The sequence below is a fragment of the Streptomonospora halophila genome, from assembly GCF_039542725.1.
Lineage (GTDB): Bacteria > Actinomycetota > Actinomycetes > Streptosporangiales > Streptosporangiaceae > Streptomonospora > Streptomonospora halophila.
In genome coordinates, this window is sequence record NZ_BAABIK010000006.1 from 1 (window position 1) to 114,130 (window position 114,130).

General features: G+C 71.3%; 102 protein-coding genes (1 of these 102 cut by a window edge). 60 read left to right on the top strand and 42 right to left on the bottom strand.

The genetic code is table 11. The features are described from left to right. Positions 1–572: 572 nt before the first annotated feature. Positions 573–1,202, top strand: a complete 630-nt coding sequence (locus tag ABEA15_RS06800) for a hypothetical protein (RefSeq protein WP_345555905.1) — start codon at positions 573–575, stop codon at positions 1,200–1,202. Between the two features lie 225 nt (positions 1,203–1,427). On the opposite strand, the gene ABEA15_RS06805 is transcribed toward ABEA15_RS06800, so the two are convergent. The 3 genes from ABEA15_RS06805 to ABEA15_RS06815 all read right to left on the bottom strand — a co-directional run bounded on the left by ABEA15_RS06805 (position 1,428) and on the right by ABEA15_RS06815 (position 6,982). After that, complete coding sequence (locus ABEA15_RS06805) at positions 1,428–5,414, bottom strand: trypsin-like peptidase domain-containing protein (protein WP_345555906.1); 3,987 nt, start codon at positions 5,412–5,414, stop codon at positions 1,428–1,430. A gap of 13 nt (positions 5,415–5,427) precedes the next feature. After that, complete coding sequence (locus ABEA15_RS06810) at positions 5,428–5,742, bottom strand: CU044_2847 family protein (RefSeq protein ID WP_345555907.1); 315 nt, start codon at positions 5,740–5,742, stop codon at positions 5,428–5,430. Positions 5,743–6,586: 844 nt separating this feature from the next. Further along, positions 6,587–6,982 (bottom strand): restriction system modified-DNA reader domain-containing protein, encoded by a 396-nt coding sequence (locus ABEA15_RS06815; RefSeq protein ID WP_345555908.1) that lies wholly within the window; start codon positions 6,980–6,982, stop codon positions 6,587–6,589. Positions 6,983–7,560: 578 nt separating this feature from the next. Between ABEA15_RS06815 and ABEA15_RS06820 the strand changes: the two genes are divergently transcribed. Next, positions 7,561–7,842 carry an NIPSNAP family protein gene (locus ABEA15_RS06820; RefSeq protein ID WP_345555909.1) on the top strand — a complete coding sequence of 94 codons (282 nt, stop codon included), beginning with the start codon at positions 7,561–7,563 and terminating at the stop codon, positions 7,840–7,842. Here ABEA15_RS06820 and ABEA15_RS06825 read toward each other — a convergent pair. Beyond that, positions 7,836–11,381: an nSTAND1 domain-containing NTPase gene (locus tag ABEA15_RS06825; protein ID WP_345555910.1), complete on the bottom strand. Its 3,546-nt coding sequence runs from the start codon at positions 11,379–11,381 to the stop codon at positions 7,836–7,838. The genes ABEA15_RS06820 and ABEA15_RS06825 overlap by 7 nt on opposite strands. 376 nt (positions 11,382–11,757) lie before the next feature. Between ABEA15_RS06825 and ABEA15_RS06830 the strand changes: the two genes are divergently transcribed. From ABEA15_RS06830 to ABEA15_RS06840, 3 genes are all read left to right on the top strand, one after another. Beyond that, on the top strand, positions 11,758–12,387 hold the full coding sequence (locus tag ABEA15_RS06830) for a hypothetical protein (RefSeq protein WP_345555911.1): 630 nt from the start codon (positions 11,758–11,760) through the stop codon (positions 12,385–12,387). Between the two features lie 191 nt (positions 12,388–12,578). Then, positions 12,579–12,962 (top strand): hypothetical protein, encoded by a 384-nt coding sequence (locus ABEA15_RS06835; RefSeq protein WP_345555912.1) that lies wholly within the window; start codon positions 12,579–12,581, stop codon positions 12,960–12,962. After that, the gene (locus ABEA15_RS06840) at positions 12,959–13,399 is read left to right on the top strand and encodes a hypothetical protein (RefSeq protein WP_345555913.1); all 441 of its coding nucleotides are present in this window, start codon (positions 12,959–12,961) and stop codon (positions 13,397–13,399) included. The genes ABEA15_RS06835 and ABEA15_RS06840 overlap by 4 nt, the downstream gene beginning before the upstream one ends. Before the next feature lie 1,249 nt (positions 13,400–14,648). Here ABEA15_RS06840 and ABEA15_RS06845 read toward each other — a convergent pair. Further along, positions 14,649–14,960, bottom strand: coding sequence for a hypothetical protein (locus ABEA15_RS06845; protein ID WP_345555914.1), 312 nt, complete (start codon positions 14,958–14,960; stop codon positions 14,649–14,651). A 366-nt stretch (positions 14,961–15,326) separates the two neighbouring features. On the opposite strand from ABEA15_RS06845, the gene ABEA15_RS06850 reads away from it, so the two are divergent. From ABEA15_RS06850 to ABEA15_RS06875, 5 genes are all read left to right on the top strand, one after another. Beyond that, positions 15,327–17,051, top strand: a complete 1,725-nt coding sequence (locus tag ABEA15_RS06850; RefSeq protein WP_345555915.1) for a serine/threonine-protein kinase — start codon at positions 15,327–15,329, stop codon at positions 17,049–17,051. A gap of 145 nt (positions 17,052–17,196) precedes the next feature. Further along, positions 17,197–17,511: a transposase gene (locus tag ABEA15_RS06855; protein WP_345555916.1), complete on the top strand. Its 315-nt coding sequence runs from the start codon at positions 17,197–17,199 to the stop codon at positions 17,509–17,511. 250 nt (positions 17,512–17,761) lie between these two features. After that, positions 17,762–18,148 (top strand): hypothetical protein, encoded by a 387-nt coding sequence (locus ABEA15_RS06860; protein ID WP_345555917.1) that lies wholly within the window; start codon positions 17,762–17,764, stop codon positions 18,146–18,148. Positions 18,149–18,648: 500 nt separating this feature from the next. Then, the gene (locus tag ABEA15_RS06865) at positions 18,649–20,439 is read left to right on the top strand and encodes a P-loop NTPase fold protein (protein WP_345555918.1); all 1,791 of its coding nucleotides are present in this window, start codon (positions 18,649–18,651) and stop codon (positions 20,437–20,439) included. Positions 20,440–20,908: 469 nt separating this feature from the next. Further along, a complete protein-coding gene (locus ABEA15_RS06875) occupies positions 20,909–21,751 on the top strand; it encodes a DUF1963 domain-containing protein (protein ID WP_345555919.1) in 843 nt (280 codons plus the stop codon). Positions 21,752–22,264: 513 nt separating this feature from the next. On the opposite strand, the gene ABEA15_RS06880 is transcribed toward ABEA15_RS06875, so the two are convergent. Further along, positions 22,265–23,137, bottom strand: a complete 873-nt coding sequence (locus tag ABEA15_RS06880) for a S1 family peptidase (protein WP_345555920.1) — start codon at positions 23,135–23,137, stop codon at positions 22,265–22,267. Positions 23,138–23,545: 408 nt separating this feature from the next. Here ABEA15_RS06880 and ABEA15_RS06885 point away from each other — a divergent pair, with 408 nt between their 5' ends. Beyond that, entirely contained in the window at positions 23,546–23,911 is a 366-nt protein-coding gene (locus ABEA15_RS06885; RefSeq protein ID WP_344141134.1) for a hypothetical protein, read from the top strand. Between the two features lie 486 nt (positions 23,912–24,397). On the opposite strand, the gene ABEA15_RS06890 is transcribed toward ABEA15_RS06885, so the two are convergent. Then, positions 24,398–25,054, bottom strand: a complete 657-nt coding sequence (locus tag ABEA15_RS06890; protein WP_345555921.1) for a DUF998 domain-containing protein — start codon at positions 25,052–25,054, stop codon at positions 24,398–24,400. A gap of 66 nt (positions 25,055–25,120) precedes the next feature. Here ABEA15_RS06890 and ABEA15_RS06895 point away from each other — a divergent pair, with 66 nt between their 5' ends. Beyond that, positions 25,121–25,330, top strand: coding sequence for a hypothetical protein (locus tag ABEA15_RS06895; RefSeq protein WP_345555923.1), 210 nt, complete (start codon positions 25,121–25,123; stop codon positions 25,328–25,330). A gap of 6 nt (positions 25,331–25,336) precedes the next feature. Further along, positions 25,337–25,807 carry a Clp protease N-terminal domain-containing protein gene (locus tag ABEA15_RS06900; RefSeq protein ID WP_345555924.1) on the top strand — a complete coding sequence of 157 codons (471 nt, stop codon included), beginning with the start codon at positions 25,337–25,339 and terminating at the stop codon, positions 25,805–25,807. A gap of 537 nt (positions 25,808–26,344) precedes the next feature. Here ABEA15_RS06900 and ABEA15_RS06905 read toward each other — a convergent pair. After that, entirely contained in the window at positions 26,345–26,641 is a 297-nt protein-coding gene (locus ABEA15_RS06905; protein ID WP_345555925.1) for a hypothetical protein, read from the bottom strand. Between the two features lie 266 nt (positions 26,642–26,907). Between ABEA15_RS06905 and ABEA15_RS06910 the strand changes: the two genes are divergently transcribed. From ABEA15_RS06910 to ABEA15_RS06945, 8 genes are all read left to right on the top strand, one after another. After that, positions 26,908–27,573, top strand: coding sequence for a response regulator transcription factor (locus ABEA15_RS06910; protein WP_345555926.1), 666 nt, complete (start codon positions 26,908–26,910; stop codon positions 27,571–27,573). After that, a complete protein-coding gene (locus ABEA15_RS06915; protein ID WP_345555927.1) occupies positions 27,570–28,751 on the top strand; it encodes a sensor histidine kinase in 1,182 nt (393 codons plus the stop codon). Before ABEA15_RS06910 ends, ABEA15_RS06915 begins: the two co-directional genes overlap by 4 nt. 283 nt (positions 28,752–29,034) lie before the next feature. Then, positions 29,035–29,757, top strand: coding sequence for an AMIN-like domain-containing (lipo)protein (locus tag ABEA15_RS06920; RefSeq protein ID WP_345555928.1), 723 nt, complete (start codon positions 29,035–29,037; stop codon positions 29,755–29,757). A 359-nt stretch (positions 29,758–30,116) separates the two neighbouring features. Next, positions 30,117–30,353, top strand: coding sequence for a hypothetical protein (locus ABEA15_RS06925; RefSeq protein WP_345555929.1), 237 nt, complete (start codon positions 30,117–30,119; stop codon positions 30,351–30,353). Positions 30,354–30,513: 160 nt separating this feature from the next. After that, a complete protein-coding gene (locus ABEA15_RS06930; protein ID WP_345555930.1) occupies positions 30,514–30,753 on the top strand; it encodes a DUF6879 family protein in 240 nt (79 codons plus the stop codon). 258 nt (positions 30,754–31,011) lie between these two features. Next, entirely contained in the window at positions 31,012–31,248 is a 237-nt protein-coding gene (locus ABEA15_RS06935; protein ID WP_345556090.1) for a DUF6082 family protein, read from the top strand. A 32-nt stretch (positions 31,249–31,280) separates the two neighbouring features. Beyond that, on the top strand, positions 31,281–31,826 hold the full coding sequence (locus tag ABEA15_RS06940; protein WP_345555931.1) for a DUF5753 domain-containing protein: 546 nt from the start codon (positions 31,281–31,283) through the stop codon (positions 31,824–31,826). Next, positions 31,819–32,007, top strand: coding sequence for a DUF397 domain-containing protein (locus ABEA15_RS06945; protein WP_345555932.1), 189 nt, complete (start codon positions 31,819–31,821; stop codon positions 32,005–32,007). The genes ABEA15_RS06940 and ABEA15_RS06945 overlap by 8 nt, the downstream gene beginning before the upstream one ends. Positions 32,008–32,360: 353 nt before the next feature. On the opposite strand, the gene ABEA15_RS06950 is transcribed toward ABEA15_RS06945, so the two are convergent. The 4 genes from ABEA15_RS06950 to ABEA15_RS06965 all read right to left on the bottom strand — a co-directional run bounded on the left by ABEA15_RS06950 (position 32,361) and on the right by ABEA15_RS06965 (position 34,485). After that, a complete protein-coding gene (locus ABEA15_RS06950; protein ID WP_345555933.1) occupies positions 32,361–32,981 on the bottom strand; it encodes a dihydrofolate reductase family protein in 621 nt (206 codons plus the stop codon). Next, positions 32,981–33,487 carry an SRPBCC family protein gene (locus ABEA15_RS06955; RefSeq protein WP_345555934.1) on the bottom strand — a complete coding sequence of 169 codons (507 nt, stop codon included), beginning with the start codon at positions 33,485–33,487 and terminating at the stop codon, positions 32,981–32,983. Before ABEA15_RS06955 ends, ABEA15_RS06950 begins: the two co-directional genes overlap by 1 nt. Positions 33,488–33,490: 3 nt before the next feature. After that, positions 33,491–33,832, bottom strand: coding sequence for an ArsR/SmtB family transcription factor (locus ABEA15_RS06960; protein WP_344141169.1), 342 nt, complete (start codon positions 33,830–33,832; stop codon positions 33,491–33,493). Between the two features lie 116 nt (positions 33,833–33,948). Further along, complete coding sequence (locus ABEA15_RS06965; RefSeq protein ID WP_345555935.1) at positions 33,949–34,485, bottom strand: hypothetical protein; 537 nt, start codon at positions 34,483–34,485, stop codon at positions 33,949–33,951. 113 nt (positions 34,486–34,598) lie between these two features. Between ABEA15_RS06965 and ABEA15_RS06970 the strand changes: the two genes are divergently transcribed. The 5 genes from ABEA15_RS06970 (at position 34,599) to ABEA15_RS06990 (ending at position 39,446) form a co-directional block, all read left to right on the top strand. Continuing rightward, entirely contained in the window at positions 34,599–35,156 is a 558-nt protein-coding gene (locus ABEA15_RS06970) for a PadR family transcriptional regulator (protein ID WP_344141171.1), read from the top strand. Positions 35,157–35,773: 617 nt separating this feature from the next. Further along, positions 35,774–36,682 carry a CPBP family glutamic-type intramembrane protease gene (locus ABEA15_RS06975; RefSeq protein WP_345555936.1) on the top strand — a complete coding sequence of 303 codons (909 nt, stop codon included), beginning with the start codon at positions 35,774–35,776 and terminating at the stop codon, positions 36,680–36,682. A 5-nt stretch (positions 36,683–36,687) separates the two neighbouring features. Next, entirely contained in the window at positions 36,688–37,869 is a 1,182-nt protein-coding gene (locus ABEA15_RS06980) for a sensor histidine kinase (RefSeq protein ID WP_345555937.1), read from the top strand. Continuing rightward, the gene (locus tag ABEA15_RS06985; protein ID WP_344141175.1) at positions 37,866–38,471 is read left to right on the top strand and encodes a response regulator transcription factor; all 606 of its coding nucleotides are present in this window, start codon (positions 37,866–37,868) and stop codon (positions 38,469–38,471) included. The genes ABEA15_RS06980 and ABEA15_RS06985 overlap by 4 nt, the downstream gene beginning before the upstream one ends. A gap of 312 nt (positions 38,472–38,783) precedes the next feature. Further along, the gene (locus tag ABEA15_RS06990; protein WP_345556091.1) at positions 38,784–39,446 is read left to right on the top strand and encodes a hypothetical protein; all 663 of its coding nucleotides are present in this window, start codon (positions 38,784–38,786) and stop codon (positions 39,444–39,446) included. A 122-nt stretch (positions 39,447–39,568) separates the two neighbouring features. Here ABEA15_RS06990 and ABEA15_RS06995 read toward each other — a convergent pair whose 3' ends face one another. Continuing rightward, positions 39,569–40,180 carry a TetR/AcrR family transcriptional regulator gene (locus tag ABEA15_RS06995; protein WP_345555938.1) on the bottom strand — a complete coding sequence of 204 codons (612 nt, stop codon included), beginning with the start codon at positions 40,178–40,180 and terminating at the stop codon, positions 39,569–39,571. A 174-nt stretch (positions 40,181–40,354) separates the two neighbouring features. Here ABEA15_RS06995 and ABEA15_RS07000 point away from each other — a divergent pair, with 174 nt between their 5' ends. After that, on the top strand, positions 40,355–41,002 hold the full coding sequence (locus ABEA15_RS07000) for a CatB-related O-acetyltransferase (protein WP_345555939.1): 648 nt from the start codon (positions 40,355–40,357) through the stop codon (positions 41,000–41,002). 87 nt (positions 41,003–41,089) lie between these two features. Here ABEA15_RS07000 and ABEA15_RS07005 read toward each other — a convergent pair whose 3' ends face one another. After that, positions 41,090–42,376 (bottom strand): pyroglutamyl peptidase, encoded by a 1,287-nt coding sequence (locus ABEA15_RS07005; protein ID WP_425579365.1) that lies wholly within the window; start codon positions 42,374–42,376, stop codon positions 41,090–41,092. A gap of 494 nt (positions 42,377–42,870) precedes the next feature. Here ABEA15_RS07005 and ABEA15_RS07010 point away from each other — a divergent pair, with 494 nt between their 5' ends. Continuing rightward, positions 42,871–44,262, top strand: coding sequence for an FAD-binding oxidoreductase (locus tag ABEA15_RS07010; RefSeq protein WP_345555941.1), 1,392 nt, complete (start codon positions 42,871–42,873; stop codon positions 44,260–44,262). 211 nt (positions 44,263–44,473) lie between these two features. Here the strand turns inward: ABEA15_RS07010 and ABEA15_RS07015 are convergent, their stop codons facing one another. Continuing rightward, positions 44,474–45,163 (bottom strand): hypothetical protein, encoded by a 690-nt coding sequence (locus ABEA15_RS07015; protein WP_345555942.1) that lies wholly within the window; start codon positions 45,161–45,163, stop codon positions 44,474–44,476. 173 nt (positions 45,164–45,336) lie between these two features. On the opposite strand from ABEA15_RS07015, the gene ABEA15_RS07020 reads away from it, so the two are divergent. Beyond that, on the top strand, positions 45,337–45,717 hold the full coding sequence (locus ABEA15_RS07020; RefSeq protein ID WP_344141183.1) for a MerR family transcriptional regulator: 381 nt from the start codon (positions 45,337–45,339) through the stop codon (positions 45,715–45,717). Between the two features lie 230 nt (positions 45,718–45,947). Here the strand turns inward: ABEA15_RS07020 and ABEA15_RS07025 are convergent, their stop codons facing one another. The 3 genes from ABEA15_RS07025 to ABEA15_RS07035 all read right to left on the bottom strand — a co-directional run bounded on the left by ABEA15_RS07025 (position 45,948) and on the right by ABEA15_RS07035 (position 49,930). Continuing rightward, a complete protein-coding gene (locus ABEA15_RS07025; protein WP_345555943.1) occupies positions 45,948–47,015 on the bottom strand; it encodes a hypothetical protein in 1,068 nt (355 codons plus the stop codon). Positions 47,016–47,857: 842 nt separating this feature from the next. Further along, positions 47,858–48,859, bottom strand: coding sequence for a DUF389 domain-containing protein (locus ABEA15_RS07030; protein ID WP_345555944.1), 1,002 nt, complete (start codon positions 48,857–48,859; stop codon positions 47,858–47,860). Positions 48,860–49,036: 177 nt separating this feature from the next. Further along, positions 49,037–49,930 (bottom strand): CPBP family intramembrane glutamic endopeptidase, encoded by an 894-nt coding sequence (locus tag ABEA15_RS07035; RefSeq protein WP_425579366.1) that lies wholly within the window; start codon positions 49,928–49,930, stop codon positions 49,037–49,039. 39 nt (positions 49,931–49,969) lie between these two features. Here ABEA15_RS07035 and ABEA15_RS07040 point away from each other — a divergent pair, with 39 nt between their 5' ends. Both ABEA15_RS07040 and ABEA15_RS07045 read left to right on the top strand, forming a co-directional pair. After that, positions 49,970–50,650, top strand: coding sequence for a TetR/AcrR family transcriptional regulator (locus ABEA15_RS07040; RefSeq protein WP_425579370.1), 681 nt, complete (start codon positions 49,970–49,972; stop codon positions 50,648–50,650). Positions 50,651–51,788: 1,138 nt separating this feature from the next. Then, on the top strand, positions 51,789–53,252 hold the full coding sequence (locus ABEA15_RS07045) for a PepSY-associated TM helix domain-containing protein (protein ID WP_345555947.1): 1,464 nt from the start codon (positions 51,789–51,791) through the stop codon (positions 53,250–53,252). Positions 53,253–53,528: 276 nt separating this feature from the next. On the opposite strand, the gene ABEA15_RS07050 is transcribed toward ABEA15_RS07045, so the two are convergent. Both ABEA15_RS07050 and ABEA15_RS07055 read right to left on the bottom strand, forming a co-directional pair. Next, entirely contained in the window at positions 53,529–54,053 is a 525-nt protein-coding gene (locus ABEA15_RS07050; RefSeq protein ID WP_345555948.1) for a hypothetical protein, read from the bottom strand. A 123-nt stretch (positions 54,054–54,176) separates the two neighbouring features. Then, entirely contained in the window at positions 54,177–54,812 is a 636-nt protein-coding gene (locus ABEA15_RS07055) for a TetR/AcrR family transcriptional regulator (protein WP_345555949.1), read from the bottom strand. Positions 54,813–55,070: 258 nt separating this feature from the next. Between ABEA15_RS07055 and ABEA15_RS07060 the strand changes: the two genes are divergently transcribed. The 3 genes from ABEA15_RS07060 (at position 55,071) to ABEA15_RS07070 (ending at position 57,838) form a co-directional block, all read left to right on the top strand. Beyond that, positions 55,071–56,330, top strand: a complete 1,260-nt coding sequence (locus tag ABEA15_RS07060) for an FAD-dependent oxidoreductase (protein ID WP_345555950.1) — start codon at positions 55,071–55,073, stop codon at positions 56,328–56,330. Positions 56,331–56,675: 345 nt separating this feature from the next. Beyond that, a complete protein-coding gene (locus ABEA15_RS07065) occupies positions 56,676–57,218 on the top strand; it encodes a GrpB family protein (protein ID WP_345555951.1) in 543 nt (180 codons plus the stop codon). A gap of 200 nt (positions 57,219–57,418) precedes the next feature. Next, positions 57,419–57,838 (top strand): RidA family protein, encoded by a 420-nt coding sequence (locus ABEA15_RS07070; protein WP_345556092.1) that lies wholly within the window; start codon positions 57,419–57,421, stop codon positions 57,836–57,838. 173 nt (positions 57,839–58,011) lie between these two features. On the opposite strand, the gene ABEA15_RS07075 is transcribed toward ABEA15_RS07070, so the two are convergent. Then, on the bottom strand, positions 58,012–58,629 hold the full coding sequence (locus tag ABEA15_RS07075; RefSeq protein ID WP_345555952.1) for a stage II sporulation protein M: 618 nt from the start codon (positions 58,627–58,629) through the stop codon (positions 58,012–58,014). A 407-nt stretch (positions 58,630–59,036) separates the two neighbouring features. Between ABEA15_RS07075 and ABEA15_RS07080 the strand changes: the two genes are divergently transcribed. Further along, entirely contained in the window at positions 59,037–59,777 is a 741-nt protein-coding gene (locus tag ABEA15_RS07080) for a helix-turn-helix domain-containing protein (RefSeq protein WP_345555953.1), read from the top strand. Positions 59,778–59,893: 116 nt separating this feature from the next. On the opposite strand, the gene ABEA15_RS07085 is transcribed toward ABEA15_RS07080, so the two are convergent. From ABEA15_RS07085 to ABEA15_RS07100, 4 genes are all read right to left on the bottom strand, one after another. Next, on the bottom strand, positions 59,894–60,283 hold the full coding sequence (locus ABEA15_RS07085) for a VOC family protein (RefSeq protein WP_344141197.1): 390 nt from the start codon (positions 60,281–60,283) through the stop codon (positions 59,894–59,896). Next, the gene (locus ABEA15_RS07090) at positions 60,280–60,618 is read right to left on the bottom strand and encodes an ArsR/SmtB family transcription factor (RefSeq protein WP_344141198.1); all 339 of its coding nucleotides are present in this window, start codon (positions 60,616–60,618) and stop codon (positions 60,280–60,282) included. The genes ABEA15_RS07085 and ABEA15_RS07090 overlap by 4 nt, the downstream gene beginning before the upstream one ends. 260 nt (positions 60,619–60,878) lie before the next feature. Further along, positions 60,879–61,520, bottom strand: coding sequence for a hypothetical protein (locus ABEA15_RS07095; RefSeq protein ID WP_345555954.1), 642 nt, complete (start codon positions 61,518–61,520; stop codon positions 60,879–60,881). Between the two features lie 109 nt (positions 61,521–61,629). Then, complete coding sequence (locus tag ABEA15_RS07100) at positions 61,630–62,064, bottom strand: nuclear transport factor 2 family protein (RefSeq protein WP_344141201.1); 435 nt, start codon at positions 62,062–62,064, stop codon at positions 61,630–61,632. A gap of 140 nt (positions 62,065–62,204) precedes the next feature. Between ABEA15_RS07100 and ABEA15_RS07105 the strand changes: the two genes are divergently transcribed. Then, positions 62,205–62,999 (top strand): helix-turn-helix domain-containing protein, encoded by a 795-nt coding sequence (locus tag ABEA15_RS07105; RefSeq protein ID WP_345555955.1) that lies wholly within the window; start codon positions 62,205–62,207, stop codon positions 62,997–62,999. Between the two features lie 108 nt (positions 63,000–63,107). On the opposite strand, the gene ABEA15_RS07110 is transcribed toward ABEA15_RS07105, so the two are convergent. Further along, entirely contained in the window at positions 63,108–63,884 is a 777-nt protein-coding gene (locus ABEA15_RS07110) for a hypothetical protein (protein ID WP_345555956.1), read from the bottom strand. Between the two features lie 2,564 nt (positions 63,885–66,448). Here ABEA15_RS07110 and ABEA15_RS07115 point away from each other — a divergent pair. The 7 genes from ABEA15_RS07115 (at position 66,449) to ABEA15_RS07145 (ending at position 76,056) form a co-directional block, all read left to right on the top strand. Beyond that, positions 66,449–66,697 carry a DUF397 domain-containing protein gene (locus tag ABEA15_RS07115; protein ID WP_345555957.1) on the top strand — a complete coding sequence of 83 codons (249 nt, stop codon included), beginning with the start codon at positions 66,449–66,451 and terminating at the stop codon, positions 66,695–66,697. Between the two features lie 573 nt (positions 66,698–67,270). Further along, positions 67,271–67,522 (top strand): hypothetical protein, encoded by a 252-nt coding sequence (locus ABEA15_RS07120; protein WP_344141206.1) that lies wholly within the window; start codon positions 67,271–67,273, stop codon positions 67,520–67,522. 429 nt (positions 67,523–67,951) lie between these two features. Beyond that, positions 67,952–68,899 carry a sulfotransferase family protein gene (locus tag ABEA15_RS07125; RefSeq protein ID WP_345555958.1) on the top strand — a complete coding sequence of 316 codons (948 nt, stop codon included), beginning with the start codon at positions 67,952–67,954 and terminating at the stop codon, positions 68,897–68,899. Between the two features lie 100 nt (positions 68,900–68,999). Beyond that, positions 69,000–69,785: a maleylpyruvate isomerase family mycothiol-dependent enzyme gene (locus ABEA15_RS07130; protein ID WP_345555959.1), complete on the top strand. Its 786-nt coding sequence runs from the start codon at positions 69,000–69,002 to the stop codon at positions 69,783–69,785. 129 nt (positions 69,786–69,914) lie between these two features. Next, a complete protein-coding gene (locus tag ABEA15_RS07135) occupies positions 69,915–70,244 on the top strand; it encodes a YrhK family protein (protein ID WP_344141208.1) in 330 nt (109 codons plus the stop codon). 844 nt (positions 70,245–71,088) lie between these two features. Beyond that, positions 71,089–74,019 (top strand): glycoside hydrolase family 48 protein, encoded by a 2,931-nt coding sequence (locus ABEA15_RS07140; protein WP_425579367.1) that lies wholly within the window; start codon positions 71,089–71,091, stop codon positions 74,017–74,019. A 264-nt stretch (positions 74,020–74,283) separates the two neighbouring features. After that, positions 74,284–76,056 carry a glycoside hydrolase family 6 protein gene (locus ABEA15_RS07145; protein WP_345555962.1) on the top strand — a complete coding sequence of 591 codons (1,773 nt, stop codon included), beginning with the start codon at positions 74,284–74,286 and terminating at the stop codon, positions 76,054–76,056. A gap of 159 nt (positions 76,057–76,215) precedes the next feature. On the opposite strand, the gene ABEA15_RS07150 is transcribed toward ABEA15_RS07145, so the two are convergent. The 5 genes from ABEA15_RS07150 to ABEA15_RS07170 all read right to left on the bottom strand — a co-directional run bounded on the left by ABEA15_RS07150 (position 76,216) and on the right by ABEA15_RS07170 (position 81,256). After that, positions 76,216–77,007, bottom strand: a complete 792-nt coding sequence (locus ABEA15_RS07150) for a DivIVA domain-containing protein (RefSeq protein ID WP_344141211.1) — start codon at positions 77,005–77,007, stop codon at positions 76,216–76,218. Continuing rightward, complete coding sequence (locus ABEA15_RS07155; protein ID WP_345555963.1) at positions 77,004–78,146, bottom strand: globin domain-containing protein; 1,143 nt, start codon at positions 78,144–78,146, stop codon at positions 77,004–77,006. Before ABEA15_RS07155 ends, ABEA15_RS07150 begins: the two co-directional genes overlap by 4 nt. 246 nt (positions 78,147–78,392) lie before the next feature. Further along, the gene (locus tag ABEA15_RS07160; protein WP_345555964.1) at positions 78,393–78,791 is read right to left on the bottom strand and encodes a group I truncated hemoglobin; all 399 of its coding nucleotides are present in this window, start codon (positions 78,789–78,791) and stop codon (positions 78,393–78,395) included. Between the two features lie 754 nt (positions 78,792–79,545). Then, positions 79,546–80,418, bottom strand: a complete 873-nt coding sequence (locus tag ABEA15_RS07165; protein WP_345555965.1) for an LLM class flavin-dependent oxidoreductase — start codon at positions 80,416–80,418, stop codon at positions 79,546–79,548. 73 nt (positions 80,419–80,491) lie between these two features. Beyond that, positions 80,492–81,256, bottom strand: coding sequence for a DUF2625 family protein (locus ABEA15_RS07170; protein WP_345555966.1), 765 nt, complete (start codon positions 81,254–81,256; stop codon positions 80,492–80,494). 426 nt (positions 81,257–81,682) lie between these two features. Between ABEA15_RS07170 and ABEA15_RS07175 the strand changes: the two genes are divergently transcribed. Beyond that, positions 81,683–83,365 carry a serine/threonine-protein kinase gene (locus ABEA15_RS07175; protein ID WP_345555967.1) on the top strand — a complete coding sequence of 561 codons (1,683 nt, stop codon included), beginning with the start codon at positions 81,683–81,685 and terminating at the stop codon, positions 83,363–83,365. A gap of 146 nt (positions 83,366–83,511) precedes the next feature. Here ABEA15_RS07175 and ABEA15_RS07180 read toward each other — a convergent pair whose 3' ends face one another. Continuing rightward, the gene (locus ABEA15_RS07180) at positions 83,512–83,940 is read right to left on the bottom strand and encodes a pyridoxamine 5'-phosphate oxidase family protein (protein WP_344141220.1); all 429 of its coding nucleotides are present in this window, start codon (positions 83,938–83,940) and stop codon (positions 83,512–83,514) included. Between the two features lie 228 nt (positions 83,941–84,168). On the opposite strand from ABEA15_RS07180, the gene ABEA15_RS07185 reads away from it, so the two are divergent. Beyond that, positions 84,169–85,179, top strand: a complete 1,011-nt coding sequence (locus tag ABEA15_RS07185; protein ID WP_345555968.1) for an AraC family transcriptional regulator — start codon at positions 84,169–84,171, stop codon at positions 85,177–85,179. A gap of 359 nt (positions 85,180–85,538) precedes the next feature. Next, a complete protein-coding gene (locus ABEA15_RS07190; RefSeq protein ID WP_344141223.1) occupies positions 85,539–87,092 on the top strand; it encodes a BCCT family transporter in 1,554 nt (517 codons plus the stop codon). 42 nt (positions 87,093–87,134) lie between these two features. Here ABEA15_RS07190 and ABEA15_RS07195 read toward each other — a convergent pair whose 3' ends face one another. Continuing rightward, on the bottom strand, positions 87,135–87,701 hold the full coding sequence (locus ABEA15_RS07195; protein ID WP_345555969.1) for an ATP-binding protein: 567 nt from the start codon (positions 87,699–87,701) through the stop codon (positions 87,135–87,137). Between the two features lie 454 nt (positions 87,702–88,155). On the opposite strand from ABEA15_RS07195, the gene ABEA15_RS07200 reads away from it, so the two are divergent. Then, on the top strand, positions 88,156–89,124 hold the full coding sequence (locus ABEA15_RS07200) for a nucleoside hydrolase (RefSeq protein WP_345555970.1): 969 nt from the start codon (positions 88,156–88,158) through the stop codon (positions 89,122–89,124). Between the two features lie 35 nt (positions 89,125–89,159). On the opposite strand, the gene ABEA15_RS07205 is transcribed toward ABEA15_RS07200, so the two are convergent. Then, a complete protein-coding gene (locus ABEA15_RS07205; protein WP_344141226.1) occupies positions 89,160–89,732 on the bottom strand; it encodes a putative glycolipid-binding domain-containing protein in 573 nt (190 codons plus the stop codon). 174 nt (positions 89,733–89,906) lie between these two features. Beyond that, the gene (gene putP / locus ABEA15_RS07210) at positions 89,907–91,463 is read right to left on the bottom strand and encodes a sodium/proline symporter PutP (protein ID WP_345555971.1); all 1,557 of its coding nucleotides are present in this window, start codon (positions 91,461–91,463) and stop codon (positions 89,907–89,909) included. Between the two features lie 412 nt (positions 91,464–91,875). Here putP and ABEA15_RS07215 point away from each other — a divergent pair, with 412 nt between their 5' ends. Then, a complete protein-coding gene (locus ABEA15_RS07215) occupies positions 91,876–92,517 on the top strand; it encodes an HAD family hydrolase (protein ID WP_344141229.1) in 642 nt (213 codons plus the stop codon). Positions 92,518–92,809: 292 nt separating this feature from the next. Beyond that, complete coding sequence (locus ABEA15_RS07220; protein ID WP_345555972.1) at positions 92,810–93,121, top strand: TetR family transcriptional regulator C-terminal domain-containing protein; 312 nt, start codon at positions 92,810–92,812, stop codon at positions 93,119–93,121. A gap of 106 nt (positions 93,122–93,227) precedes the next feature. Here the strand turns inward: ABEA15_RS07220 and ABEA15_RS07225 are convergent, their stop codons facing one another. Genes ABEA15_RS07225 through ABEA15_RS07235 form a run of 3 tightly spaced genes read right to left on the bottom strand, consistent with a single transcriptional unit; the run spans position 93,228 to position 97,370 of the window. Beyond that, positions 93,228–93,812 (bottom strand): tetratricopeptide repeat protein, encoded by a 585-nt coding sequence (locus ABEA15_RS07225; protein WP_344141230.1) that lies wholly within the window; start codon positions 93,810–93,812, stop codon positions 93,228–93,230. A 55-nt stretch (positions 93,813–93,867) separates the two neighbouring features. Beyond that, on the bottom strand, positions 93,868–95,553 hold the full coding sequence (locus ABEA15_RS07230) for an NYN domain-containing protein (RefSeq protein WP_345555973.1): 1,686 nt from the start codon (positions 95,551–95,553) through the stop codon (positions 93,868–93,870). After that, entirely contained in the window at positions 95,529–97,370 is a 1,842-nt protein-coding gene (locus ABEA15_RS07235) for a sigma-70 family RNA polymerase sigma factor (protein WP_345555974.1), read from the bottom strand. Before ABEA15_RS07235 ends, ABEA15_RS07230 begins: the two co-directional genes overlap by 25 nt. A gap of 241 nt (positions 97,371–97,611) precedes the next feature. Here ABEA15_RS07235 and ABEA15_RS07240 point away from each other — a divergent pair, with 241 nt between their 5' ends. Then, the gene (locus tag ABEA15_RS07240; protein WP_344141233.1) at positions 97,612–98,376 is read left to right on the top strand and encodes a hypothetical protein; all 765 of its coding nucleotides are present in this window, start codon (positions 97,612–97,614) and stop codon (positions 98,374–98,376) included. Between the two features lie 640 nt (positions 98,377–99,016). On the opposite strand, the gene ABEA15_RS07245 is transcribed toward ABEA15_RS07240, so the two are convergent. Together ABEA15_RS07245 and cutA are read right to left on the bottom strand one after the other, a co-directional pair. Then, positions 99,017–99,577: a hypothetical protein gene (locus ABEA15_RS07245; RefSeq protein ID WP_345555975.1), complete on the bottom strand. Its 561-nt coding sequence runs from the start codon at positions 99,575–99,577 to the stop codon at positions 99,017–99,019. Between the two features lie 65 nt (positions 99,578–99,642). After that, the gene (gene cutA, locus ABEA15_RS07250; protein ID WP_344141235.1) at positions 99,643–99,984 is read right to left on the bottom strand and encodes a divalent-cation tolerance protein CutA; all 342 of its coding nucleotides are present in this window, start codon (positions 99,982–99,984) and stop codon (positions 99,643–99,645) included. Between the two features lie 98 nt (positions 99,985–100,082). Here cutA and pyrE point away from each other — a divergent pair, with 98 nt between their 5' ends. Beyond that, on the top strand, positions 100,083–100,616 hold the full coding sequence (gene pyrE, locus ABEA15_RS07255) for an orotate phosphoribosyltransferase (protein WP_344141236.1): 534 nt from the start codon (positions 100,083–100,085) through the stop codon (positions 100,614–100,616). A 55-nt stretch (positions 100,617–100,671) separates the two neighbouring features. Here pyrE and ABEA15_RS07260 read toward each other — a convergent pair whose 3' ends face one another. Then, a complete protein-coding gene (locus ABEA15_RS07260) occupies positions 100,672–101,103 on the bottom strand; it encodes a RodZ domain-containing protein (RefSeq protein WP_344141237.1) in 432 nt (143 codons plus the stop codon). A gap of 330 nt (positions 101,104–101,433) precedes the next feature. On the opposite strand from ABEA15_RS07260, the gene fbaA reads away from it, so the two are divergent. From fbaA to ABEA15_RS07295, 7 genes are all read left to right on the top strand, one after another. Next, a complete protein-coding gene (gene fbaA, locus ABEA15_RS07265; RefSeq protein ID WP_344141238.1) occupies positions 101,434–102,456 on the top strand; it encodes a class II fructose-bisphosphate aldolase in 1,023 nt (340 codons plus the stop codon). Between the two features lie 131 nt (positions 102,457–102,587). Beyond that, entirely contained in the window at positions 102,588–103,004 is a 417-nt protein-coding gene (locus ABEA15_RS07270) for a DUF3151 domain-containing protein (protein WP_345555976.1), read from the top strand. A gap of 236 nt (positions 103,005–103,240) precedes the next feature. Next, the gene (locus ABEA15_RS07275; RefSeq protein WP_344141240.1) at positions 103,241–104,524 is read left to right on the top strand and encodes an adenylosuccinate synthase; all 1,284 of its coding nucleotides are present in this window, start codon (positions 103,241–103,243) and stop codon (positions 104,522–104,524) included. A 50-nt stretch (positions 104,525–104,574) separates the two neighbouring features. Beyond that, positions 104,575–105,828 carry a phosphoribosylamine--glycine ligase gene (purD, locus tag ABEA15_RS07280; RefSeq protein WP_345555977.1) on the top strand — a complete coding sequence of 418 codons (1,254 nt, stop codon included), beginning with the start codon at positions 104,575–104,577 and terminating at the stop codon, positions 105,826–105,828. Between the two features lie 42 nt (positions 105,829–105,870). Beyond that, entirely contained in the window at positions 105,871–107,178 is a 1,308-nt protein-coding gene (purB, locus tag ABEA15_RS07285; protein ID WP_345555978.1) for an adenylosuccinate lyase, read from the top strand. A 713-nt stretch (positions 107,179–107,891) separates the two neighbouring features. After that, positions 107,892–109,193 carry a UDP-N-acetylglucosamine 1-carboxyvinyltransferase gene (murA, locus tag ABEA15_RS07290; RefSeq protein WP_344141243.1) on the top strand — a complete coding sequence of 434 codons (1,302 nt, stop codon included), beginning with the start codon at positions 107,892–107,894 and terminating at the stop codon, positions 109,191–109,193. 253 nt (positions 109,194–109,446) lie between these two features. After that, positions 109,447–110,712 (top strand): transcriptional regulator, encoded by a 1,266-nt coding sequence (locus tag ABEA15_RS07295; protein WP_386699745.1) that lies wholly within the window; start codon positions 109,447–109,449, stop codon positions 110,710–110,712. A gap of 201 nt (positions 110,713–110,913) precedes the next feature. On the opposite strand, the gene hisC is transcribed toward ABEA15_RS07295, so the two are convergent. Continuing rightward, on the bottom strand, positions 110,914–111,999 hold the full coding sequence (gene hisC, locus ABEA15_RS07300; protein ID WP_345555979.1) for a histidinol-phosphate transaminase: 1,086 nt from the start codon (positions 111,997–111,999) through the stop codon (positions 110,914–110,916). Positions 112,000–112,113: 114 nt separating this feature from the next. Here hisC and ABEA15_RS07305 point away from each other — a divergent pair, with 114 nt between their 5' ends. Both ABEA15_RS07305 and ABEA15_RS07310 read left to right on the top strand, forming a co-directional pair. Then, positions 112,114–112,827 (top strand): hypothetical protein, encoded by a 714-nt coding sequence (locus ABEA15_RS07305; RefSeq protein ID WP_345555980.1) that lies wholly within the window; start codon positions 112,114–112,116, stop codon positions 112,825–112,827. A 407-nt stretch (positions 112,828–113,234) separates the two neighbouring features. Next, positions 113,235–114,130: the 5' portion of an AAA family ATPase gene (locus ABEA15_RS07310; RefSeq protein WP_344141247.1), read on the top strand. The gene runs 316 nt beyond the window's last position; 896 of the gene's 1,212 nt are visible here — the first part of the coding sequence; the start codon lies at positions 113,235–113,237; the stop codon falls past the right edge of the window.

Genomic DNA, 114,130 nt, shown 5'->3' on the forward strand with positions numbered 1-114,130 from the left:
GGCGCCCTTCGTCATGTCCTCGCTACGGTCACCGATTTCCCATCAACGATCTAGACAAGCCAATGTAGAGGCCATCGCCGACACTTCACGGCGGAATCGTGACACCGAGAGACGAACGGCCTCACCTGAACGCGCGGCTGCAGTAGCGGCGCCCAGCCCGTCCGGCTGCGAGCGCGACCAAGGGCAACCCTGCAGCCAAGCTCGACATGCTCAAGGAGCGGTCGAGGTCAGCATGGTCGACGGCCTGCGCGAGGCTCGGATGCCGGGGAACTGGACCCTGCACGACGGCCTTATCCGCCGAGGAAGTGGTCGACGTCGCCAACCTCATCCAGGAGACGCTGTTCGAGGTTTACGTCGAGGCTGCCCAGCACGCCCCGATGCGCGAGCCACTGGGCGCCGATATGTGCGGTATTCGGATGCGGCACGAACCGGCCTGGTCATGGGAAGTTTCGTCTCGAGGGAACTGGCTTTCTTCGCGCAGGGGACCTCGGTCACGGATCGTGCGATCCTCCGCCTGAGGTACCTACTTTCCGGGATACTGCCGTGACGAGCCTGGGTTACTGGGAGGTGGAATGAACGAGATTGCGGGGAGCCCGCATACTGCGATCCAGGTGGGGAGCGTGTACGGCAACATCAACGTCGGCGGGAGTGATCCGCCAGAAATTCCTGTGGCAGTGCGCGCCGAGGCGGTGGAGTGGAGTGAACTCATCGCCGTCGAGGACGGGGGCGAAGAACTCCTCACCTGCGCTGATACGATCGAGGTCGTGGCGCAACGCTGTCGCGGGGCCGAGGTGGTGATCGGAGCCCCGCAGCCGAGGGTGGTGTCGCGGCGGCGGGCCCGACCCTGCTTCTCCCCACCAGCACCGCCCCTGTACGATGCGCTGCCACCGCCACACGAATACTGGATCGCGGATTTGACGACCGATCCGCCGGAGATCACCCCAGAGAACGGTAAGCGTCGCTACGAGTTCGACCTCTCGTCAGGGGTGGCTGAGTCCTTCCTGGTGCACGTCGACGGGTGGATCGATATCGAAGAAGACCTGCGCATCGACAAAGAGGTCCGATTCAAGTTCTTTGTCGACTGGATGTGTGAAGGCCGCCGGGGCGGCGTGGATGTGTTGAATGAGTCCGGCGAGGCGTTCCTGTGGCATCCGCTCACGCCGAAACTCGGGGTCCGCTCCAACCTTCGCCAGGAACGGTGAATCCGCGTGACCCGTCCGGAGCCACTATGCCCGCATCCCCCACCGCCCGCCAGGTTGGCCAGCCAGCTTGAAGCCGGCCCCGGGCCAAATGCCACAAGATCTTCTTCGAGCCGATCAGAATGCGCATCAAGGCTCGCCCACAGCTTGGGGATACTCGTATTCTTCAAAGGCCAACGAGTTGCCCCTGCAGCCTGAAATCCCGCGATACAGGTCACTACAAGGGGGTCAATAAGCGAGCGGCCCCACATCGATAGCGAGCAGGCCAGACGCTAGACCGACGACCAGGCGGCCGTCCGCCCAAGCAAGAGACAGCACCTGATGGTGGACAGGAATGGCCGAGAGTTGTCGAGCCGTCGCCGGATCCCAGATCCGCACCGTACAGTCGTCGCCAGCGGTGACCAGGCGCGCCTCCCCCTCCGGAGTGGAGAACGCGCACATCGACCGCAGCGAGCGCGCCCCGCCGTGGAACAGGTACGCGCTTTGTCGCGAGGCCCAGACACGCACGGCCGCCCGCGGGTGGGCTGTGGCCAGTCGGACCTCTCCGCTGGGATCGGTGAAGGCGCAGACCGACCTGATCCGGTAGGTGTCGTCTCCGGTGATCGTGCGCTCACAGGTCCGCTCGGCAATATCCCAGATGCGCATCTTCTCATAGTGCCCGGTGGTCGCGAGCCGAGGGCGACCGTCATTATCGACGAAGTAGCACACCGCGGCCACCCCTCCGGCGCCGTGGGCGACCACGGACCATTCCGGACGGTCATGTTCCAGGTCCTGGACCCGCAGCGTTCCGTCGGTGGCCCCGATGACGATTCTGGGCCGACCGTCGGCGGGGGTGAAGGCGCACAAGGCCGAAACGCGGCGGGTGTCTCTGGGACGACCGTCGGCGGGGGTGAGGGCCCCCACAACCGAAACGCGGCCGGTGCCGAGGGTCAGCGTACGCTCAACCTCACCGGTACCCGCACTCCTGGTCAGCACCGTGCGGTCGCCATCGCCGGAGGCGATCCGGGGCGGGCGCCCCGTCGCCGTGATGGTGCACAGCGTAGGGGCTTGTGCAGGGGCGCTGCTGTCAGCCGGCGCATCGGCCCCACCGGAATCCCAGATGCGAATCGTCTCGTCTCGGCCCGAGGAAGAAATCCAGTGCCGACCGTCCCTATCGGAATAGGAGCACAAGGCGGTGACCTTGCGGCTATGACTACCGAGTGTGCGCTCGGCACCGGTGGCAAGGTCACGGATCCAAACGTCACCCTCGGCGCTGCCCAAGACGAGGTGAGAGCGGTCCCCGGGAAGTACCTGGCCGAGCAGTGTCAGGACCTGGCCGACGGGCCTCCCACCTGCTGCGGGAACACATTCCCCGGTCTCCAGATCGGCTACCGTGATGTTCCCGTCATCGGCGATTAAGGCGACACGCGCAGTCCCACCCATCCCCGGAAGCGGGCACGCCACTGGCCGCACGCTCGGTTTTCCGCCGCCCCTCTGGAGGGTGCAGCGGACGGTACCCGCGGTGGTGTCCCAGAGGAGTACCGAACCATCGTCGCCGCCGGTCACCAGATCCGTACGACCGGCCGAGCGGGCTATCCCAAATATTGTCCTGACAGCCTTGGTGTGGCCGCGCAGTAGCCGTTCCGGCAGGCCACTCGTGGCATCCCAGATGGCAACAGTCCCGTCGAAGCTGCCCGTGGCCAGTCGGGGGCGGCCATCGGGTCCGGTGAACGTGCAGGTGGAAAGCACCCAGCCGCTGTAACCGTCCAAGGAGCGTGTGAACGTCCCATCGACGGGATTCCATATCCGCACCCTAGACAAATCCGCCGTCACAATCCGGGGGTAGTCGTCGGGACCGGTGCATGCGGATACGGACAACACCCCACCGGTGTGGCCTGCGATCTGCTGCTCGGCGGCACCAGTGGCCGGATTCCAGACCATGACGGTTTCCGACTTCGTACCTGCGGTGACCAGGCGGATTTCACCGTCGGTGCCTGTGAAGGTACACATGGCCGTGGTGCCGCCGGAGTGTTCCAGGATAGTGTCCTCCCCGCGGGGAGGGGCCGCCGCCCACGCTGCTCGGTAAGGGGCCATCGGATGGTCGCTGAAGCCGTCGGTGTCCCGTTCAAGTGCGGCGTTCACGCTGAGCATCGCGGCCCGCGCACCCGGTGGTGCCTCCGCGGCCTGCGGGGTGAGCCGGAGCAATCGGGTGCGGCGCCGTGCCAGCCCGGTCGACGCAGTGTCTGCCACGGCCAGCAGCCGCGACAGTTCGGCGTGCAGCGGGTAGGAATCGTCTGCGAAAAGTTCGCCGACCATGCCCGCACGCGCTGCATGGCCGGGCAGCGCGGTGCGCAGGTACTCCGGAGCCTGATCCCACCCCTGTTGTTGTCCGGCGCGGATGAAGGCCGTGGTGATGGCCGCCTCCTCATCGGACCGCGGGGCCAGTTCGTCGCGCTTTCCGAGTAGGGCATCGTTGAGCGCCTGGTGGAAGAGACGGAATGTCCGCTCACCGCTGAGGCGGTTCGTCGCCACGAGGAAGTTGGCAGCCGCTGAGCGAGTGAACCGGGTCAGCGTGCGGGCGTCAACACTCCCCTCACCTAGCGCCGTGATCGCCCGACTCCACAGCCCGGCCGTCCACCCTGGGGGGTCGGCGAACGCCAATGCGGAGAACACAGTCTCGGCGCTGGCGCGTTCCACGGGCGGAAGCCGGGCCAAGTAGCGAGTGAGGGTCGTGCCGACATCGGTGGTGAATGACAGCTTCCGGGGATCGATGGGATCGGTGTCGTGCAGGCCGTGGGTGTGGGCGACCAGGCCGGCGATCAGAAAGTTGCCTTCGGACAGGGCGGCGATGCGAGCCGCGATCGGTCGGGCGGTCGCCGGGTGCGCGTAGGGGCTGTCCGGGCGTTCCGCGCCGACCAAGCACAGAGTGGCCAGGGCGTAGTCGGCGAGATCCTCAACAGCCGAGAACTCCGCGGAATCGAGGTCGATGTTCCGGTACGACTCTGCGAAGGCGCTCAGCAGATCACCCGAATCGTCCCTGCGCCGGGTTCCCATGACCACGCGTGCGCCGACGTCCGCGCAGGTCTCGACAAGCGGGCGCACGATCGCGGTGATGATCAGCCGCGCTTCCTCCGGTGAGGAGGCCTCGTCAAGCGCATCGATGACCACATTGAAGCAGGCGTCCCGGCGGGCCAGGGCCTGACGCATCGGTCGCGGGAAATCGTCTGTGCACTGCGGAGCAGCGACATGAGCCGCCTGGGCGATCTCGGCGGCGACCTCCAAGGCGGTCTTGCCTTTGGCGTGAACCGAGCACGCAACCGACCCCAGCTCGGCGCGCACTGCGTCGTCGTCCGTGGGAAGTGTCGCTCGTGCGGCGGCGTCGGCGGTGATGACGATGCGGCTCAGGACAGCGGACTTGCCGGCGCCGGGCGAGCCCGTCACCACCAGGGCGCGCCGTGCGGGCGGATCGCGGGTCAGCCAGTCGGTGATGGCAGTGAGGGCCGCGGTTCTGCCGCGGAACCGCCAGCCTCGTTCACTGTCGACCGTGACTCCGCGTGCACGAGGGTTCCAATGGCGACTGGCCTCAGGGTCGCCGTCGAGGCTCCAGCCCCACCCGCCGTGTGTTGCGGCATTCAGCGGCTGGTTATCGAGTTCTCGGAGCTCTGCCTCTTCGAGGATCGCGTCGATCTGGTGCAGAGTGATGGCCTGGCCGTCGCCCCGGCGATTGGCGCTGTTCACCAGGCCGACCACGGCCTGACGTTCAGGCGACCATAGTCCGGCGCCGCTGAATCCCGGCTCTACCTGGTACCGCGTCTGCGTATCGAGGCGGACCCAGCCGTAGCCCTGGGCGGCGCCGATCGTGCCACCGGTGGAATTCCCCCAAGGGGTGCGGTTAGCAAAACCGAACGCCCACCAGGCGTTTCCCACGAGATCCTTATTGCGTGGATAGCCCAGCGGCGCCGGTTCGGCGCCCGTCGGCAACTCGTCGGCCAGGTGGAGAAGGGCCACATCTTCGACTGGGGAAGGGCAGACGTCGGAGGCTGAGGCCTGGCGGCGCGAGGCCCCCGGCACGTCCGGGAAAGCGATCCATACAGTCGTGCGTCCGCCGAGGACATGCGCGCTGGTGAGGATCCGGCGGGCGTCGATAACCAGTGCCGCGCCCAGCGGTTCGTGGTCGTCCTCGTGTGCGTGGACGGCGGCTGCCCACGGGAACGCCGACGGCGCCTGGTCGAGCATGCGGGGTCGCCGATCAGCGGGCGTCAGTGGTCTTGGCGGGGTGCCAGTGCAGGGTCACTTCGAAGTTCGCCTCGCTTTTCGCGCGGGCGACGAGCCAGTTGGCATCGCCGCTGACCTTGATGCCGAACGTGACTTGCACTTCGTCGGGTCCGATCGTGCGAATCCCGGTCAGGACCTCCTTGGCCGCACGGACTGCGGGCTCAACGGCCTCGCGCACGCTCCCGGCGATCTGGCCCGGACCGGCGGGGGCGAACCCTTCGACGGCAGCCGCCTCAAAACGGACGGTCGTCCCGTCCTCCAAGTGATAGCTGGTGACGTGGGATTCCACGCAGTATCCCTCCGATCGTGTCCGCCTTGTGCCGCCGCGTGCCTGTGTGTAGGTCCGCCGGTCACTGTGCAACGCGGACTCATTTGCCCTGAACCGGAGGGATCTTGGCGGTAAGACCTTGTTCACGATAATCGCCAGTGCCACGAACACCGTAGCGATAACGGGATCTCCGGCTGGCCGATAACTGCCAGGTTTGCATGACGTTCAGGACGCTGGCATGAGGAAGGTGACGCGCTTCGGCACGTCTCACCGGAATCGTGATCCTCGACCGCCGCTCACGACGTGTCGGCGACGCGCAATACTGGCTCCGGACAAAGCGGCTGTGGACCCGGCGTGAGAGACCGGACATCATCACCCACTCAGGCCGGAACCTACTTCGGAACCTCCCCGGAAATCTGTGAGAGCTTCCGGTTCCGAAGGCCGTCGCCGAGCCAGCGGCGCCGACGCTTCAGACTACTGGCGGCCGGCGACTAATCGCTGGCTACGCCATCGGACATCGGCCGCGGGCCGGAAGACAATCGGGGCACTGGTGCACCCCCGAGGGTGCACGAGGTCGGTGAAGGTGGTGCACCACCAGGGTGCACGCCTTGTCACGCATCCCGGTGCAACCGCGCAGAACCCGGCCCGCACCTCGCCCACAGCCTGGGGATACTCGCATTCTTGCAGGTAAGCGCACTCCCCCTGCAGCCTTCGATTCCCGTCATCCGCTCCAAAACGGACAAAAGCCAGGTCAGACGGGGTTTCCCGGAGACCTGGCCTTCGTCGTTTCCGGACTTGCCAGAGCGCGGCGTGCCCGCTACGTGGCTGATTGGGGTGGAAGGATGGCGGCGCGTCCAGCATCCCCCTACCGCAGTTTGTCCAGCAATACCCCGTCGGCAGCGCGCGCCCACTGCGTCCATCCGTTGACCTGGTAACCACAAAGCGCGTTTGCGGCCCCCGAGGGCGACTTGAACGGCTTTCCTTCGACGCCACCAATCGTGATACAGCCGTCGGGGGTCACCTCTGCCGTGTGCACCACCCCTTTCCGCGGGCGCTTCCACACGAGCTGGGATCCCGCTCTGAGGGCGCCACTGCGGATGAGCGGCATCAAATCCCCACGCCGGTGTTTCCCAGAGTTCGAGGGACCGTCCTGCAGTCCGAGCCAGCGGCGCATCACGTCGTTCGGCGTGTCCTCGAATGCTTTCGCTTTGTCCTGGAGGGCTGCGTACACCTCGTCGTCGATGCGAATCACCGGGGCCATGCGAGTCTCCTCAACCGTCTGTTCCAGTCCTTGCCACTTCAGTCCAGAGCGCCGCGCATCACTGCCAGCAGTGCCACGAAAGCGCCCACCGCAGAAGCACACGCGTCCCGCGACCCAATCTGCGGGCGGCGCCGAGACCCCAGACTCTAGCATGTTACAGACGTCAGTAGTTCAGTTTGAGTGGAGCATCGTGAACCGGCCGTGTGCGTACGACGAGACTCGGCCGGAGTTCTCGGTCGTGCCGCCCGCGGTCGGTCTCGGCCGAGCGGCGAGCCGACGCCGAACAGCAAGCCCTGTGAAGCCCATTGGCTGAAGGTGGGGTGTGGCGCGGCGGGGGTGGAGCGTACGTGCGGCTCGTCCAGTGGCGTTGCCGGTTAATTGGTGGTCCTGCCTGTCGGCGATGGCTCAAGGGCGGTCACCTGTGCAGTTGCGATTGCCTTCGTCCCGAGTGCCCGCGCTACCGAGGCAAGCCCGTGTGAACCGATCGCCACCCATTGAGACCGACGAACGGTCTCGACGAGAATGCGTCTCGACACAACGACCTTCAGCCGGGAGGCAGCGTGGCAGCCACGGTCCAGTTGAGGACGTACACCGTTCGGGAAGGCCTGCTCGACGAGTGGGTGCAGCGCTGGCGCGAGGAAATCGTGCCGCTTCGCCTCCGCTTCGGATTCACATTGGGCCATGCCTGGATCGACCGCGAACGCAACCAGTTCATCTGGACCATCTCCTACGAGGGCGAGCAGTCCTTCGAAGAGCGCAACCGCGAGTACTGGAACTGTCCCGAACGAGCGGCGATGTCCTTGGACCCCAAGGACTACCTGGAAGCCACCGACAAACAAGAGGTCGCCCGGGTCTACTGACCCCGATCGGGCAGGGCCAGCATGTGCGCCCGGCGCTCCTCCTCGGTCAACGCACGGAACACACGGGTGCGGGCGAACGCCTGCAGCTCGTCGGTCGCCGTCTCCGCCCGCCACCCGCGAATCGTCGTATCACGCGAACCCGATACCACAAGACGCGAGTCAGCAGTCCAGACCACGCTGGTCACACGGTCGCGGTGCATGCCGACAACCTCTCGTTCCTCACCGGTGCCCCCATCCCACACACGCACCGACCGGTCGTAGGACCCGGTCGCGATGCGGCGGCCGTCCGGCGACCATGCCACGGCGGGCACCCGCCCCTCGTGGCCGCGCAGCACCGCCGCGGTCTTGCCGGATGCCACGTCCCAGATGCGCACCGTCCAGTCCGCGGAGGAGGTGGCGACGCGGGTCTCATCGGGTGCCCACGCCACACAGTCCACCCAGTTGTCATGGCCGTGCAGCACCGCGCGCTCCCGTCCGGTGCCGATGTCCCAGATCCGCGCTGTGCGGTCGTCGGAAGCGGAGGCGATCATCCTCCCGCTGGGCGAGAAGGCCAGGCCCACGACCCAGTCCTGGTGGCCGGAAAGCACCGTCAGCAGCGACCCGTCCTGGGCATCCCAGATCCGCAACAGGCGGTCCTGAGCCCCTGTCGCGACGCGCCGGCTGTCGGGGGACCACGCGACCGCTTCGACGATGGCGCCCTCGTGCTCCAGCACATGGCGCGGCTCCCCGCTCCCGAAGCTCCACAGACGCGCGCGGCGGTCGGTCCCTCCGGAGGCCACCCGGGAACCGACAGGGGACAGCGCGACCGCCCGCACCTTGCCCTCGTGCGCGGCAGCGACCACACCGGTCTCGGCCTCGGTGTCCGCCCCGCCCATCCACAGCTCTCCGGTCTCACAACCGCCCACCACGGCCGGCGAGCCGTCTCGGTCGGCGGTGTCCACCGAGGTCAATGCGGCACCGTGACGGGTGAGTGACCACTCTTCCACCGAGCGGGGCAGCAGATCCCAGATCCGCAGCGTCTGGTCCTCCGATCCGGTCGCCAGCCGCGTGCCGTCCGGTGACCAGGCCACACACCACACGTTGTCCTCATGGCCGCGCAGCACCGCCTGCTGCTGCGCGTCGTCGGCGGAGAACACCCGGGCCGTGCGATCGGCCGACGCGGTAGCCAGCATCGCGCCGTCCGGGGACCAGGCGACGTTCCACACCCGGTCCTCATGCGCGCGGACCAGCAGACTCCGGCGTCCGCTCGCGGCGTCCCACACCCGCACCGTGCCATCGCCCGAGGCCGTCGCGATCCGGCCGCCTTCGGGGGCCCAGTGCACGCCTTCGACGAAATCCTGATGGCCCCGCAGTGTCAGCTCGCGCTCGGCCGTGGCGACGCGCCAGACGATGACGGTCTGATCGTGGGAGGCCGAGGCCAACCGCTGGCCGTCCGGCGACCACGCCAGGCCGAGGACGTTGTCCTCGTGGCCGGCCAACCGGGCCACGACGCTGCCTGTGTCGGCGTCCCAGACCCGGACGGTCCGGTCGCGTGATGCGCCGGCCACCACGGCACCGGTGGGGCTCCACGCCACCCCGCGCACCACGTCGGTGGCATCGGCCAAACGCAGGACAGTGGTGCCGGATTCGACGTCCCAGAGGCGCACCGTGCCGTCGCGTGAGGCCGTCGCCACCCGGGCGGAGTCCGGCGACCACGAGACGCTTTCGACCATGCCCAGATGCCCGGTCAGCTCCGTTCGCAGTGCGCCCGACTCGGCGTCCCAGATGCGCGCAGTGCCATCGCGCGAGGCGGTGGCCAGCAGGCGCCCGTCGGGCGACCACGCGAGATTGCGCACCGTATCGGTGTGCCCCTTGTAGACGCCGCGCGCATGGCTGTGGGCCAACGACGCCAGCAGCGCTCTGCGGGCCGTCGGAGTCGGAGCGCACTCCCCCAACGCCGCGAGGCAGAGCAGAACCGCCAGCTCCGGGTAGCGCTCCACGTTCGCCAGGACGAACTCCGCGATCTGCTGCGAGACGCGCAAAAGGAACCCGCGGTCCCGGCGCCGGGATGCGTCGACGAACACGGCCACCGCGGGGGTGTCCTGGCCCACCTCCCTCAGCCCGGCGAGCCACTGCTCGGCCAGCTCCAGCCGATCCCCGGTCAGCAGGTAGTCCGGGCTGCGCCCGCTGCGCTGCCAGTCCGCGGTCCACCGCTCGAGTTCGGCACGCTGGCGCAGCCGTTCCATGTGCGCCTCGACCTCTTGGCGCAGCGGCGCCCACTGGCGAAACAGCGCCTCGTGGGCCACGTGAGCCGTCGGTTCGCCGCCGTTGACGTCGGAGACGAGCAGGCGGGCTTCGATGAAGGCGTCGACGATCCGCCGCTGCTCCTCGGAGAGGGAGCCCAGCGGGACGCGCCGCCTGGAGGCGTCGCTGCTGCTGACCGTGACGAACAGCAGCAGTGTGCGCAGCACGTCGGGCATGTCGCTGCTGCTGCGCAGTTCCGCGGAGACCTGGTCGGCGTGGCGGGACAGGGCGCCGTCGACCCCGCCCAGGGCGCGATAGTGCTCGATGGTCGCCGTCTTTCCTGTGCCTACGCGCAGGTACAGCTCTTGAAGGAGATAGGCCAGCAGCGGTAGCGCGTCGCCGCTTCCGGTGTCGGCGACGATGCGCTCGACCAGTCCGGGTTCGAGCTTCAGTCGGGCCGCCTCGGCGGGGCGTTCGATCACTTCGGCCAGTCCGGCCCGGTCCAGAGCGCCCAGGGCGATCGGGCTGGTGAACAGGCCGGCGCGGTCCTCGGCCAGCATGTCGCCGAGGAACTCCACGCGAAGGGTGGCCACGACATGCAGGTGCCGGTCGCTGCCCAAGGCATCCGTTAAGCCATCGAGGAACAGTCGGCGGTCGCCCTCTCCGGTGAGGGTGGCCAGTTCCTCGAGCTGGTCGATTACCACGAGGGTGTGCGCGAACCGGCGTCCCGACGCGTGGCGGTATCTGGCGAACAGGTCGGCGAACTCCGCGGGGGCGCGACGCACCCGGCGGGCAACGGCCTCAGGCGACTCGCCGAGTTCGGCTGCGAGCGCCCGCGCAAGAGCCCCCAGCGGGTCGGTGCCCGGCACGATGACGGGAAGGACACTCCAGCGCTGCCCGCGGATGCGCGGCAGCACGCCGGCGTGCAGCAGGGAGGACTTGCCGATGCCCGAAGCGCCGATGATGGCGGTGAAGCGGTCTTCGGCCGACGCTCTGGATTGGTGGAGGCGGCGAACGATCTGGGTGGTCTGGGCCTCGCGGCCGAAGTAGACGGCCGCCTCGTCCTCCCGGAAAGCCTCCAAACCAGGATAGGGCGGGCGCGTGGGATCCCAGGCGAGCTTGGGCGGGGGCGGGTTCTCCAACCCGTAGGCCACAACATGGCCGGCCACCAGGACGATGAGGAGGACGACCAGACCGGGAACGGCGATCTGCTCCAGCAGACTCAACGGAAGCGGCGCGTCGTCGCCGTCGGTGGCGTAGTTGGTGACAACACCGAGGAGACTGGCCGCGAGTACGAGGAACAGTTGAAGCAGCATCGCGATCCGCTGCCGACGCTGCACCCGGCGCCTCCGCTCATTCAGTTTGCGTGCAGGGTCGGAATGGGCGCTGACGTCGTCTTCCATCGACAGGGCCAGTCCCGACCACAGCGCGCATCCGACGTGTCAGCTTAATCCTCGGGCAGGGGCGGGTAAAGGCCGGTTCCGGTCGCGGCCCACAGGCATAAATTGGACGCCGATATATGCAGGATTTCGGATGCGGCACGAAACGGCCTGGCCATAGCAGAGTGTTTCGTCTTGAGTGAACTGGCCGTCTTCGCGCAGGGACCTTGGTCGCGGATCGTGCGATCCTCCACCTGACGCAACTACTCTCCGGGATACTGCCGTGACGGAGACTGGGCTACTGGGAGGTGGAATGAACGAGATCGCGGGGAGCCCACATACTGCGATCCAGGTGGGGAGCGTGCACGGCAACATCAACGTCGGCAGGAGCGGTCCGCCAGAGGTTCCTGTGGCAGTGTGCGCCGAGGCGGTGGAGTGGAGTGAGTTCATCGCTGTCGAGGACGAGGTCGAAGAACTCCTCACCTGTGCCGATACGATCGAGATCGTGGCGCAGCCCCGCGAAGGGGCCGAGGTGGTGATCGGGGCCCCGCACCCCAGAGTGGTGTCGCGGAGGCGGGCCCGGAAGTGCTTCACTCCACCTCCGCCACCCGCGTATAGCGCTCTTCCACCACCGCACGAATACTGGATAGCGGACTTGACCATCGACCCGCCGGAGATCACCCCGGAGAATGGTCCGCGCCGCTACGAGTTCGACCTCTCGGCAGGGGTGGCCGAGTCCTTCCTTGTCCACGTCGACGGGTGGATCGACATCGAAGAAGACCTGTGCATCGACGAAGAGGTCCGATTCAAGTTCGTTGTCGACTGGATGTGTGAAGGCCGCCGGGGCCGTGTGGATGTGTTGGGTAAGTTCGGCGAGGCGTTCGTGTGGCATCCGCTCACGCCGGAACTAGGAGTTCGCTACGATCTTCGCCAGGTTCAGTGAGTCCACGCGGTGGACGCGACTACCGTTGCATGTGATCGCCCATGCTTCCGGTGGCCGCGCTTACTCGTCTTTCAGATCCGACTGCTGTTCCCCCTCCGCGTACAATTGGTTACCGGCCGACGACTCGCAGGGAGGAGCGAATACGGCGTCGCGAACGCGCGGCCCTGAGCTTTCGGCCTCATACTTGTCACATGACCCAAATTGAAGATCTACTGCACCGGCGTACGGACCTATCGACGTTCCTGGTCCACCTCACGCGCGACGACCGCGGGGCGGCGCGCGACAACTTGTTGGACATCCTCGCGAACCGGACGATCGAGGCCAGGCGTGTCTACGGCATGGCCACCGACCTCGCGCGGGAGATGCCAGAGATCGAACGCACACAGCAAGTAGCCTGCTTTACCGAGACACCTTTGGAGTATGTCTGGATGATGTGCCAAGACATCTCAACCCGAGGAGTCCAGCTACGTGGGTATGGCCTTGCCTTCACCAAGGCCTACGCCCGCAAGAAGGGCGTCAACCCTGTCTGTACATCGACATCACACCTGGCCATGGCTGGCTCACACAGGCCGTGAACGCCTTGAGGGACGAAGCTCACGAGGCAGCCACGACGAGTTCGCTGCGGCAGGAGCATCGAGCAGACCGGCTTCTGCAGTCGCAGATTCTGCGGCTCACGCCGTTCATCGAGCAGATCGGACCGATGAACAATGGTGGACGCAAAGAGTTCTGGTGGGAGCGCGAGTGGCGCCACGTGGGGGACTTTCGCTTCGAAGAACCGCGCGACATCGTCGTCGCCTTCCCGCAAGGGGACCACAACGCCTTCAGGGACGACCTCACGTCCGTGCTTCAGCAAAGGCAGGAAGGCAGCGACCCCTTCGTTCCCGCTGGAGACCTTCCCCCTGTCGAGGTAGACGGCTACAAGAGCCTCCGCCTAGTGGACCCGAACTGGGGACTTGAGCGGATGATCGCCGCGCTCGCGGGCGTTGGCGATCCTGGCCCGTTCCCGAGCTGAGCCCACGTCTCCGGCCCCGCCCACGGATACAAGCGCCACACTCGCTCATAGCGCGAGACCGACCTGTCTGAACGCTCGATCAAGAACGCGCCCCTGGGGCGTCTGCGCCGGCGGGGCGAGGGTGGCTGATAGACCGGTTAGGAACTCCCCCGGCATCGGTTGCGATCCTCGGTCGCCGCTGACGGCGACCGCCACCGCGCCTGAACAGGCGAAACGATCATGCAAGCTGCGTTGCGCTGCGCAACGAGACCGGACATCATCCCACTCAGGCGCGAACCTACTTCGGAACCTCCCCGGGAATCCATGAGAGCTTCCGATTCCGAAGACAGGCATCGGCCGCCGAGCCAAAGGCGCCGACGCTTCAGGCTACTGGCGGCCGGCGACTCATGGCTGGCTATCCGACGGACATCCGCCGCGGGCCGGAGGACAATCCGGCCGCTGGTGCACCACGAGGGTGCACGAGGTCGGGAAAGGTCGTGCACCACCAGGGTGCACGCCTTGTCACCCATCCAGGCGCAACCGCACGCAACCCGGACCGCACCTCGCCCACAGCCTGGGGACACTCGAATAATCGCACGTCAGCGAATTGCCGCTGGGCCCTCCGATTCCCGTCATCCGCTCTGTACGAAAAATAGCCCTGACCTGCGATATCAAATCGAACAGACAGGGCTGTTTTTGCGCCCAGGGTACACGCGAGGGTGCACCACCTCCCCGCGGCCCCCGCTGTGCAGACTCCACCCCGTCATCCGTCCCCACCGGGGGTGCAACAGGGTGCACGGGAAGACCACGCCGGCCCCGAGAACCCTCGGATTGCTGAGGGGGGCTACTGGCGATGGCACCCATATTGCTCTGGGCATAGTCGTCGTGCTGGTTGTTGCGATCCTCGGTAGCCGCTGACGGCGACCGCCACAGCGCCCGAGCAGGCGAAACGCCCAAACGATCCCCGCCGCGCAGTGCAATGAGAACAGACATAATCACCCACTCAGGAAGGAACCTACTTCGGAACCTCCCCCGGGAATCCATGAGAGCTTCCGGTTCCGAAACCCGCCACACAACGGGCCGCGCCGACACCCCAGCTACCGGCCGACCCACCCACCTCCCCGCCACGCACGGATCCCCGCCGACGCCCCCGAACGCCATCGGACGGCCCTACACACACCCCCGGGCACCGGCAACACCGCCAGCCCGGAGAACCTTCGAGAACCTCGGCGATTCTTCGCCCGATTCCCTCCGCAACCGCGCCGCCCGCTCACGAAGCTAATCGCTGTACTTCCTCGGTGCTGCCATACTCTGTATTTTTCCTGGGATCAAAGCCTGCACAGAACCCGGGGCGCAACACCATCAGCCCTTGCAGGTTGGCGCCGTGCACGTGGGCTTTTCCGGAGTACCGGAGGTCGATCCGCTCGCCTTTGACGCTGGTCGTCTTCTCGGCGCAGCGGTCAGTGGGGACGACGGTGCCGTGCAGCACGAGGTGAGAGGTGTCCTCCCGGTGCGCCTGCTCCAGCATCCGGTCCAGTTCGGGCGCCTGCTCGGCGAGCACGTCGGTGCCCTTGCCGGACACTCCTGCCCGTCTGTCGCTTCTGCCTACTTCGTCGGTTCCTGGAACCGAATTCGCTGGGCTCACCTCAATGGCCCGCACCCCGCGGCGAGAGATGCCGCCGGGCCCATTCGGTGAAGGTGGTGATCGGTAGGCCGAACGCACGCCGGTCTTCAGGGCAAGACCTTCATCGGCCGAATTCGGTTCGGTTTTGGGAAGTGCTCGGGGTCGGCGGTCGTCGGCTGCCGACCCACCTGCCACCCGGCCGTCACGGAATTTTCCACCTGTCGCACGAACCGCTAGGCACGGGGTAGCGTCAGATCCCTGTAGCGACCGAAATGGTCGATCTTTGGGCAATTCCCAGCGATGGACCCTCTGGAGAGCACTCACATGCCTAGCCCCCTCTCCCTGAAGGACGACGACCCGACCGAGATTGGAGGACTCCGCCTGATCGGTCGCCTCGGCGCGGGAGGTCAGGGGACGGTGTATCTCGCGGAACAGGCGCAGGGCGGGTCTCTCGTCGCCATCAAGTGCCTCAGTGCCGCGGGGCTGGAGGACCCCCGGATTCGGCAGCGGTTCGTCCGCGAGGCCGAGGCGGCGCGGCAGGTCGCCTCCTTCTGTACAGCGACCGTGCTGGCGGCCGACTTCGAGGCGGAATCGCCCTACATTGTCAGTGAATACGTCGAAGGCCGGTCGCTGTCTCAGCGCATTCGCCAGGACGGGCCCATGTCAGGCGGAGACCTCGGCCGCCTCGCCGTCGCCACCGGCACGGCGCTCGTCGCGATCCACGAGGCCGGCATCGTGCACCGCGACTTCAAACCCGGCAATGTCCTCTTCGGAGACGGTGGCGCACGGGTGATCGACTTCGGGATCGCCCAGAACACGGAAGCCTCTGCCACCCTCACCAACTCCCCGATCGGAACACCGGCGTTCATGGCGCCCGAGCAGATCGCGAGCGGGCAGGCGACTGCCGCTTCGGACGTGTTCGCCTGGGGCGGCGTTCTGGTGTTCGCGGCGACGGGCGCTTCGCCGTTCAACGCGGACACGGTGGCCAACGTGCTGCACAACGTGCTGCACGTGGAGCCGGACCTGAGCGCGGTACCGGACGAGGTGCGCCCGTTGGTGCGGAGGGCGCTGAGCAAGGACCCCGAAGCGCGGCCCAGTGCGGTGGATGTCCTGATGACACTGCTGGGCCGCCAGGGAACCCCCGCCAACCCGGACAGCCTCAGCCAGGCGATGCGTGACGCGCAGACCGCCGTTTCCGGTACCGGCGCGCCCACGGGCGTGACGGCGACGACGGCGATGTTCCCGAACACGGGCATGTACCCGCATACGACCATGTCACCGCCCACGGACATGCCCCCGAACACATGGGACACGCCCTACGGGCAGCCCCCTGCCCGCAAGCCGGGCAGCCGGCTGAGGCCCTGGCTGATCGGTATCGGCGCCTTGCTGGTCGCCGGCGCCCTCATGGTGGCGGCGGTGATGGGCGCGCTGCTCGACAACATCCTGGTACCCCTCGAAGGCGGTGGGGGTACCAGCGAGGGTGGAAGCGACCCGCAGGCCGACAGCGGCGCCGCATCCGGGGCGGAGTCCGAGAGCGCCGGAGAGAGCACGGCGCCCGAGAACGCCGGAGACGCCGCGTCCGAAGGCGGTAATGGAAATCCAAAGTCCGAGACCGTAGAGCCGCCTGTGGAGCCCGAGGCCGGGGAACCGGACGGCACGACCGTTGCCACCGCGCCTCCCGGGGTAGCCACGGACGTCGACAACGTCCAGGTGGGCGACTGCTTCAACGACCCCAGTGAGGAAAGCACGGCGGTGGTCTTCATCGTCGACTGCGCGGAGCCGCATGATGCCGAGGTATTCGGGTTCCTCGAAGTCGACGGGAACCGTGCATGGCCGGGCGCGGAGACCTTGGGCGCGGAGGCGCAGGCGGGATGCAAGGATGACATGTTCTCGTCCTACGTCGGCGTCGGCTATGACTCGTCCATGTATTACCTGATGTGGTACACGCCCTCGGAGAGCAGCTGGGACGCGGGCGACTACGTGCTGACCTGCTCCGTTCACAACCCGGACGGCAAGATCACGGGGTCCGTAGCGGGCGTTGCTCGATAGTCCTCCTCAGTTCTCCGCGTTGTCAGCCTTCGACTTTTGAGGGGCAGTCGCCGCGGCGCGCGCCGTCCACGGCCAGGTGAGCTTCCCTGCGTAGCGCGGACACTTGAGGTGAGGGCAGGCGTGATCATCAGGAAGGATGTCGCCCATGCCCTCTCCACACTCGCCCGAGCTCCGCCGCCGCGCTGTCGAGCCGGCGCGCCAGGGCAGCAAGTCCACCGCCGAGCTCGCCAAGGACCTCGGCATCAGCTGCTCGTGTTTGCAGAACTGGGTGGCCCGGGCCGCCGCCGAGGAGAAAGCGGCCGGCGAGGCCGCCCGGCCCACAAGTGCGGAAAAGAAGGAACTCGCCGAGCTGCGCCGCCGCAACAAGCAACTTGAAGCCGAAAACCAGATCCTGAAGCGGGCCGCAGCCTGTTTCGCCGGTGAGAACGTACTCCAAAGTAATGTACTCGCTGGTCCGTGAATGTGCCGCCGACTCGATCCCGGTCGCGGTGGCACGAGCGAGTACACAACGCATCCGAAGCGCACCGGGTGCATCGGTTCCGCTTCGGGTAGGTTCCCGCAGAATGATTCCCCCCGACCTGCTTGGAGCGCCCATGGCGGCGAAGAAGGACCGGCCGGGACAGCGGAGGCCGACAACCGGTGAAGCCGCCACTCCTCGATCCGGTGCCCGTTCCCGCGCCCCGTGGCACCTGTGGCCGATCGCCGGGGTGATGCTGCTGCTCGCAGGCGGCGGCCTCTGGGACTATCTCAATCTCATCGAGCCCAACACCGCCTACATCGAGGACCAGGGGTGGGGTGCCTCCGGGATCGCCTACTTCACCGATTACCCGATCGTCCTGCGCCTGCTCTGGACGACCGCGCTGCTCGCCGCAGCCGCCGCGCCGGTCCTGGTGCTGTTCCGCTCCCGATTCGCGGTTCCACTCGCCCTCGTCGCCGCAGTGGCCCAGGCCCTGTTGCTGGTCAGCACGCTCGCTTTCATGGACCGGTTGGCGGCGCTGGGCACGTTCACGGCGCTCTTCGACGCCGGAGTGGCCATCGTATTCGCCGCCTTCTGGGGATACTGCCGCTACCTGCGCGCGCGTTCCGCGCTGAGGTGAACGCCCCAGTACGGGCGCCTCTCCGCCACTGGCACAGCCGGAACCTGGTAGCCGGCGGACCATGCTCGTACGCCCTCAGGGCTTTTCCTATGCCCAGGGTGCATGCGAGGGTGCACCACCTCGCGCCAGCCGCCCGCTGTGCAGACTCCCTCCCGTCATCCGCCCCGCAGCGAGGGTGCACCAGGGTGCACGGGAGACCGCCGACAGCCCCGCCGGCTGCGAGAACCTCGCCCGACGTCGGAGGTTCTTCGCCCGGTTCCCTCCGCGTTCGCGCAGGCCCGAGCGATGGTCGCCCCATGGCAATCGTCTACGACGCGGTTACGCGCCTGCTCGACCTCATCGGGCTTCCCTGACCGGCACGAACCTCAGGCCAAACCGACTTTGCGCTGCCCGTAAAGTGCCGGTCCGGTCCCCATCCCTCAGCTTCGCGAAACAGAAGGAACGGCGGGCCTCGACGTGCCACAGTTGTAGGTGTCCAATGTCGGCATGGTGGGGCACCTATGGAGAATTCACGTCGCCTGTTCTCGCTGCTGGATGATGAACCGATTGCGTGTCCCGAGGACGACACCCTTGGCACCGGGAAAGCCGCCCTCAGGCTCGCTGGTTTACTGGTCGCCTCCCGGGAAGCGACCCCGCTGACCCTGGCGGTGGACGCCGACTGGGGGTCGGGCAAGAGCAGTCTGATGAGGATGCTCGAGTCCGAGTTGGCAATGCGTGAGGACGTGCACACAGTCTGGTTCAACGCTTGGTCCGCCACCCAAGCGGATGCTCTTGAGGGCATCATCAAGTCTGTCCTCATGCGCTTCGACCGGAGACTTCTTCGTAGGGCACTGCAGCAGATGGCCGACCGTCGAGCGGTGCTGGGCGTCGCCCGGGTCGCCGCCACGTTCGCAGCCTCAGCATTTGGGGTAACTGGACTCGTCGACCAGTTGTGGAATCGTCTGTCGGCGAGCCCGCAGAGCCGAAACGAGATGGCGACGAGCCTGCGTAGCCTCACCAGAGAATGGTCCGAGAGCGGCCCCTACACTCCCAGGCGGTTGCTCGTGGTTTTCATTGACGACCTCGATCGCTGTCCTCCCGAAACCGTGCTCGCCGTATGCGAAGCGGTTAAGGTCTATCTGGACGTCCCCGGCCTGGCATTCGTCATCGGATGCGACCGGTCGGCGTTAACCGAAGGCGGAATCCTGGAAAGCCTCTCCCCGGGCGGGGTCGCCTTCATGGAGAAGATTTTTCAGACCAACTACCGCCTCCCCCTGCCCACTGACGAAGAGGCTGCCGGGTTCGTCCGGGAATGCGCAAGAAGATCGGGAATCGCTGCGCTCCTCACGACGGATCTCGTGCACCTGCTCGTAGGCCACGCCAACCGGAACCCGAGAAGGATTAAGCGGATAATCAACGGCTTGGCGCTGGAAAGTACGTTGAATCCTGTCTGGCGTGATGTCGATGACTCTTCGATCCAGTCGATGGTGCGGGTCATACTGCTCCAATATCTTTATCCCGGTTTCTATCGAGATCTCGCCGGAAATGCCCCTCAGCGAAACCTGATTCGCGACTTCTTGCTGTATCGCAAGGCGATGAGGAGCGCGCTCGGGCCGGAGGACGGATCGGTCGAGGACGAGGAGGTCGATTCGTTCTATGTAGACCACGATGTCTCCCCTCCATACCGAAACGAAGGCGAGGATCCAGGGGACCTGTTCGGAAAATTGGAGCTGCGGCTGCCGTCGTCGTTTGCGACGCTCGCCTACGATCGGGCGTTCGTTGCGCTGACCGAACAACTATGGGAGAGCGGTGCGGGGTCGCTCCTGCTTCGCCAGGTCCTCAGCAGGCCGCCGGAGAGGGTGACCGCACCCGCAGAAGATATGAGCGACGCCGCGGATGAAACCCTTGGCATCTCACCCTTCGAGTCCAGTTCTTCAGTTCCGTACAGCAGAAAATCAGTCCTATGGATCGACGACGCCCCGACGAATAACAGCTCGCTCACTGCGTCCCTGCGACAGTCGGGGGCTCGGGTCGTAATCGCGATGAATGGAGACGAGGCAATGCAGTGTCTCGCTGACAGAAAATGGGACCTCATTATATCTGACGTTACCCGGAACGGCGACCAGGAAGCAGGATTCAAGGACTTGGAACGATTTCATCGGGCCGGGTTAACGGACACTCCGGTGATCTTCTACACAAGCGGAGTTACGTCCAATCGACAAAAGAAGGCTACTGCGATGGGCGCCCTTCTTATTACGTCAAGTCCGTATGAATTTCGCCGAATTTCTGATAAGGTTTTGAGTGGCACATAATGTGCGCAAACGGGGTACGTGTCCAAAGCCTGCACAGAATCGGGGCGCAACAGCATGCTGCCGTCGGGCAGGCGATCGGCCATCGGCTGGTGGACCTGCGGCGGCCGTCGAGTACGAGTCCGCGCAGGTAGCAGTCGCCCCAGGCGTGGGTACCGTGGTGGGGAATCGAGGCGAAGGCCTCGGCGCAGAACGCGTCGAGCTCCTCGCAGCGCGCGTCGACGGCGGCCGGATCCATGCCTGTGATCGTCCTGGATCAACACACGGAATGCAGGAACTCAACGAAGTACTACTGGGCAACGAGGCCCGCCCCGGCCCCGTCGGCACCCCGAGCATCCATTGCGCGGTTTCTTTCCGGATTTCGGCCTGGATCCGTCAGATGCCGCGCGATAGGCGTCGGCCGGTGGCGGTGATCACGGCCGGAACCTGCGCCAGCGCGGATTGACGTTGTGGCGGTGTAGCTTGACCGGCCATGGACGATCTCCAGTCACTCAAGCCTCACCTACTCGAATCCGGAGTTCCCGAGACCGTCGCCGACCGGTGGCTCGGGTTGGCTCTTCCCCAACTGGTGTTCACCCCGATGGACGACGCCGACCTGCAGGCGGGAGAGCGCCCGGCGGGGTGGTACGGCGGGCATCCGCGCGTTCCGCTCGATGTCGACCTGGGCGACTATCCGCACTACATCGCCTCGGTCGACTGCAGTGCCCTCCCGCCCAGCCCACCGGGGTTGGCGCTGCCCGGTGAAGGCTCGCTGCTCCTCTTCGCCACCAGGGATGCGGATTCCGCCATGGAACGCGACCTGTCGACCTCCCCGCGCGCGATGCTGCACGTCGGCGCGGACACACCGGTGCGGGAGTGGACGCTCGACGAGTCGCCAGAGGAGCCGGATCACTTCCGTGCCCCGTTCCCCCTCCGGTGCAGCGCCTACTGGAGCCTGCCCGACGCCGACCACGCCGTGCTCCTCCTCGACGATGAGCTGAACGGCTTGTTCTCTCCCTACGAACGGCAGTTGGCCAGTGCCAATCGGGCCAACAGGCGGAACACCAGAAGGTCGGTGCAAGGCCCGAAGGTGCTGAAGATGGGCGGATACCCGGCCAACGTCCAGGACGACCCCTGCCTTATCTACGACAAGGCAGAGGTGCTCGGGCGACGCGATTGGTGCCTGATCGCCGAATGGGGGGCGAGCCTGTCGCCCGAAGGCGAGGACATCCGCACGTACTGGGTGATGTCTCGCCAGGACATGGCGGAGTTCCGCTACGACCGGGTGGGACAGCTGAGCGACCACAACGAGTCTTCCGACCAGATCGGCCTCTGAGCGTCGGGCGCCGCCGGGTTCTTCCCGCCGTCACCGCTCGATGCCCTGTTGAGGAGGTGGCGGTGGTGAGGTGGAGGCGCCCTCCGCCGAGCCGCCGGCGCCACCGCCGGTGGCTCGCCCGCCGCAGGCGCGCCGCGGCCTCCTCGGCCACCTGCGGCGATCGAGCAGCAGCCCAGCGAGGCCCGGTGGCGAAGGCCCCCACGGCCGGCCACGCCTCGCGGAACCGTCGCCCGCACCCGCCTGCGGGTCGCCGCCCACCGCCCTCCGCGTCGGGCGGCGGCTCCGCACTACACCGGAACTCCTCGTCCAGGATCCGGTGGAACCGCCGCGACGGCCGCAACCGCCGCGCTTCGGCGGTGCGCAGACCCAGCGCCACGCGCCCGGTTCCAGAACTCCCCAGCCCATCCGACCCGCGAACAGGCCCGGGCCAGCGTCTCGGCGGGGTGGAGCGAGTGGGGCGGGTGCGGGTGCGCGGGTGAACAGTCCGGCCGCGCGCCCGCACCCGGGCTCAGGTCAGCGGACGACCCGGGTGATCCACCGGTCGTGGGCGCCGATGCTGGTGTAGACGTCGGGCAGCGCACCGCACTCGGCGCCGACACCGCGGCTGTTCACCCCGACGACCCGCCACTCGCCGTAGACCCGGCGCAGCAGAGGCGAGCCGGAGTCTCCGTAGCAGGGGCCGCGGACGCCGTCCGGGTTGTCGGTGCAGACGTCGCCCTTGCGGACGCCCCAGGAGCCGTCGCCGTTCTCGTCCACCTGGCACCGGCGGTCCGAGGGCGAGAGCAGGGTGGTGTCGAGCTGCTGCAATTCCTCGGGCAGGTTCGCCGGGTCGTCGGTGTCGTCGTTGGACGTGTAGCCCCACCCGACCTGGCGCACTTCGGTACCGGGACGGGGGATGCGGCGCTCCAGCCTGACGGGCTCGACATCCACCGGAGAGTCGAGCTTGAGCAGCGCGATGTCTCGGCCTTCTTCATGGTCGGTGTAGTAGACGTAGTCCGGGTGGACCACGATGTCGTCGAGCTTGACGACGGTCCCGCCGGCGGTCCGGTCGTTGGAGCCCAGCCGGACGTGGAAGATGTCCGGGTCGCGCAGCTTGTAGGGGTCGGAGCCCTCTCCTTCGGTCACCACGCAGTGGGCGGCGGTGACCATCCACCGCTCGTCGACGAGCGCCGCGCCGCAGCCGTGGTGGTCGGGGTTGCCGTCCCGCTCGTACTGCAGGGAGCCGACGAAGGGGTAAGGCTGGTCGGCGGGCTGCCCTCCGATGATCTTGGGGGTGGGGGGCTCAGCCGTTTCGTCGGCTTGCGCCGCCCCGGCCTGGGTCAGCGCGCCGAGGGAGACGGCCGCGGCCAGCGCCGCACCAGTCAGCGCGCGCGTCCATCCGCGCACACCCGTTCCGTTCGATTGAGTTGTCGCCGTTCGCACTGCCGCTCCGTTTCCTACCGCGCCTCCGGCGTTGATATCCGCCGGAATACCTCGGGACACGTTAGGGAACCGTCAGCGGGGAGCGCGAGTTTCTTCTTGCACTGTCATTCGGCGCATCCGGTGCAGAAATTCTGCATCACAACCCCTGTGCCACCTACCTGCGCAAACGCGGCGCTCGCCATACCCTCCACACTTTCCCCACCCAAGGACGTGAATAATCATTCGCGAATCTCACTTCTCAGATGGCGCCGTTTTACGCACTTGACGCCCCGGGGGCCGCCTTGGTTGTATTTCGATCCCCGATCGGGAAAGGCTCGCCGCGGAGTCGACGTCAAAGCGCGGTGGTCACGACTACTCTCTTGGGAGCGCCTTGTGAAAAGTGGATTTCTGAAGTCGTCCGTGCTCATCGCTTCGTTCGCTGCTGCACTGTCACTTTCGGCGGCTTCGGCGTCAGCCTCGGTATCCCCTTCGGAGGAAGAACAGTCGAGTCCGGCCGCAGTCGGCGCGGAGGAAGCGCAGGCGGCGAGCATCAAGATCGTGGCGGCGTACGATGCTCCCTATCGCACCCGGCCCTATGGAAGCAGCCACAAGATCGGCACTGTACAGGCCGGCACCCACATCTACATTCAGTGCCGACTCCAAAACAGCTACGGCAACTACTGGTACCGCACCGCGGGGGGTGACGCTTACACTTACAGCGGACACTACCTCTCCTATCCGGGGATTCCCGCCTGCTGATGCTCCCGGTTGCAGGTCCGGGGCGCCAGAGCCCTGAGCCCTGAACGCCGTGGCGGGGCCACCCGATCGGCAGGCCCCTGATTTGCGGGATTCTCCGGACACACCGACGGCCACCGCCTGATTCCGGTCTTTGCGAAGACAACGATTCCCTCGGCGGTGGCCGTTGAAATCACCAGAGCGACCCGAGGGCTCTGTTATCGCCGCGGGGGGTGACGCTTACACTTACAGCGGACACTACGCCTCCTACGCGAATATTCCCGCCTGCTGATGCTCCCGGTTCCAGGTCCGGATTTCCTGGGCGCTGACCGTCTTGTCGTAGTCATTCGATCGGCAAGCCCTTGACCTGAGGGAGCCTCCGGACACACCGACGGCCACCGCCTGGTTCGGTCTCTGCGAAGACAACGAAGCCCTCGGCGGTGGCCGTTGAACTCCGCAAAACCATCCGGCATCCGCGCCGATCTCAGTTTCCCCGCGCTGCTTGCCCCATCAGCCGCCCGCGTCGTCGTGCGTGCGTCGCAGCAGGTGGACGGCCAGCGCGGTGGTCCACGCCCAACCGATCACGACCGCGGTTCGTTGCAACAGTCCGCCGACGGCGGCGAGCGGTTCGGTCTGGGCGAGTCCACCGGTGGCCAGGAGGACGAAGATGACGAAGGCGGCGCCGGTCGCGGCCGAGTAGGCGGCCCACGCCCGCCGGTGCCGGCGTAGGAACCACCGGGCGAACGCGGCGCACGCCGCCACCAGGGCTGCGAATCCGATCAGTGAGAGAAGATCGTGCAGGGTGCCATGCGTGCTGGCGTGCACGGGGACGGTCGGAGTGCCCGGTGGATAGCCGCCGACCGGGTCGGTGAGGAAGGCACCGGCCCCGAGCAGACCCGCCCCCCAGATCGCGATCAGCGACGGGCCCCAGGTCTTCGTTTCGTGTCGGCGAAGCGCGCGATGGGCTCCAAGCGCGAATGCCACCGTCAGCGATCCGGCGAGGAGGAAGTCCGCGGTCTGGACCCAGCCCGCCTCGCCCAGCGCAAGCGAGCTGACGGGATGGCGCAGCGGGTCGTAGTCGGGGCGCCGGAAGCCTTCGACCAGGAAGACGGCCACGAACAGGGGACCCGCGAAGATCCCTGACCGCAGCAGAACAGTCGTCGTCATGCCTCTACGATTCATGTCTGTAAGTTTCTTTTGACACCGCTTGCTTGTCAAACTAATCTGACAGACATGGAACACGACAGTGAGGACCTGACCCAGCGCGTCGAAGCACACGACCCGGCCCTTGGCCTGCGGGCGGCGGGCGCGCTGCACAGATTGGCCGAGCAGGTGGAAGCCGCGGCCACCGGCCACGCCCGCCGGCAGGGGTGGTCGTGGGAACAGATCGGCGATGCGCTGGGCATGTCGCGCCAGTCCGCCCACACCAAGCACGGGAAGTGAGGAACGGTGTTCGACCAGTTCACCAGCAGCCCTTTTGTCGTGGTCGTCACCGCGGCCCGCGAGGAGGCGCGCCAACGCGGCGCCAAACGTATGGGCACCGAGCACCTGCTGCTCGGCCTGCTCCACGAGACCGGATCCGCCTCGGTCCGGGCGCTGGGCGTGGACCTGGAGGCCGCTTACGCGGCCCTGGAGGAACTCGACCGGGAAGCGCTGCACGCCATCGGCGTGGATGTCGGCGACCTCGCCCCGGCCCTGTCGGCGCCCGCGCGCACGGCGCCGCCCTTGACCTCGACCGCCCAGGCCGTGCTTTCCCAGGCTGTCAAGAACGCCAAAGCGAGGACCCGCGATATCGACACCGTCCATCTGCTGCACGTCCTCCTGGATCGGAAACGGCCCGACCCCGCGGCGGAACTGCTGGCGCGACTCGGCGTCGATCGCGGGGTGGTACGCGGGCGCCTGCAGGAGCGCGGGTCCTGATCAAGAAGGAGCTCCGGGGCGGAAGCTCGCACTTGCGGGGACGTTCCGGCTCGGTGGCCCGGGACAGCGGCGTACACGCCGCCGTGAACGGTGTCGCGCCTGTTGTGTTGAATCCACTTCCCAGGCCTTGGCCGCGGACGCGGGGCCCGGGCGCGGGGTCTTCGCCGTCGCGGCCGCCGACCCGCGCAGTGACTGCACCGGGTTCGCCTCGGGGTGGAGGTGTCGGAGTACGGGGCATAGAGGGCGCCGGGGCGACCAAGGTGGTCGTGGGCTTGGTGCGGGGCCCAAGTCGGCGTGCAGCGCGGTCGAGCGCGACGTCGCCGACCATGGGGCGTGCCCCGCCTCCGCACGTGGGTCGACGAACCGCCGCCGGGCGAGTCCCGGGCGGGCCAGGCGGCGGGTGGCGGCGCGCCGGAGCGAGAGCCGCAGTCAGTCATGCGGGGAGGCGGTTCGCGGTGCGCCCGCCCCGCGAACCGCCCCGACGGGCCCCGGACGCCTCAACCGGGATCCGCGACCGCGCGCTGGACCGCGCTACCTCTACTCGGCGGGCTTGGCCGGCTCGGCCGGCTCGGCGTTGACGGGAACCTCGCCGCCCTCGCCCCTGATGATCCGGACGCCGTCTCCGTCCTTGATGATGCGGATCGCCTCGCCCTTAGCGGGCTTCGCGCCTTTTTCGGCCTCCCCGCTCGGCTTGGCGGGCTTGGCGTCGACGCCCGCCGGCACCTCCACGGTCTGCTCCGGCGCGGTGCCGGAGGCAAACGCGGCGGCACCGCCGCCCCCGACAGCGAGGGCCACACCGGCGACGACGGTTGCGATCTTGCGGAAGGAAGACATGGGACATCCCGTTCTGTACGGCTGGACTGCTCCGCGGAGCATCCCGGGGATCGTTCCACCGGGAGCGGCCGCCGTGGCTGGCTGCGACCGCCACGAGCAGTAAGCCAGTCGGGACTTATCGTCCGTGTTTGGCCGATTCCATAACTCGTCCATATGCCGGTTCGTCGATCATGGGCTTGCCGTGGCATTCCGCTTCAGCCTGCACCGGCAACGCTGAGTGGACGCATTCGGAGGAAGTCCGGAGACGACGATAGGAGGACAGCCGCGTGCGGGTGCTGGTGGCGGAGGACGAGGAGTTCCTCGCCGACGCGTTGCGGTCCGGTCTGCGCCGCGAGGGCATGGCGGTCGACATCGCGCTGGACGGTGACACGGCTCTGGAGCACATCGCGGTCAACGACTACGACGTGGTGGTCCTGGACCGCGACCTCCCCGGGGTGCACGGGGACGACGTGTGCCGCCACGTGGTGGCCGACCACCCCGAGTGCCGCATTCTGATGCTGACCGCGGCCGATCGGCTGGCCGACAAGGTCGCCGGGCTGCGGCTCGGGTCGGACGACTACCTGGTCAAACCGTTCGACTTCCCCGAGCTCGTGGCGCGGCTGCACGCGCTGCAGCGGCGCTCCGCACCCGCGCAGCCGCCCGTGCTGACCCGCGGCGACATCCGGTTGGACCCGGCCCGCCGCAGCGCCCAGCGCGGTGGCCTCCCCCTGTCCCTGACCCCCAAGGAGTTCACCGTCCTGGAGCTGCTCATGCGGGCGGACGGGGCGGTCCTCAGCGCCGAGCAGCTGCTGGAGAAGGCCTGGGACGCCAACGCCGACCCGTTCACCAACGCCGTCCGCATCACCGTCTCGACACTGCGGCGCAAGCTCGGCGACCCGCCCGTGCTGCATACGGCCACGGGCGTCGGCTACTACCTGGACACCGCGGCATGAGCGCCTCCGAGGGCCTCCGGCGGGGCCGGCTGACCATCCGGACCCGACTCACCCTGCTCTACGGCGCCATGCTGCTCGCGTTCGGCACCGTGCTCATCGCCATCCTGTACGCACTGATGTGGTTCGTCCCGAGCTACAACCTGGCCGCGGCGACCAGTGTGCAGGTGACCGCCGTCGAGGCGGAACGGGCCAGACCCGTCCAGCCAAGCGGACCCTCCGGGGCGAGCGAGGCCGTCGCGATCACCAGCAAGCAGGACGTCCTCTCGGTCCTGCTGCAGCTCTCCGTCGCCGCCCTGGTGGCGATGACCCTGATCGCGTTCCTGCTCGGCTGGCTCATCGCGGGCCGCATCCTCGCCCCTGTCCACCGGATGACGCGGTCCGCCGACGTCATCGCCGGTCCCACCCTGCACAAGCGGATCCGCCTCAGGGGACCCCGGGACGAGTTCACCGACCTCGCCGACACCATCGACACCATGCTCGACCGCCTGCACGCCAGCTTCCAGGCCCAGGAGCGCTTCGCCGCCAACGCCGCGCACGAACTGCGCACCCCGCTGGCGACCACCCGCACCATGCTCCAGGTCGCCCGCGCCCACCCCGAGGACCACGACGTCGGCGCCCTCACGTCCAAGCTCCTGAAGACCAACGAACGCAGCATCACGACCGTGGAGTCCCTGCTGACGCTGTCCCGTGCTGATCACGGCATCGACGCCGCGCAGCCCGTCGACCTCGCGAAGGCGGCCGCGGACGCCGTGGAGCAGGTCCAGCAGGAAGCGGCGGACCGGCGGATCGACGTGCGCAGCGATCTGCGTCCGGTCGTGGTCGACGGCGATGGGGACCTGCTGCATCACCTGCTGATGAACCTGCTGCACAACGCGGTCCGCCACAACGAGGCGGAGGGCACGGCGCGGCTGGAGGTCTCCGCGCAGGAGGATTCGGCCGTGATCACGATGACCAACAGCGGCGAGATCATCAGCCCCGAACTCGCCGAGCGGCTGTTCGAACCGTTCCACCGAAAGCGATCACGTACGCAGGCCACGGGCCACGGCCTCGGCCTCACCCTCGTCCGCGCCATCGCCCACAGCCACCACGGCACCGTTGGCGGCACCCCCAACCCCGAGGGCGGGCTCACCGTCACCGTCGTGCTGCCCGCCGCCGGGAGCGCGCCGCCGCAGCCTTGAAGCCGGCGCCGGGGCGGAGCAGTGCTCAAGCTGCAGGCCGGTTTTCAGGCGGCGGTGATCCCAAAGTTCGGTTCCAGGAACCGACGAAGCGCGCCGCCTCGCAGTCCTGCTCCTCGAACTCCCGGACGGTCGCTCACCTACCCGAGTGCATGTCCGACAAGGATGGCATTCCCTCCCGCGCCGCAACGTCATCGTGCCCCGCTTGTCGGGAATGCACCCCGCGGGCGCCGGGTAGCCCGACCGCTGGGATCCACGACGCCGTAGGCGAAAGGGTGAGCACCCCGTGCGCAAGTCCATGCTCGCCGGCCTGCCCGCGTTCGCGCTACTCATGACGTCGTGCGGCGCGGCCGCCGACCCCGGATCGCCCGAGGGCGCGGGAACAGCCGAAAGCCCGAGCGGCTCGCCGTCGGTGACCGCCACGCGGACCTCCACCGCGCCCGCCGACGACGCGCCGGACGGCGACGGAAACGGAAACGGGGACTCCGGCGGCGGCGACGGAGGCGGCGGCACCTCCGACGACTGCGACGTGACGGAAAGCTGGACGCTGCGCGCCGACACCGACCCGGGCGGCTCCGGCGCCCCCGTGCGCGACGTGCGCGCGGGCCGCCACGACTGCTTCGACCGCGTCGTCGTCGACGTCCACGGCACCTCCGAGACCGGCTTCGACGCGGAATACGTTCCGGAGGTGCGGGCTCAGGGCTCCGGCAAGGCGATGCCGGTCGCCGGGGAGGCCGCGCTGCGGGTGACCGTCCGCTCTCCCGCGCAAGGCACACCCGGCGGCGGCAGTGGCGAGCCACTCGCCGACGTCGGTGAGCAGCTCGTGCCCGAGAGCGGGCTCGCCGACTGGGGTTCGCTGCGCTCCGTCCGCTACGCCGGCTCCTTCGAGGGGCAGACCACCGTGGCGCTGGGCGCGCGCGAGAAGCTGCCGTTCCGCGTCTTCTCCCGGCTCGACGAGGACCGCGACGTGCGCACGGTGGTCGTCGACATCGCCCACAACGCGGACTGACGACGTCGCCGAGCCCGACGTCGCCGCTGCATCGACGGCTCTCGGACTCGGGGCTTTCGGTCGACTCGTACGAAGGCTGCGGAGACCGAGTCCGCGGTGCGGCGGCACAGGTCGCGGGTGCTGGTCGCCAAGATCGTGGACGACGACCCCCACGGTGCCGGTGGAGGCCGACCTGCTCCGCTCCGCGGCGGCACTGGGCGCCGCCGACGGACTGGTGCGCTTCGAGGCCACCGCGCCGCTGCCCACCGCCGAGGTGCGGGCGGCGCCGCGACGGCGGCCCGGCGGCGTTCGCCAATCTGGCCGCGGACGCGTGCGCGAGGCTCGGGGAGCGCATCCGCGCCGGCGGGACCGACCGTACGATGTTCCTGCATGGTGCGACCCCGCTGGCGCGCTACCCGGCCGAACGCAGGCTGCTGACCGAGCAGGTCGGTCAGGCGCGGGAGAGCGGCGCCTCGCCGCACGGTCTGTGGCTGATCTGCCCGATGCGCAGCCCGCAGGCGCCGGCCGCGCTGGACACGGTGCCCGCGGGGATCGTCACTGACGCGGAGCAGGTGCTGCTGCCGCGGGGGTTCGCCGTCGAGCCGTCGGCGGCGTAGCGGGGCGACGTTCGCCGAGCCTGTCCGTGCGGCCGATTTCGGCAACGGATCCGGCCGCCCAGACGGGTTCGGCGCGCCGTCGGGTCCGCCAGTGGGAGATGCAGTTCCTGCGCCTGCTGGCCGAGGCGGGGCAGTCGCTGCGGGTCGTGTCGGCGGCGATGTGGCGCACCTGGAGGAGCGGGCGCCGCTGCCCGAGGTGGTGGTGCTCGGCGGCCGGGTGCTGTTCCTGGTGCGCTACGAGTCCCAGGGGCGGGCGTGCGGCGCCTGGCGGATCGAGGACCGCGACGCTATCGCCGCGACCGTCGCCGACCTGGCCGCGTTGTTCGACGGGGGGACGCCGCTGCTGGACTACTTCGAGCGCGAGATCGCGCCGCTGCCCGCGCCTGCGGTCGGTTCGTGACGGGCGGGACCGGCGGGGCGGGCAGGGGCAGGCGAGCGGCGGGCCGCGAGCGCGGGCACTCAGGACGCGCGGCGACCGTGCCGCCGTGCGCGTGCTCGCGCCCGTCGTCGTCGCGCTGTTGGCGGTCGTGGTCGTCGGACTGGTGGCCCTCTCTCCGCTGGGGCTGGGGGCCGTGGAGGGGGTCAGCGAGGACGGGAGGGTCTGAGCTTCATCGGGCAGACCTACGGTGCCGCCTCCGCGCTGCTCGCCGGGCTGGCCCTGCTCGGAGTCGTCGCGACGCTGGTGCTGCAGGCGCGCGAGACCCGGATGTCCCGGGAGCCGGCGCTGCGCGACTCCAACAGCGAGTTGCTGCGCATGGCCATGGATGACACGGAGTTCGCGCGGTGCTGGGGCGCGAACCTGCCCATGTCCGGCCGGGTGGAGCAGCGGCGGAGCATGTACACGAACATGATCGTGTCGCAGATGGGCATCTTGTCCGACTATGGGAAGAACTAACGGGAAGCGGTCGATCGGTCTGGCTTGACGAGTTGGCAGACCTCGAACGGGACGCCACAGCGATCATGGAGTCCCAGACGATGATGTTTCCGGCCTTGCTCCAAACTGAGGCCTACGCGAAGGCTGCAGTCTGCACTCTTTCGCCGTGGATGACGCAGCACGAGATCGCTGTGAGCGTCCGAAACCGAATGGAACGTGCCGAACGGTTCGCTGCATCCGAGTCACCGATCCATTGGGCCGTGATCGATCACTCCGTGATCACTCGGAAGATGGGATCGGACGACCTGCATAGAGAGCAACTGACACACGTTGCCGACCTGATCAGCGACGAACGTGTCTCGGTGCAAGTGGTCTGCGGTCGGCACCCGGGGATGGCCGGACCCTTCAAGATCATCTCTCCCCCCGGGGCCTCCGATGTGGTCTATGCCGAATCCGCGCACTCTGGTCAGATCATCGACACCCCCGAGGATGTTCGGAGGTTCCGTCTCGTCTACGGTGCGATCCAAGCAGCAGCGCTCTCGCCGGACGAGTCCGCGCGGTTGATCCTGAAGACGCTGGAAGGATTGGAACATGGGTGAGTTCGGAGCCTGGCACAAGTCCAGCTACAGCGGAGGGGGGCACCAGGACTGTGTGGAGGTCGCGGAGTCATCGGAGCAGGTGAAGGTCCGCGACACGCAGAACCGAGGCGCGGGGTACCTAACCCTCCCGGCCTCTGAATGGTCCGCGTTCCTCGCCGACGTGAAGGGCGGCCTGCTGTAGCGCCGCTGGCACAGGCAAGGGGTCCGGGAGTCGCCGGGCCCCTCGGCGGCAGGCGGCCGCGGAACGGATCCGCCCCCCGCAATGTGGCGTCGTTCCTGCAGCGCATCGGGCGCGCCGACACCAACCGCGACCGCCTGTTCCCGGCGCTGAACGAGACGGGCCGCTGAAGGCGGCCGGGCTGCTACACCTGTGGGGCGGAATCGGGTGGAGCCGGTGGCCCCGGCCCGGAACCGCGGCATATTCGTCGCCCCAGCAACTGCTCGCCCTCTGCCTGCAGCGGGTTGTCCCTCCAGTACTGGATTCCGTCATCCGCTCCGTGCGAGCGCGGGTGTCTTTTCGCGGCCGCTGTGGGGTTACCGCTTCCGGACGGCGTAGGTCAGGTGGGTCACCCTTGGCGAGGGCTCGGTGCGGACGGGCTCCAGGGCCAGGCGGTCCGCGTCCACGCCCTCGAACAGGCGTATTCCGGAGCCGAACAGCACGGGCGCCAGCGCGATCGAGAACTCGTCGACCAGGCCCGCGTTCAGGTACTCCAGGATCGTCGCGCCGCCGCCCGCGATGCGGACGTCGCGGTCGCCGGCGGCCTCGCGGGCCTGATCGAGCGCGGGCCGGATGCCGTCGTTGACGAAGTGGAAGGTGGTGCCGCCCGGCCGCTCCAAGGGGGCACGCTTCTCGTGCGTCACGACGAAGACCGGCGTGTGGAACGGCGCGTCCTCCGGCCACGCCCGCTCGCCGGCGTCGAACATGCGCTTGCCCATGACGCTTGCGCCGGTGCGCTCGAACGTCTCCCGCACGATGTCGTTGTCGCGCCCCTCCTCGCCGCCCTCGCCGAGCTTCAGGTTCTCCCGGAAGAACCGCTGCGGGAAGACCCACTGCTGCAGTTCCATCCACTGCGGCCCCATCAGGTCGTCAAGGGACTCGGGCGCGATAAAACCGTCCACGGACATCGACACGCTGAAGAACACCTTCCCGGCCATCAGCCCTCCTCTCCCTTCTGAGCGATCTCGGTGACGTAGGCGGCCAGATTGCCCAGGGTCTGCCGACCGCCCTCGATGGCGTGGTACTTCTCGACCGCCTCGTCGCGCAGTTCCTTGGTGGGGAACACCGTGCGCATCTCGATCCGGGTCGCCGAACCGTCGGCGTCGAACGTCAGGAGCGACTCGAAGGCGTTCGGATCATCGCGGGACTCACCGTGGAGCAGCGCGATCCGCTCCGGCGGGGCGATCTCGGTCCAGGTGATGAACTCGGTGTAGTCCGTCCCGTCCGGTCCGTGCATCACGAACTCCCACTCCCCGCCGACGCGGAACTCGAACGACTGCGTGGTGGTGGTGAACCCCTCCGGTCCCCACCACCGCGACAGGTGCCGGACCTCGGTGAACGCCTCGAACACCAGCTCCCGTGGGGCGTCGATGACCCGGGCGATGACGATCTCGCGGTCGGCCGACGCGGACCGCGCCGACGCTCCCCTTCCCGTCGCGCTCATCAGCTACTCCTCCTGCCTCGCCTGCTTCAGGTCCTGCACGTATGCGTCCAGCCGGTCGAAGCTCTCGTTCCAGAACCGCTCGAACCCGCCGGTCCACTCGTGGACCGGCCGCAGCCCGCGGGCGTCGAGGCCGTACAGGCGTTGCTTGCCCGCCCTGCGGTCCCGCACCAGCCCGACCTCCCGGAGCACCCGCAGGTGCTTGGACGCGCGCGGCTGGTCCATCCCCAGTTCCTGCGCCAGCTCGGTCACCGGCCGCTCACCCGCCCGCAGCAGCACCAGGATCTCCCGGCGCTGCGGCTCGGCGATCGCGTTGAAGACGTCCGACGTCGTCGCTGCTCGTGCCATGACCGCCATCATATTCCCATATCGGCATGCGTCAACGACTGGCGGCCGGCGGCTCGGACGACCGGCGGCGGCGTGCTACTCGGCGAAGGTCGACGCCCTGACCGCGGCCGGCACGCTCACCGCTCAGCGGTGCGAGCACGTTCGGTCCGGGCCTCGGCGTTCGGAGGCGGTACCGCGCGCGAAGCCTTTCTGCGCCAGGGCATCAGCACGAGGTAGGAGGGCGGGAGCACCCGGGCGGCGACGAGAGCGCGGTAGGCGATCAGCGGGGAGCCGACGAGGGTGGGCAGCAGCCATGCGAGCGCGTGCCCGTCGGAGAACTGCACCGCCACCGGGGTCACATAGGCGATCACGGTCGACATCATCAGCACGAGGTGGATCCGGTACCACTGCGGCACCGGCTTGCGCCAGGCCAGGTACACGCCGATCGCCGCAGCGGCCAGCGTCGCCGTGGCGATGATTCCGAGCCACCACTGCTCGGGCGCGGAAGGCAGGAGCGCGTAGGTGGACAGGGCCACCACGACGACGGTCGCACCGAAGACCCGACCGGCGATCGTGTGCGCACCGCGGCGCTTGCGGACGAGTAGCGCGGTCAAGGACGCGCCCAGGCCGATGATTCCGGCGGAGATGTGCAAGGCGAGCAGGAACGTGTGCATGGAGCCCCCGTGAGGCCGATGACGAGTGGCATGAACATCCCCGCGGACAGTCCACAGTGGAATGTTGCTGCCTCAGATTGGACCTGACACAGTGGACTGTCAAGGGGGTGGGAATGAACGGACGCCGTGCGAGCCAGGACGCCCAGCACGGGCTGAACAACACGGCCGCCTCATTGCTCGGGTTCCTGCATGAGCGCCCGATGACCGGTTGGGACCTGGTGGCCGCGGCCCAGCAGCTCATGGGCGACTTCTGGTCCATCACGCGCAGCCAGGTCTACCGGGAGCTGTCGGCGATGGCGGCGTCCGGGCTCGTCGAGGAGCTGGAGCGGGGCAAGCGCGACCGCCGCCCCTACGCCATCACCGACGCGGGCCGCCAGGCCTTCGCGGCCTGGAGCGCGGTCGTTCCCGCCGAGGAAGCGGTGCGCTTCCCCCTCCTGCTCATGCTGACCCTCGGCCGCCACGTCGCCCGCGAGCACCTGGTTGCGGCGGTCGAGCACCACCGTGCGCTGCACGAGGAGCGCCTCGCCGAATACGAGGACCACGTCCAGGGCACCGGCGACCCCTACGCCGTCGCGACGCTCAACTTCGGGATCCACTACGAACGCGCGGTCCTGGCCTGGTTCGACGACCTGCCGGACGAGATCACGACCGGGGGGACCCCGCGGGAGTGAGGCGACGCGGACCCGTCCCGCGCCCGCGAGAGCCGCGCCGACACGGGGGCAGCGGGCGCGGCCGGCCGAAGCCCTCGTGGGGGCAGGCGATGTCAGAGCCGCATCCGGGGGGCGTTCCGGATGCCCGACGGGACCCGATCGAGCCGCTGACCTCCGTGAAAGCAGGCGAACAGGGCGGAGCGGCCGCCGGGGCCGGGTGACCCTGCGGGAGACGCAGGACCTGGCACCGCGTCGTTGCGAACGGTGCCGCGGGCGTGGACGACGGCGACGGCGGGCGGGCCGCGAACCCGGTGGGGCATGACATCTGTCATGGCCGACCCGTGCACCGCACGGAAAGAACCCGTGATCCGTGACACGCTGTCACGGCGCCGCTCCGCCCTAGGTTCGGGAGTATGGACCACAACGACGGCCGCCGACCCTCGCCTCCGCCCCATCCTCCGCCCCAACCTCCGCTCTCACGGTCGGACGGCGCGGTCGATACGTTCCGCGCGGCCCCGGGTACGGGAGCGGAGCGGACGCCTCCGCCCGCGCCGGCCGATCCTGCCGGTGCGGCCGATCCGACCGGTCCGGCCGATCCGAACCCGCGCGGCCGCGGTCGGCGCCCGGTCCCGCCGGGCGTGGAGTACCACCGCGTGCTCGCCGGCGACAGGCGCCGCACCGGGCGCGGCATCCTCGCGATCGTGCTCCTGGTCGCCGGGATGGCCGTCTTCAGCTACGCCGCCTCCCAGGCCGCCGGCGTCGTCGACGCGCGGATGGGCAGGATCAATCCCGCCCTGGGCGGCACCGACTACACGCCGATCTACCACGGCGCGACCATGTTCTCCCTCGCGCTTCTCATCCCCTGGAGCATGCTCATCCAGCGGTGGCTCTACGGGGTGAAGGGCGCCTCGCTGCACTCCGTGCTATCGCGCTTCCGGTTCGACGTGTTCGGCCGGGCGCTGCTGACCATCGGCCCCGTCTGGCTGATCGCCACGATCACCCTGAACGTCGCGACGCCCTCCGAGCAGACTTACTGGCCCGTCGCCGACCTGGTCGGTGTCTTCGCCACCACCCTCCTGCTGACGCCCCTGCAGGCGGCCGGCGAGGAGTACGGCCTGCGCGGACTCGTCCTCCGGGTCGCCGGGAGCTGGAACCGCGGACCGCGCACGGCCCTGGTCGTCGCCGTCCTCGTCTCAAGCCTGGTTTTCACGGCCATCCACGGCGCGGGCGATCCGTGGATCAACCTCTGGTACTTCACGCTCGCCGTCAGCCTGGCCGTCATCACCTGGCGCAGCGGCGGCATCGAGACCGCGGTCGTCATCCACGCGCTGCTCAACACGCTCACCTTCCTCCTCGTCACCGCCCTGCACATCGACATCGGCACCTCCATCGCCGACCGGTCGGCGGGCGCCGGGTCGGCCGCCCTGCTCGTGCCCAGCGTCACCGTTGCCGCGATCGCGGCGGCGGTGTGGTTGCGCACGCGCACGGCGGGACCGGCCCTGACCCCCGCGGCACCACGGCCCGCCCCGGCCCCGACGGCACAATGAGGGGCATGAGCGATTGGCCGCTGGTCGGCGCACGCAGGTTCGAGACCTACGTGCGCTGGTCGAGCTACGTCGCCGTCTCGATCCCGGCCGGCACCCTCCTGCGGAGCGCGCTCGCGGCCGACCGGCTCACCGGGGCGCCCCGAAGCGTGTGGGTCACGGCGGTCGTGCTGTCCCTCGCCCTGGTCGCCGGCAACGTGCTCGTGACCCGCTGGAGCATCGACACCGTCGTCGGGCGCGCACGGCGGCTCCCCGTCGGCGGGGTCATCGCATGGGCGCTGGTCCTCGCGACCTTCGTCGCCGTGACCTTCGTGCTCCCCCTTCCCGCGATGGGCCTGACGGTCGCGGCGGCGATCGGGGCGGCCCCCGCGAGCCTGGTACCCGTCCTCGATGCACGCCGGACGCTGCTGATCAACGCGGCGGCCGTCGTCCTCGCCGTCCCGCTCGTGGGAGTCGCGAACATCGCGCTCCTGCTGGTCGGGGCGGCCGTGATCAGCGGTGTCCTGTGGATCTGCTGGTCGAGCGCGTGGATGCTCCGGGTGCTGCTGGAGCTGCAGGAGGCGCACGAGACCCGCGCCGCGCTCGCCCTCGCGAACGAACGCCTGCGCATCGCGCGCGACCTGCACGACGTGTTCGGCCGGACCCTGGCGACGATCGCGGTCAAAAGCTCGCTGGCCTCCGAACTCGTCGACCGCGGACGCGCCGAGCGGGCCGGCGAGGAGATCACCGAGGTCCGGCGGCTCGCCGAGGAGGCGGGCACCGAGGTCCGCCGCGTCGTGCGTGGCGAGCTCCGCACCACCTGGGACGACGAGGTCTCGGGTGCGCGGTCGCTGCTGGAGTCCGCCGGCATCCGCTGCACGGTGACCGGCGGCACCGTGCCCGAGCAGTGCGCCGAGGCCCTCGGGTGGGTCGTCCGCGAGGGCGTCACGAACCTGCTGCGCCACGCCGCGGCCACACAGGTCACGCTCGTGACCGCGAACGAGGACGGTGCGGTGCTCCTGACGATCGCGAACGACGGCGCCGGGCCCGCGCGGACCGCCGCGGACGGGCGCGCCGCCGACGCCGGGACGGGACTGCACTCGATGTCCGAGCGGCTCGGCGCACTCGGCGGGCGCCTCACCGCGCGCCGCGACGGCACCTGGTTCCTGCTTGAGGCCGCGATCCCGCTTCCGAAGGAAGACCTCGTATGACCCGCATCCTCGTCGCCGACGACGAACACCTCATCCGCGACGCCATCGCCGGACTGCTCGACCTCGAAGACGGCTTCGAGGTCGTCGGCCGGGCGGCCTCCGGCGACGAGGCGCTGGCGGCCGCCCTGCACACCCGCCCCGACGTCGCCCTGCTCGACCTGCAGCTGCCCGGGCCCGACGGCATCGAGGTGGCCCGCCGGCTCGCGGCAGAGCTGCCGGACTGCCGCTGCGTCATCGTGACCTCGCACGGCCGACCCGGTTACCTGAAGTCGGCACTGGCCGCGGGCGTGCGCGGCTTCCTGCCCAAGACCGTCTCCTCCCGCACGTTCGCCGAGGTCGTGCGCAGCGTCGCGGGCGGCGGCCGCTACGTCGACCCCGCGCTCGCGGCGGAGGCGATCAGCGCGGGCGACTCCCCGCTCAGCCCGCGCGAGTCCGACGTCCTCGCCCTGGCGCGCGACGGCGCGCCGGTCGAAGAGATCGCCCGGCGCGTCTCGCTTTCCCGGGGGACGGTGCGCAACCACCTCGCGGCCGCCATCGCCAAGCTCGACGCCGCCAACCGGCACGAGGCCGCGCGCATCGCCGCCGGGCACGGCTGGATCTGAGCGAAGACGCCCCCGCGTCCGGGGACGCCCGCGGGGCCCGGTCGAAGGGCGCCCGGTACCCGGGTTCCGCGGCGGGGGTCGCGCTGGACGGCACCGGCCCGTGCGGAGCGGCCGGCGGTGCGGCCTACGAGCCGACAACCGCCGAAGACCCGTCCGGGACAGGCAGCCCTGTGTCCCACCGGGCCCGCAACCGGTCGCCCCGGCCGTGCACGCGAACAGGCCTCGCGCAGAGCACGTGACCGCAGAAGGACCCAACCGCCAAGTCGGCCCCGATGCCGGCGAAGCGATTCCCGTAACGATATGGAGCCCGACATGTTCAAGGAGTGGCGGCGACGACGGGCCGCGCAGCGGGTCAAGCCCGGGAACGGACGCCCCCTGAAGCCGTTCCGCTGGTGGCAGCCGATGTCCCGTGCGTTGTTCTACCTTCCGCTGCGAAGCGGCGACGGAGGCCGGGTGGTCTATGCCGTCGACGTCAATCACGTGCAGCGGCTGTTCACCGAGGACGGCAAGGGCAAGGCCCATCTGTATCTCGACGGCAGGCATCACGCCGAGTCCAGGCTCCCCGCCGCCTTCCCCGTGCAGGGCGGCACGATCGAAGTGGCGCCGACGGCCTTCGGCCTCAAGCGCTGCCACTACATCACCGCCGCGGGGGCCGAGCACCAGCTCGTCCCGGACCAGCGCTCCGGCGAGGGGCGCCGCGCGCGCCTGGAGCGCGAGCGCCCCGTGCTGAGCCGCTGGATCGGGTTCTGCTCGCTGGTCCTGCTCGCCATCCCGCTGGCTCTCCTCATCCCGCAGCTCGCCGAGGTGGTCTTCCGGCTGCCCCCGGTCACCCAGCGCTTCGGGACCTTCACCTCGCCCGTCAGCCTGCCGGTGTGGCTCAACGTCACGCTCGCGCTCGGCGCCGCGGCGGCCAGCGTGGAGCGCGCACTGCGCCTGCGCTACAACTGGTTCCTGGACTCCGCGGCGCAGGGATGACGGCGGCTCACGGCTCGACCGGCCAGCGGGGCCGCGTGCGCTCTCACCGGGTGTGCAGGGGGCCGCCGAGGGCCGGTCGCCCGCGCTCATCACCGGGGCCCGGCGGCGGACGGACCGGGCCCTCAGGTGTCGTCGGCCGGCGGGGGCTCGGCGAAGGCGCCGGCCGATGCGGCGAGTGCGGCGGTGTCGGCCGCCTGGGCGGGCAGGGCCGGATCGGTCGGCGTGCGCAGAAGCACCAGCTGGTGGTACAGGGGCGCGGTTGCGGTGATGAGCAGCCGCCGGGCGTCGGTGCGCGGCGGGAGTTCGCCGCGCCGGACGGCCCGGTCGACGATGCTCTCGCAGTGGGCGTAGCGGTCCTCCCAGAGCCGCCGCTGGGCGCGCTCGGCCTTCTCGGAGCGGAACGAGGCGGCGATCAGGGCCGCCACGATCGGCGGGTGTGCGGTCAGCGAGTCCTGGATCTCCTGGTTCAGCGCCGCCAGGTCTGCTCTCAGGGAACCGGTGTCCGGGGGCCGCCAGGCGTCGTCGCCCGCCGCTTCCAGAACGTCGGCGAGCAGACCGCCGACGTCCTCCCAGCGCCGGTACACCGTCGCGCGGTGCACGCCGGCGCGGGCGGCGACGGCCTCCATGGTGAGCCCGTCGTAACCGTGCTCGCCGAGCTCGGCGCGGACCGCGTCGAGCACCTGGGTGCGGATACGGGCGGTACGGCCGCCGGGGCGGCGCCGGGGCGGTGGCACGGGCCGGGCTCCCTCCGGACGTGGTGCGGGGATCGTCGCCGGTGGTGCGGTTGTCCAGCGGGACCGCGCCAGGGAAGGATATTAAAGTATCATCTGTCGCACTAGTGGCCTGCCCAGGTCGCCGTTCGCCGCCACGCCCGCGAACACGCCCGCGCAAAAAGGAAGCGATCCGCGATGCCCCCTGTTCCCGCCGACCCGACCGCGGTGCACCCGATGCCCGGGCAGCCGCGGGTGGTGCTGCTCAAGCCGCTCGTGGAGTCACCGCTGATCGAGATCGGAGAGTTCTCCTACTACGACGATCCGGACGATCCGACCGCCTTCGAGACCCGCAACGTGCTGTACCACTACGGGCCGGAGAAGCTGGTCATCGGGAGGTTCTGCGCACTGGGCGCGGGCGTGCGGTTCATCATGAACGGCGCCAACCACCGCATGGACGGGCCCTCGGCGTTCCCGTTCCCGATCATGGGCGGTTCCTGGGCCGAGCACGTCGACCTCATCACCGGCCTGCCCGGGCGGGGCGACACCGTGGTCGGCAACGACGTCTGGATCGGCTACCGGGCCATGGTGATGCCCGGCGTCCGCATCGGTCATGGAGCGATCGTCGCCTCCGGCTCCGTCGTCGTCGACGACGTCCCCGACTACGGCATCGTCGGCGGCAACCCGGCCAGGCTCGTCCGCCGCCGCTACAGCGACGCCGACATCGACCGCCTCCTGGCTCTGGCCTGGTGGGACTGGCCGCTCCAGCACACCACCGAGCACATCCGCACGATCATGTCCGGCAGCGTCGACGACCTGGAGAGCGCGGCGCCCGCGCGGACGTGACGGCCGCCCCGGGACCCGCCGCCCAGCGGGACAGCGGGGCGCTTGGCGGCCCCGGAGCCCGGGAGAACACGACGACCGCCCGCTGCGTCACGACCGGACGGCGGCCGCGACGATGTCCTCGACCTGGCCGACGATGGTCGCGCGGTTCTCCTCGAACTCGGGGTCGGTCACGCGGTCGCCGGGGCCGAAGTGCAGGACCGGGGTGTGAACGTGGCCGGCCGGGATGTCCAGGCCGGTGGCGTCGCGCAGCAGGGTGTTGCGGTAGGCGATCTCGTTGGAGAGGTAGCTGCCTCCGCCGCCGGCCCGCGCCCGGGATCCGGGGGTGGGGCCGTCCGGGCGCGCCACGGGTTCGGTCTCGCCCGCGGGGATCTCGGTCACCCGGGTGTTGTCGTACACGGGAAACGGCTCCCCGGTGGTCTCCTCGACGATCGCGGGGCGGTCGAGGGAGGAGTCCGACCACTGCGGCTGCGGCCTGACGGTGGGGACGCCGTCGGGGATGGGGATCATCCCCTCCTCGCCGACCCGCTCGTTGTCGGCGGAGCCGCCGCGCCAGGCGCCGTTGTGGGCCTCCAGGTCGAACCGGCCCTCCCGGCCCTGGCTGACGGTGATGACCGCCTCCGCCGGCCGGTCGCCGGTGTAGTGCGGCAGGAGTGCCTGCTCGACCATGCCGTCGGCGAAGTCGCGCCAGCGCACCGGGAAGAGCATGGCCTCGACTACCGCGGCGCCGTCGCCGGTTCCGACCACCGTCCCGTCCAGGGCGAGGGCCGCGGCGCCGGAGGGGTTGGCCTGGCGGATGTCGTTGTCGAGCTGGAACGGGTCGAACCCGGTCACGACGATGCGGGGCGTCTCGGACCGCCCGCGGCCCGTGGGCGGGTCCGTGTCGTCGTGGCCCCGGGAGCGGCGCTCCAGCTCGGCCACGAGCTCGGCGCGGTCGGCGTCGCCGAGGTCGAAGTCCGGTTCCCAGCGGTTGAGGGCCGAGGTCATGCCCAGGCGCGCCCAGTAGAGCGGACGGTCGTCCCCGGCGCTCAGGTCCTTCTTGACGTGCCCGGTCTCCTGGACCCGCTCCACCGCCTTCCGCCAGAGCGCATCCCCGTGGCGCTCGACGACCTTGCGCGCGTGGTGCGCGTCGGGGGCCGCGCAGAGCTTCTCGGCGAAGCGGTCCACGTCGCGGGCGAACCCGGACCTGCGCAGGATCTCTTGGGGGACGTCCCGGGCGAGTCGCGCCTCCTCGACGGTGGCGCCGTCCGCGCCGAGGCAGCCGGTCGTCCGCTCGGCCTGCGCCGGAGCTCCCAGGGCGATGGCGGGGGCGATGATGAGCGCCGACGCGGCAACGCGAGGGGCGATCTGCTGGAAACGCAACTTCGCTCCATACATCCGATTTGTTCAGCAAAAGAACAAGCGGAAGGTAACAGAATCCCCATCATCCCACCAGCCCGGTTTCGCGGTTCGCGATTCGCCCCGCGACACGCCGCGAGACGAGTCCGCAGGACTGCACCGGCGACCACCGATTCCGCGCAGGACGCCGATCGCTCTCCTCCGCGCCCTGGGAATGATCCCTGCTACCTCAAGGGGGATGAACCGGAGCAGAACCGAAGGCGGAACACGGTCCCTTCGCGGTGGCCGCCCGGGTCGGCGGAGGGTGCTCGGTCGCGGCGGCGACGGCCGCCGCCCCTGCTTCGGCGGTCGCCGCAGCACGGCCAGTCAAGTCTTCGCACGAAATGCGCAACCCGGTTTAAGTCGGCGACCAGGGGTTCTACTCTTCAAGCGCCGGGCCGACACACCTGGCGGCGGGGCGAATGGGGGAGGCCCCGCCGCGGCCGAGGACCGCGCGGCCCCCGGTCGGGCCCGGCCGGCGAAGGGAGGCCGCCATGGCCCGGTTACACAGCACGTCGGTGTCGCGCTCGGAGGTGGACCGCCTCCGGGAGGGGTTCGCGGGTGAGGTGATGGAGACCGCGGACCCGTCCTACGAGGAGTCGCGCGCCGTGTTCAACGCGATGGTCGAGGACCGGCCCACCGTCATCGCCCAGTGCCGCACGGTCGAGGACGTCGCCCGCGCGGTCGGGTTCGCGCGGGAGCGCGGACTGGAGGTCTCGATACGCGGCGGGGGCCACAGCGTCGCCGGTATGGCGCTGACCAACGGGGGCCTGGTCGTCGATCTGCGCCGGATGAACGCGGTGCGTGTCGACCCCGACGCGATGACCGCGGACGTGGGGGGCGGCGCCACGATGAGCCATCTCGACCGCGCGACAGAGCCCTTCGGCCTGGCGACCACCGGCGGCCGGGTCTCCACGACGGGTGTCGGCGGGTTCGTGCTGGGCGGCGGAACGGGGTGGCTGGACCGCAAGTTCGGGCTCGCCTGCGACAACCTCCTCGGCGCCGACGTGGTCACGGCCGACGGTACGCAGGTGCGGGCGTCGGCGGAGGAGAACCCCGAGCTGTTCTGGGCGCTGCACGGAGGCGGCGGCAACTTCGGGGTGGTCACCTCGCTCACCCTGCGGCTGCACCCGCTTCCCTCGGTGACCGCGGCCCTGCTGTTGTGGGGCAGCGACGCCGGGCCGGAGGTGGTCCGCGCGTACCGGGACTTCATGGAGCAGGCACCGGACGAGGTAGGCGGGGGCGTCCTGTACCTCACCGGCCCTCCGGAGGACTTCGTGCCCGAGCACCTGGTGGGCGAACTGGCGTGCGGCGTTCTGGTCACCTACGCGGGCGAGGAGCGGGAGGGCCGCGAAGCCGTCCGGCCGATGCTGGAACTCGGCCACGAGGGCGAGATGATCGCCCAAATGCCCTACGCAGAGCTGCAGTGCATGCTCGACGACCCGCCGGGCCTGCGCAACTACTGGTCGGCGGAGTACCTCGGCACGGTGCCGGACGAGGCCGTCGACCTCTTCTGCGCCGGCGCCGCCCGGATGATCGTGCCCTCGGCGTCGCAGCACGTCCTGTTCCCGCAAGGGGGCCAGGTCTCCAGGCCGGACACCGACTACCCGGTTCCGTGGCGCAGGGCGCCCTGGTGCGTGCATCCGTTCGGGCTGTGGGAGGACCCGGCCGACGACGAGCGCGGCAGGCAATGGGCGCGCGACCTCCGCTCGGACATGCTTCCGTGGTCGATCGGGGCCGTGTACCTGAACTTCATCGGCAACGAGGGAAGCGAACGGATCGTCGCGGGGCTCGGCGCCGACAACTATCGCCGCCTGGCGGAGGTCAAGCGACGCTACGACCCGGACAACATCTTCCACCGCAACCACAACATCAAGCCGGCCTGAGGCGACCGGCCGCCGGTCCTGCGGGCGGGACCGCGTGCCGCCCGCTTCGCCGGACACGGTGCGCCTGTGCGGAAGATGACCGTGCTAGCAGGCAGGGAGGGAGCAGGAAGGGGCCCTTGCTCACGCCCTGGCGCCGGGCGTTCTGCGGGCCTCTCATCCGACGGCCGCGGCGCCGGTGCGCTCGGCGGGACGCCGACGCCCCGATGCGCGGTCAGCCGTCTCGCGTACGGTCCAGCAGTTCCACCTCCTCGTAGGCGTCCGAAAGCGAACGCGCCACCACCGGGGACGCGGCGCGCAGCACGCCGGCTTCGACCGACTCACGGGTGCGCGGGTGGCAGATCCAGGAGACGACGTGCTCGTCCCGGCACGCCGGGGCGCTCGCCGCGACCGATCGGATCAGGTCCGCGAGCTGGTGCAAGGCGGGCTCCGCCGGGTTCTCCCACCAGGCCGACAGGAATGGGCGCGGATCGGCGAACAGCTCCTGCAGGGACGGGAGGAGATCGGCGACGCTGCGCTCGCCGGGAGGGTGAGTCAGGGTGTGGTGCCACAGGGCCTGGCAGAAGTCACCGACACAGCGCTGCTCCTCGGCGGGCCAGGTCGTCCACTGCGCAGCGCGCAACTTCGGAACCGCGATCTCAAGGTCCCAGACGCCGTCCGCGACCAGTTCGAGTACGCGCGGTAGGAAGTGTCGGAGGTCGTTCACCCCGCCCCAGGTGGTCAGCGCCTTGGCGGCGAACGGCCACAGCGCACGCGCGCTCAGGCGTCGTAGCGGTGCGCTCCGCAGGGCGGCCTCGGCCTCCGGGAGCACGCAGTGCGGGCAGCCGTCGATTTCCGGCGCGAGCGGGTACCGGCCGAACACCTCGTACAGCTCGTCCACGCACCGGTGAAGCCGCTCGCTCATGGCACCGAGTATGACCGAAGAAGGTTGCGGGGGTGGAGGCCGGGCGTGAACGGGTCGGGCCGACCGGCAGGGTCGGCGGGAGCCTTTCACGTAGAGTCTGACATGGACGTCAGAGGCACGGGTGAGCCCGCTGTGTGGACCACGGAGTCGGGCGGGCGGGAACGGAGGCGGCGATGAGAATCGGCGAACTGGCGAGGCGGACGGGTGCCAGCGTCCGCTCGCTGCGGTACTACGAGGAGCAGGCGCTGCTCAGCAGTGGCCGCAGCTCCAGCGGCCAGCGGCTGTATGCCGAGTCCGCCGTGGACCGCGTCCTGCTGGTTCGGCGGCTGTTCACCGCCGGCCTCTCCAGCCGGACCATCGCCGAACTGCTTCCCTGCGTCGACATGCCGAGCCGCGAGACCGCCGACGAGGCGTGGAAGCGCCTCGTCGAGGAGCGCGAGCGCCTTGACGCCCATATCGCCGACCTGGTGCGCACCCGCGACTCACTCGACGAGGTGATCCAGGCGAACCGGGAGCACCTCGCCGCCCTCGCGCCCGCTGAGCAGCCCGCATAGCGCCCGGAACGGCGCGCCGCCGAACGACACGGGAAGGCCGGCGGGGAGCGGCCGGGCACCGGGCCTTCTCGCGGACACGGCGTGCGCCACGTCGTCGTGCTGGACCCGGACGGCAACAGCCTGTCGCTCGCCGAGGCACCCGACCAGGGGGCCACATGAACCGGAACCGGCCGCGCACCGCCCCCGCTCGCGCACGGCGGGGCGGGGGCGGCGGTAGCCGGTCCGGCGCCTCAGCCGCGGGGACCGGCGGGCAGGCTCGGCGATGAGCAGTGGTGCCGCTCGGCGGAGGCTTCGGCGAAGCGCCGCAGGTCCGCGTACTCGCTGCGGGTGGGAGGCGCGGAGTCGAAGCTGCGGTCACTGTCCTTGACGGGCCGGAGCGCGTACACCGCGGTACCCAGGGCGCCTCGGCACTTTGCGGAGCCCCAGGCCGTGAAGCCGGTGACGCCGGAGGCCCGCTCCCACGCCCCGAACCTCCCCTCGCCTTCGCCGCGCACGAACGGTCCGTAGTACGACCGCAGCAGCAGCGCGTCCGTGAGCAGGCAGGACTCGACCGGCGCCGTCCGCGCCGCCGTCTCCTGCATCCTCGGGTGCGAGGTCATGCCCTGGCAGGTCCCGTCGGCGCGCTCGGTGTCCGCAGGGGAGGGGGTGCCGGCCGTGGAGTCGACCTCGGTGATCCTGCCTCCCGGCTCGCCGCCGCAACCGGTGCGCTGTGCCGCCCGCTCGGCGGCGCCGGTGGCGACGCGGGCGACCTGCGCCCGGACGGAGGCGTCGCTGCTGTCGGTGTCGTAGCGCTCGACGTTCACCAGGATTCCGGCTCCCTCCCGGCGGTCCCACTCCGGGCAGTCGAGCAGGACCGAGACGCCGATCTCCTCCTCGTCCTCGGGGACCAGGAAGCCGGACCATCCGGCGGGCAGCGGGATCGGCAGGGGTGCGTCGTTCCGGTGAAAGGTGTAGGTGTCGAACGCCGAGCGGCTGCCGCCCACCGTCTCGATCCGCACGTTGAGCGTGTTGGCCCGGCAGGTCGTCGGAATGGCACCCGGCTCCCGGACGCTCTCCGACACGTCGTAGGTGTCGCTGGTGAGTTCCAGGTCGCGACCGCCGAACCCGCTGGCGGTCGCGCCCGTCAGCGCGAGCACCTCGTCCACCGGCAGCATCCCGCCGCACGCCTCGGCGAGCCGGTCACCGGGCGATCGCTCCTTGACCCAGACGTAGCCGCCGTATCCGCCCGCGAGCAGCGCCCCCGCGGTCGCGGCCGCCACGGCACGCCTCCCCCACACGTTGAAATCGCTCCAGCCCACGTCGCTCCACCCTCGTCGGTCCCTGTCACCAGCAAACCGAATCACCGTAGTAGGACATGTCGTCCTGCGTAAGGCCCTGCTGCGGGAGGTGCCGACGGCCCGGCGGATGCCGGGCGGCCGGTACCCGTGCGCCGTCCCCGGCGACCTGTGCGCGCCGTGGCCCGACAGCGAAGCGGCCGCCGACCTTGGTCGGAAGGCTTTCTGAGCCGGCGGTCGCGGATGGTGTCCACGGAGCCGTAAGAGGCGACTCGCGCCTATCGTCCTTTCTGCGACATTCTGTCGCATTTGACAGCCCACCTGTTATATAAGATAACGTTTTTATAACAGCCAATGGTTTTGATGGGTCGTCTCCGCGAACTTGCGCAGGCACAGCTCGGCGTTTCCCACCCCCGAAGGCCGGCCGTGCAACGTAGGGACGAACGCGCTCCGACGAACCGGCGGGACACCCCCGTCCAGCGGCCGTCGCACCCCTCGGCACCCCGGCTGTCGAATCGCATACCCCAAGGCCGGCGGCGCGGGGGCGAAACGGCCCTAGCCCCTCGTCCTGGCCGCAGCGAGATCGGAGTGGAGACAATCATGACCTCTGACATGGAGCGTCACCGCTGGTGGAGGCGTCCGGGGACCTGGCGGTTCGCGGAGATCCTGGCCAGAGCGCTTCTGGAGCTCATCCGCCGCCTTTGACCCCCGTCACGGCGTACACATCGAGGCGGGGGCCGCAGCGGTCCCCGGCTCTCCTCGCCGGAGCCTGCGCGCGGGTGTCGGGGGACCGCACCGACCGCGAACGCGTCTTCGGATCCGGCTTCGGCGGCCGGTGACCGCGGTGACCGGCGCTCGCCCGGCCGTCAGCCCCCGACCGTCCCGGCGTCGAGGCGCTCGCCGTAGGTCGTCTCCACCACCAGGCCCAACCGGTCGGGGAGCTGTGCCCGCAGGTCCGCCAGGAGCGGGTCGACCGGGGGCGGAGAGCCCTGGACGCGGACCTCGATGTGCATCGTCGTCGATGCCGTGTACACACGTGTCACCGAGGCGTCCGGCCGCTGCGCGAGCCACCGGCCGGCCGCCGCCTCGGCCCGTTCCGTCCACACGGCGACCAGGGCGGTGGCCGCGGTGTGGCCGGCCAAGGGCACGAACACCACCGCGAACAGCAGGCCCAGAACGAGGCGCGTCCTGCGCGCGGAGCGCTCGTCCCGCGTCTCCCGGGGAGTTCCGTAGCCCGAGGCCGCGAAGATCAGCATGCCCGCGAAGACCAGCGCGAGCAGGTTGGACAGGAACAGCACACCCGCCCCCGCCGCCAGCAGCGCCGCGCCCTGCCCCAGGCACACGCCCGCCACCACCAGAGGAGGCACCAGCGAGATCGCGATGGCCACCCCGGGCAGCACGGCGGCGACGTCGCTGCGGGACAGGGCCACCGCGCCGGCCGCACCGGTCGCCAGGGCGGAGACGAGGTCCATGAGCCCGGGCGAGGTGCGCCCCGCGATCTGGCTGTTCTCCAGGAGGTCGTAGGAGCCGGGGATCACGGCGGCGAAGACCACGCCGACGCCGATCACGAGGAGGCATCCGAGGCAGACCGTTCTGACCGCTCCGGTCCGGCTCTGGCGCACGATCCCCAGGGCGATTCCCATGATCGGCGTGGAGAGGGGCGCGATGATCATCGCGCCGATCACCGTGGCCGTGGAATCGGTCAGCACGCCACCGGCCGCGATGATCGCCGAAAGGGTGAGCATCGTCCAGAATGCCGAGCTCTTGGCCCGGCTGTCGCCCGCGGACAGGTCGAGGGCCTGCACCAGGTCGTCCGATGTGCGCAGCTGCGATGCGACGAGGACGCGTTCGAGGATTCCGCCGAGCATGGGTCCGAGTATCGCCACGGGATCTCGCTGCGCTTGGGCGACACGACGCGGCGCCGCTCATCGGTCCGGTCCGCCCGCGCCGGGAACGCGCGGGGGCGTGGGGACGCAGCGAGCGCCGTCGGTCGCGGGCGGCGACCGGGCGGGCGCGCTCGTCGTTCCGGGCCGGGCGGGCGCGGATCAGTCCGCGGACCGGTCCTCGGCACCGCGCGGTCGGCGCAGGGCCAGGTTGCCGCGGGTGGCGAGCGCGAGGACCACCGCGGCGAGGCCGACGAGCGCGACCTCGCCCGCCCCGGCGGCGTCCCCGACCGCCGCGCCCTTGAGGCCCGAGACGACGTTGACCGCGGTGTGGGCGAACACCGTGGCGAGCAGGCCGCCGCGGGCAGAGTTGAAGACGCAGCCGAGGACGACCGTCAAGCCGACGCAGAGCAGGGCGTAGGCGGGGAAGTACATCGTTGACTGGACCGTGCCCTCCATGCCGAACAGAGGGGCGTGCCACACCGCCCAGACCCCGCCGAGCACCGCGTTCGCCGCCAGCGGCGACAGGGCGCCCTGGAGCCGGGGCAGGGCGAAGCCCCGCCAGCCCAGCTCCTCGTTGCCGCCGCCGGCCAGCGCGATGAGCAGGAAGTTGGCCGGGGCCAGGGCCAGTGCCGCGCGCAGCTGCGCCCCGTCGACCGCCGTTCCTTCCAGGTAGATCGGGACCGCGGCGGAGGCCGCGACGGCCGCGACGGCCGACGCGGCGACCAGGTAGGGCGTGAGCAGGCCCCGCCGCCCGATCGAGTACCGCCGGAACAGGGCACCGACGCCGGAGCGGCCCAGCGTGGCCCAGGTGACGGCCACCGCCGCCACGGCCGGTCCGAAGCCGCCGACGAGCACGGCCGGCAGGGGGTTGCCGCCGCCGATCAAGCGTGCTCCCGCCCACCAGGCGATCCAGGAGAAGGCGAAGGCGATCACGAAGTAGGCCGTGAGTCCGCGGGGGGCCATGACCGCTGTACGCGCCGGGTCCTCGGGGGTCGGGGAAGCGGCGGAATCCGGCCGTACGGAGGTGGGGTGAGGTGCCATGCCGGGAAACATACACTGTTGGATAGAGGCATACAACGTGTGGCCCGTCTTATGCTGTTGGGCATGGCTGAACCACGATCCGACCGGAAGTTCGACAGCGTCTTCCACCGGCCGCAGCGCGGCCGGCGGTCCCAGCCCGCGCTCAGCCGGGAGCGCATCGTCGCCGCGACGGTCGCGCTGCTCGACCGCGACGGCGCCACCGCGCTGACGATGCGCAAGGTCGCCGCGGAGCTCGGGGTGCACGCCACGAGCCTGTACTGGTACGTCGAACGCCGGGAGGACCTCGTGGACCTGGCGGTGGACGAGGTCCTGGCCGGGGCCGCCGCGGCCCTGCCGGGGCCGGAGACGCCCTGGGACACCGCGGTCAAGGAGACCGCCCACGGGTTCTACGCGGCGCTGACCGCGCACACCTGGGCCGCGGGGTTCGCCGGCTCGCGGCCGCTGATCGGACCGAACGCGGTCGCGCTGTCGCGGCGGATCATCGGAGCGCTTCAAGCGTGCGGCGGGAGCGACGAGGACCAGGCCGTCGCGATCCGGGCGATCTCCAACCAAATCATCGGCGCGGCCACGACGGCCGTGGCGCTGCGCACGACGTCCTCGCCCTCGGGCACGCCGGACGCCGCCCTCTCCGCGGCGGTCTCGGCGTCGGACGCCCTCGCCGTGGGGAACTCCTACTTCGACCAGGTGCTGGACCTGGTCCTCGCCGGCATCGCTGCTCGGCGCGGCACGTAGCCCGCGCCCGCCCTCACGACGGCCTCCGACGGGTACGGCGGCGGCGGTGTCCTGCGGCACCGGGGCGGGTGAGGCGCAGGCCGGTCCGCAGGGTACGGGCCGGCCGGAGACGGCCCGGCCTTCTGCGCGCGCGGCGCTGGGTACGCTCGGTCCGGCGCGGCACAGACTCCGGCGGCCGCGCCGCCGATCCCACCCCGGTACCCCACCGCGCGGACTGCCATCAGTGAGCGCGACCCCGAGCCCTTCCCGAACGAACCCCCACACCCGCCGCCGACATGCAGCTGGCCGTGCGCCGCACCCGAGCCACCGCTCCCGCTCTCGCCGGTTCGCGGGCCCCCACCTCGGCACCCCCGCCCCCTCCTCGTCGGATCGTCGGCACAGGGGCGGGTGAGGCGCAGGCCGGTCCGCAGGGTACGGGCCGGCCGGAGACTGCCCGGCCTTCTGCGCGCGCGGCGCTGGGCACGCTCGGTCCGGCGCGGCACAGACCCCGGCGACCGCGACCGCCGATCCCGCCCCGGTACCCCACCGCGCGGACTGCCATCAGTGAGCGCGACCCCGAGCCCGCCCCGGACGAACCCCCACACCCCCACCTCGACACGCCCGACCCCGCCCCCTCCTCGTCGGATCGTCGGCACAGGGGCGGGTGAGGCGGATGGGGATTACGGGTGGGCTGTTGCGCGTGTTTCAGGTGCTCCGGAACTCGGGACGTGCCCGGTGTCTCGATCCGGGCCGGCGGTTTGCGGTCCTGTTCCGCGCTGACGGCGGCGAAATCCGCCTAGCCGTCCCGTATGAGGGGGTTCGGGGATCATGTTCCCGGGGTAGCTGAATTGTCACCATAAGTGGTTTCATGCCCCCGCCGGATGCGACAGTCCGCACATCCCCCTCTATGCCTTCCACCATCACCATCCCCTCCCCTTCCCCCTTCCCCTCCCCTCCGACGCGGCTCGGCCCTCCCGCCGGTCGCGGCGCAAGCGCGCGTCCGCAGGACGCGCGCAGAAGGACGATCCGGCGGGAACTCATCGGCCTTCACGAACGACCCTTATGGAAAGAAACCCCCACCATCGGCGCGGACCGCGCGCTCGGGGGCGCCGAGCGCCGCCGAAGCGACCGCGCCGACGACGAGAGGAGAACCGCCCACATGGGACGGACGACCGACACGCCCGCTAAGGACGTGCCCCCCTCGGGATCCGACCATCGCAGGGCATGGGCGGCACTGCGCCCGCTGGTGCTGCGCCTGCACTTCTACGCCGGGGTGTTCGTCGCCCCCTTCATCCTGGTCGCCGCCGTATCCGGACTGCTGTACGTCTGGACACCCCAGATCGAGCAGGCGGTCTACGCCGAGCAGCTTCGAGTGGCGCCCTCGGGCGACTCCCTCGCGCTCAGCGAGCAGGTGGAGATCGCCGAGGAGGAGGTATCCGACGCGGAGCTCGACGCGGTCCGCCCGGCCACCACGGACGAGGACTCCACCCGGGTGCTGTTCAACGAACCCGAGTTGGAGGACAGCCACCGGATGACCGTGTTCGTCGACCCCCACGGCGGCGAGGTCCTCGGCGTAATGGAGACCTACGGCACGAGCGGCGCCCTCCCCGTGCGCACCTGGACCGACGTGCTGCACCGCAGCCTGCACATGGGCGACTTCGGGCGCCACTACAGCGAGCTGGCGGCGAGCTGGATGTGGCTGGTCGCGCTGGGCGGCGTCGTGCTGTGGGTCTCGCGCAGGTGGCGCGCGGGCGGCGGCGTGCGCGGCGTGCTGGTGCCCGGAGCGGGGACCTCGCGGGGCCGCGCGCGGTCCATGTCGATCCACGGCGCCACCGGCCTGTGGCTGCTGGTCGGCCTGCTGTTCCTGTCCGCTACCGGCATGACCTGGTCCCAGTACGCCGGCGCCAACATCGGCGACCTGCGGGAGCGGCTCGCCTGGACCACGCCCGCCGTCTCGACCGCGGCCCCGGCCGCCTCCAGCGACGCGGGCGCGAACGCGGGTGCCGACGCCGGGGTCGACGCCGTCCTGGCCAGCGCGCGCGAGGCCGGCCTGGACGGCCCCGTCGAGGTGGCCCTGCCGGAAGACGGCGAATCCACGTACGTGGTGAACCAGATCGGCAGCGGCTGGCCCACTCAGGGGGACTCGGCGGCGGTTTCCGCGGAGACCGCGGAGGTGACCGACGTCGTCCGGTTCGCCGACTACCCCCTCATGGCCAAGCTCACCACGTGGGGGATCGACGCCCACATGGGCACGCTCTTCGGCCCGGCCAACCAGCTCCTGCTCACCGCGCTGGCCGGCGGCCTGATCACCGTGATCGTCATGGGCTACCGCATGTGGTGGCAGCGGCGGCCGACCCGGTCGGGCGCGCTGGGCGTCGGGCGCCCCTTCCCGCGCGGGTCCTTCCGCGCTCTTCCGTTGGGCTACAAGCTCGCGGTCGTCCTCCTGCTGGCGCTGATCGGCTTCGCGGTGCCGCTGCTGGGCGCGTCGCTGCTGCTGTTCCTGGCCGTGGACGTACTGCTGGGATGGCGCGCCCGGACGAAGGGCTCCCGCCCGCCCGGCCCCGACGCGCAGCGCGAGGACGCCGGGGAACGGCAGGACGCGGCGGTTCCGCCCCGGCCCTGACCGGTCGGCGGGAAGACCGCCCGCCGACCGCGGTCCGTCCGCGCCCGCCGGCGCGGGCGGGCCGCGGCCTCCGTGCGGTGCTGCGGGTTTCCGCACCCGGGCGCTGCGGCCCAGGCCACACGAACGCCGCCGTCGCCCGGCGGCTGCACGGCTCGCGGAGGCGGCGTCGAGGAGCACGCCGCCCCCATCGGCGACACGCTGCACCTGGGCGTCACCGCCGCCCACAGCCGTGTCCCGGCGATCCTGCGGTATCCCGGCCCGTGGCGCGCCCGCCGGTCAGCGGCGGAGCAGCCGGGTGCCTCCCCTGCCCGCGGCCGCCAGCGCCGCACCGGCCGCGGCCATCCGGAAGGCGTTCACCCGGTACCAGGTCCGCAGCAGCCTCTCCCGCTCAGCCGTACTGAGCGCCCGGTCGCCGAAGAACAGCCTCAGGTTGATCGCCCGGACGAGATAGACGCTCGCCGCGCTGCCGGAGAGCGAGCACACGGCGGCCGCGGCGAGCCACGGCCGGCTCTCCGGCTTGTCCCAGCCCATGGCCGCCGCGACGAGGACAGCGGGGGTCGTGGCCGGCATGGCGGCCGCGTAGTAGCGCACGGGGCTGCCCGGACCGAGCGGCGTCAGCGCGCCGCCGCCCCCGCATCCCGCTCCCTCGGCGGGTTCCCCGGCGCGCTCCGCGAGCAGGTCTGGGACCTTCACGACAGCCTCGTAGAGGTTGCCGAAGAGCCATTGTGCGTGCCCCGCCCGGGCCAGCCGCAGCAGGCCGGCGGCGGCGCGGTGGCGGGGCGGGACGCTCTGACCGGACATGGAACGAGTATGGCAGGGCGCAACCGGGCGCTCCGGCCGGCGGCGCGGTCATCCAACGGGAGTCGGCGGCGGCGGGCGGCGGCAATGGGCGGCGGTGGGCGCGTGCGCCGCCGCGCCGGCGGGTCACGAAAGGCGGGCGTGTTCGGGCAGGTCACCGGTCAGATAGCTCTGCAGGTTCGGGGCCAGCAGGGACACCAGGTCCTCGAAGTCGAGCGAGGCCAGCGGCTCGACGCCTATCACGTGGCGGGCCACCGCCGCCCCGACCAGGTGCGTGGCCGCCAGCACGGCCCGCAGGCGCGGTTGGTCGTCGCCCAGCCGCGAAGCGAGCTCTCCCAGGATGCGCTCCTGCAGGAAGTCGCGCATCAGGTCGGCGGTCTGGTCGGTGGTCAGGGCGGTGCGCACGAGCGCCTTCAGCGCCGGAAGGGTCTCCGGGTCCTCCCACAGGCCCAGGTACGCGCGGGCGAACCGCTCGCCCAGCTCTTCGGTGCCGCCCTCGAAGGCCTGCTGGAGGCGGCCCAGCGCCTCGCCGGGAAGCGCCAGCGTCGCGGCGAACAACTGGTCCTTGGTGCCGTAGAAGTGCCGCACCAGGGCCGGGTCGACGCCGGCTTGAGCGGCGATACCGCGGAAGGTCGCGCCGGTGTAGCCCTTGTCGGCGAACTGCTCGCGGGCCGCGGCCAGGATCGCCTCCTTGGTTCCGCTCCTCCCGGGCCTGCGCCCGCCCGGCCGCCTGTCGGCCCCCTCAGCGTCCCCTGTGGTCACGGCGCCTCCTCTGATTTCCCTACATGGGGAATTCTAGCCCTGTCCACGCACGCCGGCCGCCGAGAGCACGCTCCTCCACGTAAAAACTCCACAGGCGTTGACATCTACGCCCGTAGAATTCTACGTTTGTAGAGATCGACCGATGTCGATCGGAAGCGCACCCGGCCGACTGCGGGCCGGGGGGCCGGGGCCGTCCGGCCGAGCCGAGGGCCGGGCGGCCCCGCGCGCCGCTCGCATCGAGAACGAGGGAGTTCACAGATGAGCGAGACGACCACCTGCGCGATCATCGGCGGCGGACCGGCCGGGATGATGCTCGGCCTGCTGCTGTCCCGCGCCGGAGTGCAGGTCACGGTGCTGGAGAAGCACGCCGACTTCCTGCGCGACTTCCGCGGCGATACGGTCCATCCCACGACGATCCGCCTGCTGGACGACCTGGGCCTGGGCGAGCGCTTCGCCGCCCTGCCACACAGCAGGGTCGAGCAGTTGTCCTTCGACGGCCCCGACGAACGGAAGCTGGTCCTGGGCGACTTCCGCCGACTGCGGCTGAACCACCCCTACATCGCGATGGTCCCGCAGTGGGACCTGCTCAACCTGCTCGCCGAGGCGGGAGCGGAGGAGCCCTCCTTCACGCTGCGCATGAGCACCGAGGCCACCGGCCTGCTGCAGGAGGGCGGCCGTATCGCCGGCGTCGGCTACGAGGGGCCCGGCGGCCCCGGCGAGCTGCGCGCCGACCTGACCGTGGCCTGCGACGGCCGCTGGTCGATGGCGCGCGGCCACCCCGGTCTGACCGTGCGCGAGTACCCCGTCGCGTTCGACGCCTGGTGGTTCCGGGTGCCGGCCCGCGGCGAGGTGCCCCCGTTCCTGACCCCGCGCATCGGCCGGCAAGCGCTCCTCGTCCCGATCCCCCGCAAGGGCTACCTGCAGATGGCCTACCTGGGACCCAAGGGCACCGATGCCGACCTGCGCGCCCGCGGCATCGAGGCGCTGCGCCGCGACGTCGTCGGGCTGATGCCCGAACTGGCCGACACCGTCGGTGAACTGGAGTCCATGGACGACGTCAAACACCTGGACGTGCGGTTGGACCGGCTGCGCCGCTGGCACACCGGCGGACTGCTGTGCATCGGCGACGCCGCGCACGCCATGTCGCCGCTGGGCGGGGTGGGCATCAACCTCGCCGTCCAGGACGCCGTGGCCGCCGCGACCCTGCTCGCCGGGCCGCTCGGCGCCGGCCGCGTCACCGACCGGACCCTGGACGCGGTGCGCCGCCGGCGCCGCCTGCCCACCGTGGTGACCCAGACCCTGCAGCGGATTCTGCACAGGCGCCTGCTGGGACCGATCCTGGCGGGTCGGCGCCCTGCTCCGCCGAAGCTGCTGCTGTCCGCGGTACGGGCGATGCCGCGCCTTTCGGCGATACCGGCGCACCTGGTCGGGATGGGTGTACGCCCCGAGCGCGCGCCCGCCTTCGCCCGCCGCGAGGCGCGGTCGGCCCCGGCGGTGAGGAACGGCGGGGACGCGTAGCGCCCTGCGGCCCGTCGAGAGGAGGCGTGCGCATGGTGCCGCTTCGTCTGGGCGGCTCCGACACCGTCGGACTGGATCCCGCGGATCTCGGTCACCGTACGGATGTGACGCCCCGGGACGCCGGGCGCCGGGATGCCGGGGTGCCGGGCGCCGGGTCCGCCGGTGTACGGGCCTCGCCCGACGGTCCGCCGAGCACCACGTGCGCCCCGCCCCGGGACACTGCGGCAGTCGGCCGCGGCCCGCCGCACGAGGAAGACGGCTCCCCGCCGAGCGCACGCGGCCCGCTCGCACCGCCCTCGGACCACCGCGTGGCCGCCCGCGGCGGTCCGGCGCTAGGGTGGCCGGGTGAGCGACGATCCGCCGACCTGGGCCCACGAGTCGGCCGAAATCGTCTCCTATGACCCCCGATGGCCTGTCCGGGCCGACGCGGAGCGCGCGCGCCTTGCCGAGATTCTGGCGCCGTGGCTGGTCGAGGGGGTCGAGCACATCGGGTCCACGGCTGTGCCCGGGCTCGCGGCCAAGCCGATCGTCGACCTCGCCGCCTCCGTCGGCGACCCGGACACCGCGGCCGACCGGGCCGCGGAGCGACTGGCCGCCGACGGCTGGTGCGCTGTTCCTCCGGAACTGGACGGACGGCCGTGGCGGCGCTTCTTCGTCAAGCCCGACGCCGCCGGAGAGCGGCGCGAGGCCCACTTGCATCTGATTCGAGCGGGGCACCCGCGATGGGCCGAGCAGATCGCGTTCCGCGACGCGCTGCGCGGCGACGACGGGCTCGCGCGGCGCTACGCGGATCTGAACGCCGCCTGGTCCGGCGACACAGCGACGACCGCGAAGCATACACGGAGGGAAAGGGATGGTTCGTGGCCGAATCCCTGGAGCAGTCCGTGAAGCGGTCCGCAGAGCAGTCCGCGGAACAGTCCGTGAAGCAGTCCAAGGAGCAGTCCGTGAAGCAGTCCAAGGAGCAGTCCGCCGAACACTCCGCGGACCAGTCCGCGGCACCTTCCGATGAGCACGTTCGCGGTGAGCGGGGATGTCCCGGCGGAAATTCCGGCGGAGCGGCCCGCACGCGGCCATGCGCCGGCGTTCGGCTGGTCCGCGACAGCGAACTCGCGGCGGCGGTGGACTACGCCTACGCCGCCTACGCCGACCTGGCCGAGGGAGGCGAAAGGCCGGTGCGCGCGGTCTGGACGGCGGGCGCCTGCCCGCTGGACGCCGACGGGCGGACGGTCGCGGGCGGCGACGTCGCCGCCCAGGCCCGCCAGGTCATGAGCAACCTGCGTCAGGCCCTGAGCAGCGCCGGAGCCACTTTGGACGACGTCGTCAAGACGACCGTGTACGTAGCATCCGCAGACCGGACAGACCTGGTCAGTGCGTGGCGGGTCGTCCGCGAGCACATGGGCGACCACGACGCTCCGAGCACGCTCCTGGGTGTGGCCGTCCTGGGATACCCGGACCAGTTGGTGGAAGTCGAAGCGGTGGCCGTGGTGGCCGTGGCGGCCGGAGATTAGCGGTGGGCCCCCGGTGCCGGGGATGTCCCACCCGACATTGCAGGACGCGCTGCCGCTCTGTCCCGCCCCAGCCCGCCCTGCCTGACACCGGAAGCTGACCGGTCGGACCGCCGGAGGGGGAGACGGCGGGTTCGGCCGAGCGGTCGCCGGTTGTGGATGCCGACACCTTGGTATCAGCCTGTAACGAGAGGCGGAACGATGTAGATGAGCTCGACGGCCTCATAGACCGCCCCGACGACGAACAGAACCAGCGCGGGAAGGCTCACCCAGCCGACCTGCCGCAGCCCGCGGACGTATCCCTGACGGCGGTTCCGAGCGTCGACCGTCTTCGGGCGCAGCCAGGCCCTCCCGAGCAGGTAGGCGGCGAGCGTCACGAGGACGTATGCCTGCAACTCGATGAGGATCGTCAGAGAGTGCGGGACCAGAAGTCTCGCCGTCGTCTCGTCGACCGGAGCGAGGGTCACACCGAAGTTGAACGCTCGGTACATGAAAGCGACGATGCCGGCGAAGGGCACGAGCATCGAGGGCAGCAGGATGGTAGCCACGGCGACGGTCAGCACGTTGACGGCGAAGATGGTCAGACTGAACAGCCAGACGTTGCCGAGCAGCGCCGCCACCAGGTCCGCTGTTCCGTCCTCCTGCTGGGAGGCGACTTGCGCGGCGTTCAGGTCCGGGAAGACCAGCGCGGCCCCCATACCGATGAGGAACAGGCCGTACATGAACGCGTTCAGCACCGCGTAGGTGCGCAGGTTCGCGCGGATGATCTGGAAAGACGTGCGGAGGTATCGCATGTGTCCTGCTCCGTGGTCGAGTCGGCTGAGGAGCCGCTTGGCGCTGTACTCGGCATTCCGCTACCGGGATGGCCGCCTCGCCGCGGATGCGCGCCGACGTGCTGTCCGCTCACACGATGCACAGTCGTGCAGCCCGCGGCAGGGACGTCGAGACGCGTCTCGCAGGCGGCCGACCACCACTCCAGACCATGTCCTCGGGGCAGGGTCAAGCGCGGCCCGGACACGGGGCGGCGAGGGCCGACGAGGGCCGGCTCCATCTGCCGGTGACCGACCGCAACGGCGGTCGCCCCGGCAACCGCGAGGCACCGGGGATGCCGCCTTGACCGTGCCCTTGGGGCAGGGTGTGGACTGCATATGAGCGTGGGGGGCAAAACCGCGCGCAGTAACGGAGCGAGGGGAGGCGTCGCATGGCATGGAGCACCCAGCAGCTTGCCGAACTCGCCGACACGACGGTGAAGGCCGTTCGGTACTACCACAGGATCGGGTTGCTGGACGTTCCGGAGCGAACAGCGAACGGATACAAGCAGTACAAGGTCCCCCACTTGATCCGCCTGCTGCAGATCAAGCGGTTGAGCGATCTGGGAGTCCCGCTGTCAGAGGTGGCGGCGATGGGACGAGCGGACGAGGACCCGGACGAGGCGATCCGCGCGCTGGATGCGGAACTGGAGGCGACGGTCGCCCGGCTCAACCGCGTGCGGGCGGAACTGGCCGTCATCCTGCGCCACCGCGCGCCGGCCTACGTTCCGCCTGCGTTCGCTCCGGTCTCTCGCGGCCTCTCCGACAGACAGCGATCCTTGCTGCTGATCTACTCGACCGTACTCAGCGAGGAGTCAACAGAAGAGTTCCGGGAACTGCTCAGCGAACCGGACCGCACCGATGAGGAGTTCGAGGCACTCCCTCCGGACGCGGACGATGCCGCAATCGACCGTCTCGCGGCACGCATGCTGCCGGCGGTCCGCAGAGCGCGCGAGAAGCATCCGTGGTCGAAGGACCCGGCGGCGGATGCGCCGCGGGGTGCGAAGCACGCTGAACACACGATGGCCGAGGCGATGGTGCAGTTGTACAACCCGGCACAGCTACAGGTACTCAAGCGGCTGGCCGCCCTCCTCGCGGAGGACGCTGCGGACACGAGCGACGGCACGGCCTGACCCGGCGCGGGACACGGACGGCGCTGCCCGCCCCCCATCAGCGCCGGCTCTGCCTCCGGCCCCCCGGCACCGCTCCGCCGCGTGTCCCACTGTCGCGCTGCAGCCCCTTTGCCCCGCTATACCGCCTGGTGAGCGATCTGGATGAGGTTGCCGCAGGTGTCGTCGAGCACCGCCGCGGTGACCGGACCCATGTCGACGGGCTCCTGGGTGAAGCGCACGCCGAGCCCGCGCAGCCGCTCATGCTCGGCCTTGACGTCGTCGACGGCGAACGAGGTGAACGGGATTCCGTCGGCGACCAGCGCCTCCTTGAACGGCTTTACCGCCGGGTGGCCGCTCGGTTCGAGCAGCAGTTCGGTGCCGTCGGGGTCCTCCGGAGAGACCACGGTCAGCCACCGGTCCTCGCCCAGGGGGACGTCGTGCTTCTTCACGAAGCCCAGCACGTCGGTGTAGAACCGCAGCGCCTTCTCCTGGTCGTCGACGAACACGCTCGTCAGGTTGATCCTCATGTCGGTCCCTCTGTCCCCTCTGTATCCGCGCCGGTGTCAGGGCGGCCGCCGGCGACGTCCTCGCCGGTCTTCTTGAGCCACCGCTCGACGATCGGTTCAAGCGGTCCGGTGTCGATGTAGTGGAACTTGTATCGGCCCTCGCGCCTGGTCGCGACCAGGCCCGCCTCCTCGAGAACGTCGAGATGCTGCGAGGTCGCCTGCCGCGACGAACCGATCCCGTGCTTGGTGGACAGCCGGGCGCAGATCTCGAAGAGGGTCTGGCCGTTGCGTTCGGTCAGCTCGTCGAGGATGGTCCGCCGCGTGGGGTCGGCCAGGGCCTTGAATATGTCTCCCACCCTCGAACACATTAGGCAAGTGAACGCTTGCATGTCAAGGTTCGTCGAGGTTCGAGCTCCCGTCCCCGCCATTCCCGCACCCACCTGCACGTCGACCCCCGATACCCGTACCCGCATACCCGGATACTCAGGTCCGCCGCTCCCCGCACACCACCGGCAGCGGGCAGCCCTCATCCCGCCGGCAGGGCGCGGCCGCCCGCCGTGCGCGCCGTCTCCGCCGTCCTCGGCGCCCCGCGACGGGCGGCTCCGCGCCCCTCCCCTCACGCCGGGACCGGAACGCCCAGCTCCTCGGCGTGGGCCTTGCGGCAGTGCTTGCTGCAGTAGCCGTAGACGTCGCCCTCGTGGTCCAGGGTGATCGCGGAGCCGTCGAGCTTGACGACCATGCTGCACACCGGGCAGTGCACCGTCCCCGGCTCCGGCCCCGGAACGGGTCCCCGGCCCTCAACGGACTCCCGCCACGAGCCCGTGAACAGCCGCGTGATCGCCTCGGAACCCATCACCTGCCCGTCCAGGCCCAGCGTCCCTTCGCGGACGCCGTGCACCTCGACCCACACCTGCGGCTCGGCGCCGGGTCCCCGGACATTCCGCACGGTGTTGGCGACGATGCGGTTGTAGCGCTCGACGAACTCCCCGGCGGCCTCCTTGACCCAGGGGGACGGGAGCCGCACCCGCACCGCGTAGCGCTGCGGCCAGTCGGCGCCGACCTTGTGCTCCCCGGCGAACCACGTCAGCGGCTCGTGCACGACGACCTGCGTGTACGCGCGCGAGTTCTCCTCGACGGACTCCGGGTGGTACTCACCCCGGTCCACCCCGTCGTCCAGCTCCACCAGCCTCGTGGCCAGCAGCTCGCGCCCCTCGGCACCCAAAGCACCCTGAGGCGCGAAAACCTCGATGAACAGCATGCCTGCGCTCCCTTTCTCCCCCGCTCCCGCTCTTCCGCCGCCGAACCGCCCGCCGAAGCCTCGTACCGGTGGACGTCGGCGACCTTCTCGGACATGTGTCCGCCTGCGGTCACGCGTGGTCCTCGTGCTCGAAGCCCTCGGGCGCGCGGTCCAGGAAAGCGCTGACCGAGGCGATGCGCCCGTCCGCGGCGAGCGTCAGCACGTCGGTGCCGGTCGCGAACGACGTGCCGTCGGCGAGCCGGATCTCCCACAGCAGCCGGATCCGGTCGTGGTGCTGCTCCGGTTCCCGCCGGGCGACGAACGAGGCGTCGCCCGCGTGCTCGATGAACTGCGTGCGGAACGCGACGAGCGGCTCGGTTCCCGACATCATCGCCACGGGCGAGCGGTAGTCGACGTCCTCGGTGAAGACTCCCGGCGCGAGTCTGCGCTGCTCAGCGGCCGGGCCGTTCCAGAACTCCAGGTAGCGGCCGATGGCCGATGCGGTGCCCCCGCCGTTGCGGCTCTCGGTGCCGTCGTCGCCGGTCGTACCGGTTTCGGTGGTCATGGCGTGTTCTCCCTTCCGGATGCCGCGGCCGGCGCCGGTGCGGCACCGGCCGTGTACTCCGAGACTGGCGGCACCGGTGCGGCCCGTCGATAACCCGGGAGGTCATTGCCGCTCCGCCGCGGGTGCGGGAACGTTGCCGCATGACGGTCACCACCGAGCCGGTAGGAGCGCTGATGCGACGCTGGCGCGAGCACCGGCGGCGCTCGCAGTTGGACGTGTCGCTCGCCGCGGACGTCTCCACCCGGCACCTGAGCTACATCGAGACCGGCCGGGCCAGCCCGAGCCGGGGCATGATCGAGCGGCTGTGCGAGGAGCTGGACGTCCCCCTGCGCGAGCGCAACGCGTTGTACCTGGCGGCCGGGTTCGCCCCCGCGCACCCCGAGCGCCCCTTCACGGATCTGGGTGCCGCCGGCGACGCGGTGCGATCGGTCCTCACCGGCCAGGAGCCGAACCCGGCGCTCGCGGTGAACGTGTGCTGGGAACTGCTCGCGGCGAACCGCGCGATGTCGGCGTTCCTGCACGGCGTGCCGCCCGAGCTGACCAAGCCCGCGATCAACGTGCTGCGCGTGACGCTGCACCCCGACGGTCTGGCGCCGCGCATCCGCAACCTGGGCCGGTGGCGCCGGCACGTGCTGCGGCGCGTCCGCCGGCAGCTCGACCGCACCGCCGCGCCCGGCCTGGCCGAGCTGCTCGCCGAACTGGAGGGATACCCCGGCCCCGGTGGGGACCCGGCCGAGGACGGCGCCGCCTCCGACGCGTCCGACGACCTCGCGGTGCCCCTGCGCATGGCGACGGAGTACGGTGACCTCGCGCTGCTCTACACCACCACCGTGTTCGGCTCGCCGCGCGACGTGACGCTGGACGAGATAGCGATCGAGACGTTCTATCCCGCGGACCCCGCGACGGCCCGCCTCCTGCGCGCCATGGAGGAGTGAGCCGGGAGGCCGGCCGCGGGCCGGGCACACGAGGGGCGGCTCCCGCCGGTGGGGCCCCGCTCTCCGCCGAGCCACCCGCGCCCGCAAGGGCTGCACGCACGCGCCGGGCTAGGGATCGGGCCGCGCGGCGGGGGTGGGAACGGTGTCGAGGGTGAAACCGTGCCCCTTGCTGAGCCGGTGCCATTCGGCGACGCCCAGGGCGGTCACGGTGAGGATGCCGCCCGCCGAGAGGGCGAGGCTGAGCCACACGGGTGTGGGGCCCTCCAGCCGGGCCAGGCCGACGACGGCCAGGCCCGTCGACGCGATGGGGGCGCAGAAGCACGGAAGCATGGGGTGCACGTCGCCGGCGTTGAACGCGTGCTTGGCGACCATGAACAGCGACCAGAAGACGAACCCCATGACGAAGCCGCCTCCGATGAAGAGCGCGGCGAAGGCGATCACTCCGACATACCACCGGTCCCGGCCCAGTTCGTCGACCAGGCGCATGCCCGACGCGGACACCGCGAAGAACAGCAGGTACGCGCCGGCGAACAGCGCGACGGACACCACGGAGTAGCGCAGGAACCGCCGCAGCAGCTCGGCGCGCACCTGCTGCCCGCGGGCCCGGACCAGGAAGTAGGCGAAGGCGACCAGCAGCGCCGCCAAGGCGGCCGCGATCGACTCCAGCAGGCTCCGGCCCGACGCCGCGCGTTCCACCGACTCGGTGTCCTCGAAGTAGACGGCCACGCCCACCACGACCACGAACCCCGCGACGGCGCGGATGGTCTGCAGCAGGTCCAGCGGGTCGTCGGCACGCGCGATGGAGGGGTTGCGCGGTTTGAAGATCCGGTCCGCCGCCTTCTTCCCCGCCACCATGAGCGGCCACATCCACAGCAGCGGGAACACGATCCCCCCGCAGCCGAACAGGAGGGGCCTTCTGCGCCACAGCGGTCGCTGGGCGGCCCCCTGGCCGGGGGGAGGCGGCGGAGGCGGGGGCGGGTTGGGGACCGGCGGCGTCGGCGCTGGTGGTGAGGCGGGTCGCGGTGTATCGGGGGGATCGACGTGCACGTGGCCTCCGCATACAGCGGTAGTGGTGCGGACCGACCGGTACTCGGCTCCGGGGAATTCAGGATGCCGCAATTCCGTCAGGAGCGCCGCCGTTCGCTGTGCGTCGGCGGGAGTACTTCCCGCCCCGCGCGATATGTTCCGCTGTCTTCGCGGCAAGGCCGCCGGTTTACCGACGCCGCGATCATCGGACGTATGAGGATCCCGTCCGCGGACGGGGTACGGAAACCGCGCGGCGGAACTCGCGGCCCTCTGGGGAAGCTCTTTCAGGAGGCCCGCGAGCGCCGGTCGCCGCGGGTTACTTCAGCTCGGGCTCAGACGTCGGCTTCACCTTGGCGTCGTCTCCGTGGATGCCGGCGAAATTCTCGTCGAATCGTCCGGGGGCGTCGACGTGGAACGCGTTCGGCCCGGCGTCGGGGCCGCTCCGGCGAGTCGGGCGTCGCCGGGATCGCCGCTGTAGACGGCGTATCCCTCGCTCCGGGTCATGCGGCCCCGCGACTCCGCGGCGACGACCGCCTTCGACGACGCGGGGATGCGCTCGGGGGCGGGTCTCCGTCGCCCTCCGCCCCGATTCCGTGCGTCGGCTTCGTCTCGCCGCGATGGGAACCGAACTCGGTGGACTTGTGGATTTCGACGGAGAACGACCGTGCCGCTGCAATCGGCGACTCTTTCAGTTCGACGGCGTGCGAACGCCCGCACTCGAAACCCTTCGAGCCCGTTTGCGACCGAACGAGGACGGCTATTTCTCGTGCGGCGACGACCCTCCGCATTTTTCACGGCGATTGAACTCGGCATTGTATAGCCGGAACTCGGTCGGCACCCTTTCTGTTCTATCGTTCGCTCGGTTTCCGGATCGTTTTGGGCGTTGCGCGCGGTGTCCGCTCGGCGGTCGCCAGGAAGCGGCGGCGCGAAGCGCCTCCGCCGGGGCGGCCGACCGGCATGCGGACCCGCCGCCCGGTTGCGGCCCGCGGAGGCTTTGAAGGAGTTCCGGCGGACCCGGAAAGGGCGATGGTCCCTACTGCCGGGTGAGGCGGGGCGGAGGGGTCGGCGCGGGCTCGGCGGCCGCCCCCGGAGCCGTAGGGAGCGGAGCCGCGGCTGCGCAGGAGCGGCGTCTCCCTTCGCTGCGCCGCGGAGGGCGGGCCGGAGGGGGCGGTGTCGGTCGACGCGCCTGCATACGTACGGGTACGCGACCTGCGCCCCCGGCTCGGGGCGCCCAGGGCGGAGCCGTCGGCGCCCGCCGTGCCCGCAGAGGCCGGACGGCCCGGCGCGGTGGTGCCGACCCACAGGGCGGGGAGGAGGGCGTCGGTGTCGGGCGCGTCGACGAGCCCCGGGTCCGTGGCGGCCCAGGAGGTCTGGGCCGCCTCGCCGAACCAGACGGCCGGGCGGCGTTTGGCGCTCCTGCCGCGCAGCCCGGCGGGCGCGGCATGGCGGGTGCGCGCCGTCCGGGCAAGGGCCGCTCCCATCGGCGATCCCGCTCCTGCCTATTGCCGGAACAGAAACGGCGGAATGGTGCGTATGCGGGCGCACGTGGACGTCGTTCCCTGCGCCCCCGGCGGCGCAGTTCAGCGCGCCTTCGGATGGGCCCGAATTTTCCCCCGGGGAAGCCGGGGAAAAGGGTCCAGCGGGGTGCGGAGTAGCGGTAATCTTGAGTCCAGGTTCCCTTCCTTCAGGGTTTTGCAGGGATTGGAGCCGCGGCCTGAGACAGCGTGGGGGAGCACCGTCTCGGGTCACGTGGGGGGCCGGGTTCGGCGCCTGGGGCCGGGGGGCTCAGGCGCCGAACCAACGGCTTCCCGAGAGGCCGTAGGCCACGTGGAACCTGACGGCGGTGGGCTCGGGCGACCGTTGCCGCCCCGCTCGGTGGCCAGGGCATCGACCAGAGCCGGACCGCGGCCCGCCTGGGCGTCGGCCTCCAGACCGCTCGGAGCCGGGGATCGGGTGCGTACGGTTTCGGCCGTCCCGCACCCCGGCCTCGGGTTCGCCGCCGTCCCGGCAGGTCAGGGTCATGGGCGTCTGCGGTCCGCTCCACGCGGAGGGTGTAGCCGCCGCCGGGCAGGCCGGGCAGTCGGACCTTGGCCGGTCGCACAGGTGTCGAGGAAAGCGTGGACCGGCGGAAGAGGGCGTTTCGCACAGAAGGTGAGCCGACGGCGACGTTCAGGTCGTACCGTTCGGCATCGGCTCACACGCCGGCCTCGCATCCCCGTTTAGGATCGTGGACTTTCCCCGGACAGCTGGACTCCCCCATTGCGTGGATCGGCATGTCGGCATGTCGGTCGGTATTCCTGGATCAACACGGAGAGACCGAACGGTATACCGTGACATCCGGAGACCTTCAGGGCTTCGCACTCAGCACCAAGCGGACCGCCGAGTTCATCGCGGACGTGGCTGCCTCCCCGGGAGAGTGATCCGTGCGCGACCGTGCTTTCGAGAAGAGCGGCTACAGCGGCCGGGAGCCGAACCGCGGCGGCGTTGCCGCCATCCGTTCCGCCTTCCGCACGTCCAGCTACAACGGCGTCAGTGAGGGCCGCCTCGACGTGGCCGACCTCCCCGCAGGTGCGGCCGTGCGCGACTCGAAGCACCCGGAGGCAGGGCACCTCTCCCTCCCCGTCGCCGAGTGGGGCGCCTACCTCACGGCCGCCCGCGCCGCCGAGCTGTAGCCGAGCGCCCGCCCACCACGCCCTCCCGGTCCCTGCGGGCCGCTGTCGGCCGAGCACGGTGGCGGCGAACCTCTCCAGGGCCGCGGCTGCGCCGACGGAGCCCACGGACGCCAGCACGAGCAGCGCGCAGCCCACGCCGGTGCCACCCGCGCCGCTGGGCGCGTGCGCCTTGCCCGTCCGCGCCGTCACCGCCGCCGAACTCGTGCGGTCGCACGTACCGGTCGCGGTACACGGCGGCGCTCAGCTCGCGCGGGCGCCGGAACTCGTGCCGCTCCGGGCTGTCGGGACTGCTCTCCTCGGCCAGGCGGTCGGTGGCCTCCCCGCCCCCGCACCCCGTCGAAGAGGCGGGAGCCGCGGCCGGCGCTCGCTGCCTCGGACTCCAGCATCTCTCTGGCGGCGGTCACGGACGCGACCGTGACGACCGCCGCGGGCGGCCGTCACGACCATAGAGGGCGTTGGGGTGTTTCAGCCGGAGGCTGAGCCGGTACTCCCAGGGGTGACCGGGTTCGACGCACGTCGTCCCGGGCGTCGGCGGGCGGCCGGACCGGCGGAGGCGGGCGAAGGGAGAGGCGCATGGGCGCGAGCGGCACAGGCGCGGACACCGACACCGAGGCGCGGATCCAGATCATCGCCGGGCTGGCGATGGGCGCGTTCGCGGCGGTGGCGCTGGCCACGGCCCTCGCACGCGCCGAGACGGGTCTGACCGTGGTCGGCGCGCTCGCGGGGGTGCTGGGGGCCGGCCTCGTGGCGGTCGCCGCAGTGCGCCTGCGCAGGCTGCACCGCAACGGCCGCCGCGACCGCGAAGGCGCGGGCGGGCAGACCTGAGCCCGGTGTCTCTCATCTCCTGACCCGCGCGCCGGGGGCGCATGGAGGGTACGCTGGCCCACCTGCGGTACAGATTCCGGACAGATCCCGGCAAAGGGTTCGGGCCGCTCCGGCGGCACGCGGTACGCCGCGCGCCCGACGACTCGCCCGCGGGGCGCCCCAGCACATCCCATTGGTGCTCTCTGTGGGCGCCGAAGTACCGGAATGCGCCGCATCCTCACGGGCTCCGCGTTTCCGCCCTACCCGCGTTGCGCACACAGGCTTACGTCCGTTATTTTCCCTTTATACTATTTTTACACTTCACTCACTATTGACGCATAGCGTCGTGCGTCATCGAGCCCTCCCGCGCCCCCTGCGTCGCCGTCTGCCGCTACGCCTCCGGCCGGGTCGGTTGAGGCGAGTTTCCGCGAACAGGAAGGACGGCGGCTGATGGGCGATGTGCGCTCCGGTCTCAAGCGCAGGGCGCGCCTGCTCGGCGAGGCGCTGCGCCCGCCGAAGTCGCTGACGGCACGCGGCCCGGCCGTGCCCGACGGCGATCAGACACCCGCCGCCAAGACTCCGGCCGCCGAAGCTCCGGCCGCCGCGGACCGGGGCGTGAAGGCGAAGCGTCCGCCCAAGAAGACGCTCTCCTACGACTACGGCGTGCCGATCGCCTCCCGCCAGGTGGGCTCGCCGGTGTTCGTGATCAGCCCCGTCCGCTCCGGATCCACGCTGCTGCGGATGATCCTGAACAGCCACTCCCGCATCCGCGCACCCCACGAGCTGCACCTGCGCACCGTCGAGGTGCAGCTGGCCGAGGAGTTCTCCGCCAAGTCGATGCTGGAGCTGGACCTGGACCGGCACGAGCTGGAGCATGTGCTGTGGGACCGCATCCTGCACTTGGAGCTGGAGCGCAGCGGCAAGGACGTCATCGTCGACAAGACGCCCGGCAACGTGTGGGCGTGGGAACGGCTCAGCTACGCCTGGCCGCACGCCAAGTTCATCTTCCTGATGCGCCACCCCGAGGGCATCGTCGGGTCGCTGGCCCGCCGGAAGAACAACACCGCCACCCGCGACAAGCTCGAAGCCAACGTGCTGAAGTACCTGGAGCCACTGGAGAAGGCGCGCACGACCCTCGACGGCCACGCGATCCGCTACGAGGACCTCACCTCCGAGCCCGAGGAGACGCTGCGCAAGCTGTGCGCCTACCTGGACGTGGAGTGGGAACCGGACATGCTCGACTACGGCGAGCACGACCACGGCAACCTCGGCGCGAACCTGGGCGACCGCAGCGCCAACATCCGCTCCGGGCGCATCCAGGCCGCCCGCGAGGAGGAGACCTCCGACGAGCTCTCGCCGGAGCTGGCCAAGTACGCGGCCACCTGGGGCTACGCCTGACAGTCCCGCTCGGCGGCCGCATCCGGTCGGCGCCGGGACCGCGCGGCCGGCTCTCGGGGGGCGTCGTCCGCGGCGCCCCGCACGGGGTCGCTTCGCGGTCGTGCTGACTACGGAACGCCGCGCCGAGGCACTCGTCGGCCGGACCGAAGGGGTCGCCGCCCTGGCGCGCGGTGCCGACCTGGAGCGGCAGGTGCCGACATGCCCCGACAGGGATTTGCGTGAGCTGCTGCGCCACATCGGGCGGGCTCACCTGTTTAGCGCCGACACGGTGCGGCGCCGCGTATCCCATCCCGCAGAGATGGCCTCGCCCAGCGACTTTCCGGCTCCAGACGAGGCCGGAGCGCTGGCGGAGTGGCTTTGGGCCGGCGGCGGAGAGCTGCGGGACGCGGTGGAGGACGCCGGGGCGGATGCGCCGGTCTGGAACTTCAGCGGGCGCCGCCGACAGGCCGGGTTCTGGCTGCGCCGTATGGTGCACGAGACCTCCGTCCACCGCGCCGACGTCGCCATGACCGTCGGCGAGCCCTACGAGGTGGCCCCCGACGTTGCGGCCGACGGAATCTCGGAGTGGCTCGACCTGGTGACGGGGCCGGGCGCGGCCGAGGCCCGCCCGGAGGCCGCCGAAGCGCTGCGCGGCCAGGGACAGACGCTCCACCCGCACGCCCCTGACCCGCGCGGCCTCGGTCAGGCGGGGGAATGGATGATCCACCGCGAACCGGACGGTGTGACCTGGCACCACGGCCATCAGAAGGCGGACACGGCCCTGCGCGGCCCGGCGGCCGACCTGCTGCTCGCGTTCCTCGGCCGCATCCCCTGGACGGACGAGCGGATCGAGGTCCTCGGCGACACCTCCCTGCTCGACCACTGGCTGCGCCACGCGACGTTCTGAGGGCCCGGCGGCCGCGCCCTCTGCCGTGTCCCGCCCCCGACCGGCCCGCCTGCCCCGCTCCGGCGCATTACAGCGGCCGGAGCGGGGCAGGGGTCCCGCGACGGGGGACGCGACGAAGGGGGCGTGGCCATGGCCGACTCCGAGTCGGAGGGCAGGACCGGATCCGACCTGGTGCTGCGGGTCGGCGCCGAGGAGCTGGTGGTCCGGCACCGCTACGAGGCGGCGAGCATCGTCAACGACATCCTCATCGCGGTGTGGTTCACCGCCGGCAGCGTCATGTTCTTCTTTCCCGCGTGGCAGGTGGCGGGCACCTGGTGCTTCGTCGCGGGCAGCGTCGAACTCCTCGTGCGCCCGCTGATCCGCCTGGCGCGCCTGGTGCACGTGCGGCGCATGCGCAAGCGCACCCACGGCGCGGGGACCGCCCGGACGACACCGCACGAGACGTCGCTGGACTTCTGAGGTCCCGGCGCGCGGACATCGCCGAGCGGGCCGAGGCGGGCCGTGCGGCGTTCTTCCGCTTCTTCGGCGGCGAGCGGGCTCCCCATACCGCACTCGCTCGGCACATCGCGTCCCCCGCACCCCTCGGCGACTCAGTGCCCGCGGCGCCGGCCCTGCCGCGCCGGGCCGCGGAACTTGCGGTGCCCCCGCTCACCGCGGGCCCTGCTTCCATGCGGGGCAGGCTGCCGCCGGGGAGGCCCCGGACCGGCCGGCGGCGGATGTCGACGACGCATTCGCGCGACTGGTCCAGGTCCGCGCGCGCAGGCGCTGCCTGCGGGGATCACCGTCCGTACGGCGATCCCGGGCAGGCCGTGCGGGAAATGCGAAACAACCGGTTTACACGCGAGTTAGATCTGGTTACCGTAATTGGGAGCGCTCCCAGAAGTGACCGACATCATGACAACCGGAGACGCGCATCACCGAGATGAGAAGATCGCCGTGACCAGGAGGAATGGGAGCGCTCCCATCCGACTCGCGGCGTTCTGACCCCGATCCCCCGCTTCCCATCCCCCACCCCATCCCCCGCTTCCCCTTCCGCGCCCGGGCCCCGGCTCGATCCCCCGTCCCCACCCGCATCCCCCACATCCCCCCACCGCCGGGTGCGGCGACCGCATCCGGCGCACCCCCACCCCTCCCAGCACACTCGCCTCGGCCGCGCCCACAGCGGCCGACCCGCGCGGCTACGCAGCGTATCCGCCTAAGTACCGTACCCACCGCCAGGTTCACCCGCCCGCTCGCGGCGGCATCCCCCCGTCCCCGCCCCATCGGCCGGGACACGCACGGAAACTGGAGGTACCTCATCACCATGGGTTCCCGGCTCTTGACGCGATGGCCGTTAGCGCGGCTGATAGCGGGCGGAGCGGCGGCAGGGCTGGTAGCGGCCCTGGCACCGGCCACCTCCGCGTTCGCGGCGACGGAGTGCTCCGTCGACTACGAGATCACCAACGACTGGGGCAGCGGCTTCACCGCCAGCGTCACCGTCAACAACGAGGGCGACCCGGTCGAGGGCTGGTCGCTCGGCTGGACGTTCCCCGACGGCCAGCAGGTCACCAACGGCTGGAGCGGCGAGTTCAGCCAGGACGGCGACCAGGTCACCGTCACTCCGCCCGCGTGGAACCCCGACCTGGACAGCGGCGAGTCCGCGACTGTCGGCTTCCAGGGCTCGGCCGGCGGCGGAGACAACGGCGTGCCCGAGGAGTTCACGCTCAACGGCACCACGTGCGGCGGTGGCGGCGGCGGGGAGAACACTCCGCCCGAGGTCGGACTGACCTCGCCGCAGGACGGCGCCTCGTTCCTGGCCGGCGAGGACATCCCGCTGGCGGCCGACGCCTCCGACAGCGACGGTTCGATCGACCACGTGGTCTTCGAGGCCGACGGCACCGAGATCGCCACCGACGACTCCGCGCCCTACGAGGCGACCTGGTCCGACGCCGCGACCGGCCCCTACTCGGTGACCGCCACCGCGGTCGACGACGCGGGGGCCGAGACGACCTCCAGCCCGGTCGCCGTCGAGGTGATCGACGAGCCGGCGATCGTGGCCACCCCCGCCGACGTGAGCGTGCGCCAGGGCGGCGAGGCGACCTTCGACGTCTCCCTGTCCAACGCGCCCGACTCCGCCGTGGACGTCAGCGTCGCGCGCACGGACGGCAGCTCCGACCTCAGCGTCTCCGGCGGCGGCGAGATGACGTTCACCGCCGACGACTGGGACACCGAGCAGGAGGTCACCGTCTCCTCGGCCGACAACGGCGGCGAGCTGGCGTCGGCGACGTTCACCGCATCCGGGCAGGGCTACGGCTCGGCGACCGTCGAGGCCACCGAGATCGACGCCACCACCTCGGACTACGAGGCGGCGTTCCTGGAGCAGTACGAGAAGATCAAGGACCCCGCCAGCGGGTACTTCCGCGAGTTCGACGGCGGCCTGGTGCCCTACCACTCGGTGGAGACCCTGATCGTGGAGGCGCCCGACCACGGGCACAACACCACCTCCGAGGCGTTCAGCTACTACCTCTGGCTGGAGGCCGAGTACGGCCGCGTCACCGGTGACTGGCAGCCCTTCAACGACGCCTGGACGTCGCTGGAGGAGTACATCATCCCGGGCACACAGGACCAGCCCACCAACGGCTCCTACGACCCGTCGTCCCCGGCGACCTACATCCCCGAGCACGACTCGCCGCAGGGCTACCCCTCGGCGCTGGACGACAGCGTGCCGGTCGGCGAGGACCCGCTCGCCCAGGAGCTGAGCAGCACGTACGGGACCGACGAGGTCTACGGCATGCACTGGCTGCTCGACGTCGACAACACCTACGGCTACGGCTTCTGCGGCGACGGCACCGACAACGCGCCCGCCTACATCAACACCTTCCAGCGCGGGTCGCAGGAGTCGGTGTGGGAGACCGTCCCGCACCCCTCGTGCGAGACGTTCGAGCACGGCGGCGAGAACGGGTTCCTCGACCTGTTCACCGACGACGACACCTACTCCGAGCAGTGGCGCTACACCAACGCGCCCGACGCCGACGCACGCGCGGTGCAGGTGGCCTACTGGGCCGACAAGTGGGCCGAGGAGCAGGGCAACGCCGGTGCCGTCGACGACGTGGTCGCCGACGCGACCAAGATGGGCGACTACCTGCGCTACGCCATGTTCGACAAGTACTTCAAGGAGGTCGGCGACTGCGTCGGCGCCCAGGAGTGCGCGGCCGGGCAGGGCAAGAACAGCTCCCACTACCTGATGTCCTGGTACTACGCGTGGGGCGGCGCGATGGAGGCCGCGGAGTACCCGTGGGCCTGGCGCATCGGCGGCAGCTCCGCCCACCAGGGCTACCAGAACCCGATGGCGGCCTACGCGCTGTCGCAGACCGCGGAGATGCAGCCGGAGTCGCCCACCGCGTCCGAGGACTGGGCCACCAGCATGGAGCGCCAACTGGAGTTCATGGAGTGGCTGCAGTCCTCCGAAGGCGGCATCGCCGGCGGTGCGACCAACAGCTGGGCGGGCAGCTACGCGGAGCCGCCGGCCGACGTGCAGCAGTCGCAGTTCTACGGCATGTACTACGACTGGCAGCCGGTCTGGCACGACCCGCCGTCCAACAACTGGTTCGGCTTCCAGGTGTGGGGCATGGAGCGCGTCGCCCAGCTCTACTACGAGACCGGCAACGAGCGCGCCGGCGAGATCCTGGCCGACTGGGTGCCCTGGGCCATCGAGAACACCCGGCTCAACGGCGGCGGGGACTTCGCCGTCCCGGCCGACATGAGCTGGTCCGGCCAGCCCGACACCTGGGACGGGTCCTCCACGGGCAATCCGGACCTGCACGTCGAGGTCACTTCGCACGGCCAGGACGTCGGTGTGGCGGCCGCGCTGGCCAAGACGCTGCTCTACTACGCGGCGGGGTCGGGGGACACCGACGCCCGCACCACGGGTGAGGGCCTGCTCGACGCCCTGATCGCCAACCAGGACGACATCGGCATCGCCGTCGAGGAGAGCCGCGGCGACTACGAGCGGTTCGACGACGAGGTCTACGTCCCCGAGGGCTTCTCCGGGACCATGGCCAACGGCGACCCGGTCGAGCCGGGCGCGACCTTCACCTCCATCCGCTCCTTCTACCGGGACGACCCCCAGTGGGACAAGGTCCAGACCTACCTGGACAACCCGGACGGGGAGGCGCCCACCTTCACCTACCACCGGTTCTGGGCCCAGGCGGAGATCGCGACCGCCTTCGCCGCCCACGACAACCTGTTCGGCTGATGCCGGCGCCCGGGTGCCGCGGCGGTCTGCGCGGCCGCGGCACCCGGGCGCCCACCCACCAGGCCTCCGGACCGGCGGGACCTCGTGTTCCGGGTCGAAACGGCGGCGGAGCATTGAACGCCGGTCCGGACGGGCCGCCGGAGGCCAAGGATCCGGCGGCCGCACGACCGGGCCCCTCGGGGCCCCGGAGCACAACCCTCCCCATCCCCAGACGGCTCGGCGATCGGAGCGGTCCGGTCGGCGGGTCAACAACAAGGAGGACCAATGACAGGACAGCCCCAGAGCGGGCGCGCCCGATGGCGGTCGGGCAAAACCGTGGCGGGCGTGTCGGCACTCGCGATGAGTGCCGCCGCGCTCGGCGTGGCGCTCCCCGCCTACGCGGCCGAGGGCTGCGAGGTGGAGTACTCGGTCACCAACGAGTGGAGCAGCGGGTTCTCGGCCAGCGTGTCGGTCACCAACCTCGGCGACTCCCTCGACGGCTGGCAGCTGGAGTGGGACTTTCCCGGCGACCAGCAGGTCACCAACGGCTGGAGCGGCGACTTCAACCAGTCGGGGCAGCACGTGACGGTGTCCAACACCTCGTGGAACGGGACGCTGGACACCGACGGCAGCGTCCAGTTCGGCTTCAACGGCAGCGGCAGCGCCGATGTGCCGTCGGAGTTCACACTCAACGGGGTGGCCTGCGACGGGAGTACCGGCGAGCCCGATCCGGACCCGACGGAGACGCCCGACCCGGACCCGTCCGAGACTCCCGACCCCGAGCCCGAACCCGGTGAGCGGGTCGACAACCCGTACGCGGGCGCTGACCTCTACGTCAACCCGGTGTGGTCGGAGAAGGCCGCCGCGGAGCCGGGCGGCGACGCCGTCGCCGACGAGCCCACGGCCCTGTGGCTGGACCGGATCGGCGCGATCGCGGGCAACGACAGCCCCACCACCGGCGACATGGGGCTGCGCGACCACCTCGACGAGGCGGTCGCCACCGCCGGCGACCGGCCCATGACCATTCAGGTGGTCATCTACAACCTGCCCGGCCGCGACTGCGCGGCACTCGCCTCCCACGGCGAGCTCGGCCAGGAGGAGATCGGCCGCTACAAGACGGAGTACATCGACGTCATCGCCGACATCATGGACGATGAGAAGTACTCCGACCTGCGCATCGCCACCATCATCGAGCCGGACTCGCTGCCGAACCTCGTGACCAACGTGGGCAGCCGCGAGACGGCGACCGAGAACTGCAACACGATGCTGGAGAACGGCAACTACGTCGAGGGCGTCGGCTACGCGCTGAACACGCTGGGCGACATCCCCAACGTGTACAACTACGTCGACGCGGGCCACCACGGGTGGATCGGCTGGGACACCAACCTCGCCCCCTCCGTCGAGATGTTCCACGAGGCGGCCAACGCCAGCGGCGCCACCGTCGACGACGTCCACGGATTCGCCGTGAACACCGCGAACTACTCGGCCCTGGTCGAGCCCCACTTCGACGTCGACGACACGGTGGGCGGCCAGCAGGTGCGCCAGTCCGACTGGGTGGACTGGAACCAGTACATCGACGAGCAGTCGTTCGCGCAGGCGCTCCGCGACGAGGCGGTATCGCAGGGCTTCAACTCCGACATCGGCATGCTCATCGACACCTCCCGCAACGGCTGGGGCGGCTCGGAACGCCCCGACAGCCCGAGCTCGTCGACGGACCTGAACACCTTCGTCGACGAGAGCCGGATCGACCGGCGCATCCACCCCGGCAACTGGTGCAACCAGTCCGGCGCGGGCCTGGGCGAGCGTCCGCAGGCGGCCCCCGCCTCGGGCATCGACGCTTACAGCTGGATCAAGCCGCCCGGCGAGTCCGACGGCAACAGCGAGCCGATCGACAACGACGAGGGCAAGGGCTTCGACCGGATGTGCGACCCCACCTACGAGGGCAACGTACGCAACGGCAACAGCCCCTCCGGCGCCCTGCCGAACGCCCCCGTCTCCGGCCACTGGTTCTCGGCCCAGTTCCAGGAGCTGCTGGCCAACGCCCACCCCGCCGTGTAACGAGAGGATGATGTCCGACTAGAGACACTCGCTGTTCGCACAGCAGGCCGTGCCCCCCGGGTCGGTGCCACCCCGGGGGGCACGGCTTCTCGCGTACGCGGCGGCGCGACGCCGCGCAGCGCTGGGCGGCCGACCGGCGCCGCCGGTCGGCCGCGCCGGTCAGCCGCGCTGCGGCCAGGCGGTGGGCATGCCGTCGATGGGATTCCGGCCGGGGTCGGTCTGCGCAGGGGTGCGCTGCCGGTAGATGTCCTCGGGATCGGGGCCGATCCCGCTGTGGGTTTCCGGGTCCCGCTGGGCGTGCCGCGAGCGGTGCGCCCCCTCGGCGTCGACCGGTGCGCCGGTGCGCACGGCGCTCTCCGAGGTGAACTCGCTCAGCCGCGCGATCTCCTTGGAGAAGGCGTCGCTGGCCGCCTGCATCTGTATCTGCACCGCACGGCAGAACGTCTGGATCCAGGCGACGCGGCGCTCCATCTCCTCCAGGTCGGCGTCGTAGGAGGAGCCCGCGCTGGCGCGGTAGCCGCGCGCAGCCTCCTCGGCGGCGACGCCCGCCTGGTCGCGGGCCTCCACCAGGATGTCGTCGGCCTGCTGGCGGGCCTGGTCGGTGAGCTGGCGGCAGTACTCCTGGGCCTGGGCGACGTAGGCGTCGGCCTGCTGCTGGGCCGCCGAGAGGAGGTTGACCGCGTCGGCGGGCGGCCCTTCGGTGGCGGCGGCGGAGTTGTTCTGCTCGCGGTAGCGCCTGCGCAGCCGGTCGATCTCGGCGCGCAGGCTGGCCTTCTCGGCGTCGCTGGCGGCGATGTCCTCGGCGACACGGCCGATGAACCGCCGAACCTCCTCCTCGTTGTACCCGCGCCGTCCCAGCGGGGTACGGGAGAACTCCTCGGCACGGACGCGCTCTGGACTCAGCCGTTGGTGGGACCGGTTCATCGGACCCGTGTCCTCGCGTGCGGTCACGGATTTCCTCCGCTCGTGCTGGTGCTGTCGAAGTCCTCGTAGCGGACGCGCTCCGTGGCCACTCCCGCCCCGGCGAGGCGCTGGACGGTGCCGGTGACCATGTCGGGCGAGCCGCAGACGTAGACGTCCTCCTGTGACCAGGGCCCGTAGCGCAGCGCCACGTCGACCGCGTCTCCCGCTTCGGCGCCCGGACGCGCCGGCTCGCGCGACACGCACGGCACGACGCGCAGCCACGGGCACTGCCCGGTCATCTCGTGGAGCGCAGGGTAATCGTAGTGGTCGCGGGCGTAGGGCGCGCCGACGAACAGATGGGCCCGGCGTTCGGGCCCGCCGCCGCCCGCCTCGGCGCGCATCTGTTCGAGCATGGCCTTGAACGGCGCCAGGCCGGTCCCGCCGGCCACCATGAGCACGTCGCGGGCACCGGAGAGCTTCAGCCGGTCGCCCACCGGAGGCCCCAGCCGCAGGGTGTCGCCCACCTGCACGCCCTGGACCAGCGCGGTGCTGACCGGCCCGCCGCCGACCAGCCGGACGTGGAAGTCGATGGTGCCGTTGCGGCGCGGCGCGTTGGCGGGGGTGAAGTACCGCCACACGTTGGGCCGCAGGCGCGACTCCACGGCCAGACTCTGGCCGGGGATGAAGTCGAGCTCGTACTCGGGCTGGACGGACAGGACCGCGACGTCGGCGGTGCGGCGCTCGTGCCTGACGATGCGCGCGTCCCACCAGGGCGGTGTGCTGCTGGAGGCCTCGTCGGCGGCCTCGGTCATCACCTTGGCGACCAGGCCGTAGGCCTCGCTCCAGTCCTCGGCCAGCTCGGGTTTCCACTCCTGGCCCAGGAAGTGCGACAGGGTGTGCAGCAGCGCCTGGCCCACGGCCGGGTAGTGCTCGGCGACGACGGCGAACTTGCGGTGGTCGCGCCCCAGCTGCTGGAGGAAGGGCACCAGCTCGTCGAGCCGGTCGACCTCGGAGACGATGCGCCCGAGCGCCCCCACCAGCCGGTCGCGCTGGGCCGACATGCTCACGGGGAACAGCCGCCGGGTCTCGGGGTGGGTGAGGAACAGAGTGGAGTAGAAGAAAAGCGGCACTTCGTCGCCGTAGGCCGCGACCTTCTTCCAACTGTCCTTCAGCCGCGTGACATCCACGTATCAGATCCTTACGGAGTGCACCCGGGGACCGCCGCGTCCGTTCGGAGGCGCGTCCGGCACAACCGGGGGCATATGGCAGAAGCGGTCGGCGCAGGGCGCCGGCCGGCACCGCGGGCCGCGGCGGCGCGGATCCGCGGGTGCGGCTCCGGTGCCCGGCCGTGGTGCGCTTGGGTCCTCCGCGGGGGCGGCACCGGGCCCGTCAGGGCCGGCGGCCGACCACCCGGGAGGGTCGTGCCGTGCGGCTCAGTCGGCCGCAGCGGAGGCCTTCTCGCCCGAGCCCCCGACGATGTCGTCGGAGAGCGGAGCGACGACGCCCACGATCTCGTCGACGGTCGCGCCGGGCACGCCGGCGGCCTTGAGCGACTCGATGAGGTGGGCGGCCACCTGGTCGAAGTGGGACTGCTCGATGCCGCGGCCGCGGTGGACCTCGTCCATGGGGCCGCCGTCATAGACGTCCGGGCCGCCCAGGGCGGCACAGAAGAACTCCACCTGGCGGCCCTTGAGCTTGGTCAGGTTGGTTCCCGTGAAGAATCCCGCGAGTTGCGGGTCGTCGAGAATGCGCACGTAGAGGTCGTCGACCACGGCGGCAATCGCCTCGTGGCCGCCAATGCGCTCGTAGATAGTGGCGGAATCGTTCGTCACGATAGGCACCTCAATGGGAGTGGGGAGGGGAAGGAGATGCGTGGGAGAACTCGGTGGTGAACCCTACAGACGCCGTTACCGAATCGTCAAAACCCGTCCCGATCTGGGACGTCTCCGGTGTTCAGAGCGGCTTTCCGGGAGTGTAGGCGTTTCCATGGAAGAGGCCGGAGAGCACCCACTTTGCGGTGGTATGCCCAGTTCGGGGCTTCAAGCCCTTATGCGGCCGCGCTGTCGGCATCCAGAGAGTGCGGCACTCGCCCTTGGAATGAGGCACCCAATGCCGATTCGACCCGCATCGATGATCACGGTTCGTATTTTTTAGGCGAAGAACCGAAAGTATCGAACTCGTCTCCTCGCCGCCACAGCTTCCGGATGGTCTGCCGCGATCATCCGGATTCGGAATGCGGATTGACGGCTTTGCCGGGCTTCTCGGCGGCGTCGGCGGGCTGAGCAGGCACGACGGCCGGACCGGCGGACGGAGGGGTCGCGGGCGCACCGGCCGCGACACACGATTGCGCTGCGTAACGCGGGTACCGGGCCCGTGAGACGAGCGAGCCACCAAGCGTGACGGATCGACTGCGGAGACAGGGCGGCGCTCCACGGTCGCAGGCGGGGCCGGATGGCTGCCACCGCACCCCGGCCGGGGTCCGAGGCGGCGGGCCGGCGGGGCGAAGACGGGCGGGGCGGCGGCCGTCACTGCGGCGGGCGCATCCCATACCGCCCGGGCGCCCGCCGCGGACCTCCGGTCGGCGGATCAGCCGACCAGGGGACGGACCTCCTCGGCGGCGAACCGCACGAAGCCCTCGGGGGCCGGCTCATCGGCGGTGGGCTGGAGGACCACGGTGCCGGCACCGGCCTCCGCGCGGCGCCGGACCGCGTCCGCGACGGCCTGCGCGTCCCCGGCCACCGCGACGTCGGGGACCGCGGAGATCCCCTCGTGCTCCAGCTCGGCGGCCAGCCGCTCAGGCGCGCCCGGCCCCGTGGCCGTGAGGACATAGGACACGACAGCGTGGTCGCCGGTCCGGCCCGCCTCGGCACGGCCCTCACCGACGATCCGCAGGGCCTCCCGCACGCCCTCGGTCCCCACGTGCGCGTCGAGGACGGTCCCGTCGGCCACGCGCCCCGTCAGCCGGAGCGTGCGGGGCCCGAGCGCACCGGCGAGCAGCGGGGGCGCGGTCGCGGGCGGCCAGTCCAGGGCGACGCCGTCGAGGCGGACGTAGCGGCCCTCGGTCGTGACGCGCTCGCCCCGCAGCAGCGCCCGCAGCGCCGCGGTGTACTCGTCCAGCAGGGTCAGCGGCGACGCCGCCTTCGCGCCCGCCTGCGCCATCCAGTCCTGTATGCCGTGGCCCACGGCCAGGGTGAGCCGGTCCGGAAAGAGGCGGTGGAGGGTGGCCGCCTCCATGGCGGTCAACGCGACGTTGCGCAGCGGGACGGGGAGCAGGCCGACGCCGATCCGCAACCGTTCGGTCCAGGCCAGGGCCGCGGCCGCGGTGGCGATCCCGCTCTCCAGGAAGCAGTCCTCCCACAGCCAGAGTTCGTCCAGGCCCGACTCTTCGGCCGTGCGGACCACGGAGCGGAGGCGTTCGGGGGGCAGTTGGGGGCGGAACACCGCGCCGAGGGTCGTCATGCCGCCGTTCCTACCGCGCCCGGGCGGCGGCGGACAACACGGATGTCGGCGACCCCGCGGACTCCCGCCGGGGCTACCGGTCGGGTGCCTCGGCGGTCCGGGAGTGGGCGGTGTGGCCGAGGAACCCGGGAGCCGCCAGGCCCAGCCGGGCGGTCTGCTCGCGGTACAGGCCGATCAGCTCCGACATCGGAACGGGGCGGCGCTCGGCGCGGTGGATGCCGCCGCGCGCTCCGGCCGACCACAGGCACGGTTCCACCCGGATGCCGTGGGACGGGGCCAGGCCGTCGACGTCCTCGCGCCAGCCGGGCCAGCGCAGCTCGCGGCAGAAGTGCTCCAGGCCGCCCGAGAGCACCCACGACAGCCACGCCCCGTGCCCCAGCTCCAGCGGCTCCCATTCCAGGGTGTCGGGCGCGAAGTAGGCGATCTCGCCGGGATCGCCGGGCCGGCCGGCCTCATCGGCGTCGGGGCCGTTGACGGCGAACACGCCGCCGAGCACGTCGTGCGCGACCACCAGACCGCCCTCGGGCCGCCAGTCGGGGTCGGGTAGTACGGGGAACCCGTTGATCCGCGCCAGGCTGGGCAGCGCCCCGGGGGGGCCGGTCCCCGTTCCGCCGAAGACCCGCAGCCACCCGCAGTCGAGCAGCAGACCGCCCGAGTGGACCACGATGGCGCCCAGCGCCGAACGGACCGTGACCCGCATCTGCAGCAGGGCCGAGCGCCCGCGGCGAGGAGCCTCGGCGGGCAGCACGCGAACGGGGACGGAGCTGCGCGCGAACTCCTCCTCCAACGCGGGCCACGCCGACTCGTCGACGTCGACGGGCTCACCCAGCGCTCGCATGGCCCCATGGTCGCATCGTCCCGGCTCCGTGCGGGAGGGGTAGTCGTCACCGATTTGCGCCTGACCGGCGAAAACGCCAGGAGAGCGCTCCCAGTCGGCCCTGGAGGTCCGGGACGCGGGCGGCCCCACGACCGCGCGGCAAAACGGGGTGAACCGGCACCGCGCGGGCGGCGTCCTACCAGGAAACCGTGCAGGGCAGGACACCGGTCCGGCCGCGGCACCCGCCGCCCGCGCCGGCGCCTTCCCGTGCTCCGGCGGCGGCCGCGGAGAGTCTGCACCGCTCGGCACAGGCAAGTGTTGTGTGGCGGGCGGGTCAGGCCGGGTTGTGGTTCTCTGACACCGGGGCCGCGGGCCCGGCGCACCCGTTCCCGGCGCGGTTCCTGTGAAGGCGCGGCACGGCCGCGCCGCGTGGAGGGGAGTCCGCGCTTGACCAGTCCACTGCGTCCCGAAGACCCCGAACGCATCGGCCCCTACACTCTGATCGCCCAGGTCGGCCGCGGCGGACAGGGCGTCGTCTACCTCGGCACCGGACCCGACGGCGAGCGCGCCGCCGTCAAGGTCCTCAGCGGCGAATGGGCCGCCGCCGACCACCGCGTGCGCGCCGGCCTGGCCAAGGAGGTCGAGGCCACCCGCCGCGTTGCGGCGTTCTGCACCGCCGCGGTGCTGTCGTTCGACCTCGAATCCGATCCGCCCTATGTCGCGAGCGAGTACGTCGACGGACCCACGCTGCGCCAGGCGGTGCGGCGCGACGGCCCGCACCGCGGCAGCGCGCTGGACCGCCTCGCCATCGCCTCGGCCACCGCGCTCGTGGCCATCCACGAGGCCGGAGTGGTGCACCGCGACCTCAAGCCCGCCAACGTGCTGCTCGGTCCGGACGGTCCCCGGGTCATCGACTTCGGCATCGCGCGCTCCACCGACGCCACCCTCACCCAGACGGGCTCGATCTCGGGTACGCCCGCCTACATGGCCCCCGAGCAGATCCGCGGCAGGGCCCTCGAGCCCGCGACCGACGTGTTCGCGTGGGCGGGAGTCATGGTCTACGCGGCGACGGGCGCCACCCCGTTCGGGAGCGACGGCACCGTCCACGACATCATCCACAGCGTGCTGCACGAGCCGCCCCGGCTCGACGGCGTGGCCGAACGGCTGCGGCCGCTGCTCGCGGCGTGCCTGGACAAGGACCCCGGCCGGCGCCCGACCGCCGTACAGGCGCTGAGCACGCTGATCGGCCGCGACCCGGCCGCGCTCGACAGCGCCGCGGTGACCGCCGTCCTGCACGACGGCTACAGCGCGGCCACCGAGGAGCGACCCCGCGTCGCCGACACCGCGACGTTCGCCCTGCCGGGTGCGGCGGCCGCGGCTGCGGCCGCCGGCGCCTCCGGGGCGCACGACGGCGATCCCGCGGCGGCCGGCGGCGCGGCAGAGATTGCGGGTCCCGGCGGGCAGCGGAGCGGCGCCGGTGCGGCGGACTCCGAGCGCGAAATCACGGCCGCCGACCCCGCTCTCCGGGAACCGGCCGGTCCCGCTTCCGGAGCGGCCGACGGCGGTTTCCCTACGCCCGAGGGCGCGGACTCCGCCTACCGCGATTCCACGGGCGGAGGCGGAGGGGGCTACCGCGAGCCCGCGGGCGGAGGGTCCGGACCGCCGGCGGGGCCTCCCGGCGACGGTCCGCGCGAGGCGGCCGGGCGCGGGCGCGGCCGCGGACGCAGGCGCGCCGAGTGGGGCGCGGCCGCCGCCCTGCTGCTGCTCGCACTCGGCCTCGCCGGCTGGCTGGCCTGGGACCTGCTGCCCGGCCTGGGGCCCGGGACCGCCGACCCCGCCCGCCAGGAGCTGCCGGAGGCCACGGCCTCCGAGTCGTCCTCCCCCGACGCACAGCCGTCGCAGGGAGAGCCCTCCGGGGGCTCGAACGGCACCGAGCAGCCCACCGGGCCGCCCGCGACCGGCTATCCGGAGCACGAGACCGATCCTCCGTCCACCTGGACCCCCGAGCCCACCGGCGACCACAGCCCCGAACCCCACCCCGAACCCGAGGACGACACGGAGGAGAGCGGGGACGGCGGCGACGCCGACGACACCGACCACGCCGCGGCCGATCCGCCCACCGATCCCTGAGAACCCGTCCCCACCCCCGGCGCGCGGGCCCGTGTCCGCGCCGGGGCGGGGCGCAGGTGAAGCGACCGCCGGTCGCCGGCGGGGGCGCATGGGGCGGTCACATGCGGGGCCCGCATGCAGGCCCGCATGCGGGCCCACATGCGGGCTCACATGGTGTAGCGACGCACGGTCTCCGGGTGGATGACGAGGCGGAGCAGGTCCGCGGCCAGCACGTCGGCGAGGTCGCCGGCGCGTGCGGGGTCGTCGAGATCCCAGTAGCGAGCGGCCAGGCGCCTGCACAGGTCGTGCGCTCCGTCGGGCTCGACCGCGGTGCGGCCGGCGACCGAAACCCACCGCTCGCGTTCCCCTACGGGCGCGGCGACGACGATTGAGGCGCGGGGGTCGCGGCGCAGGCGCCGCACCTTGAGCGATTCCGTCTCCGTGAACAGCTGGATCGCACCCTCGGCGGTGGCCTCGAACCACACCGGCCGGGGCTGCGGCGGGACCGGCCCCCCTGCCACGGTCAGGAACCCGTGCAGGGGGCGCCGGAGGAGGTCGAGGTCCTCCGGGGTCAGCGAACCGGCGTCGGTACTCATCAAAGCCCTTCCGATAGGCGGGTGCGAACGGATGCGGGGTCGTCGGCCGACAGCGCCCGCCCGCTCGGGCGGGGCGTCGAGGACGACGGCCGAGCGGCTCGGCCGCTGCGGCGCGACGCCCGGGGCGCGGTGGTGCCGTTGCCCATGACGCCGATTCAACACCCCCGGCGCCGGCGGAACCATGGGCCAGAAGCCGAACCGCCTGCGTATTCGTCTAACCTGGCTGAGGTGGACGTGTTCAGCGACCTGATCCGCGGGGTGCGGGCCCACGGCTCGTTGTTCGGCAGTTCGGCCCTGTCCCCGCCCTGGGCGCTGCACTTCGTGGACGGCGCGCCGCTGACCCTGTGCACCGTCCTCACCGGAGCGGGCTGGATCGTGCCGGAGGACCGTCCGCCCGAACCGCTTCGCGCCCGCGAGACGGTCGTCGTGCGCGGCCCCGCGACGTTCACCTTCGTCGACGAGGTCGGCACCCGGGCCGAGCCGGTCGCGTGCGGCGAGCACTGCGCGACGCCCGAGCAGGGCGGGACCCGGCACCGGCTCGGCTGGAACGACCGCGGCGGCGACGGTGACGGCCGCGGTCCCACGACCCTGATCGTCGGCGCCTATCCGGTGCACGGCGAGATCAGCCGCCGACTGCTCGACGCCCTGCCCGTCGTGCTGCGGGCCGACGCCGACGGCACGGGCGACGCCGTGCTGGACCACCTCGCCGCCGAGGTCGCCGTCGACACGCCGGGCCAGCAGGTGGTGCTCGACCGGTTGCTGGACTGGATGCTGGTCTGCACGCTGCGCGAGTGGTTCGACCGGCCCGGCGGCGAGCCCCCGGCCTGGTGGGCCGCCCAGCGGGACCCGGTGGTCGGCGAGGCTCTGCGCCTCCTGCACGCCGAGCCGGCGGCACCGTGGACGGTCGCCGCGCTCGCCGAGTGCACCGGGGTGTCGCGGTCGACCCTGGCCAAGCGGTTCGCCGACCTGGTCGGCGAACCTCCGCTGACCTACCTCACCCGCTGGCGCATGGCGCTGGCGGCGGACCTGCTGGTCGAGCGCGAGGCCGCGACCGTCGCGGCGATCGCCCGCACCGTGGGCTACTCCGACCCGTTCGGGTTCAGTGCGGCGTTCAAGCGGGTCCGGGGCGCCAACCCGAGCGAGTTCCGGCGCACCGCAGCCCCAGCTTCTGCGCGACCGGTGCGCCGTCCCACGGACGGCGGTCGCCCGGCCGAGGTGCCGGGTCCGCGACCGGGATAGCGGCTCCCCGGTGGCGGAGTTGTCAGCGGCTGTGCGCGGGCATCTGCGCCTACCGAAAGGAACGCCCCCGCGCCCGGCCCTCTCAGGGCGGGGGTCCGAATGCGCAAACCGGCGGGTCCGGCCGCGCGATTACCGATTCGCGTAGCTTAACCGAATTTCTCCATATATCGGGGATCGGTTCCGACGCGCGGGCTGTGGACAGGCCCGACCCGCGCTGTCCCCCATATGCCATGATCTCAATCGGACGCACGCGGCGGCCGCCCCTGCGGATCGGCGCTTGTACCCCGGTTCCGCATCACTCCAGGTCGCGCGGCGTGGGAGAGGCGGTCCTCACCGGCGGTCCGTTGAAAGGAAAACCGATGGTGCAGAAACTCAGCCGCAGGCTCGGGCTCCAGACGAACCCGGTCATCTTTTCCGTTTCGGCTGGATTGACCGTGGTGTTCGTCGTCGCATCGATCGCGTTCACCGACGCCATCGACGCGCTGTTCGGCTCCGCGTCGGCGTGGATCCTCACCAAACTCGGCTGGTTCTACATTCTCGGCGTCACGACGTTTCTGATCTTCCTGGTCGGGCTCGCGCTCACCCGATACGGCCGCGTGCGGCTGGGCGGCAAGGATCAGCGCCCGGAGTACGGCACGCTCACGTGGTTCGCCATGCTGTTCGCCGCGGGCATCGGCACCATCCTGATGTTCTGGGGCGTCGCCGAGCCGATCAGCCACTTCGCCGAGCCCCCGCAGGGCGACGTCAGGCCCCAGTCCGTTGCGGCCGCCGAGCAGGCCATGGCCTACACGCTCTACCACTTCGGCCTGCACACCTGGACCATCTTCTGCCTGCCGGCGCTGGCGTTCGCCTACTTCATCTACAAGCGCGGACTGCCGGTGCGGGTGAGCTCGATCTTCCACCCCTTCCTGGGCGACCGGATCAACGGCCCCATCGGACGCGTCATCGACATCACCGCCGTCATGGGCACGCTGTTCGGCGTCGCCGTCTCGCTGGGGCTGGGCACCCTGCAGATCAACAGCGGCCTGTCCGCACTGTTCGGCGTACCGGAGAGCAAGACCTCCCAGGTCGTCATCATCGCGGTGATCACCCTCATCGCCGTCACCTCGGTGTCGCTCGGGCTGGACAAGGGCGTGCGGCGGCTGTCCAACATCAACATCGTCATGGCGGTCGGGCTGCTGCTGTTCATCATCGTCACCGGCGCGCCGCTGTACCTGGTGCGCGGCGTCATCGAGAGCGTCGGCATCTACGCCAGCTGGCTGATCCCGCTCTCCTTCTGGAACGACACGTTCAGCCACAGCGGATGGCAGGGCGACTGGACCGTCTTCTACTGGGCGTGGACCATCACCTGGTCGCCGTTCGTGGGCATCTTCATCGCGCGCATCTCCAAGGGGCGCACGATCCGCCAGTTCATCTTCGGCGTGCTGGGGCTGCCCACCGCCTTCACCATCATCTGGTTCAGCGTCTTCGGGCTGTCGGCCTTCAACATCCAGATGAACGGCCCGGGCGGACTGGTCCACGCGGTGGTCGACCAGCAGGACATCCCGGGCGCGCTGTTCGCGTTCCTGGAGAACTACCCGCTGACCACACTGGTGTCGGGCTTCGCGGTGGTGATCGTGGCGATCTTCTTCACCACGTCGTCGGACTCGGCGTCGCTGGTGGTCGACATGCTCTGCTCGGGCAGCGAGACCGCGGGGCCCGTGCGCCAGCGGGTGTTCTGGGCGGTGACCGAGGGCGTCGTGGCGGCGACGCTGCTGGCGGCGACCGGGCAGAGCGGCCTGGACGCCCTGACCGAGGTGATCATCGTAGTGGGGCTGCCGTTCTTCGTGATCGGCTTTTTGATGATGGTCGCACTGGTGCGCGCGCTGACCACCGACTGCCGCCAGCCCAGGAGCCCGGAGATCGCACCGTAGCCGGCGACCGCACCCGCCTGCGCCGAACGGGCGCGGGCGGAGTCAGCTCGCCATGTTCCGCGCGGTGGCCGCGGCGCCGACCGTGCGCACCGCGGTGGTGAAGTCGGCCCAGGTGATCATGGGGCCGGTGTGCTCGGCGCCGTCGTGCTCGCCGACGGCGTCGAAGATGCTGGTGTAGCCGCGCTCGGCGTAGCCGGGACCGCCCTGGACGGGCAGTCGGCCCCACTCCTTGGTCAGCGCGGCCGCCAGGAAGAGGCCGCGGCCGTCAGGCCGTTCGAGGTCCGGCGAGACCACGCGGGCGGCGGTGCGGGGAAGGTCGCTCCGCGGGCCCTCGTCGTGCACCTCCAGGTGCAGCGCGCCCGAGACCAGGCCGACGAGGCTGATGAACACGGCGCCGCCCGGCTCGCCGGAGGCGCTGTGGCGGATGGCGTTGCCGAAGAACTCGCTGACGACGAGCTCGACCGCGTCGGCGACGTCCGGAAAGGGGCGCATACGCGTGCGCGCCCAGAGCCGGGCTTCACGGCATTCGTCAGGCGTCCCGGGGAATGTGCGGAACGCCTGCAGCGTGTAGATTCCGACGTCGTCGTCCACTCCGTCGACCTGGGCCATATCGGGCCACCGCCTTAGGGTGCTTGCCGTTCCTCGGGCCAGGGGGGACCAACCGCCCCGATCGGGCCGCCGGACCGTCGCACCGATAGGCCGGGAACGGTCCGCGCTCGCACCGGCCTTGGGCGGCGACCTGGTCGCACCAGCCCCAGAGGAACCACCATCCATCGCCGAATTCTGCCGCACCAGCGGCACTTCGACAACCTTCTCAGCAGATTGTATACACAATTGCGCCGGTTAAACGATCTTCACGGGATTTCCACCCCGATGACCTCCCGGCCTGCTGCAAGTCTAGTCGGGAGCGCTCCCAAACCCCAGAGTGTCCGGTAAAACTTGCCAGATGTCGGACATCGACCGAAATCGTGAGTCCTCTGAAAGTTTTCTCGACGCGAAGCGCGCCGACCGCGGCGCTAGCCTTTAGGCGCAGACCGGATCCCGACCGGCCACGGGAGCAGCGATGCCAGTTCCGCTCGTCATCGACACCGACACCGCCCAGGACGACTGCGTCGCCCTGCTGGTCGGGCTGCTGGACGACGAGGCCGACCTGCGGGCCGTCACGACGGTCGCGGGCAACGTCGGGTTCGAGCGCCAAATCCGCAACGCCTTCCTCACCCTCAACGCTGCGGGCCGGCTGGGCGAGGTGCCGGTGCACGCGGGCTGCCGGCGACCGCTGATGCGCCCCTGGGTCAGCGCAGAGAACGTGCACGGCGACGGGGCCGGCGGCCTTTCGACCGACGTCTCCGACCTGTCGGTCGCGGACGAGCACGCCGTGGACGCGCTGGTGCGGCTGGCCGCCGAGAACCCCGGCGAGCTCTCGGTCGCGGCGATCGGCCCGCTGACCAACATCGCCTCCGCCGCTCTCAAGGACCCCTCGTTCGCCGCGAACGTGCAGACCCTCTACATCATGGGCGGCTCCAACAACGGGCGCGGCAACATCACCCCGGCGGCCGAGTTCAACTTCTACGTCGACCCGGAGGCCGCGAAGGCGGTGCTCGCGGCGGGCTTCGAGACGGTCGTGGTGCCCTGGCACCCCCTCACCCTGGAGCGGGCGGTGTTCGGCCCGGCCCAGCTCGCCCGGATCGCCGAGCTGGGCACACCGCTGGCGCGGTTCTTCACCCGCATCTGCGGGCCGACCCTGGAGTTCGACCGCAGCGTGGGCATCGACGGCACGACCCACCCGGATTCGCTGACCGCGGCGCTGCTGCTGCACCCCGAACTGGTGCGGGCCAGCGCCCGCTACAACGTCGATGTGGAGACGAGCGGCGAGATCACCCGCGGATACTCGGCCATGTCGTGGGGCGTGCACGGCCTGGAGCCCAACGCCACGGTCGTGGAGGACGTCGACGCCCAAGAGTTCTTCGACTACCTGACGGGGCTCCTCTCCCGCCCGGTGAAGCCCCGGCGGCCCATCGCGGGCCTGGAGTAGGGCGCTCGGCGCCGCCCCGCCGCGGCCGCGCGCTCTTAGTGCACGCGCACCGCGAGGCCCTCGTAGTCGACCACGACTCCGTCGCGGTCCACCGAGAGCACGAAGGCCCCGAAGGCGGTGTCGCGGTACTCGTAGCGATCGCGGCCCTCGCTGGGGTACAGCCGGGTGTAGCGCTGGCCGAGCCGCCGCACCCGCAGGCTCGGCACGTCGACCCACACCGCCGAGATGTCGCGGTACTCGCCCGGGCGCAGCCCCAGCCGCCGGATCGGCAGGGTGTTGGTCAGCGGGGTGGCGGCGACGTCGATGTCCGCGCAGCCGTCGAGCTCGGGCACGCGCACCCCGTCCACCGACCAGCCGCCGGCCTGCCGCGCCAGCTCGACGGCGCTCGCTCCGCCGGAGGAGAGGACCTCCACCCGTGCGCTGCGGCTCGACCAGGCGAGGTCGGCGTGCACGGTGACGCGGGTGGAGAAGCGGTCGCCGCCGTCGGCGACCGTCTCGCCCGCCTCCAGCCGGTACCCGCCCGGTTCGGCGAGTACCGCGCCGACCCCGAGTCCGGCCGAGACGTCGACCCGCGACCAGGCGACCGGATCTGCGGTTGTGGAGGACATACAACCGTTTTACCGGTACGCCCGGTTACACGCCAGAGCCCGGCTGTCATGGCGGAGCCGACACGGCCGGGACCAGCGCCGCGCCGCTTCCGCCCGCCCACGGCAGAACGACGGCGGCCGCACACGCCGGGAGGGGCGTGTGCGGCCGCCGTCAGCGGTCGCTCCGTGCGCGGACTAGCGCTGGGCGGACGCGGTGCCGGGGGAGGAGAACTCAAGCTCGACCCGGTCGAAGTCGGCCTCCATCTCGGGCGTGGCACGGCCGACGTACTGGAAGACGAAGATGCCGATCAGGCTGACGACCACCGCCGGAACCATCGCGTACAGACCGGTGCCGAAGGCGTCGATCGAGAGGGGACCCAGGTGGACGCCGTCGTTGTCGAGCACGTCCCACAGGATGGCGGTCACGCCGCCGCCGATCATGCCGGCCAGCGCGGCGGCGCGGTTCATGTTGCGCCAGTACAGGGACAGCAGGATGACGGGGCCGAACCCGGCGCCGAACCCGGCCCAGGCGTAGCTGACCAGGCCCATGATGGTGTTGTTGCCCGACAGGGCGATGGCGGCGGCCACGACCGCGATCGCGATGACCGCGCAGCGGCTCGTCCACACCAGCGCCATCGTCGAGACGCGGCCCCGCAGGAACAGCCGGAAGCCGTCCTCGGTGACGGCCGACGCGCCGACCAGCAGCTGGGAGTCGGCGGTGCTCATCACCGCGGCCAGGATCGCCGCAAGCAGCAGACCGGCCACCCACGGGCTGAGCAGGGCCTGGATGAGCTGGGCGAAGACCTGCTCCGGGTCGTTCAGCGGGGTCTGGAAGTACACGGCGCCGGTGAAGCCGAGGACCAGCGCCATGAACATCGCGCTGAAGGCCCAGGTGACGCTGATAGCGCCGGCCTTGCGGACGTCCGTGGCCGCGCGGATGCCCATGAACCGGGCGAGGATGTGCGGCTGGCCGAGGTAGCCGATGCCCCAGGCCAGGCCCGAGATGATGACGATCGGCGCCAGCGCGTCGCCCATGCTGCCCTCGACGCCGCCGAGGACGTCGGCGATGCTCCCGGCCTCACGGGCCGGGTCGGAGGTGATCGCGACGATGCCCACGATCGGGACGATGAGCAGCGCGATCCACATCATCGCGGCCTGGACCACGTCGGTGAGGCTCACGGCGAGGAAGCCGCCGAGGAAGGTGTAGAGGACCACGATGGACACGCCGACGACGATCGCGAGGGCGCTGGGCATCCCGAAGACCTGGTTGAACAGGCCACCCATCGCCACGAGCCCGGAAGCCACGTAGAAGAGGTAGAACACCAGGATCAGCACCGCCGACACCAGGCGCAGCACGCCGCTGCGGTCGGCGAAGCGGTTCTCGAGGTAGGAGGACAGCGTCAGCGAGTCGGAGTCGCCGCCGCTGCGGGCGTCGGTGACGCGCTCGGTGTAGACGCGCAGGCGCCCGGCGATCAGCCACCAGCTGGCGGCGAAACCGATACCCAGTCCGACCGCGATCCAGGCCTCACCCAGGCCCGAGAGGTAGATGGCGCCGGGCAGGCCGAGCAGCAGCCAGGCGCTGAAGTCGCTCGCGTTGGCGCTCAGGGCGGCGACCCAGCTGTTGAGCTTCCGGCCGCCGAGCACGAAGTCCGACTGCGACCTCGTGCGGTTGTACACCCCGATCCCGATCGCGATCATGACGACGAAATACGCGGCGAACGTGGCGATCGACGCCAGCATCGACGTATCCATCGGCGCTCCCTTCTGTGCTGGCCGGTCGTCGGGCAATGCATGGATACTCCCGGTCGATCGCGGTTGCGGGCAATGACCGATATGGAAGTGAGGACGCCTTCGATACCGCGCCGAGTCCTGCGCACGGCACACTTGTCCGATTGCCGCAAGGCGCCGGGCCGCGATTGTCTGATCGCACATGGATCGTCCGAGACCTCGTCGGATCGGACACGGCGGGCGCCGACCGTTCGGCACCGGCCGTTGACCCCCGCATACGTCTGTGACCGGCAACGCCACCGGCCGCCCGGTGCGGGCGCCAGAGGGCGGGCCCAGCCCCCGCAACGGGCGGGGCCGCGGGGGCCGGCGCGGACCCGGGAACGGGGCCGGGAAAACGACGGGCCGCCACCGGGGGCCGGATGGTAGGACGGGGGGCATGAGCCTCCTGCACGTCTTCGACATGGACGGGACCCTCATCCGCGGCACCAGCGCAGCGGTACAGGTCGCGCGCATCTGCGGCACCGAGGCGGAGCTGCTCGACCTGGAGCGCGCGTTCAGCGCCGGGGAGATCGACACCACGGCCTTCTCGGCGACCCTGCACGCCCTGTGGTCGGAGCTCACCGAGGACCACGTCGAGGAGGCGTTCTCCGGCGCGCCCTTCCTCGACGGGATCGCCGAGGTGTGCGCCGACATCCGGGAGCGCGGCGAGCACTCGATCGTGATCACGCTCTCCCCGGACTTCTTCGCCCGGCGGCTGCTCGGCTTCGGGTTCGACGAGGTCGCGGCGTCCCGCTTCCCGCCCCTGCCGTTCACCCGCCCGCTCGACCCCGACGCGGTCCTCGTGCCGCAGGACAAGGTCCGCATCGTCGAGGAGGCCCGGACCTCGGCCGGGCTCCCCCTCCACAACTGCGTGGCCTACGGCGACTCGATGTCCGACGCCCCGCTCTTCGGCCATGTCGCCCACAGTGTCGCGGTCAACGCCGACCACCACCTGGCCGGGATCGCCCGAGCGGAGTACCGCGGCACAAGCCTGCTCGACGCCTACAGCCGCGGCCGCGAACTCGCCGGAGCGGCCTGACGCGGGCGCTCCGAGCGCACAGCCGCAGCACGCGCGCGGCCGCCGCAGCGCGCAGGAGCGCCACCCCGAGGACCGCCGCGGCGACCGCACCCAGCGGGCCGGCCGCGTCGGGCTGCCACAGCCCGACACGGCGCAGGTCGGCCACGCCCGTCGCGGAACGCGGTAGGGGCACGGCCACCGACCAGGCCGCCACGACTCCGCCGAGGGCCCCGGTGGCCGCCGCGACGGCGCTTCGCCGCCGAGTGGGCCCGCCTGCGCCGAGGGCGCGTCGGCGCGCGGCACCATCGCGGTCGTGCCCCACTCCGCCCTCCGCGAACCGCTTCCCCTCGACGACGAGCGGCGCTCGGAGTACCGCGTGATGCAGGCCTTCGGCGGGCGCTCACTGGAGAATCCAGGCCTGGCCGAGATCGCTGCGGCCGCCTCGGCCCGGCTGCGCGGGGAGATCGCGACCGCGGTGACCGACGGCTCGGAGTGCGGCCAGGTCGAGCCCGGCATCGACCGCCCGCGGCCCCGGCCGACCGGTCCGGGCCGGCGTCGGCGGCCCGGCCTCACGGACTCCTGGGCACCGGGTGACCGCCGATCGACAGCGACCGAGCCCCGTTGATCTTGTAGCCAGCGCGAAGGAAAGCGACTTCCGATCTCGATGGCTACAAGATCGGCGATGGTGTGCCGGCTGCAGCCGCGTGGCCGCCCGGTCGCCCGGCGGTCGCTCAGCGGCCGTCGGGGTGGTCGTGCTGGTTCCAGTCGTCGAGCAGGCGGTCGAAGGCGTCCTCGCCGAGTCCCAGGTCCATCCGGATGCGGAACCTGGCGCGCAGCAGCTCCAGCAGCAGGTCGTGGATGTAGGACGACACGTCCTGGTGGCGGAAGCGCTCGATGCCCAGGGTCGCCCAGGTCTGGGCGCCGCCGAGGTCGCCGTGGGCCTGGAGGGTCTCGGCGATGTGGATGAACGTGGGCAGGTTGCGCGGACCCTCGGTGCGCAGCCGCTCCAGTTGGGAGTAGGCGGCGTCGATCATGTCCAGCTCCAGCAGGGCGCCGGCCTGCAGCGCGCGGGCGTCGACGATCGTCGTCCCGCCGTCGTCGATGGCGCGCTGGTAGGCGGCCGAGGCCCGTTCGAACTCCTGGGCCATCTCCCACTGCTCGCCGGCGCGCACGAAGACCTCGGCGCGCGAGATCTCGCTGTCGGAGTCGACGCTGTTGGCCAGGCCGAGGAGCTCCAGTGCGACGTCGACATGGTCGCCGGACTGGACGGCACGGAATTCCAGCCGGTCGAGATCGGCCGTCGTCACACGGGTCACTGCCACCCTCCCTCGCTCCCCAACATCATCGCTGCACGGTGGGCGCGCCCGCCGCTCACCCCCGGGCCGCGCGTTCCAGCGCACCCCAGAACCCCTGCCGCAGGGCCTCGCGGACCTCGTCGCGCAGCAGGAAGTCGATCGGCAGCGCCGATCCCTGCAGCAGGCGCGCCTCCAGGTCGGAGGGCATCCGCGGGCGGCGCACCAGGACCGCCTCCATCCACAGCGCGGGGGCGTCGCGGGCGATCGACTCCGCGAAGTCGTGCCCTTCCCGGCGCGCGACGTTCACAGCGTCGTCCATCGAGTGCGACGATCCTCCGGGCGGAGGCGGCCCCACGCTGGGCGTGGGGTCGGTGTACGGGCCGTGCTGGAGGCGGTGGTCGGGCTGGGGGCCAGTACCCGCGGCGGAACCTGACCGGGTTCCGCCGGGGCTCCCGAACCGGGAGTCAACTTCCGTACTGGCCCCAAAAGTAGGGTTTGGCCCGGTGTTACCTCCGAACCCCGGGTTCTCGCCGGTGTTCGGCCCGTACCGGGGATCCGGTGCGGGCGGTGGCGTGTTCCGGGCGGGCGGGTTCTCCCGGTCGTACCCGTGGCCGCTCATCGAGGGGTGGCCGCCCGTGGGATGGCCCGGGACGGGGTGCCCCCCGGTCGGGTGGGGCTGCTGCGGGGGGTGGCCCCCGGTCGGCGGCCCCGGCTGGTGCTGCGGAGGCGCCTGGCGCGCCTGCGGCGGTCCGTAGGGGTTCTGTGCGCCGTGCATGCCCGGGTGCGGACCGGTGTTGGCGGGCATCCCGTAGCCCGGGTCGCCCCCCGGCTGCTGGCCGCCCGCCATACTGCTGTGCGCGCCGGTCCCGCCCATGTGCGGAGGCGTCTGCCCGCCCGACGGGAAGCCGTTGGCGTCGATCGGGCCCGAGGGCGAGCGCTGCGGATCGACGCCGCCCGCACCCTGCGGCGCGAGGTGGTCGCCGCCGCGCTGCTGGGCGATGCTCTGCTGCATCGCACGCAGCTGGTCCATGGCGCTGCCGGTCATGGCCGGCTGCCCGCCGGTACCGGCGAAGGCGGGCTCGTAGCCGCCCGACGGCGCCGCGGCGGGCTCTACCCGGCCCGGCTGCGGTTTGGCGGCCACCGGGCGCCGCGGCATCTCCGGCGGACTGTGCGAGCGCCCGTTGCTCAGCGGCGCCGTGGTCTCGGCCGCGTCGTCCTCTCCCGCGCCCGCCAGCAATGTGACGTGCGGGCGCAGGTGGCCCGCGCCGATCTCGATCAGGTCGTCGCACTCGCGGCGCAGGGACCGCGAGATCGTCCAGTTGCCCTCGACCGAGATGTGCACGGCGGTGACGCGGACGCCGAGGTCCTGGACGTCCGAAACCACCTGGGCCATGTCCTCGTCACCGCTGACGAGGACCGCCTCGCACAGCACCCCCGTGCGTGCGAGCGTGGTCAGGTCCCGCTGGACGTAGCTCTCGACGCCCTCCCGTCTGCCGGGACGGATGCGCGCGGCTCTGAACTTGATGCCGGGGATGTCCGCGATTCCGTCCTGCTCCTGGGTGCGGCGGCCGTCGGCGGTCGCCTCGTACCAGTAGCAGCGCAACAGCGGGAGCTGCGTGCGGTCGCGTGCCACTTCGTTGAGGAGTTGCACGAGTCCCGCGTAGTCCCATGACACGGAATCGCGGTTGCGGGTTCCGTGCACTGCCATCGCACCGTCGGCGAGGAGGTAGCCGGCGTCTACGAATAGCGCGCAGCGATCCACGCGACACCGCCCCTTCCCGTTGGTTGGTCTGCCGGGGCGATTACCACGCTCCCGGTCCTGTCGGCGTCCGGCGCTGAGCCGTTGGACAGGCCGGGCCACAGCCTAGCCAAGTCTGCGCGGCTTTGTATGCCGCCTCGCCACCGGCCGCCGCTCCCCGGCCCCATGTCGCCCCAGGCAGGCGGTGCGGCGTGGCCCGCGACCGTGCGGGCGGGCCGGACCGCCCGAGCGGCGGACGGGCTGTGCACGGCGTACGGCCGGTCCGCTCCGGCGCGCGCCGGCCCCTGCAGCGGACCGGCCGGCGAGGCAGTGCCCGCCGCGGCGGAGAAACCGGCGCTCTGACTGCTCTGACCTGGGCGGAAGCCGCCGGGCGGGCCGCCCTTGCCCAGGCCGGGCGGGTGCGCCGGCGGTCCGCCGCCGGGGGCGCCTCCGGGCGGCGCGGGCCGCCCTGCCCCGGGAGGCGGGGCGGCGGGCGGCTGCCCCGCGCCCGGCGGATCGAACTGGGGCGGGTCGAACGGCGGAGGCTCCGCGGGCGGGTTCCCGAGACCGGGCGGGTCGAAGTGCGGCGGCTCGGGCGCCTCCGGCGGGCCCGGCGGGTTCGGCGGGTTCGGAGCTTCGGGGGCGTCCGGGACGTCCGGCGGCGGAGCCGGGGCCTCCGGCGCCTCCGGCGGCCCGGGCCCCTCCGGCGGCGCCTCGGACTTCTCCTCAGGCGGCGGCGCGCTCGCGTTGACCTCCCGCCGCGGCGGGTCGTCGGCCGGGTCCGGCGGGTCCGGCTGCTCGGCGCTGTCGGGCGGATCGCCGGCGGGCGGCGGAGCCGGCGGCTCGGGCGCGGGAGGCTGCTCCTCCGTCGCGGGCGGCGCGGCAACGGCGGGCGGGGCCTCCGGCGGGTCCATCGGCTCCTCGGCGCTCACCAGCGCGAAGGCGACGGCGGCCACCGCCGCCGTGACGGCTCCGCCGCCGGCCGTGGCCTGCTGCACCCGCTTGGGCATCCGCTGCCACCATCCGGCGACTCCGGCCGGGATTCCGCCCGCCGCGGCGAGGTAGCCCGCCGCGGCCGGGCCGGCCACCAGCGGCAGCACGATCCCCCGCAGGCCGACGTTGACGTCCATCAGCTCGGCGTAGACCTCGCGGCAGGTTCCGCAGCCGTCGAGGTGCCGGTCGACGTCGGCGGTGTCGCGCTTGGCGAGCCCGCCCCGCACGTAGGCGCCGAGTCTGCTGACCGCCGGACGGCAGGCCTCGGCGGCGCCCCCGGCGAGGTGCATCTGCAGGTACGCCTGGCGCAGCCCTTCGCGCGCCCGGTAGGCCAGCGCCGCGACGCTGTTGGGGTTCATACCGAGGCTGGTGGCGGCCTCCGCCGGTTTGACCCCCTCGATCTCGGTGTACCAGAGCACCGCCTGCCAGCGCTCGGGCAGCGACAGGTAGGCGCGGGCGATCAGCGAGCGCTCCAGTCCGGCCAGCGCCGGGTCGACGAACGGCTCGCCGGAGTCGAAGACGTCCATGTCGTCGGTGACGACCTGCTTCTTCTCGCCGCGGAACCGGTCGTAGACGACGTGGCGCACGGCGGTAAGCAGGTACGGGCGGAAGCCGTCGGCCGGCCCTCCGCCGCGCCCCAGCAGCGCGAGTACGCGCGCGAAGGTCTCGGCGACGGCGTCGTCGACCTCGCTCTCGCTGCGCACCAACTGGCGGGCGAGGCCGCGGGCTGCGCCGACGTGGCGGGTGTAGAGCTCCTCGAAGGCCTCGTTGTCGCCTTCGCGAACCCGCGTCAGCAGCTCACCGTCACCGACGAGCAACTCCGTGTCCTCGACGTGGGGTTCGGTCATGCGCCGCCCTTCTGCTCTGCGGTCCGCAGTGTGTGGTTCCCGCCCCGGTTCGGCCGTGTTCGGCGGGGCTGACAGGTCGTGCGGGCTCCTGCTGGAGGGGGCGATCCGAGGGGATGGCGCGGGCGCAGGAGCCCTTCCGCAAAAAATGTTCCCGCACTCGCGTCATGACCGCCACCCAAGTCCGTGATTAAGCGTGAAGGCGCTGAGGCGCCGTGCACCGGACGACGGGAGCAGAGCACCGATGTGGGGATGCGACACCGGCGGCTTCGAGCTGTGCGACGGCCTGACGACGGGCCGGCGGCTGCGCGAGGTGTGGGGTAGGCGCAGCCGCGAGCGGCGGGCCGAGCCGCACGAGGACTGGTGGACACCGGCCGTCGACGCCGTCTGCACCGCGGTCGTCGAGGGGAAGGGGCTGGCCGAGGCCTGCGGGCGGCTCGGACAGGCCCGGGCGCGCGCGGGCACGACCATCAGCGGTGCGCTCGACGACCTCGCGGCCCTCTTCGACGCACTGGGCGACGCCCAGCCTCCGTTCGACATGGTCACCGCCCTGGCGGCGGGGTGGGAGGACGGCGGCCGCTCCCGCGAGGACTGCCGCGACCCGCTGACCGGGCTGGCCAACGCCGCCTACCTGCGCACCAGGATCAGCGAGCTGTACCGGGGCGCGCCGCATCCCGCGGCGGGCGGACCGGCGGCGCACCGGCTGGTCGCCGTGGCGCTGCCCGAAGGGCTGGACCCCTGGCGGCGCACGGCGCGGCTGATCGTGCTCGGCCACGAGCTGGGCCGGTTCTTCGCCCGGGGCGAGTCGCTGGCCCTGGTCGGCCGCAGCAGGATAGCGGCGCTCGCTCCCGCGGACGCGGAGCTGCGGGAGCGGCTGCCGCGGCTGCACGCGGTTGCGCGGGACGAGCACGGCGCCCGCGTGTGGAGCCTGGCGCTGCCTCCGACCTGCGCATCGGCCCTGGCGATGGTGCAGGACCTGGGGAGACGGACGACCGACGACACCGACTGACCGCCAACAACCAACAACCGGCCACCGGCCACCGACCACCGACCACCGACCACCGACCACCGACAGATCAGACGATTCCCGACGCCGCCGGAGCGCGCGGCTTCGCCAGAGGGGGGCGGGGCCCGCAGCCGGCGGCCCGCCGGCCGAGAACGCGCCCGTTGAGGGGCGGGCGCCACCGGCCGGCGTGTGCCGGAGCTCACGGCTCCGGCTCAGCCACCGGCATGGCGGCGGTCTTCTGGCCCCGAGGAGAGGGCGGCCGCACACGCCGGCCGGCGGCTGGGGGCGCATCGGCGCCCCCAGGAGGCGCGTCCGCATGGGGAGGCGGGCGCGCCTCCGCATCCGCTTCGGCGGAGCCGAGCCGCGGCGGCGCACGGAGGGGGGCGCCGCCGCGGCACCGGGTCGACGCCGGTCCGGCCCTCGCCCGGGCCCCGCCCGGTTCCGGGCACCCGAATGCCGCGACGGCGGCGCGTCGGAAACGGCGCGGCGTGCCCTCGGCGCCCCCGGATGCGGCGGGTTACGCGGGCGCATCCGGGCGGCGGCACTCCCGGCGGTTCCGGTCGTGGGCCGTGCCCGCGGAGCCCGCGCACTCCGCCCGTTCGCGCTCGCGCCCGCCGGTCCCCGGCGATCCCCCGCAGCGGACTCAGAGCATGCTCAGCAGCTCCAGCAGGCCTGCGGCCAGCGCCTCGTCGCCGGCGTCCCCCTCGGGGGCGCCGGCATCGCCGCGGTCCAGAACAGGCCAGCCGCGCAGCCCTGCGAGCCGCGCGCAGGCGGCCGGTCCGCCGCCGGTGAGCAGGTAGCCGCAGGGCGCGTCGGGCCAGTCCGCGGCCATGGGCAGCGCCTCGGTGTAGAACTCCGCCGGCCGCTCGCGCTCGGCGCCCGCCGCACCGGGATCGGGGACTCCGTCGCCGAGCTGGGCGGCACGCAGCTCGGCGCGGGAGTGCGAGCCGTGCTGGGGCAGCAGCGAGTCGGCGATCAGGTACGCGGCCACCGGGCGGTGGGCCGCGCGCTGGGCGGCGCCGATCTGCGGCAGCAGCGGCCCGGCCGCACCGCGGGCCGCCAGCACGACCGGCGAGGGCGGCGCGAGCCTGCGGATCTCCAGCGCGGCGCGGGCGATGTAGCGGGCGGCGTAGGGCGGCCCGTCGTCGTCGGTGATCTCGGCCAGGTCAGCGTGCGCGCCGCGGTCGCGCAGGGCGTCGCGCACGCCCCGCAGCCGCGCGGGGTACTCCAGTGGGCTGTGCAGCAGGATGAGGCCGGGGCTGTCGGTGTTCAGGGCCGGGTCTCCTCGACGAGCCAGGCGAGATAGCCGGGGTTGCCGCCCTCGACGGGTACGGCGATGATCTCGGGGACGTCGTAGCGGTGCACCGACCGCAGGTGCTCGACGAGGTCGGGCAGGCGGTCCCGCGCGGTCTTCATCACCACGCGCCACTCCCGGTCCGCGCAGATCTCGCCCTCCCACCGGTAGTAGCTGGTGATGGGCTCCTCGACCTGGGCGCAGGCGACCAGGCGCCGGTCGACCACCGAGCGCGCGAGGTCGTCGGCGGATTCGCGGGTGTCGCTGGTGGTCTCGACGCGCACGTGCGCGTCCGCGTGCTCGCGCTCTTCAGCCATCGCTCGGCTCCGATCCGCTGCTCGGCTGCTGGCCGCCGCGGGCGCGGGCGGGCCCGTGCGCTCCGAGCGGTGGCCGGCGCACCCTAGGCTCGGTGATCATGAGCGACCGCGACGAACTCCTTCGACACATCAACGATAAAGCCGTCGTGCACGGCCGGGTCACGCTCTCCTCCGGCCAGGAGGCCGACTACTACGTGGACCTGCGGAGGGTGACCCTCGACGGCGAGAGTGCGCCGCTGGTGGGCCGGACGCTGCTGGAGGCCACCGCCGACCTGGGCTACGACGCGGTGGGAGGTCTGACCCTGGGCGCCGACCCGGTCGGGACCGCGATGCTGCACGCCGCGGCCGCGCAGGGGCGGCGGCTGGACTCCTTCGTGGTGCGCAAGGAGGGCAAGGCGCACGGGCTGCAGCGCCGGATCGAGGGGCCGGATGTGGCCGGTCGCCGGGTGCTGGCGGTGGAGGACACCTCCACGACGGGCGGTTCGGTGCTCACGGCGGTCGCGGCGCTGCGCGAGGCGGGGGCCGAGGTCGTGGGAGTCGCGGTCATCGTCGACCGGGGTGCACGGGCGCGCGTGGAAGCGGAGGGGCTCGACTACCGGACGGTGTTCCGGCCGGAGGAGCTGGACGTCTGAGCGCGCGGGCGGCACAGGCGGAGCGCCCGGCCCGCGGTCTGTGCCGGGTGAGCGCTCAGGGCTGGACGGCGAAGCTGTAGCCGGGGTCCTCGCCGGCGACGTCCCGGCGCTCGCCGTGGACGTAGACCTCGACCTCGCTCGGCCGGCCGATGGTCACGCTGAGGGTGCGCTCCTCGGTGAAGCTCAGGTACTCGTCGGTCCGCAGGGTAGTGTCGGCGAGGACGTCGCCGCCGGGTACGGTCACCACCACTTCGCTGGACTCGCCGACCGCCCTGATGTACAGGGTGCCGGTCTGCATCTCCTCGGCCTGGGCGTCGGCGGTGGTGCCCGCCGCGCCTTCGGGTACGGCGGCGGCGTCGCTCCCGGAGGGCAGCGACTTGTACAGGAAGAATCCGCCGAGGATCACGAGAGTGATGAACAGCACGATCACTCCGCCGATGGCCACCATCTGGGCGATGCCTCGCGGATCGTTGCGATGTCGTCCCACGCTGCTGAATGTAGCGTGTATCACCGCGGACATTCGACGGTAGGACGCCAGATATATGTCCGAATCGCGCCCCTGCTCTCCGTTCAAGCCGTCGAAAACACGTAGGGTGACCGGTCTCGACGATCGGCGCACGTGCGGGCGCGGCCGCCGGAACCGGGGTGGCCGCGCGGCGGTGCACGGCCGCCGGTTTGGTCTAGACCTTTCGTTCCGACGCCGACTTCGCGATACTTGCTCCGGCAACCCACTGGGTATTTCCGCACAAGAGGCGGTTCCGCGGAGACAGCCGGGGCCGCTCGTAAGACACTCCAGGCCAACCAGGGAGTCAACACCATGCCTATCGCTACCCCAGAGGTCTACACGGAGATGCTGGGCCGCGCGAAGTCGCAGGGCTTCGCCTACCCGGCCATCAACGTGACCTCCAGCCAGACCCTCCACGCCGCGCTGCGCGGCTTCGCGGAGGCCGAGAGCGACGGCATCATCCAGGTGTCCACCGGCGGCGCGGAGTTCCTGTCCGGCGCGACCGTCAAGGACATGGTCACGGGGTCGATCGCCTTCGCCGAGTACGCCCGCATCGTCGCCGAGAAGTACTCCGTCAACATCGCCCTGCACACCGACCACTGCCCCAAGGACAAGCTCGACGGCTTCGTCCGGCCGCTGCTGCGCGAGTCCTCCGAGCGCGTGGCCAAGGGGCAGCAGCCGCTGTTCCAGTCGCACATGTGGGACGGCTCGGCCGTGGAGCTGGAGGAGAACCTGGAGATCGCCCAGGAACTGCTGGCCGCGTCCAACGCCGCGCGGACCATCCTGGAGATCGAGGTCGGCGTGGTCGGCGGCGAAGAGGACGGCGTCGTCGGCGAGATCAACGAGAAGCTCTACACCACACCCGGCGACGCGCTGCGCACCGCCGAGGTGCTGGGCACCGGCGACAAGGGCTACTACATGACCGCCCTCACCTTCGGCAACGTGCACGGCGTCTACAAGCCCGGGCACGTCAAGCTGCGCCCCGAGGTCCTCAAGGAGGCCCAGGAGGCCGTGTCCGAGAAGTACGGCAAGACCAAGCCCTTCGACTTCGTCTTCCACGGCGGTTCCGGGTCTACCCTTGACGAGATCCACGCGGCCATCGACTACGGCGTCGTGAAGATGAACCTCGACACCGACACCCAGTACGCCTTCACCCGGCCCATCGCGGACCACATGCTCAAGAACTACGACGGCGTGCTGAAGGTCGACGGCGACGTGGGCAACAAGAAGTCCTACGACCCGCGCGCCTACGGCAAGGCGGCCGAGGCCGGCATGGCCGCGCGCGTGGTCGAGGGCTGCCGACAGCTGAAGTCCGCGGGCAACAAGATGAAGTAGCGCCCGCCCCAGGCCGGTCCCTGGTTCCCCACGAACCGGGGGCCAGCGCGTGCCCGGTCGCCACACTTCCATGGGCGGACGCGGGCGGCCGGGCACGCCATCAGGCGGGGCGGCGCTGGCAGGATGGAGGCATGGACCTGCAACAGAACCTGCTCGGCGAGCCGCCCGCCACTCACCTGAACGAGACCCCCGAAGCCGCCGAGGCGCTGGCCGCGGGCACCGACCCGGCCGAGGTCGCCGCCCGCTTCCCCGCCTACTCGGCGGCGTGGGCCGCCCTGGCCGAACGCGCCTTCGAGGCCGGCGAGGACGTCGCCGCCTACGCCTACGCGCGCACCGGCTACCACCGCGGGCTCGACCAGCTGCGCGGAGCCGGGTGGAAGGGCCACGGCCCCATCCCGTGGGAGCACGGGCCCAACCGCGGCTTCCTGCGCGCCCTGCACATGCTCGCCTCCGCGGCCGAGGCCATCGGCGAGACCGAGGAGGCCCGGCGCTGCTCGACCTTCCTGCGCGAGAGCAGCGCGACCGCCGCCGAGGCGCTGAACGCCTAGCGCGCCGGGCCGGGGCCACCGGTGGTGGCCGACACCCCTCCGGCGCCCCGGCCGGGCGGCGCGCCGACGCCGCTGCTCACCGCCCCCGTACGGGGGATCGTCCCTTAACGCCTCAGCACGGGTCGTGTACGCTCAATGCGCAAGGGCCCCTGTCGCTTGCTTGCGCCAGGGGCTTGCTCATGTGCGGTGCACGCGACCATCCACGCTCGGTCGAACGAATGAAGAGGTAGACCCGGATGCCGGCGATCACGCTCGTTGGAGCCCAGTGGGGAGACGAGGGCAAGGGTAAGGCCACCGACCTGGTCGGCAACCGGGTCGACTACGTGGTGCGCTACCAGGGAGGCAACAACGCGGGGCACACGGTGGTGATCGGCGACCAGAAGTACGCCCTGCACCTGCTCCCCTCGGGCATCCTCTCCCCCGACGTGGTTCCGGTCATCGCCAACGGCGTCGTGATCGACCCGGCGGTGCTCTTCGAAGAGCTGCGCGGCCTGCGCGAACGCGGCGTCAGCACCGAGCGCCTGCTCGTCTCGGCCAACGCGCACATGATCATGCCTTACCACCGGGCCCTGGACAAGGTCACCGAGCGATTCCTGGGCAAGGGCCGCATCGGAACCACCGGCCGCGGCATCGGCCCCACCTACGCCGACAAGATCTCGCGCACCGGCATCCGCGTGCAGGACATGTTCGACCCCAAGATCCTGCGCCAGAAGCTCGAACTCGCGCTGAACGACAAGAACCAGGTGCTCACCAAGGTCTTCAACCGGCGCGGCGTGGAGCTGGACCAGGTCTTCGACGAGTACATGGGCTACGCCGACGAGCTGCGCCCCTTCGTCGCCGACACCTCCCTGGAGCTCAACCGGGCGCTGGACGCCGGCAAGACCGTCTACCTGGAGGGCTCCCAGGGCACGCTGCTGGACATCGACCACGGCACCTACCCGTTCGTGACGTCCTCCTCGCCGACCGCCGGCGGGGCGTGCTCCGGGGCGGGCCTGGGCCCTACGCGCATCACCAAGGTCGTGGGCATCGTCAAGGCCTACACCACCCGCGTGGGCTCCGGCCCCTTCCCCACCGAGCTGCACGACGAATGGGGCGACTGGCTGCGCCAGAAGGGCGGCGAGTACGGCGTGACCACCGGGCGCAACCGGCGCTGCGGCTGGTTCGACGCGCCCATCGCCCGCTACGCCACCCGCATCAACGGCATCACCGACTTCTTCCTGACCAAGCTCGACGTGCTGTCGGGACTGGAGCGCATCCCGGTGTGCGTGGGGTATGAGGCCAACGGCACCCGCCACGACGAGATCCCGATGACACAGACGGATTTCCACCACGCGGTCCCGGTCTACGAGTACCTTGACGGCTGGAACGAGGACATCTCCCACGCGCGGAGCTTCGAGGAGCTTCCCAAGACCGCGCAGGCCTACGTGCGTACCCTTGAGGAGATGGCCGGAGCCCCGGTTTCCGCGATCGGGGTCGGTCCGGGGCGCGACCAGACCCTCGAGCTGCGCTCCCTGGTCTGACCCCGCGACCTGTCCCCTGCTCTCCCCACGACAAACAAAGGGTCCGTGAAGTGAAAGCCCTGGTCCTCGGCGGCGGTGGCCGCGAGCATGCCCTGGTCCGCGCCCTGTCACTCGACCCCGGGGTGACCGATCTGCACTGTGCTCCCGGCAACCCCGGAACCTCCGAACACGCCGACAACCATGTGATCAACCCCGTCGACGGACTCGCGGTGACCGAGCTGGCCTCCCGGATCGGCGCCGAGCTGGTGGTGATCGGACCCGAGGCGCCGCTGGTGGCGGGGGTGGCCGACGCGCTGCGCGAGCGCGGTATCCCGGTGTTCGGCCCCGACCAGCAGGCGGCCCGCCTGGAAGGCTCCAAGGGCTTCGCCAAGGAGGTCATGGAGGCCGCCGGGGTGCCCACCGCACGCTCCCGCCTGTGCCGATCGCCCGGCCAGGCCGCCGAAGCGCTCGACGCGTTCGGGCCGCCCTACGTGGTCAAGGACGACGGGCTGGCCGCCGGCAAGGGCGTCGTGGTGACCGAGGACCGGGCCGAGGCCGAGCGCCACGCGCGCGAGTGCGGCCGCGCCGTCGTCGAGGAGTACCTGGACGGCCCCGAGGTGTCGCTGTTCGTGATCAGCGACGGCATCCACGCGCTGCCGATGCTGCCGGCCCAGGACTTCAAGCGCGCCTACGACGGCGACCGCGGGCCCAACACCGGCGGCATGGGCGCCTACGCCCCGGTCGCCTGGGCGCCCGAGGGCATGGTCGACGAGGTCATGGAGACCGTGGTCGGTCCCACCCTCACCGAGATGGCGCGGCGCGGCATCCGCTACCAGGGACTGCTCTACGTTGGCCTGGCGCTGACCTCGCAGGGGCCGCGGGTCGTGGAGTTCAACGCCCGCTTCGGCGACCCCGAGTGCCAGGTGCTGCTGGACCGCCTGGCCACGCCCATCGGCGGGCTGCTGCAGGCAGCCGACATCGGCGGCCTCAGCTCCAGCACCAAGCTGGAGTGGCGCGGCGGAGCGGCGGTGACCGTCGTGATCGCCGCCGAGAACTACCCCGCCGAGCCGGCCAAGGGCGACCCGGTCACCGGGATCGACGCCGCCTCGGCGCTCGACGGCGCCTACGTGCTGCACGCCGGCACCGCCTGGAGCGGGGTGCGCGATCTCACCTCGGCGGGCGGCCGGGTGCTCGACGTCGTCGGCACGGGCGACACCCTCGCCCGCGCCCGCGAGCGCGCCTACCAGGCCGCCGAGCTCATCGACCTGCGCGGCAGCTTCTACCGCACCGACATCGCCGAGCGGGCGGCGGCCGGCACCGCCTGAGCCGACGGCCCCACCATCGGGAGCACCTGCGAAAATGGGCGGGTGATCGAGCGCTATACCCTTCCGGAGATGGGGCGGGTCTTCTCCGACGCCCACAAGTACGAGCTCTGGTGCCAGGTCGAGACCCTGGTGCTGGAGGCCCACGCGCACGACGGGACCGTGCCCGCCGACGCGGTGGAGCCGGTGCGCGCCGCACCGCCGCCCACCCCCGAGCGGGTCGCCGAGATCGAGGCGGTCACCCAGCACGACGTGATCGCCTTCCTCACCGCCTGGGCCGACAACACCGAGCCGCGCGAGGCCGCCGCCTGGGTGCACTTCGGGATGACCTCCTCGGACCTGCTGGACACCGCGCTGGCCGCCCAGCTGGTCGAGGCCACCGACATCCTGCTGGCCAAGGCCGACACCCTGGTCGCCGCGCTGCGCGACCACGCCCTGGAGCACCGCGGCACCCTGCGCGTGGGCCGCACGCACGGCATCCACGGCGAACCCGACGTGTGGGGCCACCGCGTCGCCGACTTCGCGTTCGGGCTGGCGCGCTCGCGCGACCGGCTGCGCCGCGCCCGCGAGGCGGTCGGCGTGATGGCCATCTCCGGCCCGGTGGGCACCTACTCCAACATCGATCCGCGCATCGAGTCCTACGTCGCCGAGCGCATGGGCCTGCGCCCGGCCGACGTGTCCACCCAGGTGGTGCTGCGCGACGGCATCTCCGAATGGGTCTCGTGCCTGGCCATCATGGCCACCGTGTGCGAGGCGGTCGCCCTGGAGGTCCGCCACGGCCAGCGCACCGAGGTGCGGGAGCTGTGGGAGCCCTTCGGCAAGGGCCAGAAGGGCTCCAGCGCGATGCCCCACAAGAAGAACCCGATCCTCTCCGAGCGGATCTGCGGCATGGCGCGCAACGTGCGCGCCCAGATCGTGCCGGTGATGGAGGGCATCCCGCTGTGGCACGAGCGGGACATCTCGCACTCCTCCACCGAGCGCATCTCGCTGCCCGACGCCGCGATCGCCGCCGACTACCTGCTGCACGTGACCACGCGGCTGGTGAGCGGGCTGGTCGTCGACACCGACCGGATGCGCGCCAACCTCGACTCCACCGGCGGGCTGATCTACTCCTCCACCGTCGTCTCGGAGCTGATCGAGACCGGGGCCTCGCGCGAGGACGTCTACGCCCTGGTGCAGGCCGCCGCGATGGGCACCTGGGACTCGGGCACGCCCTTCCGCGAGACGCTGCGCGCGGAGGCCGCCGAGCGCGGCGTCGCACTGGACGAAAAGCGGCTGGACGAGGTCTGCCGCCCCGAGCGCTTCGTGCGGCGGCTGGACGGGCTCTTCGACCGCCTGGCGAAGCTCAGCTAGGGCGCGCAGGTCCTGCGGCCGGGCTACCCGGCCGGATGTAAGCGCGCCCGCACGCGGGCGCTCAGGGCCCGTGCGCGGGCGCGTGCACCGCTGGGCGCCCCCTCCCGTCCGGGCCGCCGCCGGCGCAGCGCTGTGCAACCGCCGGGGCCCGGATGGCCAACCTTGGAGCCGTCTTGACCGGCCCGTGCGGCCGGCCCGGCCGCGACACGCCCGGTACTCGCGTGCGGGCCTGCGCACACCACGGCGCGCGGACCGCACCGCTCCGGCCGGCCCCTGCGCGCGTCGGGGCCGGTCACGGGCGCGGCGGCGGCCGCGGCGCCGCTCCTGCGCGGACGGCGCGCGGGTGATCCGAAGCACGATGTCTGCGAAGGGAACGCGCAGGACATACAGTGGAAGCCGCCCTTTGCCCGGACGCCGGGAAGCCCAGCACCCCGCAAAGGGCGCCCCAACAACCCGCCATCTCCGGAACCGGCGCGCCACCTGGTATTACGCCTGAAGTACGCCTTGCCTGCCGCAGTCGGCATGAGGACCGCCTCAGCGGGCACACGACTCGTAGTGCCAGTCAGCGCCCTGAACCCGAGCCCGGACACTCGCCGATGGCTACCAGGTTGAGCCCGCCTCGTCGGAACGCTCCACCTGGCATCCGCGTCTGAGAACGCACCGATGTCCGACGAGAACGACCCCTACACCTAAACAGCCTCACGAAGGAGCACATGAGCATGGGCCAGGAGGTTCGTTACCGCGTCCGCGGCGGCCGTCCCTTGAACGGGACGGCTTTCATCCAGGGCGCGAAGAACGCCGTGCTGCCGATGATCGGCGCCGCCCTGCTCGCGGCCAAGGGGCGCACGGTGCTGCGCAACGTCCCCCTCATCGAGGACGTCCACCGCGCGCTGGAGCTCGCCGAGCACATCGGGGCCAAGGTGGAGTTCCACGAGGCCGAGCGCACGGTGGTGATCGACGCCTCCCAGCTCAACGACCCCGAGCGCGCCGTTCTGCCCGCCGACATCGCGTCCCGGTTCCGCGGGTCCGTGCTGTTCGTACCGGCGCTGATGCACCGTATGGGCCGCGCCCGGATCGAGGGTGTCGGGGGATGCAACCTCGGCAGCCGCAAACTCGACTTCCACTACCGGGGCTTCGCCCGCCTCGGCGCCGAGGTCACCGAGGACGACGACCGCAACCACATCAACATCGAGGCCGGCAACATGCGGGGCGGCCACCTCTACCTGGACACGCCCTCCCACACCGGCACCGAGAACCTCATCATGGCGGCTGTGCTGGCCCCGGGAACCACGGTCATCGAGCACGCGGCCCTCGAACCCGAGGTGATCGACGTCATCGAGTTCCTGACCCGCATGGGCGCCAAGATCAGCGGCGGCGGCACCGGCTTCATCACCGTCGAGGGCGTCGAGGAGCTCGCCGCGGTCGAGCACACCATAATGTCCGACCGCATCGACGCCGGCGTCTTCGCGATGATGGCCGCGGCCACCGGCGGCGAGGTCAGCCTCGTCGGAGCCCACCTGGAGCACCTGGGCGTCGCCCGCTGGAAGCTGGAGCAGATGGGCGTGGAGTTCGCCCAGCAGGGCGCCGTGCTGCACGTGCGCCGCGACGCCGGGGCCCCGCTGCGGCCCATCAACGCCGTCACCTCGCCCTACCCCGGCTTCGCCACCGACCTGCAGTCGCCGCTGATGGCGCTGGCCACCATGGCCGAGGGCGAGAGCTACCTGCACGAGGCGATCTACGACGGCCGGTTCGCGCTGGCCGACGAGCTCACCAAGATGGGTGCGAAGATAGAGGTCGACGGCACCCGCGCCATCGTCCACGGCCACACCGCGCTCCGCGGTACCCCGGTGGTCGCCCACGACCTGCGCACGGGCGCCGCTCTGGTGCTCGCGGGGCTGGTCGCCGAGGGCGAGACCGTGGTCGCGCCCGGTTATCTGGTCGACCGCGGTCACGCTCAGTTCGAAAAGCGGCTGGTCGCATTGGGTGCCGACGTTGTGCGTGAAGGCACCGAATAGTCACTGAATTCGCAGATAAGGCCGGGGTGGGGGTGTCCGGCTCCCACCCGGGCTTTCGGCGTTCTGTGTGAAACGATCTTCATTGGCCCCGCACAATGGGTACGATCTCGGCAACCATGCCGTGACAGGGAACAGGTTCGGGAAAACCAGTGGGCGCACATAGTGAAGAGCGTGGAATGGTAGCGGGGAGCAGCCCGAGGTGAGTGCGCAGCGAACTGGCGATCTGACGATTGGTGTCATCGGTCCCCATGAAGTGGTCGAGCGGGTGATGCTCATGGGACCGGGGTCCACGGGACCGCTCAACGCCAGACTCATCGCCGCCGCGTATCGAGATGAGCAAGAGGCGACCGACAAGGTGCTGCGCCTGGGGTCGGCGATCGACGCGTATCTGTTCGCCAGCCCCGTCCCCTACGAGTTCGCGCGGAAAGCGGGCGTGCTTACCATGCCCGCCACCTACGTGCCTCTGGGCGGAGCCAGCCTGCACGAGGCCCTGCTGCGGGCCACCCTGGACGAACGGCTCGATCCCACCCGGGCCAGCCTCGACGTCCTCAGCCGCACCGACGTCGTCGAGGCCTACTCCGAGGTCGACCTGCCCGTCGACGGCATCCACGTGCACGAGGAGCTCACCAGCACGGCCCAGCTGACCTCGTTCCACGAGGGCCTGTGGCGGCGCAAGTCCACCCGCATGGCCATCACCTGCGTGCGCGGCGTCGCCGAGCGGCTGGAGTCGATGGGCGTCCCGGTGATGCGCCTGCGGCCCACCAACGCGGGGGTGCGCAGCGCGCTGCAGACCGCCGGGCTGCTGGGCGCCCACCACCGCCTGGAGGAGGCGCAGCTCGGCGTCGTCATCGTCGACGTGCCCACGCTGCGCGACTCCTCGCGCCGCTCGACGCCCCGCTACTGGCGCGACGAGCTCCGGCTGTCGCTGCAGCGCCTGCTGCTGCAGGAGGCGCACCGGATCAACGCCACGGCGCACCCGGTCGACGACCACACGTTCATGGTGACCGCCACCCGCGGCTCGCTCGTCAGCGCGACCGAGGGGTTCCGGCAGCCGCCGTTCGTGGAGCGGATCAAGGCCGAGCTGGGCATCGCGATCGAGGTGGGCATCGGCATGGGCCGCACCACGCAGGACGCCGAGACCCACGCCCGCGCCGCGCTGAGCCGGGCACAGGCGACCCGGCAGAGCTTCGCGGTCGACCGGGAAGGCCGGTCGCTGGTGCCCGCGCAGCGCGCGCCTCAGCGCCAGGCGGCCGAGCCGCTGCGGACCAAGGGGCGCGAGACCCTGCTGCGGCTCTCGGAGAAGATCGCCGAGGAGGACGGCCCCCTCGTGGTCGACGCCGAGAACGCCGGGCGGATGCTGGGCGTGACCCCGCGCACGGCCCGGCGGCTGCTGCGCACCCTGGTCGAGGAGGGGCTCGCCTGGCCGCTGCCGCCCAACCGCACGCTGCAGCCGGGGCGGCCGCGCCAGCTCTACCGGCTGATCCTGGAGAAGCTGGACAAGGACAAGGCGGGCAAGTAGCCGCTTCCGGCACGTTCCAAAGGGATCGGGGGCCGGCCGCCGCTGTCCGCGGCGGCCGGCCCCCGATCGCGTTGCGCGGGAACGGGCGTGCATGCGTTCGTGCGAGGCGAGGCTGGAGCTCGCGGGGCCTGCCACCGCGCGGCCGATCGGCCCGACGCACCCGCCGGGCCGGCCCGGCGGGTGCGTCGGGCCGCCGGCCGGTCAGCCGCGGTTGCGGTGCGGGAACTCGCGGGCGACGGCGAGGAGGGCGTCGTTGTCCTCCGCGGTGCCGATGCTCACGCGCGCGCCCTCGCCCGGGAACGCGCGCACCGCCACACCCTCGGCCTCGGCCGCGGCGGCGAAGTCCCCGGTGTGCTCGCCCAGCCGCAGCCAGACGAAGTTGGCCTCGGTCGTGGGGACCTCCCAGCCGTCGGCCAGCAGCGCGTCGCGCACCCGTTCGCGCTCCTTGACCGTGGCGGCCACGCGCTCCAGCAGCTCCTCCTCGGCGGCCAGCGACGCCACGGCGGCGGCCTGGGCGACGTGGTTGACGGCGAAGGGGACCAGGGTCTTGCGTACGGCGGTGGCGATGCGCGGCGGGCCGATCATGAAGCCGACCCGCAGCGCGGCGAGCCCGTAGGCCTTGGAGAACGTGCGCAGGACCGCGACGTTGGGGCGGTCGCCGAAGCTCGCGGCGCCGTCGGGCACCTGCGGGTCGCGCACGTACTCGCGGTAGGCCTCGTCGAGCACGACCAGCACGTGCTCGGGCACCCGGTCGAGGAACGCGGCCAGCTCGGACTCGCGCACGGCGGTACCGGTGGGGTTGTTGGGGTTGCACACGAAGACGGCGCGGGTGCGGGCGGTGACGGCATCGGCCATGGCGTCCAGGTCGTGGGCCTCGCCGCGCAGCGGGACGGTCACCGGCGCGGCGCCCGACAGCTCGACCAGGAGCGGGTAGGCCTCGAACGAGCGCCATGCGTAGACGACCTCGGTGCCGGGTTCGGCCGTGGCCGCCAGGATCTGCTGCAGCAGGCCGACCGAGCCCGCGCCCAGGGCGATCCGCTCCTCGCCGACGCCGAACCGGCGGGCCAGCGCCGCGGTGAGCTCGGCGGACGCGGCGTCGGGGTAGCGGTTGAGGTCCGCCGCCGCGGCGGCCACCGCCTCGCGCACGGAGGGCAGCGGGCCGTAGGGGCTTTCGTTCGAGGAGAGCTTGACCGACCGGCCGCCCGGCGAGACCACCTTGCGCCCGGGCTTGTAGGCGGGGATGGTTTCGAGCGCGTCCCGGAGATATGGCGAATTCGGCTCCGACACCGTTGTCCTTCCTCGATACTCTGTGCAATGCCCAGGCTACTTTCGGCGATCACCGCCGGAGAGAAGCGCCTGCGGACCTCAGCGGCAATATCGCACAGAAGAGGAAACAGCACCATGGAGCACCCCCTGCCAGCACGAAGGGCGACGACCGCGGCACTCGCCGTGCTCGCCCTCGCCGCCGCGACCGCCTGCGGCGGCGCCCAAGGGGACGACAGCGAGGGCGGCGACGCCCGCGCCGGCGAGGCGCAGCGGCTGCACAAGGCACAGTTGGTGCAGTTCGAAAAGGCAAAGGTGGTGCCCCAGCGAAGCGAGACGGGCACCTACTCGGAGCTGTCGACCACCAAGCAGACCGACAAGCTGCGCAAGACCGCCGAGCTGGACAAGCCGCAGTGCATGGACGCCGCCAACCAGTGGGCGGACCTGCCCGAGGTCCGCAAGGCGCCCACGTCGCTGGCCACCTTCGCGCGGGGCGACGACACCATCACCCACACCCTGATCGCGGTACCGGAGGAGACGGCCGAGGAGGTCGTCTCCGCCTCGCCGCCCGAGGGCTGCGACAGCTACAAGGCGACCATGAAGGACGGGTCGACGACCTCCTACCGGCTCAAGGAGGTCGATATGGAGCAGATCGCCGACGGGTCGCGCGCGTTCGCCGTGGAGACCGCGATCGGCGGCGAGAAGGTGTGGCTGTACAGCCTCGTGTACCGCAACGGCGGGTACCTGGGCACCACCACCGCGCTGGGGCCGAACTCCGAGGACGACTACCGCGACACCGTCGCCGCCTTCACCCGCGAAGCGGTGGAACGCGAGGACAGGCTGCTGGCCTGAGCGGGCGCGGACCGCGGGGGCGGATGGGCGCGACGGCCTGCGGACGGGCCCGGGCCTACGGGCGCGGATGCAGGCGGCGGGGGGATCGGCGCACGGGCGTCCGCGTCCCCGCGACGGCGTGTGGACACCCGTACACAACCCGCCGCGGGAGGGTGGCGCACCGGGCCCCTCATCCACTACAGTTCCCAGTGATCGAACACCTGTTCGAGATTGGAGTGGGGGGCATGACCACGGCAGCGCACGTCAGGGGTCGGACCGCGTCCCGACCCACCGGGGTCGGGCGCGCCCCCCACTCCCCGTTCGACGACCGCCGCGCACTGCGCCGGGTCGACTGGGACGCGCCGTCGTCTGCGGCTTTCTACCGCTCTCTAGAGGCAGCGCTAGAGCCGCGTATAGAGTCCGATGGCATGGACCCCGTGCGCAATCCCTACGCCCCGGGCGCCGGCCAGCGTCCCCCCGAGCTCGCCGGGCGCGAGCGCGAGCTGCGCCAGTTCGAGGTCGTGCTCGAACGGGTGGCCCGGGGGCGGCCCGAGCGCAGCACGGTGCTCACCGGGCTCCGCGGCGTCGGCAAGACCGTGCTGCTCAACACCTTCCGATCGATGGCCATCCAGCGCCTGTGGGGTACCGGCAAGATCGAGGCCCGCCCCGACCAGTCGATCCGCCGCCCGCTGGCGGCCGCCCTGCACATGGCTCTACGCGAGCTCGCGCCGCGCCACCGCGCGCCCGACCGCATCGAGCACGTGCTGGGCGTTCTGAAGGCGTTCGCCCAGGCCAAGGAGGACGAAGCCGCATCCGGCAAGTCCGGCGCCAAGGCAGCCAAGGGCGGTCCGCGCTGGCAGCCGGGCATCGACGTCCCGGCCGTTCGCGGACGGGCCGACTCCGGCGACCTCGAAATCGACCTGGTCGAGCTGTTCCTCGACGCGGCGTCCGTCGCCACCGACCTGGGTGTGGGCATCGCGCTGTTCATCGACGAGATGCAGGACATCACGCCCGACGACGTCTCCGCCCTGTGCACCGCCTGCCACGAGCTCTCGCAGAACGGCGGGCCGCTGATCGTGGTGGGCGCGGGGCTGCCGCACCTGCCCGCGGTGCTGTCGGCGAGCAAGAGCTACTCCGAGCGCCTGTTCCGCTACACCCGCATCGACCGGCTCAGCCGCGACGCGGCCGACTACGCGCTCACCGCGCCGGCCGACACCGAGGAGGTCTCCTTCGACCCCGGAGCGCTCGCAGCGCTCTACGAGGTCTCCGACGGCTACCCCTACTTCGTGCAGGCCTACGGCAAGGTCACCTGGGACCACGCGCT

Excerpts from the sequence above, each read along its gene's own strand:
- ABEA15_RS06800 (WP_345555905.1), top strand. The coding sequence starts at position 573 with ATGAACGAGATTGCGGGGAGCCCGCATACTGCGATCCAGGTGGGGAGC.
- ABEA15_RS06805 (WP_345555906.1), bottom strand. The coding sequence starts at position 5,414 with ATGCTCGACCAGGCGCCGTCGGCGTTCCCGTGGGCAGCCGCCGTCCAC.
- ABEA15_RS06815 (WP_345555908.1), bottom strand. The coding sequence starts at position 6,982 with ATGGCCCCGGTGATTCGCATCGACGACGAGGTGTACGCAGCCCTCCAG.
- ABEA15_RS06825 (WP_345555910.1), bottom strand. The coding sequence starts at position 11,381 with ATGCTGCTTCAACTGTTCCTCGTACTCGCGGCCAGTCTCCTCGGTGTT.
- ABEA15_RS06830 (WP_345555911.1), top strand. The coding sequence starts at position 11,758 with ATGAACGAGATCGCGGGGAGCCCACATACTGCGATCCAGGTGGGGAGC.
- ABEA15_RS06835 (WP_345555912.1), top strand. The coding sequence starts at position 12,579 with ATGACCCAAATTGAAGATCTACTGCACCGGCGTACGGACCTATCGACG.
- ABEA15_RS06850 (WP_345555915.1), top strand. The coding sequence starts at position 15,327 with ATGCCTAGCCCCCTCTCCCTGAAGGACGACGACCCGACCGAGATTGGA.
- ABEA15_RS06855 (WP_345555916.1), top strand. The coding sequence starts at position 17,197 with ATGCCCTCTCCACACTCGCCCGAGCTCCGCCGCCGCGCTGTCGAGCCG.
- ABEA15_RS06860 (WP_345555917.1), top strand. The coding sequence starts at position 17,762 with ATGCTGCTGCTCGCAGGCGGCGGCCTCTGGGACTATCTCAATCTCATC.
- ABEA15_RS06865 (WP_345555918.1), top strand. The coding sequence starts at position 18,649 with ATGGAGAATTCACGTCGCCTGTTCTCGCTGCTGGATGATGAACCGATT.
- ABEA15_RS06875 (WP_345555919.1), top strand. The coding sequence starts at position 20,909 with ATGGACGATCTCCAGTCACTCAAGCCTCACCTACTCGAATCCGGAGTT.
- ABEA15_RS06890 (WP_345555921.1), bottom strand. The coding sequence starts at position 25,054 with ATGACGACGACTGTTCTGCTGCGGTCAGGGATCTTCGCGGGTCCCCTG.
- ABEA15_RS06895 (WP_345555923.1), top strand. The coding sequence starts at position 25,121 with ATGGAACACGACAGTGAGGACCTGACCCAGCGCGTCGAAGCACACGAC.
- ABEA15_RS06905 (WP_345555925.1), bottom strand. The coding sequence starts at position 26,641 with ATGTCTTCCTTCCGCAAGATCGCAACCGTCGTCGCCGGTGTGGCCCTC.
- ABEA15_RS06915 (WP_345555927.1), top strand. The coding sequence starts at position 27,570 with ATGAGCGCCTCCGAGGGCCTCCGGCGGGGCCGGCTGACCATCCGGACC.
- ABEA15_RS06925 (WP_345555929.1), top strand. The coding sequence starts at position 30,117 with ATGTTCCTGCATGGTGCGACCCCGCTGGCGCGCTACCCGGCCGAACGC.
- ABEA15_RS06945 (WP_345555932.1), top strand. The coding sequence starts at position 31,819 with ATGGGTGAGTTCGGAGCCTGGCACAAGTCCAGCTACAGCGGAGGGGGG.
- ABEA15_RS06950 (WP_345555933.1), bottom strand. The coding sequence starts at position 32,981 with ATGGCCGGGAAGGTGTTCTTCAGCGTGTCGATGTCCGTGGACGGTTTT.
- ABEA15_RS06955 (WP_345555934.1), bottom strand. The coding sequence starts at position 33,487 with ATGAGCGCGACGGGAAGGGGAGCGTCGGCGCGGTCCGCGTCGGCCGAC.
- ABEA15_RS06960 (WP_344141169.1), bottom strand. The coding sequence starts at position 33,832 with ATGGCACGAGCAGCGACGACGTCGGACGTCTTCAACGCGATCGCCGAG.
- ABEA15_RS06965 (WP_345555935.1), bottom strand. The coding sequence starts at position 34,485 with ATGCACACGTTCCTGCTCGCCTTGCACATCTCCGCCGGAATCATCGGC.
- ABEA15_RS06970 (WP_344141171.1), top strand. The coding sequence starts at position 34,599 with ATGAACGGACGCCGTGCGAGCCAGGACGCCCAGCACGGGCTGAACAAC.
- ABEA15_RS06980 (WP_345555937.1), top strand. The coding sequence starts at position 36,688 with ATGAGCGATTGGCCGCTGGTCGGCGCACGCAGGTTCGAGACCTACGTG.
- ABEA15_RS06985 (WP_344141175.1), top strand. The coding sequence starts at position 37,866 with ATGACCCGCATCCTCGTCGCCGACGACGAACACCTCATCCGCGACGCC.
- ABEA15_RS06990 (WP_345556091.1), top strand. The coding sequence starts at position 38,784 with ATGTTCAAGGAGTGGCGGCGACGACGGGCCGCGCAGCGGGTCAAGCCC.
- ABEA15_RS07000 (WP_345555939.1), top strand. The coding sequence starts at position 40,355 with ATGCCCCCTGTTCCCGCCGACCCGACCGCGGTGCACCCGATGCCCGGG.
- ABEA15_RS07005 (WP_425579365.1), bottom strand. The coding sequence starts at position 42,376 with ATGTATGGAGCGAAGTTGCGTTTCCAGCAGATCGCCCCTCGCGTTGCC.
- ABEA15_RS07010 (WP_345555941.1), top strand. The coding sequence starts at position 42,871 with ATGGCCCGGTTACACAGCACGTCGGTGTCGCGCTCGGAGGTGGACCGC.
- ABEA15_RS07015 (WP_345555942.1), bottom strand. The coding sequence starts at position 45,163 with ATGAGCGAGCGGCTTCACCGGTGCGTGGACGAGCTGTACGAGGTGTTC.
- ABEA15_RS07020 (WP_344141183.1), top strand. The coding sequence starts at position 45,337 with ATGAGAATCGGCGAACTGGCGAGGCGGACGGGTGCCAGCGTCCGCTCG.
- ABEA15_RS07030 (WP_345555944.1), bottom strand. The coding sequence starts at position 48,859 with ATGCTCGGCGGAATCCTCGAACGCGTCCTCGTCGCATCGCAGCTGCGC.
- ABEA15_RS07035 (WP_425579366.1), bottom strand. The coding sequence starts at position 49,930 with ATGTTTCCCGGCATGGCACCTCACCCCACCTCCGTACGGCCGGATTCC.
- ABEA15_RS07040 (WP_425579370.1), top strand. The coding sequence starts at position 49,970 with ATGCTGTTGGGCATGGCTGAACCACGATCCGACCGGAAGTTCGACAGC.
- ABEA15_RS07045 (WP_345555947.1), top strand. The coding sequence starts at position 51,789 with ATGGGACGGACGACCGACACGCCCGCTAAGGACGTGCCCCCCTCGGGA.
- ABEA15_RS07050 (WP_345555948.1), bottom strand. The coding sequence starts at position 54,053 with ATGTCCGGTCAGAGCGTCCCGCCCCGCCACCGCGCCGCCGCCGGCCTG.
- ABEA15_RS07060 (WP_345555950.1), top strand. The coding sequence starts at position 55,071 with ATGAGCGAGACGACCACCTGCGCGATCATCGGCGGCGGACCGGCCGGG.
- ABEA15_RS07075 (WP_345555952.1), bottom strand. The coding sequence starts at position 58,629 with ATGCGATACCTCCGCACGTCTTTCCAGATCATCCGCGCGAACCTGCGC.
- ABEA15_RS07080 (WP_345555953.1), top strand. The coding sequence starts at position 59,037 with ATGGCATGGAGCACCCAGCAGCTTGCCGAACTCGCCGACACGACGGTG.
- ABEA15_RS07085 (WP_344141197.1), bottom strand. The coding sequence starts at position 60,283 with ATGAGGATCAACCTGACGAGCGTGTTCGTCGACGACCAGGAGAAGGCG.
- ABEA15_RS07095 (WP_345555954.1), bottom strand. The coding sequence starts at position 61,520 with ATGCTGTTCATCGAGGTTTTCGCGCCTCAGGGTGCTTTGGGTGCCGAG.
- ABEA15_RS07100 (WP_344141201.1), bottom strand. The coding sequence starts at position 62,064 with ATGACCACCGAAACCGGTACGACCGGCGACGACGGCACCGAGAGCCGC.
- ABEA15_RS07105 (WP_345555955.1), top strand. The coding sequence starts at position 62,205 with ATGACGGTCACCACCGAGCCGGTAGGAGCGCTGATGCGACGCTGGCGC.
- ABEA15_RS07120 (WP_344141206.1), top strand. The coding sequence starts at position 67,271 with ATGGGCGCGAGCGGCACAGGCGCGGACACCGACACCGAGGCGCGGATC.
- ABEA15_RS07125 (WP_345555958.1), top strand. The coding sequence starts at position 67,952 with ATGGGCGATGTGCGCTCCGGTCTCAAGCGCAGGGCGCGCCTGCTCGGC.
- ABEA15_RS07135 (WP_344141208.1), top strand. The coding sequence starts at position 69,915 with ATGGCCGACTCCGAGTCGGAGGGCAGGACCGGATCCGACCTGGTGCTG.
- ABEA15_RS07140 (WP_425579367.1), top strand. The coding sequence starts at position 71,089 with ATGGGTTCCCGGCTCTTGACGCGATGGCCGTTAGCGCGGCTGATAGCG.
- ABEA15_RS07145 (WP_345555962.1), top strand. The coding sequence starts at position 74,284 with ATGACAGGACAGCCCCAGAGCGGGCGCGCCCGATGGCGGTCGGGCAAA.
- ABEA15_RS07165 (WP_345555965.1), bottom strand. The coding sequence starts at position 80,418 with ATGACGACCCTCGGCGCGGTGTTCCGCCCCCAACTGCCCCCCGAACGC.
- ABEA15_RS07170 (WP_345555966.1), bottom strand. The coding sequence starts at position 81,256 with ATGCGAGCGCTGGGTGAGCCCGTCGACGTCGACGAGTCGGCGTGGCCC.
- ABEA15_RS07180 (WP_344141220.1), bottom strand. The coding sequence starts at position 83,940 with ATGAGTACCGACGCCGGTTCGCTGACCCCGGAGGACCTCGACCTCCTC.
- ABEA15_RS07190 (WP_344141223.1), top strand. The coding sequence starts at position 85,539 with ATGGTGCAGAAACTCAGCCGCAGGCTCGGGCTCCAGACGAACCCGGTC.
- ABEA15_RS07195 (WP_345555969.1), bottom strand. The coding sequence starts at position 87,701 with ATGGCCCAGGTCGACGGAGTGGACGACGACGTCGGAATCTACACGCTG.
- ABEA15_RS07200 (WP_345555970.1), top strand. The coding sequence starts at position 88,156 with ATGCCAGTTCCGCTCGTCATCGACACCGACACCGCCCAGGACGACTGC.
- ABEA15_RS07205 (WP_344141226.1), bottom strand. The coding sequence starts at position 89,732 with ATGTCCTCCACAACCGCAGATCCGGTCGCCTGGTCGCGGGTCGACGTC.
- putP (WP_345555971.1), bottom strand. The coding sequence starts at position 91,463 with ATGGATACGTCGATGCTGGCGTCGATCGCCACGTTCGCCGCGTATTTC.
- ABEA15_RS07215 (WP_344141229.1), top strand. The coding sequence starts at position 91,876 with ATGAGCCTCCTGCACGTCTTCGACATGGACGGGACCCTCATCCGCGGC.
- ABEA15_RS07235 (WP_345555974.1), bottom strand. The coding sequence starts at position 97,370 with ATGACCGAACCCCACGTCGAGGACACGGAGTTGCTCGTCGGTGACGGT.
- ABEA15_RS07240 (WP_344141233.1), top strand. The coding sequence starts at position 97,612 with ATGTGGGGATGCGACACCGGCGGCTTCGAGCTGTGCGACGGCCTGACG.
- cutA (WP_344141235.1), bottom strand. The coding sequence starts at position 99,984 with ATGGCTGAAGAGCGCGAGCACGCGGACGCGCACGTGCGCGTCGAGACC.
- pyrE (WP_344141236.1), top strand. The coding sequence starts at position 100,083 with ATGAGCGACCGCGACGAACTCCTTCGACACATCAACGATAAAGCCGTC.
- fbaA (WP_344141238.1), top strand. The coding sequence starts at position 101,434 with ATGCCTATCGCTACCCCAGAGGTCTACACGGAGATGCTGGGCCGCGCG.
- ABEA15_RS07270 (WP_345555976.1), top strand. The coding sequence starts at position 102,588 with ATGGACCTGCAACAGAACCTGCTCGGCGAGCCGCCCGCCACTCACCTG.
- ABEA15_RS07275 (WP_344141240.1), top strand. The coding sequence starts at position 103,241 with ATGCCGGCGATCACGCTCGTTGGAGCCCAGTGGGGAGACGAGGGCAAG.
- murA (WP_344141243.1), top strand. The coding sequence starts at position 107,892 with ATGAGCATGGGCCAGGAGGTTCGTTACCGCGTCCGCGGCGGCCGTCCC.
- ABEA15_RS07305 (WP_345555980.1), top strand. The coding sequence starts at position 112,114 with ATGGAGCACCCCCTGCCAGCACGAAGGGCGACGACCGCGGCACTCGCC.